The following is a 115,343-nucleotide window of genomic DNA, read 5'->3' on the forward strand; positions in this document are numbered from 1 at the left end:
CGGGCAGGGCCGCAGCCCCCGGCGTACGGTGGCCGACCTCAGACGCGGCTGGTTCGTCACCCTGCCGCCGGGCGACCCGCTCGCCGACGGCTTCGCCAACCGCCTGGCGGAACTGCCCGACCAGGACCGGCCCCGCCCCGACCCGGTCTTCGCACTCCGCGCCTTCAGGAAGCCGTCGGAGCACCCTCCGGCCGGGTGAAGTCCATGATCCAGTTGGTCACCCAGGTCCGGCCGCCGTCCACGGCGAACGCCTGCTCCCAGCGGGCGGCGGTGTCACACACCCCCGACCACACGAACCGCACCAGCACGTCCTTGCCGATGAAGGTGTCGCTGCCGGTGAACTCGCCGCGGTCGCCCTCGAAGTGACCGAAGACGGGCGGGAACAGGGTGCCGGTGCGGCTGGAGGCCCAGTTCAGCGACCACAGCTTCGTGCCCGGGTCGAACAGCCGCAGGGTGGCGCCCTTCGAGCCCAGGTGCGGCATGTCGATCTCGTCGATGTTGGCGGTCCCGTCGAACAGCGGCCGGCAGTGACTGGTGCCGGTGAACTCCTCCCAGGCGCTGTCCGGATCGAGGAAGTCGGTCAGCCGGCGGTGCCGGACCCGCCATGCGCCGTGGAAGAAGTCGAAGTCGTGCGGGCTGCTCATGAGCGGTCTCCAGTGGTTCCCTCGGGCAGGGAGTCGGCCAGGTAGGCGTCGAGGTCGGGGGTGGCGGGGGCGAGCATGTGGCGCACCCAGGCGTCGCGTTCGTGCAGGATCGGGGGCAGTTCCCAGACGCAGCCGATCCACGGCCTGCCGGGCGCGACGAAGTGGGTGGGGTCGTTGTCGGGGCAGCCGAGGACGGGCTGGCCCGCCGCCGCGCCCCCGAAGTGCAGGACGTTGTCCCACACCCAGCTGTAGGCGTTCAGATAGGCGCCGTCGTCACCGCCCCGGTGCAGGACGACGAACGTCGCCGGTGGAGTGCCGTCCGGTTTCGGCAGCAGCGTGGGCAGGAAGCGGTAGGCGGTCTCCTCCACCTCGGGTGCGATGCCCGCCGGGTCGGCGGTCACGTGGTAGCGCTTGATCCACCGTCCCGCCACCTCGAGGGGCGGCGGCACGGTCAGGTGTTTCTCCGTGAAGGGCATGGCGGGACGCTAAGGCCGGTTCACTGCCATCCTGTGTCAGTGAAGTCCAGCCGACTCGTCTCGATCCTCCTGCTGCTCCAGACCCGCGGCCGGATGACCGCCGCCCAGCTCGCCGAGGAGCTGGAGGTGTCGGTGCGGACGGTGTACCGGGACGTGGAGGCCCTGGGCGCCGCCGGGATCCCGCTGTACGGCGACGCGGGCCACGCCGGCGGCTACCGCCTCCTCGACGGCTACCGCACCCGTCTGACCGGCCTGACCACCGGCGAGGCGGAGGCGCTCTTCCTCGCGGGCGCCCCCGCCGCGGCCGCCCAGCTCGGCCTCGGCTCGGTCCTGGCCGCCGCCCAGCTCAAGGTGCGTGCCGCCCTGCCGGCGGAGCTGCGCGCGCATGCCGACCGGATCAGCGGCCGCTTCCACCTGGACGCCCCCGGCTGGTACACGGACGCCGACGACACCCCGTACCTCCCGGCCGTCGCCGACGCCGTCTGGAGCGGACGCGTGCTGCACGTCCGGTACCGCCGCTGGCGCGAGCCCACCGACGTGGAGCGCCGCCTGGAGCCGTACGGACTGGTGCTGAAGGCGGGCCGCTGGTATGTCGTCGCCGGGCCGGGACCGCGGACCTTCCGCGTCGACCAGATCCTCGAACTCGCCACCGGCGACGAGGAGTTCTCCCGCCCCGGCGACTTCGACCTGGCCGCGTACTGGGCGGCGTACCAGCGCGACTTCCACGACCGGCTGCACCGCGACGAGGCGGTGGTGCGGCTGGCCCCGGGGACGACGCTCACCGGCCCGGCGGGGGAGGCGGTCCGCCGCCACGGACGTACGGACGAGGACGGCTGGATCCGTGCCACGGTCCCCATCGAGTCCGTCGAGCACGCCCACGCCGAGTTCCTGCGCCTCGGCACGGGCATCGAGGTACTGGCCCCGGACGACCTGCGCTCGCGCATCGCCCGCACGGTCGCCGAACTGGCCGAGCGGTACGGCAACTCCCGCGCCCCCGGCGGCGACTGAGAGGCGGAACCCGCCCGTCCTCCCAGGAGGTCCGTCACGTGAAGCACCCCCACAGGCACCGCAGACGCCGTGTGCTCCTCCCGGTGGCCGTGGCCACGGCGGCGCTCGTCGGCGCCGGCCTGACCACGTTCGCCACCGGCGACGCCGCCGAGGCCGCCACCGCCCGGCAGGTCGAGAAGCTCGACCGGGGCGTGGTCAGCGTCCACACCGGCAGCGGCAACCTGGTCAGCTGGCGCTGGCTCGGCACCGACCCGGACAACGTCTCCTTCAACGTCTACCGGGCCGGTACGAAGGTCAACTCCACGCCGGTCACCGGCTCCACGAACTACTTCCACTCCGGCGCACCCGCCCAGGCCGACTACACCGTCCGCGCGGTCGTGAACGGCACGGAGCAGGGCGACTCGGTGCACGCGGTCCAGTTCCGCACCGGCTACAAGGACATACCCATCTCCCCGCCCGCGGGCGGCACCGCCCCGGGCGACTCGGCGTACACCTACGAGGCCAACGACGCCTCCCTCGGCGACCTCGACGGCGACGGCGCCCTGGACATCGTCCTGAAGTGGCAGCCCACCAACGCCAAGGACAACTCCCAGTCCGGCTATACCGGCAACACGATCATCGACGGCATCAAGCTCGACGGCACCCGGCTGTGGCGCGTCGACCTGGGCCGCAACATCCGCTCCGGCGCCCACTACACGCAGTTCCAGGTCTACGACTACGACGGCGACGGCAAGGCAGAGGTCGCCATGAAGACCGCCGACGGCACCAAGGACGGCACCGGCGCGGTCATCGGCAGCTCCTCGGCCGACCACCGCAACTCCAGCGGGTACGTGCTGGCCGGGCCCGAGTTCCTGACCATGTTCAACGGCCAGACGGGCAAGGCGATGCAGAGCGTCGACTACGTCCCGGCCCGCGGCACCGTCTCCTCCTGGGGCGACTCCTACGGCAACCGCGTCGACCGCTTCCTCGCGGGCACCGCGTACCTGGACGGTTCCCGCCCCTCCCTGATCATGGCGCGCGGCTACTACACCCGCACGGTGATCGCCGCCTGGGACTGGCGGAACGGCTCCTTCACCCGCCGCTGGACCTTCGACACCACCTCCTCCACCAACAGCGGCAAGGGCTACGACGGCCAGGGCAACCACAGCCTGTCCGTCGCGGACGTCGACGCGGACGGCAAGGACGAGATCGTCTACGGCGCGATGACCGTGGACGACAACGGCAACGGACTCTGGACCACCAAACTGGGCCACGGCGACGCCGGCCATGTCGGCGACCTGAACCCGTCCCGCGCGGGCCTGGAGTACTTCAAGGTCTCGGAGAGCACCAGCCAGCCCGGCTCCTGGATGGCCGACGCCCGCACCGGCGCGATCCTCTGGAAGACCGCCTCCGGCGCCGACAACGGCCGGGGAGTCGCCGCCGACATCTACGCGGGCAGCGCGGGCGCCGAGGCCTGGTCCGCCTCCGACACCACCCTGCGCTCGGCGACCGGCGCCTCCCTCGGCCGGGAGCCGTCCAGTATGAACTTCCTGTCCTGGTGGGACGGCGACCCCGTCCGCGAACTCCTCGACGGCACCCGCGTCGACAAGTACGGCACGTCGGGCGACACCCGTCTGCTGACCGGATCCGGGGTCTCCTCCAACAACGGCACGAAGTCCACGCCCGTCCTGTCCGGCGACCTCCTCGGCGACTGGCGCGAGGAGGTCGTCTGGCGCACCAGCGACAACACGGCCCTGCGCGTCTACTCGACCCCGCACGAGACCACCACGAGGATCACGACCCTGCTCCACGACACGCAGTACCGCACGGCCCTCGCGTGGCAGAACACCGCGTACAACCAGCCCCCGCACCCGAGCTTCTTCATCGGCAACGCCATGCCGACGGCTCCGAGGCCGACGGTCTACACCCCGTGAGACTCCGGTGGGTGCGTGCCCTGGGGGAGCACGCACCCACCGGTCACGACAGCAGGGCGGTCAGGCCACCGTGCAGGTCTGGTCGCCCAGCTTGAACACGGTCGGTTTCGTGTTCGTCCCCGACCGGTTCGCCGTGAAGCCGAAGCTCACCGACGACCCCGCCGCCACGTTCGCGTTCCAGCCGACGTTCTTCGCCGTCACCGTCGAACCCGACTGCGCGGCCTCGGCGTTCCAGGCCTGGGTCAGCTTCTGCCCGTCGGTGAAGGGCCAGCTCAGCGACCAGCCGTTCCATGTGCTGGTCCCGGTGTTAGCGAGCGTGACGTCCGCCTGGAAGCCGTCCGACCACTGGTTGGTGACCTTGTACGTCACCTTGCAGGCGCCCGTCGGTGTCGGGTCGGGGCCCGGCCCCGGGTCCGTGGTGCCGCCGTCGGAGCTGTCGCCGTAGATGACGCCACGGCCGTTCGTCGAGACGTACACACGGCCGTAGATCCTCGGGTCGCCGGTGATGGCCGCGCCCGTCCAACCCCACTGGTGGGCGTCGTCGTTGACGCGCGTCCAGCTCGCGCCCTTGTCCGTGGAGCGGAAGATGCCGCGCACGCCGCCGATCTTCGCGCTCGTGTAGAGGGTCTGGTAGGAGGCGCCGGGTGCCGCCTTGCCGAAGCCGATCGTGTCGGCCTGCTCGACGTTCGAGAGCTTCGTGAAGCTCGCCCCGCCGTCCGTGGAGTGCCACAGGCCGTACGCCCCGTCGCTCGCGCCGCCCGCCAGCCACACATCGCCCTTCCCGCCGGGCAGGGCCTTGAAGCGGACGCTGTCGCCACTCGGCAGTCCGGCGGCCGGGGACTCCTTGAACGTCGCCCCGCCGTCCGTACTGACGTAGAACTTCCCTGACTTGAAGCCGTAGAAGGTCTTCGGGTCGACCCGGTCCGACTCGACGACCGCCCCCGAGGGGATCCCGCCGGAGGCCTGCCAGGAGGTGCCGAAGCCCGTCGCGTAGTGCACGCCGGCGCCCTGCGGACTCCACACGAACCGGCTGCCGTCGGCCGCGGCCGCGACCGTGCCGCCGCCGCTCACGCCCGAAGGGTCGGTGCCCGCGAACCAGTTGGCGCCGTTGTCCGTCGAGAACGCGATGTGCGGGCCCGAGTCGAGGTTGCCGACCCGGACGACCGTGTTCGGGCTCGACTCGGCGAAGTCCAGGCTCGTGGTCGTCGTGAAGTTCGGCTGGGTGAACATCATCGACGGCACCTTGGTCAGATCCGTGTGGCGGAAGCCGCCGACGTCGCCCAGCGCGCTCAGCAGCGGGGCGCCCGACGGAGGCGACGCCAGGTCGTTGACCGCGGTCTCCTCCAGGCCCCGCACCATCGGTTTGATGGCGAACTTGCTGCCGCTGTCCCAGTTCGTGAGGTTCTCGGTGCCGTAGATCGTGGCACCGGTGCCGTACATCATGCGGCCGGAGTTGAACGGGTCGATCTCCATCGACTCCGTCATCCAGCCGAGCTTCGGGGTCTGTTCGGGAGGTGCCGGGTTGGCACCCCACGTCAGCCACGGCGAGGACGAGACGTCCATCGTGTACCGGTTCTCACGGTTGGGGTACGACGTGTAGTCCCACGCCTTGGTCCAGGTCGCCCCGCTGTCCGTGGAGCGGAAGATCTGCGTGTCCGGCCACCAGGCGCTGTACGCCGTGGCCATGACCGTGCCCGGCTTCTGCCGGTCCACCGTCAGCCCGCTGAAGCCGTAGAACGTGTCGGCCTCCACCACCGGGCTGATGTTCGTCCAGGTCCCCGTCCCGGTCGCGTACCGCCACAGCCGGCCCTTGCCGCCGTCGTACGGGCCGCCCTTGTCGCTGTAGGCGACATAGAGGTGGCCGTTCTTCGCGTCCAGGACGCCCTTGTGGGCCAGCTGGCCCGTCGGCTGCCCGGCCAGCCGCTGCCAGGTCGCGCCCGCGTCCGTCGAGCGGTACACCGCGTTGTCCGCGTCGGCGACCCCGACGTAGATCGTCTTCGTGGCGTTGCCCGACGTGCCCGTGGACTCGTCGAAGGTGACCCAGACGATGCCCTGGTTGTCGGACGCGTAGCCGGACGTGTCGCTCGGGTCCTGCACGTAATTGCCGACGTTGGGGAAGTTCGTGACCTGCGACCAGGTGACCCCCGAGTCCGTCGACCGCCACAGCCCCTTGCCGCTGGGCGCGCCCAGGTACAGCACGCTGTTCCGGTTCGGGTCGATCGCCAGCCGCTCACCCATGCCACGCCCCGGCATGTTGCCGCCCAGCTTGAACGGCAGATTCGCCTTCTGCCAGCTCCCGCCCCGGTCGGAGGACCGCATGACCGCGCCGTTCTTCGGATCCCAGCTGTTGGTGTACGTCCCGACCGCCGCGTACACCCGGTTCGGATCCACGGAGTCGGACGCGATGCTGACGACACCCGTGTGCCCCCAGTCGTCCCACCCGACCGAGTCCAGCAACGGCGTCCAGGTCTTCGACGACTCCTGCCAGCGGTAAGCGCCGCCGATGTCGGTACGGGCGTAGGCGAGGTTCTTCTCGCCGCGGTTGAAGACGATCCCGGGGACGAATCCGCCCCCGTCGATCCGGGCGTTCTTCCAGGTGTACGTGTCCGCCGCGAGCTTCGTCGACGGGGGATCGGCGGCCAGGGCGGAGGGGGCGCCCGACAGCAGCCCGGCGGCCAGCGCGAGTACGGCGGTGAGGATGCGGGTTCTTCGCACGGTGGGGGTCCTTCCGTGAGGGGGACGTGCGAGGGCCGGGCGGCTCCCGTGCGGGTGGAGCCGCCCGACCGTGGCCCCGCGTCAGGTGCGGGGCCAAGTACGCGGAGCTTCGGACGCACCTAGGGCTTGGGGGCGCGGGGAACTGCGCGACCAGCCACAACGGACCGGCAGCCGACCACGGCCCCGCCCGCGGAGCGCCCGGCGGGGGCTATTCGAGAAGCTCCGCGTACGAGCCCATGGCCAAGGCGATGTCCGCCTGGGCCCAGAACCGGTGATACGTGAACGACGGAACCGCACCGCCCGCCAGATAGCTCTCGATCTTCGACCAGGCGGGATCGTCCTCGTAGAAGGACCGGATCGAGTCGAACGTCGACGACGAGTTGATCGCGTCGCCGTTCGGCATCGTGCCCGTCCACCCACCGGGGATGTACACCGGATCGTCGAACCGGTTGTAGTCGGCCCGGTTCTCCGGAACGGCGATCCCGAGCGCGTCCTGGTGGTTGTCCCACATCCCGTCCAGCAGCTTCTTCGCCGCCGCGCCGGCCTCCGTGTCACCGGAACGGTCGGCGTAGTACGTCAGGGTCTTGGCGTACGAGGCCGCCACACCGACATCGTTCGTGTAGTCGGCGACGGTGACCCGCAGTCCGCTGTTGGAACCCGGGCTGGAGGCGTTCCACGTGTCGGGCTGGCCCGACCACTGCAGCGTCGACGGAATCCGGAACGTGCCGTCCGGGTTGAACGTGGTCTTGGACAGCGCCCAGTCGACCCACTTGTCGAGGACCGTCTTGGCCTGCGCGTTCCCCGTCTGCTGGTACAGCTCGGCGACCCGCTCCATGGACCACGCCTGGAAGCCGAACCACTGGTTGGACGGCGGGTCGTGGTACACGGGCTTCTCGTCGTAGTACATGCCGTAGAACGTCGACTTCCCGGCGGGCGGGGTCGCGTACCGGCCCGCCCAGCTGTTGGTCGCGCCGCCGGCGATGGCGCCCTCGCTCGACTGCAGCCAGCGGTAGAACTCCAGCTGCCGGTCCATGGACTTGGACCAGTCGGCCGCGCCCGTCGCCGACTTGGGCTTCAGCGGGGCGTAGTTGCCGAGCGCGTAGGCCGCGAGGGGGTTCTGGTAGCCGCCGTGGGCGTGGCTGGAGCCGATGCGCCAGGCCCAGCCGGCCGAGGTGTCGGTGGCGCCGCCCCAGGCGTAGTACCAGGACATCAGGTAGTGCGAGGCGTCCTTGCCCGTGCCCGCCGGGCAGGACGAGGGTCCGACACAGTTGCCGATCTTCTTGAAGTACTTGTCGAACATGGAGTAGCGCAGGTAGTCGCCCATCTTGGCGGCCTTGCCGACCGTCGCGGAGACGTCCCCGCCCTTGCCCTGCTCCTTCGCCCACAGGTCCGCCCAGTAGGCGGCCTGCACGGCCCGGGCGTCGGCGTCCGGCGCGTTGGTGAACTTCCACTGCTTGGCGTAGGAGGCGTCACCGGTGAACAGGTCCAGATAGCCGTTCTTGCCGCCGTACTTGAAGGCGTCACAGGTCGGCTGCGGCACCGTCTCCCACACCGACTCCTGCGAACCGCGCTGGAAGGTGTTGATGTACGACGGGCCGGTGTCCGAGGGGCCCGCCTCGCACTTGCCGGGCGAGTTGCCGTAGCCGTAGACGTTGTCGACGTCCTGCAGCCAGTGCATGCCGTAGACGTCGTCCGTGCCGTACGCGCTCTTCAGCTCGCCCGCGATCGGGTCCGTGCCGACCGAGGCGCCGGTGTCGAGCTTGGCGGGGTACTCGTTGGGAGTGTCGTGTTCGGGCGCGTACGTCGCCGGCTTCGAGGCGTTGTAGAAGGAGTTGGTCGGCTGGTCGGCGCGGGTGGGGATCATGTACTTCTCCATGAGGTCCCACGCGCCGTTGAACTTGGCCCAGTCGCCGGTCACCTTGCCGTACATGGCCTGGAGCCACAGGAGGTAGCTGTACGCCTCCGAGGTGGTCTCGTGGCCGTGGTCCGGCGCCTCGACGATCAGCGTCTCGACCGAGTGGTAGGGGATGCCCTCGGGGGAGAAGTAGCCGTTCGCCGGGTTGGTGATCTTCCCGTAGAGCTCCAGGAAGCGCGCGTCGTAGACCTTCGCCGCCGCCAGCTGGGTCACGGTGACCGAGGCCTTGGCATGGCCCGTGGCCGTCGACTCGAAGACCGCCGAGCCGGTGCCGGAGTTGGCTGCGGTGACCGTCACCTTCTGCGCGGTGTTCCAGTTCTGCGGCGTGAAGGTGAGCGACGCGCCGCCCGTGACGGACAGGCCCGAGTTGCCGCTCGCGCGGCCCGACGTCACCGTGACGTTGGACGCCGGCTGCTTGGACAGCTTCACCTCGTAGGTGCCCGACTTGCCGGACTGGACGCCCAGTTGGAGCGGTGAGGCGACGACGGTCGGACCGGAGGAGACCGTGATGCCGACCGGGGTGGAGTTCGCGGAGGCGCCCGTGCTGTCGTACGCCTTCGCCACCAGGGAGTGACTGCCCACGGTCAAGTCGGAGACCGAAAGAGAGTAGGGCGCACTCGTGTCGGTTCCCAGCAGCTTGGTGTCGTCGTAGAACTCCACCTTGCTGATCGTGGCGTTGTCCGCGGCAGCCGCCGTGGCCGCGAGCGGGACCGCCTGGCCCTGGGTGTAGACGGCGCCGGCGGACGGGCTGGTCAGCACGGCGATCGGCGGCTGGTGCGCCCCGGTGCAGGCGGTGCCGTTGACCGAGAAGGACGCCGGTGCGGCGTTGCCGCCGCTGTAGGTGAACTGGGCGCCGGTGGAGACGGCGGCGCCCGCGGCGACCCGCGCGTTGTGGGGGGCGTTCTTGACGGTGATGTTCTGGCCGGACTGCGACCAGGTGCCGTTCCAGCCGTTCCCCAGCTTCTGGTTGCCGGAGTAGGCGTAGGTCAGCGTCCAGCCGTCGATGGCGTCCGTGCCGCGGTTGGTGAGGGTCAGGTCCGCGGTGAAGCCGGAGCCCCAGTCGTTCGTCTTGTAATCGACACTGCACTGAAGTGCGGCCGCCTGTGCGGGAGTCGACCCTGAGGAGAGCATCGTCAACGGAAGCGCGAGAGCTGCGACGGCGGCGATCCACACGCGCCGCACCGCTCCCCGTCTCCGGGGTGGGGGATGCATGGTGCTGGTTCCTCCTTGCGGCTCGGAGAAGTCAAGGCTTGAACCAGTGGGAGCGCTCCCATCGTGAGGACGGGTGTGGTATCGGTCAAGGGCCTTGAAGAGTCGAAAAGATTCGACGCCGTGAGTTGAGCGAAAGTCAGTGACTCCTCTGTTCTTTGCAGACACTTGGCGCTACCTTCCTTGACACCAGTGGGAGCGGTTCCATCAGTCGACGCGTCCGTCACGGCGTGCCCGGCCTGCAAGGAGTCGCTCATGCGACACCTCTCGCGTTCAGTACTTTGAGCCGCCCTCAGCGCGGTCGTCCCCTGCTGCGCGAGTGCCATGCCGGGTTCCTCAGTTCCTCATGTCCTTGTCGGAGCGCGCCCTGAACGGCTGACACCCCCACCAGCGAAAGGGAAACCCGCACTCATGAGCCGTACGAGAACAGCGTTACTGGCCGCCATGGCCCTGGTCGCCGGCGCGACCGGCACGGCGTTCGCCGTCGACCCGGGCGGCGCCGACATCGCCGCCGTCCCGTGCACCGTCGACTACAAGATCCAGAACCAGTGGAGCACCGGCTTCACCGCCGCCGTGACCGTCACCAACAACAGCGCCGCCAAGTCGTCGTGGTCGCTGAAGTGGTCCTACGCCGGCAATCAGAAGGTCACCAGCGGCTGGAACGCCAAGCTGAGCCAGAGCGGTGCCGCCGTCACCGCGGCCAACGAGAGCTACAACGCCCAGCTCGCGACCGGCGCTTCGGTCAGCTTCGGCTTCCAGGGCAGCTACAGCGGCAGCAACGCGATCCCGGGCACGTTCACCCTCGACGGCGTCACCTGCAACGTCGACGACGGCGGCAACCCGGGGCCGACCGACCCGCCGGGTCCCGGCGGCCCGTCCAACCGGGTCGACAACCCCTATGCCGGCGCCAAGGTGTACGTGAACCCGGAGTGGTCCGCGAAGGCCGCCGCCGAGCCGGGCGGCAGCCGCGTCTCCAGCCAGCCGACGGGCGTCTGGCTGGACCGGATCGCCGCGATCAACGGGGCCAACGGCGGTATGGGTCTGCGCGCCCACCTCGACGAGGCGCTGCGCCAGAAGGGCTCCGGCGAACTCGTCGTCCAGCTCGTCATCTACAACCTGCCCGGCCGTGACTGCGCCGCCCTCGCCTCCAACGGCGAGCTCGGCCCGACGGAGATCGACCGGTACAAGACGCAGTACATCGACCCGATCAAGACGATCCTCGCCGACTCGAAGTACGCCTCGCTGCGGATCGTCACCACCGTCGAGATCGACTCGCTGCCGAACCTCGTCACCAACACCGGCAGCCGCCCGACGGCCACCCCGCAGTGCGACGTGATGAAGGCCAACGGCAACTACGTCAAGGGCGTCGGCTACGCGCTGAACAAGCTCGGCGACGTGGCGAACGTCTACAACTACGTCGACGCCGGGCACCACGGCTGGATCGGCTGGGACGACAACTTCGGTGCCTCCGCGACCCTGTTCAAGGAGGCGGCGACCGCCGAGGGCGCGACCGTCAACGACGTCCACGGCTTCATCACCAACACGGCGAACTACAGCGCCCTGAAGGAGAACAACTTCACCATCAACGACAACGTGGCCGGCAAGTCCGTCCGCGAGTCGAAGTGGGTCGACTGGAACCGCTACACCGACGAGCAGTCCTTCGCCCAGGGCTTCCGCAACCAGTTGGTCTCGGCGGGCTTCCCGTCCTCCATCGGCATGCTGATCGACACCTCCCGCAACGGCTGGGGCGGCTCGGCCCGGCCCAGCGGACCCGGTGCGCAGACCTCCGTCGACACCTACGTCGACGGCGGCCGCTACGACCGCCGTATCCACGTCGGCAACTGGTGCAACCAGTCCGGAGCCGGCCTCGGCGAGCGGCCCCAGGCCGCTCCGGCCGCGGGGATCGACGCCTATGTGTGGATGAAGCCTCCGGGCGAGTCCGACGGGGCGAGCAAGGAGATCGCCAACGACGAGGGCAAGGGCTTCGACCGGATGTGCGACCCGACCTACACGGGCAACCCGCGCAACGGCAACAACCTGTCCGGTTCCCTGCCGGACGCGCCGCTGTCCGGGCACTGGTTCTCCGCCCAGTTCCGGCAGCTGATGCAGAACGCGTACCCGCCGCTGTCCTGACCGGCTGACACCCCGTCCCCACCGGTCCGCCGGGGCTTCGGCCCCGGCGGACCATTTTTGCGGGAGCGGCAACAGTGGTGGCCTTCTTCCGGTGCGTCGGCGCAGTCTGACGGCATCCGAGGGAGAGGCTGACCACCATGGCGCACGACCACGACCACGATCGTCACGAGCACGACCGTCACGACGGTCACGACCACACGCACCTCGACTGGGCCGCGATGGCTCCGAGGCTGGAGTCCCAGGCCGAGCTGTTCGCCTCCCTGTACGAGCGGGCCATGGGCTGGCTGGCGCACGAGGTGACCGAGCCGGGCCTGATCGTCGACGCGGGCAGCGGGCCGGGCGTCGTGTCGTGTCTGTTCGCCGAGACGTTCCCGGGCGCGCGGATCGTCGCGGTGGACGGCTCGGAGCCGCTGCTGGAGCGGGCGCGGGCACGAGCCGAGCGGCTGGGCGTCGCCGACCGCTTCGGCACGATCGCCGGTGAACTCCCTGACGTGCTCGACGAGTTGGACTACCCGGCCGACCTGCTCTGGGCGAGCCGCAGCCTGCACCACCTCGGCGACCAGCGGGCCGCGCTCGCCGCGTTCGCGGCCCGGCTGGCGCCCGGCGGCACACTGGCCCTCATGGAGGGCGGCCTGCCCGCACGGTATCTGCCGCGCGACATCGGTATCGGCCGGCCCGGGCTCCAGGCGCGGCTCGACGCGCTGGAGGCGGAGTGGTTCACGCGGATGCGGACGGAGCTGCCGGGCCATGTCGCGGAGACGGAGAACTGGCCGGCCCTGCTGGCGTCGGCGGGGCTGAAGCCGGGAAGGACGCACACCTTCCTGCTGGACCTGCCCGCACCCGCCTCGGACCGGGCCCGTGAGTACGTCGTCGGGTCCCTGTCGCATCTGCGGGAGCGGATTCCGGAGGGCTTCGACGCGGATGATCTCGCCACCCTCGACCGGCTTCTCGATCCCGACGACGAGGCGAGTCTGTACCGGAGGCCGGATGTGTTCGTGCTGGAGGCGCACACGGTGCACACGGCGGTTCGGGCGGTCTGAGCAGGGGGGAGCCCCACCAGCCCGAACAGCACGACTGCCCGCGGCCGAGTGACGGGCCGCGGGCAGTCGTAGGGCCGAAGAGAGGGCTCAGGCTCCGTCGAACGTCGCCGGGTCCGGGCCCAGGCGGCGGTCCTCGTTGAGGGCGCTGATGGCCGCCAGGTCCTCGGTGTCCAGCTCGAAGTCGAAGACCTCGATGTTCTCCTTGATCCGCGACGGCGTCACGGACTTCGGGATCACCACGTTGCCCAGCTGGAGGTGCCAGCGGAGCACGACCTGGGCCGGCGTGCGGTTGTGCTTCTGGGCGATGGCCACGACCGCCGGAACCTCCAGCAGGCCCTTGCCCTGGCCGAGCGGCGACCAGGCCTCCGTGGCGATGCCCTGCTCCGCGTGGTACTCACGGGCGGCGCTCTGCTGCAGGTGCGGGTGCAGCTCGATCTGGTTCACGGCCGGGACGACCGACGTCTCGCCGATCAGCCGCTCCAGGTGCTCGGGCAGGAAGTTGGAGACACCGATGGCCCGGATCCGGCCGTCGGCGTGCAGCTTCTCGAACGCCTTGTACGTGTCGACGTACGCACCCTTGGCCGGCAGCGGCCAGTGGATCAGGTACAGGTCGACGAAGTCCAGGCCGAGCTTGTCCAGCGACGTGTCGAAGGCGCGCAGCGTGGAGTCGTACCCCTGGTCGGCGTTCCAGAGCTTGGTGGTGACGAAGAGCTCCTCGCGGGGGAGACCGGCGGCGGCGATGGCCTTGCCGGTGCCCTCCTCGTTGCCGTAGATCGCCGCTGTGTCGATGCTGCGGTACCCGGCCTCCAGCGCCGTCGCGACGGCCGACTCGGCCTCGTCGTCCGGCACCTGCCAGACGCCGAACCCCAGCTGGGGCATCTCGATGCCGTTGTTCAGGGTGATCTGGGGGACCTTGCTCACGAGCTCTCGATCCTTAGGTATGTGGTCGGGTGTACTCCCATCGTCAACGATCACGAGCCGTGATGCATTCCTGACGGGAGAATTCAGACGGGTGGCACACCATCCGTTAACAGGCAGTTCATGCCCGGTAGAGGGCCTCGACCTCGTTCTCGTACGCCTTCTCGATCGCCTTGCGCTTCAGCTTCAGGGACGGGGTCAGCAGCCCGTGCTCCTCGGTGAACGGCTGGGCCAGGATGCGGAAGGTGCGGATCGACTCGGCCTGCGAGACCAGGGTGTTGGCCGCGACCACCGCGCGTCGCACCTCCGTCTCCAGGTCCGCGTCCCGCACCAGCTCCGCCGCGGACAGCTGCGGCTTGCCGCGCATCGCCAGCCAGTGCTCCACGGCCTCCTGGTCGAGGGTCACGAGGGCTGCGACGTACGGGCGGTCGTTGCCGACGAGGATGCACTGGTTGACCAGCGGATGGTCCCGGACGCGTTCCTCCAGCACACCGGGCGAAACGCTCTTGCCCCCCGATGTGACCAGGATCTCCTTCTTACGGCCGGTGATGGTGAGGTAGCCGTCCTCGTCGAGGGAGCCGAGGTCGCCGGTGGCCAGCCAGCCGTCGTGCAGGGTCTCGTCCGTGGCCTTGGGGTTGTTGAGGTAGCCCTGGAAGACGTTCTGGCCGTGCAGCCAGATCTCGCCGTCGTCCGCGAGGTGCACCGTCATGCCCGGGATGGGCTGGCCGACCGTGCCGAACCGGGTGCGGCCGGGCGGGTTGGCGGTCGCGGCGGCCGTGGACTCGGTCAGTCCGTAGCCCTCGTAGATGTGCACGCCCGCGCCGGCCCAGAACAGGCCGAGCCGTCGGTCCATCGCCGATCCGCCCGACATGGCGTGCCGGATCCGGCCGCCCATCGCGGCGCGGATCTTGGAGTAGACGAGCTTGTCGAAGAGCTGGTGCTGCATGCGCAGCCCCGCCGAGGGGCCGGGTCCGATGCCCCAGGCCTTGGCTTCGACGGCGTCCGCGTACTTGATGGCGATGTCCACGGCCTTCTCGAACGGGCCGGAGCGGCCCTCCTTCTCGGCCTTGCGGCGGGAGGCGTTGAACACCTTCTCGAAGATGTACGGCACGGCCAGGAAGAACGTCGGCTTGAACGCGGCCAGATCGGGCAGCAGGGCCGCCGCGTTGAGCTGCGGCTGATGGCCGAATTTCACCCCACCGCGAATCGCCGCGACCTGGACCATCCGCCCGAAGACGTGCGCGAGCGGCAGGAACAGCAGGGTTGCGGCCTCGTCGCCCCGCTTGGAGTGGAACACCGGCTCCCAGCGCTCGATGACGGTGTCCGCCTCGTAGGCGAAGTTGCCGTGTGTGATGACACAGCCCTTGGGGCGTCCGGTCGTGCCCGAGGTGTAGATGATCGTGGCGACCGAGTCGGGCGTGACGGCCTGCCGGTGCCGGTGCACCACCTCGTCGTCGAGATGCGCGCCGGCGTCGTACAGCTCCTGCACGGCGCCCGAGTCGAGCTGCCACAGGCGGCGCAGCTGCGGCAGCCGGTCGATGACGGTGGCGATCGTCATCGAGTGGTCCTCGTGCTCCACGATCGCGGCCGTCACCTCGGCGTCGTACAGCATCCAGAAACACTGCTCGGCCGAGGACGTCGGATAGACCGGCACGACCTGGGCGCCGATCGCCCACAGCGCGTAGTCGAAGAGCGTCCACTCGTAGCGCGTACGGGACATGATCGCGACCCGGTCGCCGAACCGGATGCCGCTCGCCAGCAGCCCCTTGGCCAGGGCGAGCACCTCGTCGCGGAACTCGGCGGCGGTGACATCCCGCCAGTACCCCGTGTCGTCCTTGCGGCCCAGGGCGATGTGCAGCGGGTCTTCCTGGGCATGCTGGAATACCACGTCGGCCAGACCGCCCACCGGAGGTGCCAACGCCAACGGAGGGTTGGTGAACTCGCGCAAACCCCGCTCCCCGCTCCTCAGCGCTTCTGTTGAGTGACGCTCCGCACAGCGCCGTGAAAGCTACCCCACCCGGCCAGGGGTGTGGGAGGGGGACGAAGCCGAGCAGGGCTCTGGTTCGCGCTGGTCAACGCGGGAAAATGCGCTCAGACAGGGAAGGGTCGGACAGATTACTGACGGTTGAGTAAGTTTCGGTGCCGTAATCTCCACCGAATCTGTACGACCCTGCCACGGCCCGGCACGCGCCTCACAGGCCCTTCGGCGCACTGCGGTGCAGCCGGTCCCCGCCCGCCAGGATCGCCGCCGCCAGGGCGTCAGCCGCGCCCTGCGCTGAGGGGCGGCGCCGGCCGTGGACCACTACGAAGTCGACCTGGCCCAGTTCCGGCAGGCCCGCCCGGTCCGGGACCCGGACCAGGCCCGGCGGGATGAGGCCGCGGGAGTGGGCCATCACGCCGAGGCCCGCGCGCGCCGCCGCGACGAGGCCGTTGAGGCTGCCGCTCGTACACACCACACGCCACTCGCGGCCCTGCCGCTCCAGCGCCTCCAGGGCGAGCGCGCGGGTGATGCCCGGCGGCGGGTAGACGATCAGCGGCACCGGGCGGTCCGGGTCGAGCCGGAGGCGTTCCGCGCCGATCCACACCAGCCTGTCGTGCCGGACCAGTTCCCCGCGCGGGTCCTCGGGGCGCCGCTTGGCCAGGACGAGATCCAGCTTCCCGGCCGCCAGCTGTTCGTGCAGCGTGCCCGACAGTTCGACCGTGAGCTCCAGGTCGACCTCCGGGTGTTCGTGCCGGAAGCCCTCGAGGATCTCGGGCAGCCGGGTCAGCACGAAGTCCTCGGAGGCGCCGAAGCGCAGCCGGCCGCGCAGCCGGGTGCCCGTGAAGAACGCCGTCGCCTGCTCGTGCACCTCCAGGATCCGGCGCGCGAAACCGAGCATGGCCTCGCCGTCCTCCGTCAGCTCCACCGAGTGCGTGTCCCGGGTGAACAGCGTCCGCCCGGTGGCGTCCTCCAGTCGCCGGACGTGCTGGCTGACCGTCGACTGCCGCAGCCCGAGCCGCCGCGCGGCCTGCGTGAAGCTCAGCGTCTGCGCCACCGACAGGAAGGTGCGCAGATGGGAGGGGTCGTACATGGCCCCAGGTTATCGCGGAATGCGATGACAGTAAGAGCGGTATACGGGATTCCCGATCGCCGGGCCGAGGAGCAGGATGGGAGGGGGCCTCCCCGGCCCCTGTACCGCCTGTACGTACCGAGCAAGTGGAGCACCGTGAAACGCCTGCGCCGGCCGCGCCGGATGCCGATCGACCCGTTCATCCTTCTCCTGCTGGCGACCGTGGGAGTCGCCGCGCTGTTCCCGGCCCGCGGGTCGGTCGCCGATGTGGCGTCCGGGGCCTCCACGGCGGCGATCGCCTTCCTGTTCTTCCTCTACGGAGCCCGGCTGTCCACCCGTGAGGCGCTGGACGGCATGCGGCACTGGCGGCTCCACGTCACGGTCCTGGCCGCCACCTTCGTCGTGTTCCCGCTGCTCGGCCTCGCGGCCCGCGGGCTGGTTCCGGTGATCCTCACGGACCCGCTCTACCAGGGACTGCTCTTCCTCACGCTCGTCCCCTCGACCGTGCAGTCGTCGATCGCCTTCACCTCGATGGCCCGCGGCAACGTGCCCGCCGCGATCTGCGCGGGCTCCTTCTCCTCCCTCGTCGGCATCATCGTCACGCCGCTGCTCGCGGCCTCGCTGCTCGGCGGCAGCGGCGGCGGGTTCTCCGCGGACTCGCTGCTGAAGATCGTGCTGCAGCTGCTCGTGCCGTTCCTCGCCGGACAGTTGCTGCGCCGCTGGATCGGCGGCTTCGTCACCCGCCACAAGAAGGTCCTCGGGCTCGTGGACCGCGGCTCGATCCTGCTCGTCGTCTACACCGCGTTCAGCCAGGGCATGGTGCAGGGCATCTGGCACCAGGTCAGCCCCGCCCGGCTGGGCGGGCTGCTCGGCGTCGAGGCCGTGATCCTCGCCGTGATGCTCCTGCTGACCTGGTACGGCGGCAAGGCGCTCGGCTTCAGCCGGGAGGACCGGATCACCCTGCAGTTCGCCGGCTCGAAGAAGTCCCTGGCCTCCGGACTGCCCATGGCGAGCGTCCTGTTCGGCGCGCACGCCTCGCTGGCCGTGCTGCCGCTGATGCTCTTCCACCAGATGCAGCTGATGGTGTGCGCGGTGATCGCCAAGCGCCGCTCCCACGACCCCCGCGCGGAGGTCACGTCGCCGGAGCCAGCCGCAGAGACACGAACCGCGGTCGGTACAGGGACACGTTCCGGCTGAGCTGGGCCGCCGCACCGGTCGTCTCCAGCCAGTTGACGTCGTAGCTCAGCACGAGCCGTCCGTCGCCGCTCAGCACCGGATGGGCCTGCGGGTTGTAGGCGGCCACCTGGCCCTGCGGCAGCGACGGACTGAACTCCTTCGCCGGCCCGTGCCACGGACCGGCCGGGGAGCACGCCCAGTACGAGGCCACGGTGGTCAGGCCCTTCGTGCCCGTGGCCATCGTGAACAGCACGTACGTGCCGCCGTCCCGGACGACCGAGAAGGCGCTGCCCACGCCCCTGCGCTGCCCGTCCCCGAGCACCGGACGGGGGCGGGCGGCGGCCGCCCACGCCGAGCCGTTCCAGTACCGCCAGGCCGCCGGATCCCCGAGCCCGCCCTCCCGTACGCGCGCCACGTACGCGTGCGAGGCCGGGCGGGAGGCGGCCCGGCCGTCGTCGCCGCCGAAGACGTACGTCCAGCCGTCCTCCTCGACCAGCGTCGTGCCGAACAGCACCCGCCGGGACGGGTCGGGTACCAGCTGCTGGTCGAGCACCTTGACGATCGACTCCAGGCGCAGAGCGGGCAGCGACAGGGTGGCGACCTCGGTCGCGGTGGGCACGCCGTAGATCCACGGGGCCTGGCCCGCCGTGCGCACCCACAGCAGCACCCGGACCACCTGCTCGGAGGAGCCGGGGGATCGGGGTTCGACGCGTGCGGCGACGGGCCAGCGCCACTGGTTCGGCGCCGGGTCGGCGAAGAGCGGGGCGGGCAGGGTGGTCTCCAGCCGGCCCTCGCGCATCAGTACGGCCGAGTTGCGCACCAGCGGCGCGGCCGTGTCCCGCCAGGCGTGCGACTCGCCTGCCGGGTTGGGCGGGCCGTACACCCGGCCCAGGAAGGTGTCCGAGAACAGCCACAGCACCCGGCCGTCCGGCAGCCGCAGCGAGTGGGTGCCGTCGCCGCCGGTCCAGTCGTCGGTGCGGCTCGCGTCGTCGCCGTAGCGGGCGAACTCGGCGGTGAGGCCGTCGTCCGCCTGCCAGGAGTCCACCGTCCGCGCCCGGCAGGCTCCGTCGTCGTCCGGGCTCTCGTCCTCCGGCAGGGCGACGATCAGCGCGGCACCGAGAACCAGGACCAGCAGCAGGCCGATCCCGGTTCCGGTGCGCTGTCGCGCTCGTGCTGCGTCTGCGTCGTCGGGCACGCTCCGTGACGTTAGTTGCTGCCGCTCACCTGGTCCATGGGCAGCCACAGGACGGTGCCCTTGGCGGCCGCTCCTGCGGCACCGGACGCCAACTCCTCGTCGGACAGGGCCCGGTTCCAGACGCGGACGTCGTCGATGGCCCCGCTGAGGAACGCCCTGCTGTCCATCCGCTGGCCGACGTGCACGCCGAACGGGGAGTTACGGCTGACCGAGCCCGGCACGTCCGTGGTGGTGACCGGCGCGCCGTCGAGGAGGAGCGTCAGCTTCCCTCCGCCCCGGCGCAGGGCCAGATGGTGCCAGCGTCCGTCGTTGTGGGCGCCGTCGGTCCACACCGAGGCCGACCTGACGGTCGTCGCGCCCGACCGGGTGGTGATCAGCCCCCGGACCCGGTCGCTCGCCGGCTCCCCGCGCAGCCAGATCTGCGGCTGCGTGCTGCCGATGCCGCCCATCCACAGGAAGGGCTGTTCGCCGGTCGTGGCCGTGTAGCGGAAGAACAGCGAGGCGGTGAAGTCCCCTTCGCCGAGCGGGAGCCGGGACCGGTACGGCAGCCGTACGGCGTCGTCGGTGCCGTCGAAGGACAGCGCGCCGCCGCGCACGCCGGTGGTCCGGCCCGCACCGCCGAGCACGGCCGCCGGCGTCGCCGCCGACGCGGCGTCACGGGTGGTCGGGTCGGGGCCCCGGCGCGGTGTCAGCCAGTCCTCGGTGAAGCGGGCGAAGCGGATCTCGTCGCGGGCGTCGACCGCGCCGCCCTCGTACAGCAGGCCCACCGTCGTGCCGTCGACGGCCGCCATGTCGGAGTAGCCGGACCAGTCGGTGGTGACGACCGTGCCCCGGTCCACGCTGTCCCAGGTGCGCCCGCCGTCGTAGGAGGAGCGGACCATCATCGTCCGGCGGCGGTCGGGGTCGGCCGGAGCGGACAGCAGGAGCCGGTCGCCCAGGCGTACGGTCGCGCCCTGGACCTGCGGGGTGTAGAGGTCCGGGAGGTCGCGGAAGGGCGTGGCGAAGCTGTCGCCGCCGTCCCGGCTGAGGGTCTGGGCACGGTGGCCCAGATCGGTGCCGTCCTGTTCCCGGCCGCTGACGAGGACGGCGCCGTCGGTGCGTTCGGTGAGCGTCACCTCGGACGGCTTCTGCCGGAACGTGCCGTCCTGGGCTATGGGCCAGGAGTCCGTGGCGCCGACCCGCCAGCGGTCGCCGCCGTCGTCGCTGACGATGAGCGCGGCGTGGTTCGCGGTGACCCGGCTGCCGTCCCACGTCTCGGTGTTGACGCCGAAGACGAGCCGCCCGGCGTGCTTGCCGCGGCTGAGCTGGATGCCGTGCACGGGCCCGGTCGCGTACCAGGAGTTCCAGTGCGCGGGCAGGATCTGGTCGCTCAGGTCGCGCGGCGTCGACCAGGTCCTGCCGTCGTCGTCGCTGTGCTGCAGATGCGGGGTGCGGTCGCAGGGGACGGTGCAGTTCCCGGCGTCCGTGCGGCCGGTGTTGTACGTCTCGGCCAGCAGGATCCGGCCCGTCCTGCGGTCCACGAGGGGTGCCGGGTTGCCGTGCGTGTCGCCGGCGCCCTCGGTGACGACCTGGAGCGGTCCCCAGGTGCGGCCGCCGTCGGTGGAGCGCTTGAGGACGATGTCGATGTCGGCCGCGTCGCCGCAGTTGAGGACGCGGCCCTCGGCGAAGGCGAGCAGCGTGCCGCTCGTGGTCCGCACGATCGCCGGGATCCGGAAGCAGGCGTAGCCGGGGTCCTGGGAGGCCTTGAAGAGGACCTGCTGTTCGAACTCCGGTAAGGCCGTGGCCGGTCGGGCCTGGGCGGGGAGGGCCGGCGCGAGCAGCGCGGCGGCGGCGAGAACGGCTGTCAGGGTGGATCTCAGACGTGCGCGAAGACTTGACGGCATGGTGCGACCTGCCCTTCATGCGTCTGTCGGCTGGACCACCGAGGCATGGGAACGGACTTCCGGGCGGCAGATGCGGACAACCGGACATCCCACGTCCCATGTGTGGAGCCACAGACGGTACTTGGACTCACAGACCCCCCACAAGAAGCGTGCGTCAGGGGATCAGGACGACCTTTCCGCGGTTGGCCCGCGCCTCGATCTCCCCGTGTGCCTTCGCGGCGTCCGCCAGGGCGAACTCCCCGTGGACGACGGGCTCGATCTCTCCCGCCGCGAACAGCCGCCACAGCTCCTCGCGCCACCGCTCGTACAACTCCGGTTGCCCGCGGGCGATACGGGCCATCTGGAACCCGATCACCGACTTGGCGCCCACGAGCAGGTCGTACGCCCGGACGGTGCCGCCGCCCGAGCTGTACGCCACCAGTCGTCCTCCCGGGGCGAGTGCGCCGAGGGCCGGGGTGAGCAACTCGCCGCCGACCGCGTCCAGGGCGTAGTCGACCGGGGCGCCCCAGCCGTCCTCGCCGTAGGTGACGACGTGGTCGGCGCCCAGGCCGCGGACGAAACCGGTCTTCGCCGGGTCGGAAACGGCACCCACGACCCGTCCGGCGCCCCGCGTCCTGGCCAGCTGAACGGCCAGATGGCCGACGCCGCTCGCCGCCGCCGTGACCAGGGCCGCCTCGCCGGGCTCGGGCCGTGCCGCCGCCAGGGCGCCGAGGGCGACCAGGCCGCTGCGGACCAGGGCGACCGCGTCGACGGCGCGGGCGCCGGCCGGGACCGGGGAGGTCATGGCCTCGTGCAGGAGGGCGAAGTCGGCGTAGCCGTGGCCGAAGCAGAGCCCCGTCACACGGTCGCCGGTGCCGAAGCGGGTGACGCCCTCGCCGACGGCTGTGACCTCCCCGGCGATCTCGCCGCCGAGCGGGCCGGGCTCGGCCGCCTCGGTGACCTTGCGTACGACCGGGAGCGTGACGCCGATCGCCTCCGCGCGCACGAGCAGTTCCCCGGGGCCGGGCTCGGGGACCGGAGTCTCCTCCACGAACAGCGGGCCGCCTCGGGATTCGTAGCGGACGCGGCGCATCGCACCTCCGGGTGTCGTTGGTGGTCCCAACGAATTCATTGGGGAGCCCAACGGTATAGGAGGATCATAGGAAGAACCAACGATTTCTTGGTTAGGCTGCGGCCATGTCGGAAGCTCCTCTCCCCGCGATCCGCTCCCTGCCCAGCTGGCTGCTCGGCCGCGCCGCCGCCCGCGGCCGGACCCTGGTGGCCGAGGCGCTGGCCGAGGAGGACATGAGGATGTGGCACCACGTGGTGCTGTCCGCCGTCCGTGACCTGGGCCCCGTCGCCCAGGCCGACCTCGGTCGCGGGATCGGGCTCGACCCCAAGGACCTGGTCGGCATCCTCGACGACCTCCAGTCGGCGGACCTGGTGCTGCGCGAGCCGGACCCGAGGGACCGCCGCAAGAACGCGGTGTCCCTCACCCCGCGGGGAGCCCGGCTGCTCAAGCGCTGTGAGAAGGCGGCCCGGGCCGCCAACGACGAGCTGCTCGCCCCGCTGTCGGCGGCCGAACGCGAGCAGTTCACCGGGATGCTGCGCCGGATATCCGGCGCGGACGGCTGACGATGCGGGACGGGGACGAGGCGACGGGTTTCGAGACGGGGCCCCTGCGGCGCAGGGGGCGCTCCCCGCCGGTCGGGGCCCCGCCGCCGTGTCGCGGAGGAACCTGCTCAGCCCTGGGCGGCCGCGGCCCGCAGAGCGATCCGGTCCTCACCCGCGTACACGTTCATGGAGCCGCCCCGCAGGAAGCCCACCAGCGTCAGGCCCGTCTCGGCGGCCAGATCCACCGCCAGCGACGACGGCGCCGACACCGCGGCCAGGACCGGGAGGCCGGCCATCACGGCCTTCTGCGCCAGCTCGAAGGAGGCCCGGCCCGAGACGAGCAGGATCGTCCGCGACAGCGGCAGGTCCCCGTTCTGCAGGGCACGGCCGACCAGCTTGTCGACCGCGTTGTGCCGGCCCACGTCCTCGCGGACGTCCAGCAGCTCGCCGTCCTCCGTGAACAGGGCGGCCGCGTGCAGGCCCCCGGTCCGGTCGAAGACCCGCTGGGCCTCGCGCAGCCGGTCGGGCAGGCTCGCCAGCAGCTCCGGGGTCACCCGGACCGGGGGAGTGTCGGCGATGGGCCATCGCGCCGTGGTGCGCACCGCGTCCAGCGACGCCTTGCCGCACAGGCCGCAGGACGACGTGGTGTAGACGTTCCGCTCCAGCGTGATGTCGGGGATCACCACGCCGGGGGCCGTCTTCACGTCGACGATGTTGTACGTGTTCGAACCGTCGACCGTCGCCCCGGCGCAGTAGACGATGTTCTGGAGGTCGTCCTGCCCGCCCAGCACCCCCTCGCTCACCAGGAAGCCCGCGGCCAGGGCGAAGTCGTCGCCCGGGGTGCGCATGGTGATCGCCAGGGGCTTGCCGTTGAGCCGGATCTCCAGGGGTTCCTCCGCGACGAGCGTGTCCGGGCGGCTGGAGACCACCCCGTCCCGGATGCGGAGCACCTTGCGTCGTTCCGTGACCCGTCCCATGTCCTGATCAGCCCCGGTTCTGTACGTGCTGGTAGCCGAAGCGGCCCTTGATGCAGAGATTGCCGTGGGTCACCGGGTTGTCGTGCGGCGAGGTGACCTTCACGATCTCATTGTCCTGCACGTGCAGCGTCAGGTTGCAGCCCACTCCGCAGTACGCGCACACCGTGGTCGTCTCCGTCTGGCGCGACTCCTCCCACGTACCCGCCGCGCGCATGTCGAACTCGGACTTGAAGGACAGCGCGCCCGTGGGGCACACCTCGATGCAGTTCCCGCAGTACACGCACGCCGAGTCGGTCAGCGGCGCGTCGTGCTCCACGGCGATCCGGGCGTCGAAACCGCGCCCGGCGACCGAGATCGCGAAGGTGTTCTGCCACTGGTCACCGCAGGCGTCCACGCACTTGTAACAGAGGATGCACTTGTCGTAGTCGCGCACGTACAGGTCGTTGTCGACCTTCGGTTCCTCGTTGAGCCGGGCCGCGTCGGGGCCGAAGCGGTCGGGCTTCGCCTCGTACTCCTTGAGCCACGCGGCGACCTTCGGCGTCGTCGACAGGTCCACGGAGGACGCGAGCAGTTCGAGGACGATCTTCCGGCTGTGCCGGGCCCGTTCGGTGTCCGTGCGCACCTCCATGCCGGGCTCGGCCTTGCGGGAGCAGGCCGGCACGAGTGTCCTGGCCCCCTCCACCTCGACGACGCAGACCCGGCAGGCGTTCTTGGGCCGGAGCGTGTCGCCCTCGCACAGCGTCGGGACGTCCTTCCCGGCGGCCCGGCAGGCGTCGAGGATCGTCGAGCCCTCGGGCGCCCGCACCGGCTCCCCGTCGAGCGTGAACTCCAGCAGCCGGCGCGGGATCCCCAGCGGTGTGACGGTCATTCGTACGCCCCCAGACGGTCGATGGCGGATTCCACGGCGTTCCACGCGGTCTGCCCGAGACCGCAGATCGAGGCGTCCCGCATCGCGCGGCCCACCTCCCGCAGCAGCGCGATGTCCCCGGCGGCGTCGGCGCCGGTGCGCTCCACGATCCGGTGCAGCGCCTCTTCCTGCCGCACGGTCCCGACCCGGCAGGGCACGCACTGCCCGCACGACTCGTCCCGGAAGAACTCGGCGATGCGCAGCAGGAGCCGGGGCAGGGGCACGCTGTCGTCGAAGGCCATCACGACCCCCGAGCCGAGCGTCGTGCCGGCCTCCCGCGTCCCCTCGAAGGTGAGCGGAATGCCGAGCTCGTCGGCCCGTACGAAGCCGCCGGCCGCCCCGCCGAGCAGTACCGCCCGCAGCCCGTCCCGCACCCCGGCGAGCGTGAGCAGGTCGCCCAGCGTCGCGCCGAACGGCAGCTCGTAGACACCGGGCCGCTCCACGCTCCCCGAGACGCAGTACAGCTTCGGCCCGGTGGACCGGTCCGTGCCGATCGCCGCGTAGGCCGGGGCGCCCATCGTGAGGATCGGCAGGACGTTGACCAGCGTCTCGACGTTGTTCTCCACCGTCGGCTTGCCGAACAGGCCCTTCTCCACCGGGAACGGCGGCTTCGAGCGGGGCTCGCCCCGGTAGCCCTCGATGGAGTTGAACAGGGCCGTCTCCTCACCGCAGATGTAGGCGCCCGCGCCGCGCCGGATCTCGATGTCGAAGGCGTAGCCCTGGCCGAGGATGTCGTCGCCCAGCAGTCCACGCGCGCGTGCCTGCGCGATCGCGTGCTCCAGCCGGTGCAGGGCGCGCGGGTATTCGCCGCGCAGATAGAGGTGGCCCTGGTGGGCGCCGGTCGCGTACGCGGCGATCGTCATCGCCTCGACCAGCGCGTACGGGTCGCCCTCCATGAGCACGCGGTCCTTGAAGGTGCCCGGCTCGGACTCGTCGGCGTTGCAGACGAGGTGGTGCGGATGGTCCGGCTGGGAGGCCGTGGCCTGCCACTTGCGGCCGGTCGGGAAGGCGGCGCCGCCGCGCCCGGCCAGGCCCGAGTCGGTGACCTCGCGGATGACCCCGGCCGGGCCCAGTTCGAAGGCCCGGCGCAGGGCCGTGTAGCCGCCGTGGGCGCGGTAGTCGTCGAGGGACGCCGGATCGACCACGCCGACGCGGTGGAGCAGCATCAGGCCGTCCTGCCCGGCCTGGGGCACCGCCAGAGCGGCGGGCGGCTCCTCCGGCGCCGAGTCGGGGGCGCTCGCGGCGAGGACGGCCTTCTCGACGGTCGCCGGCGCCGACACCGCCGTACGCACGGGATCCCCGGCCCTGATCGCGAGCGCGGCCGGGGCCCGTTCGCACAGGCCCAGACACGGGCCGCGCTCGACCGACACACCGCTGCCGAGACCGAGCCGGGCCTCGATCCCGGCGCACAGCTCCGGCGCCCCGGCTGCCGCGCACGCCAGGTCCGTGCACACATGGAGGACGGTCGCCGGGCGGGGCTTGACCGAGAACATGGCGTAGAAGGTGGCCACCCCGTACGCCTCCGCCGGCGGCACCGTCAGCCGCCGGCACAGGTAGTCGAGGGCGCCGTCGCTGATCCAGCCGATCCGGTCGTTGAGGGCGTGCAGCCCCGGCAACAGCAGGTCGCGGCGGTCCCGGGCCGCGCGCCCGCCACGCGCCCACCTGAGATCGGCATCGGAGCGATCGGCGCCCTCCCAGGAGGACTCCGGAGGCCCGAGCAGGGCGTCGACGGCCGCCCGCTCCTCGTCCGTCGGCTTGCTGTCACCGAAGTGCAGGTCCACAGTGCGTCACCCCACGATGGTCGCGATGGGCAGCTTCTCGATCCGGATCGCCGACGCCTTGAACTCCGCCGTCCCCGCGATCGGGCAGTTCGCCTCGATCGTCAGCGCGTTGGTGTCCACCTCGTCGGGGAAGTGCATGGTCATGAAGGCGAGCCCGGGCCGCAGCGCGGTGTCCACCCACACGGGCGCGGTCACCGACCCGCGCCGCGAGGTGACCTGGACCTGCTCACCGACCACGACCCCGTAGCGCTCGGCGTCCTCCGGGCACAGCTCGATGAACTCGCCGCGCCGCAGCGGCGAGGCGTAACCGCCGCTCTGCACGCCGGTGTTGTACGAGTCGAGCCGCCGTCCGGTGGTGAGCCGGATCGGGTACCGCTCGTCGGTGAGGTCCACGGGCGGGTCGTGCTGCACGATCCCGAAGGGGGCGAGCCGGCCACGTGCCGAAAGGTCGGGCTCCCACAACCGGCCGTGCAGATAGCTCGGTTCGAGCCCGTCCGTGCTGGGGCACGGCCACTGGATGCCCTGGTGCTCCTCCAGACGCTCGTACGTCATGCCGTGGTGGTCGGGCGAGACGGACCTCAGCTCGTTCCACACGGTCTCGGCGTCGGCGTACTTCCAGTCGTGGCCGAGGCGGGCCGCGAGGTCGCAGAGGATGTCGATGTCCTCGCGCGCCTCGCCGGGCGGGCTGACGGCCCTGCGGACGCGCTGCACCCGCCGCTCGCTGTTGGTGGTCGTGCCCTCGGTCTCCGCCCAGCCGGCGGTGGCCGGCAGCACGACGTCCGCGAGTTCGGCCGTCTTCGTGAGGAAGATGTCCTGGACGACGAGGAAGTCGAGGGCGTTGAGCCGCCGTACGGCCTGCTCGCTGTCGGCCTCCGACTGGGCCGGGTTCTCGCCGATGCAGTAGACGGCCTCGATGCCGCCGTCCTCCATCGCCTCGAACATCTCCGTGAGGTTCAGGCCGTAGTGCGGCTGGATGACGGTGTCCCAGGCCGACTCGAACTTCAGCCGGGTGTCCGGGTCCAGGATGTCCTGGAAGCCCGGCAGCCGGTTGGGGATCGCGCCCATGTCGCCGCCGCCCTGCACGTTGTTCTGCCCGCGCAGGGGCTGCAGGCCCGAGCCGTAGCGGCCGACATGGCCGGTGAGCAGGGACAGGTTGATCAGGGCGCGGACGTTGTCGGTGCCGTTGTGGTGCTCGGTGATGCCGAGGGTCCAGCACAGCTGGGCGCGTTCGGCACGGGCGTAGGCGTGCGCCAGTTCGCGGATGGCGGCGGCCGGTACGCCCGTCACCTTCTCGGCGAGCGACAGCGTCCAGGGCTCGACCAGCGCCCTGTACTCCTCGAAGCCGGTGGTCGCCCGCTCGACGAACGCCTCGTTGGCGAGACCCGCGTGGATGATCTCGCGGCCGATCGCGTGCGCCATCGGGATGTCGGTGCCGACGTTGAGGCCGAGCCAGCTCTCCGCCCACTCGGCGGTCGAGGTCCGGCGCGGATCGACCGCGTACATCCGGGCCCCGTTCCTGATCCCCTTCAGTACGTGCTGGAAGAAGATCGGGTGCGCGAAGCGGGCGTTGGAGCCCCACATCACGACGAGGTCCGTGTGCTCGATCTCCTCGTACGACGACGTGCCGCCGCCCGAGCCGAACGCCGCCGACAGGCCGGCCACGCTCGGGGCGTGACAGGTGCGGTTGCAGGAGTCGACGTTGTTGGTGCCCATGACGACCCGGGCGAACTTCTGCGCCACGTAGTTCATCTCGTTGGTGGCGCGGGCGCAGCTGAACATCCCGAAGGCGCCGCGGTTGCGGGCGAGGCCCCGGGCCGCCCGGTCCAGGGCCTCCTCCCAGCTCGCCTGCCGGAACGGCTCGTCGCGGGAATCACGTACGAGCGGGTGCGTCAGCCGGGTGTAGGTCTTCGGGCTTCGATCGCGTTTCCTCATGCGGCGCTCCTCAGCGCGAGCAGGTCCGAGATGGCGTGCACGGTGCGCAGGGTGGGCACCTCCACGCCGGTGATCTCCGCCAGCTCGACGACCGCCGCGAGGAGTACGTCGAGTTCGAGCGGCTTGCCGCGCTCCAGGTCCTGGAGCGTGGAGGTGCGGTGGTCGCCGACCCGCTCGGCGCCCGCGAGCCGGCGCTCGATGGAGACGCCGACCTCGCAGCCGAGGGCCTGAGCGACCGCGAGCGTCTCGGTCATCATGATCTCGATGACCCTGCGGGTGCCGCCGTGCAGGCACATCTGCCGCATGGTCGCGCGGGCCAGCGCGCTGATCGGATTGAAGGAGATGTTGCCGAGCAGCTTGACCCAGATGTCGTCCCGCAGACCGGACTCCACCGGGCACTTGAGCCCACCGGCCTGCATCGCGTCGCTGAAGGCGAGACAGCGGGCCGAGAGGCTGCGGTCGGGTTCGCCGATGGAGAACCGCGTGCCCTCCAAGTGCCGTACGACGCCCGGCCCTTCGAGTTCGGTCGCCGCGTAGACGACACATCCGACGGCCCGTTCGGGCGCGAGCACCGCACTGACCGCGCCGTCCGGGTCCACGCTCTCGACGCGGTGGCCGTCGTACGGGCCGCCGTGCCGGTGGAAGTACCACCAGGGGATGCCGTTCTGGGCCGCGACGACCGCCGTCGTCCCGTGCAGCAACGGCGCGATCAGCGGCCCGCACGCCGCGTACGCGTTGGCCTTCAGGCCCAGGAAGACGTAGTCGGCCGGGCCGACCTCGGCCGGGTCGTCGGTCGCGTGGGGGTGCGCGGTGAAATCGCCGCGCGGGCTGCGCACCCGGACTCCGTGCTGCCTCATGGCCGCCAGATGCGGTCCACGGGCGATGAGATGCACATCGGCACCCGCGCGGTGAAGCGCGGCGCCGACGTAGGCGCCGATGGCACCGGCGCCGAGAACTGCGACTTTCACGGGAACACTCCGTTCGGTTTGAGGGATACCGCGGAGGTGTGACTGCCGTACGACCGCTCGGGAACCGCCGTGCGGCTTGTGTCGACGAAATATTGTCTACAGTATGGAGGTTGGGGCGGCAAGGGTCCGTGCGGCGACCGTTCGGCGCATGCTGAATACCGCTCACCGCATACGGTCGACGCGCCGCCTTTCCAACTCCCGTGCGACTGCCTACCGTCCGGGTGTCATGAGTCCCCCAGTCGCGCCCCCGGGCTGGAGCCGCTGGCTCGTCCCGCCCGCCGCTCTTTCCGTACATCTCTCCATCGGCCAGGCCTACGCCTGGAGCGTGTTCAAGCCGCCCCTCGAGTCCGCGCTCGGCCTCAGCGGCACGCAGAGCGCGCTGCCCTTCCAGCTGGGCATCGTCATGCTGGGCCTGTCCGCCGCGTTCGGCGGCACGCTCGTGGAACGCAACGGCCCCCGCTGGGCGATGACCGTCGCCCTGGTCTGCTTCTCGTCCGGCTTCCTGCTCTCCGCGCTGGGCGCGTCCCTGGAGCAGTACTGGCTGATCGTGTTCGGCTACGGCTTCGTCGGTGGCATCGGCCTCGGCATCGGCTACATCTCGCCCGTCTCCACACTGATCAAGTGGTTCCCGGACCGGCCCGGCATGGCCACCGGCATCGCGATCATGGGCTTCGGCGGCGGCGCGCTGATCGCCTCGCCGTGGTCGGCGCAGATGCTGGAGTCGTTCGGCGGGGACAGCTCCGGCATCGCCCTGGCGTTCCTGGTGCACGGCCTGTCGTACGCCGTCTTCATGCTGCTCGGCGTGCTGTTGGTCCGGGTTCCGCCTCATGCCTCAGGGGCGCGGGGAACTGCGCGACAAGCCCCCACCGGCCCGCAGGTATCCGCGAAACAGGCGCTGCGCACTCCCCAGTTCTGGCTCCTGTGGACCGTGCTCTGCATGAACGTCACCGCCGGCATCGGAATCCTGGAGAAGGCCGCCCCGATGATCACGGACTTCTTCGCGGACACCTCCACACCCGTGTCCGTGACGGCCGCCGCCGGCTTCGTCGCCCTGCTGTCGGCGGCGAACATGGCGGGCCGCATCGGCTGGTCGTCGACGTCCGACCTGATCGGCCGCAAGAACATCTACCGCGTCTACCTGGGCGTCGGCGCGCTGATGTACGCGCTCATCGCCCTGTTCGGCGACACCTCCAAGCCGCTGTTCATCCTGTGCGCGCTGGTCATCCTCTCCTTCTACGGCGGCGGCTTCGCGACGATCCCGGCGTATCTGAAGGACCTGTTCGGCACGTACCAGGTCGGCGCCATCCACGGGCGGCTGCTCACCGCCTGGTCCCTGGCCGGAGTGCTCGGGCCGCTCATCGTGAACTGGATCGCCGACCGGCAGGAGGAGGCGGGCCGGCACGGCGCGTCCCTGTACGGGCTGTCGTTCGTCATCATGATCGGCCTGCTCGTCGTCGGCTTCGTCGCCAACGAACTCGTCCGGCCCGTCCACGCCCGTCATCACGTCCCGCAGCCGAAGGAGGCCGATCGTGTCCAGCAGCAGTCAGAGTCCGCCTAGCCCGGACCGGCGGTGGCTGATCGCCCTCGCCTGGGTGTGGGTGGGCGTACCGCTCGCCTACGGGCTGTACGAGCTCGTCCGGAAGGCGACGCAGCTGTTCACCGGGTGAGGCCTGTGGCGGGACCGGGCCCCGGCGTGCGACAGGCGCCCGGGCGTCCGAGGTCCTGACCGAAGCTGACAACGCTGGTGCCTGTTTCCTGTTGCCTTGGCTGCCGTCGTACCCGTGAGTCACTGATCAGACTGGTGGGTCACGCTACCCAAGGCAACGAGGGGGACCCACCCACATGAACGGCTCGCGCATCGCCGCCGTCGGCCACTACCAGCCCGCCAAGGTGCTCACCAACGAGGACCTGGCGGGCTTGGTGGACACCAGTGACGAGTGGATCAGGAGCCGAGTGGGCATCCGCACCCGCCACATCGCCGGGCCCGACGAGCCGGTCGACGAGCTGGCCGCCCACGCCGCCGCCAAGGCCCTCGCGGCGGCCGGCCTCGCCCCCGCCGACATCGACCTGGTGCTGGTCGCCACCTCCACCGCCGTCGACCGCTCGCCCAACATGGCCGCCCGGGTCGCGGCCCGCCTCGGGATGCCGCAGCCGGCCACGATGGACCTCAACGTCGTGTGCGCCGGTTTCACCCACGCCCTGGCCACCGCCGACCACGCCGTTCGCGCGGGGGGCGCGAGCCGTGCGCTGGTCATCGGGGCCGACAAGATGTCCGAGGTGACCGACTGGAGCGACCGCAGCACCTGCGTGCTCGTCGGGGACGGGGCCGGGGCCGCGGTGGTCGAGGCCGCCGAGGAGTCCGGCATCGGGCCGGTGCTGTGGGGTTCGGTGCCCGAGATGGGACACGCGGTGCGGATCGAGGGCACGCCCCCGCGTTTCGCCCAGGAAGGGCAGAGCGTCTACCGCTGGGCCACCACGCAGCTGCCGCCCATCGCGCGCCGGGCGTGCGAGCGGGCCGGTCTTGAGCCGGCGGACCTCGCCGGGGTCGTCCTGCACCAGGCGAACCTGCGGATCATCGAACCCCTCGCCGAGAAGATCGGTGCCGTGAACGCCGTCGTCGCGCGCGATGTCACCGAGTCCGGCAACACCTCCGCCGCGAGCATCCCGCTCGCCTTCTCCAAGCTCGTCGAACGGGGCGCGGTCTCCACCGGCGACCCGGTCCTGCTGTTCGGCTTCGGCGGGAACCTGTCGTACGCGGGACAGGTCGTGCGCTGCCCCTGAGCCCTCCGGCAGCCGGGGTGTGACGTGGCCAACTGCCCGAAGCCCTGGCCTTTGTGCGCCGTAGACTGTAGACGAAAGACAATCGATACTGACTCTGCGGCGACACCGGTAGCCGCCGCGCTGTGCACGGCCCTGCCGAGGAGGGGGACCGCGATGCTGTCGACAGGCCTGCCCCAGGGGGCGGTACCCAAGCTGGAACGCCCTGGTCCGCTGCGTGACCGCGTCTACGAGGCACTCCTCGAACTCATCACCACCCGTGCCCTCCAGCCCGGCCAGCACCTCGTCGAGAGCGAGCTCGCCGGGCATCTGGGGGTCTCCCGGCAGCCGGTGCGCGAGGCGTTGCAGCGGCTCAACACCGAGGGGTGGGTCGATCTGCGGCCCGCCCAGGGCGCGTTCGTGCACGAGCCGACGGAGGAGGAGGCCGACCAGCTCCTCACGGTCCGTACACTCCTGGAGGCCGAGGCGGCCCGCCTCGCTGCGGCGAACGCGAACAGCGCCGGCCTCACCGCCCTGGAAACGCTCTGCGCGGAGGGCGAGAAGGCCGTCGAGGCCGACGACGTGGACGGCGCCGTCGCCATGAACGCCCGCTTCCACGCCAAGATCATGGAGCTCGCCGGCAACGCCGTCCTCGCCGAACTCGCCGCCCAGGTCGACCGCCGCGTGCGCTGGTACTACACGCCGGTGGCCCGCCGGCGCGGCCACCAGTCCTGGATCGAGCACCGCGAACTGATCGCGGCGATCGCCGACCGGGACGAAGGGCGGGCCACCCAACTGATGCGCGAACACACGGAGCACACGCGGCGGTCGTATCACGCGCGGGCGCGTTCGTAGGACCCTCAGCCGGCTGCCAGCACCGCCTGGGTCTGCGTCGTCTGGCCCACCAGGGTGCCGTCCTCGTCGTGCAGGTCCGTCCGGACGGCGATGAAAGAGCGTCCCACGTGTACGGGACGTGTCTCGGCGCGGACGACGCCCGACCGCACGGCGCGGAAGAAGTTCGTCTTCGACTCGACCGTCGACGTGCTCGCGCCCGGCGGCAGACTGAGGAACGCGCAGACCGCGCCGGCCGTGTCGGCGAGCGCCATCAGGGCTCCGCCGTGCAGGGCGCCGCCCACCGTGCACAACTCCGGAGCCCAGGGAAGCACGGCCCTGACCCGGGCGGGGGTGGCCTCCTCGAGGGCGATGCCCAGGTTCTCGGCGAAGGGAAGCGCCTTCACCAGTGCCTCGGGGGAAGGGGTGTCGGTCATGCGGGGCCTCCGGACGTCGACGACGCGTGCTGGTGCCAGCCTGACCTGGGCCGCGCTCACGGTCGATTACCTGCCACGTAAGACCCGCCCTTCGTCTCTTTGTCCTGTGAGTGGAAAAAGTAGAGGGCAATTCCTGCGCGACTTCTTCCCACCTCCGGCAGCCGCTGCTACGTTCCCTCCGAAAGCAAGCCACTGATGTGGCGGAAAACCGGCGCGCACAGGCCGATCGAGGCGGGGAGGGGCTCGTGAGACGTATGACCGCACGACCCGGAAACGCCCACCAGGCCCGACTGCTCACGCTGTTGCGCGACGGCGGACCCAACTCCCGTGCCCAGCTGGGCGACCAGGTCGACCTCTCGCGGTCCAAGCTCGCCGTGGAGGTGGACCGGCTGCTGGAGACGGGGCTGGTCGTGGCCGACGGACTCGCCGCCTCGCGCGGTGGCCGCCGCTCCCACAACATCCGGCTCAACCCCGGTCTGCGCTTCCTCGGCGTCGACATCGGCGCGACCTCGGTCGACGTCGCCGTCACCAACGCCGAACTGGAGACCCTCGGCCACATCAACCAGCCCATGGACGTACGCGAAGGCCCGGTCGCGGTCTTCGAGCAGGTCCTGGCCATGGCCGCGAAACTGAAGGCCTCCGGGCTCGCGGAGGGGTTCGACGGCGCCGGCATCGGCGTCCCGGGCCCGGTCCGCTTCCCCGAGGGCATCCCGGTGGCACCGCCGATCATGCCCGGCTGGGACGGCTTCCCCGTGCGGGAGGCGCTCAGCCAGGAACTCGGCTGCCCGGTCATGGTCGACAACGACGTGAACCTCATGGCGATGGGGGAGCAGCACGCGGGCGTCGCCCGCACCGTCGCCGACTTCCTCTGCGTCAAGATCGGCACCGGCATCGGCTGCGGCATCGTCGTCGGCGGTGAGGTCTACCGCGGTACGACGGGCAGCGCCGGCGACATCGGGCACATCCAGGCCGTGCCCGACGGCCGTCCCTGCGCCTGCGGCAACCGGGGCTGCCTGGAGGCCCACTTCAGCGGGGCGGCCCTCGCCCGCGACGCCACGGAGGCCGCCCAGCAGGGGCTTTCGGCCGAACTGGCATCGCGGCTGGAGACGAACGGCGGCCTCACCGCCGTCGACGTCGCCGCCGCGGCCGCCGCGGGTGACGCCACCGCACTCGACCTGATCCGCGAGGGCGGCAATCACACCGGCCAGGTCATCGCCGGCCTGGTCAGTTTCTTCAACCCGGGCCTGGTGGTGATCGGCGGCGGGGTGACCGGCCTCGGCCACACGCTGCTCGCCGCGATCCGCACCCAGGTCTACCGCCAGTCGCTGCCGCTGGCGACCGGCAATCTGCCCATCGTCCTGGGCGAGTTGGGACCCGCCGCCGGTGTCATCGGCGCGGCCCGGCTCATCAGCGATCACCTGTTCTCACCTGCGTAAGCACTCGCCCGACAGGCTCACCCGCACGATCCGCTGCTCTGCCCTGCCCTGCCCTGCCCTGCCCTGAACACGCCTGTTCGACAAGCGCCCTGAAACCGGCCCGCACGCCCGCCAAGGGGAATTCGCATGGCACCAGAACCACCGCTGCTCAGCATGTCCGGCATCACCAAGTCGTTCCCCGGGGTCCGGGCGCTCGACGGCGTCGACCTCGACGTCCAGGCCGGTGAGGTGCACTGCCTGCTCGGCCAGAACGGCGCCGGCAAGTCGACCCTCATCAAGGTCCTGGCCGGTGCCCACCAACCCGACACCGGCACCATCCGCTGGCGCGGCGAGGAGGTCACGCTCCGCTCGCCGATCGCCGCCATGCGCCTCGGCATCGCCACCATCTACCAGGAACTCGACCTGGTGGAGCATCTGTCGGTCGCCGAGAACGTCCACCTGGGGCATGAGCCGACCACCGCCGGATTCGTCGTACGCGGGAAGGCGGCCAAGGCCTCAACCGCCGCTCTTCTCAAGCGACTCGGGCATCCGGAGGTCGATCCGGCCCGTCTGGTCGGGGAGTTGTCGGCCGCGCAGCAGCAGATCGTGTCCATGGCCCGTGCGCTCTCCCACGACGTGCGGCTCATCGTGATGGACGAACCGTCCGCCGCCCTCGACCCGGACGAGGTCGACAACCTCTTCCGTATCGTCGGCGATCTCACCGCCGCCGGAGTCGCCGTCGTCTACATCTCGCACCGTCTGGAGGAGATCCGGCGCATCGGCGACCGGGTGACCGTGCTGAAGGACGGGCGGGCCGTCGCGAACGGGCTTCCGGCGAAGTCGACGCCGACCCGCGAGGTCGTCGCGCTGATGACGGGCCGCAACGTCGAGTACGTCTTCCCCGACCGGCCCGTCTCCCCGCCGACTGGCGAATCGGTTCTCCGGATTCAAGGGCTGTCCCGCCAAGGGGAGTTCGAGCCCTTCGACCTGGAGGTGCGGCCCGGCGAGATCGTCGGCCTCGCCGGACTCGTCGGCTCGGGCCGCTCCGAGATCCTGGAGACGGTCTACGGGGCCCGCAGACCGACGTCCGGTCAGGTACTGGTCGACGGACGGCCCTTGAAGCCGGGCAGCGTACGTGCCGCCGTCCGGGCCGGACTCGGGCTCGCCCCCGAGGAACGCAAGGCCCAGGCCCTGCTGATGCTGGAGTCCGTCACCCGCAACGTGTCGGTCTCCTCCATGTCCCGCTTCTCGCGCGGCGGCTGGATCGACCGGGGTGCCGAACTCGGCGCCGCCCGGGCCGCGACGCGCGAGCTGTCGCTCAGGCCGGACAACCCGTCCGTGCCCGTGCGCACCCTGTCCGGCGGCAATCAGCAGAAGGCCGTCCTGGCCCGCTGGCTGCTGCGCGGCTGCCGGGTGCTGCTGCTCGACGAACCCACCCGCGGCGTCGACGTCGGCGCGCGCGCCGAACTGTACGCCGTCGTCCGCCGGCTGGCCGACGAAGGCCTCGCCGTGCTGCTGGTCTCCAGCGAGGTGCCCGAGGTGCTCGGCCTCGCCGACCGCGTCCTGGTGCTGCGCGAGGGCCGTGTCGTCCACACGGCACCCGCGCGCGAACTCGACGAACACCGCGTACTCGACCTGGTCATGGAAGGAAGCCCGGCGTCATGACGCAGCCCGTCTCCCCGCCGCGGGACAGCACCGCCAAGGTGCCCCAGGCCCAGCCCCCGGCCTGGCGCGGCCTGCTGGCCCGCGCCGACGTCCGCACCCTCTCGCTGCTTGGCGTGCTCGCCGCGCTGATCCTCGTCGGCGGCATCACCAAGCCCGACGAGTTCCTCGACACCCGCAACCTGCAACTGGTCCTCACCCAGGCCTCCGTGGTCGGCGTCGTCACCGTCGGCATGACCTTCGTCATCGTCTCCGGCGGCATCGACCTGTCGGTCGGCGCGATCGTCGCCCTCGCCTCGGTGTGGGCGACCACGGTCGCCACCCAGGAGTACGGCTTCGCCGGAATCCTCTTCACGGCGATGCTCGTCGGAGTCGGCTGCGGCCTGGTCAACGGGGTGCTCATCGCCTACGGCGCGATGGTGCCGTTCATCGCCACCCTCGCCATGCTGGCCTCCGCCCGCGGCCTCGCCCTGCAGATCACCGACGGCAAGACACAGATCGTCACCGTGCCCTCCGTCCTCGACCTGGGCGAACGCGACGCCTACATCCTCGGCATCCCGCCGCTGGTCCTGGTATTCGCCGCCGTGACGGTCATCGGCTGGCTGGTGCTCAACCGCACCACGTTCGGCCGCCGCACCGTCGCCGTCGGCGGCAACCCGGAGGCCGCCCGGCTCGCCGGCATCGACGTACGCCGCCAGCGGCTCTACCTCTATCTGCTGTCCGGGCTGTGCTGCGGCATCGCCGCCTTCCTGCTGATCGTCCTGTCCGGCTCGGGCCAGAACACCAACGGCAACCTCTACGAACTCGACGCCATCGCCGCCGCGATCATCGGCGGCACCCTGCTCACCGGCGGCCGCGGCACCATCACCGGCTCCGTGCTCGGCGTCCTGATCTTCTTCACGATCACCAACATCTTCGCCCTGAACAACCTGCAGAGCGACGTCCAGCAGATCGCCAAGGGCGCGATCATCGTCGCCGCCGTGCTGGTCCAGCGCCGTACCGCGAGCACGACCTGAGGAAAGGGTTCACCGCCATGACAGAGAACACGAGCCGCAGAGGACTGCTCTTCGGGGCCGCCGCCGTCTCCGCCGGTGCCCTCCTCACGGGCTGCACGAGCAACGAGCCCTCCGACTCCAAGGACGAGCCGGCCGGGAACGACCAGCCCGCCGCCGACGACAAGCCGGGCAAGAAGGTCACCATCGGCTTCGCCGGACCGCAGGCCGACCACGGCTGGCTCAACGCGATCAACGACAACGCCAAGGACCGCGCCAAGAAGTACTCGGACGTGACGCTGGAGATCACCGAGGGCTCCAACGACACCGCCCAGCAGATCGGCCAGATCGAGACCCTCATCAACAAGAAGGTCGACGTCCTGGTGGTGCTGCCCGCCGACGGCAAGGCCCTCACCCAGGTCGGGCTGAAGGCGATGCGCGCGGGCATCCCGGTCGTCAACCTCGACCGGATCTTCAACACCCCGCAGGCCTACCGCTGCTGGATCGGCGGCGACAACTACGGCATGGGCCTCAACGCCGGGCACTACATCGGCGAGAAGCTCAAGGGGAAGTCGGGCGCCCGCGTCATCGAACTGGCCGGCCTGGACAACCTGGAGCTGACCAAGCAGCGCACCAAGGGCTTCGACGACGCCCTGAAGAACTACCCCAACATCAAGAAGGTCGCCCGCCAGGCCGCCGACTTCACCGTCGAGTCCGGCCAGGCCAAGATGGCCCAGCTGCTCCAGGCCCAGTCGAAGTTCGACGCGCTGTGGAACCACGACGACGACCAGGGCGTGGGCGCGCTGCGGGCCATCGAGCAGGCCGGGCGTGACGGCTTCCTGATGGTCGGCGGCGCCGGCGCGCTCTCCGCCTTCCAGGCCATCAAGCAGGACGACGGCGTGCTCAAGGCGACGGTGCTGTACCCGCCGACCATGGCCGCCTCCGCGATCGACCTCGCCCGCGCCCTCGGCCAGGGCAAGGGCGTCGGCGGCATGGCGGAGTTCGAGATCCCCGCGTCGATCACGCTCTACTCGGCCGTCGTCGACAAGACCAACGTCGACCAGTACATGCCCACCGGCTTCCAGTGACCGGTTCCGCCCCCGCACCCCCCACGTGCGCGACCCCGACCAGGACGAGGAGGACTCCCACATGGGACAGCCGCAGCAGCAGTCAGAAGGGACCGAGGAGGCAGGCAAGCCACCCCTGCGCGTGGGGATGGTGGGCTACGCCTTCATGGGCGCCGCCCACTCCCAGGGCTGGCGCACCGCGGGCCGCGTCTTCGACCTGCCGCTGAACCCGGTGCAGGCCGCGATCTGCGGCCGGGACCGGGACGCCGTGCGGGCGGCGGCCGACCGGCACGGCTGGGCGTCCACCGAGAGCGACTGGCGTGCCCTCGTCGAACGGGACGACATCGACCTCGTCGACATCTGCACCCCCGGCGACAGCCACGCCGAGATCGCCCTCGCCGCCCTGGCCGCCGGCAAGCATGTCCTGTGCGAGAAGCCCCTCGCCAACACCGTCGAGGAAGCCGCGTCGATGGAACGCGCGGCCGAGGAGGCGTACGCGCGCGGCCAGGTGGCGATGGTCGGCTTCAACTACCGGCGGGTGCCTGCCACCGTCCTGGCCCGCCGGATGGTCGACGAGGGCCGTCTGGGCAGGCTGCGGCACGTGCGCGTGACGTACCTCCAGGACTGGCTCGTCGACCCGGACTTCCCGCTGACCTGGCGGCTGCGCAGGGAGCAGGCCGGCTCGGGCTCGCTCGGCGACCTGGGCGCGCACATCATCGACCTCGCGCAGTACCTGACGGGGGAGCGGCTGGCGGGCGTCTCCGCGCTGACGGAGACCTTCGTACGGGAGCGGCCGCTGCCCACCGGCGCCACCAGCGGGCTGTCCGCCGTCTCGTCCGCCGGCACCGGCCAGGTCACCGTGGACGACGCCGCCCTCTTCACCGCCCGCTTCCCCTCCGGCGCCCTGGCCTCCTTCGAGGCCACCCGCTACGCCACCGGCCGCAAGAACGCCCTGCGCATCGAGCTCAACGGGGAGCGCGGCTCGCTCGCCTTCGACCTGGAGCGGCTCAACGAGCTGTCCTTCCACGACGGCACCGAGCCGGGCGCGGAGGCCGGTTTCCGCCGGATCCTCGTCACCGAACCCGACCATCCCTACCTGGACGCCTGGTGGCCGCCGGGCCACGGCCTCGGCTACGAGCACACCTTCGTCCACCAGGCCCGCGACCTGGTCCACGCCGTCGCCGAGGGCCGCCGCCCCGAACCCTCCTTCGCCGACGGGCTGCAGGTGCAGCGCGTGCTCGCGGCGGTCGAGGAGAGCGCCGAGAAGAACTCCGTCTACACGCCGATCGCGGTCTGAGGAGGCTGACGCGGATGCCGCGTACGTTCACGCTGTTCACCGGCCAGTGGGCGGACCTGCCCCTGGAGGAGGTCTGCCGACTCGCCCGCGACTTCGGGTACGACGGCCTCGAACTCGCCTGCTGGGGCGATCACTTCGAAGTCGACAAGGCGCTCTCCGACCCGGGGTATCTCGACGGCCGCCGGGCCCTGCTCGACAAGTACGGCCTCAAGTGCTGGGCCATCTCCAACCACCTCGTCGGCCAGGCCGTCTGCGACGCCATCATCGACGAACGCCACCAGGCCATCGTGCCGGGCGCGGTGTGGGGCGACGGAGCCCCGGAAGGGGTCCGGCAGCGGGCCGCGGAACGCATGAAGGACACCGCGCGCGCCGCGGCCGCCTTCGGTGTCGACACCGTCATCGGCTTCACCGGCTCCGCCATCTGGCACCTGGTCGCCATGTTCCCGCCCGCCCCCGACGCGATGATCGAGCGCGGCTACCAGGACTTCGCCGACCGCTGGAACCCGATCCTGGACGTCTTCGACGCCGAGGGCGTGCGGTTCGCGCACGAGGTGCACCCCAGCGAGATCGCCTACGACTACTGGACGACGGTCCGCGCGCTGGAGGCGGTCGGCCGGCGCCCCGCCTTCGGCCTCAACTTCGACCCTTCGCACTTCGTGTGGCAGGACCTCGACCCGGTCGGCTTCCTCTGGGACTTCCGCGACCGGATCTACCACGTCGACTGCAAGGAGGCCCGCAAGCGCCTCGACGGACGCAACGGCCGGCTCGGCTCCCACCTCCCCTGGGGCGACCCGCGGCGCGGCTGGGACTTCGTCTCCGCCGGACACGGCGACGTCCCGTGGGAGGACGTCTTCCGGATGCTGCGCTCCATCGACTACCAAGGCCCGGTCTCGGTCGAGTGGGAGGACGCCGGCATGGACCGGCTCCAGGGGGCGCCCGAGGCGCTGACCCGGCTGAAGGCCTTCGACTTCGACCCACCGAGCGCGTCCTTCGACGCCGCGTTCAACAGCTGAACCAGGACACCGAACCTCCGGGGTGACGGCGCACCCCGGCGCCCGCACCGCACGTCTACGCACCCATCCCGTACGGCCCACCCCGTTCCCGGAGGGACTTCGTGCACAGAACCAGACTCAGAGGCACCCGCACCCCCAGGCGTCCCGGGCGTCCCGGGCTTCGCGCCACCGTCGCCCTGTTCACCGGCCTGCTCCTGGCCGTGGGCACCCCGGCCACCGTCGCCGGCGCCCACCCCGGCCACCCGGAACACGACGAACCGGCAGCCGCCGAGGGCCAGTTCCAGCAGGTGCCGCTCGCCAAGGGCGAACCCGAGATGGGCGAGCCGATGTCGCTCGCCGTGCTCCCGGACCGCAGCGTGCTGCACACCTCGCGCGACGGCACGCTGCGCCTCACCGACCAGGGCGGCGTCACCAAGGTCGCCGGCAAGCTCGACGTCTACAGCCACGACGAGGAGGGCCTGCAGGGCGTCGGCATCGACCCGGACTTCAAGAACAACCGGGCGATCTACCTCTACTACGCCCCGCCGCTCGACACCCCCGCCGGCGACGCCCCTGAGACCGGCACGGCCGAGGACTTCAAGAAGTTCGACGGCGTCAACCGCCTCTCCCGCTTCACCCTGAACGCCAACGGCACGCTGAACAAGGCCAGTGAGAAGAAGGTCATCGACGTCGCGGCCTCCCGCGGCACCTGCTGCCACGTCGGCGGGGACATCGACTTCGACGCCGACGGCAACCTCTACCTGTCGACCGGCGACGACACCAACCCCTTCGCCTCCGACGGCTACACGCCGATCGACGACCGGCCGAACCGCAACCCGGCTTTCGACGCGCGCCGCAGCTCCGGCAACACCAACGACCTGCGCGGCAAGATCCTGCGCATCAAGGTCGCCGAGGACGGTTCCTACACCGTCCCGGAGGGCAACCTCTTCGCCCCGGGCACGGAGAAGACCCGCCCCGAGATCTACGCGATGGGCTTCCGCAACCCGTTCCGGATGAGCGTCGACGACAAGACCGGCACCGTCTACGTCGGCGACTACGGCCCCGACGCCGGCGCCGCCGACCCCAAGCGCGGGCCGGGCGGGCAGGTCGAGTTCGCCAAGGTGACCAAGGCGGCCAACTTCGGCTGGCCCTTCTGCACCGGCGACAACGACCCCTACGTCGACTACGACTTCGCCACCAAGGAGTCCGGCGAGGCGTTCGACTGCAACGCCCCGAAGAACACCTCGCCGTACAACACGGGCCTCACCGACCTGCCGCCCGCGCAGGCCGCCTGGATCCCGTACGACGGCGGCTCCGTGCCCGAGTTCGGCAGCGGCTCGGAGTCCCCGATGGGCGGGCCGGTCTACCGCTACGACCCCGAGCTGGACTCCAGCGTGAAGTTCCCGGAGGCCTACGACGGCGACTTCTTCGCCGGCGAGTTCGGCCGCCGCTGGATCAAGCGGATCGAGCAGAACGCCGACGGCTCGGTCGCGAAGATCAACGACTTCCCGTGGACCGGCACCCAGATCATGGACATGGAGTTCGGCCCCGACGGCGCGCTCTACGTCCTCGACTACGGCGTCTCCTGGTTCCAGGGCGACGAGCACTCCGCGCTGTACCGGATCGAGAACGCCGAGGACGGCTTCTCGCCGATCGCCGAGGTGAGCGCCGACAAGACGTCCGGAGCGGCCGGCCTGAAGGTCAAGTTCACCGGCTCGGCCAAGGACGCCGACTCCCCGGACCTCACCTACAGCTGGGACTTCGGCGACGGCACCAAGGGCGAGGGCCTCAACCCCACCCACAAGTACAAGAAGGTCGGCACCTACACCGCGACCTTCACCGCCAAGGACGCCGAGGGCAACACCGGCAACGCCAGCACCCGGATCGTGGTCGGCAACACCGAGCCCAAGGTGACGATCGACATCCCCGGCAACGGCGCCATGGCCGAGTTCGGCAAGCCCGTCCCGTTCAAGGTGACCGTCACCGACCCCGAGGAGACCATCGACTGCTCCAAGGTCAAGGTCGCCTACAGCCTCGGCCACGACTCCCACGCCCACGAGCTGACCAGCGAGATGGGCTGCGAGGGCACCCTGAAGCCGCCCGCCGGTGACGGCGGCCACGACCCCAACGCCAACATCTACGGCGTCGTCGGCGCCGGCTACACCGACGGCGGGGCCAACGGCCAGGAGGCGCTGACCGGCACCGCCCGCGCCGTGCTCCAGCCGCTGCACCGCCAGGGCGAGCACTTCACCACCCAGTCGGGCGTGACGGTGATCGACAAGACCGGCGCCAACGGCGGCAAGACCGTCGGCAACATCGACGACGGCGACTGGATCTCCTTCACCCCCTACCGGTTCGACGGGCAGAAGAAGATGACCGTGCGGGCGTCCTCCGGCGGCGCGGGCGGCTTCATCGAACTGCGCACCGGCTCGCCCGACGGACCGCTGCACGGCTCGGCGTACATCCCGCCGACCGGTGGCTGGGAGACCTTCCAGAACGTCGACGTGCCGCTGCGGTCCCTGCCGAAGAAGTCCACGGAGATCTACCTGGTCTTCAAGGGCGGCGAGGGCGCGCTGTACGACGTGGACGACTTCGAGTTCTCCAAGGAGCCGTTCAAGGGCGGCAAGAAGGTCCTGGTCTTCTCCAAGACTGCCGGCTTCCGGCACGACTCCATCCCGGCCGGCATCACCGCCCTGAAGGAGCTCGGCGGCCCGGCCGGCATCACGGTCGACGCGACCGAGGAGGCCAGGCAGTTCACCACGACCAACCTCGCCAAGTACGACGCGGTGGCCTTCCTGTCCACCACCGGTGATGTGCTGAACGCCGAGCAGCAGAAGGCGTTCGAGGAGTACGTGGCGGGCGGCGGCGGTTACCTGGGTATCCACGCCGCGGCCGACACCGAGTACGACTGGCAGTTCTACGGCGGCCTCGTCGGCGCCTACTTCGACTCGCACCCGGCCATCCAGAAGGCCACCGTCCGCGTCGAGGACCACGACCACCCGTCCACCGCGCACCTCGGCGACGCCTGGGAGCGCACGGACGAGTGGTACAACTACCGCACCAACCCGCGAGCGCAGGCCAAGGTCCTCGCCACCCTGGACGAGACCAGCTACCAGGGCGGGAACATGAAGGGCGACCACCCGATCGCCTGGTGCCAGAGCTACGGCGGCGGCCGGTCCTTCTACACCGGCGGCGGCCACACCAAGGAGTCCTACGCCGAGGAGGCCTTCCGCGCCCATCTGCTCGGTGGTCTGCAGTACGCCACCGGCCAGGTCAAGGCGGACTGCAAGCCGGGCAAGGACTACCGGAAGATCTTCAACGGCCAGACCCTGGACGGCTGGAAGCAGGCCGGCCCCGGCAAGTTCGCCGTCAAGGACGGCGTGATGGAGTCCGAGGGCGGCATGGGTCTGCTCTGGTACCAGGCCAAGGAGCTGAAGTCGTACTCCCTCAAGCTCGACTGGAAGATGCGGGGCGACGACAACTCCGGGATCTTCGTGGGCTTCCCGGCCTCCGACGACCCCTGGTCCGCGGTGAACAAGGGCTACGAGATCCAGATCGACGCCACGGACGCGGCCGACCGCACCACGGGCTCCGTCTACTCGTTCAAGTCGGCGAACATCAAGGCCCGTGACCAGGTTCTGCGGCCGCCCGGCCAGTGGAACTCCTACGAGATCAAGGTCCAGGGCGAACGCCTCCAGGTGTTCCTCAACGGAGTCAAGATCAACGACTTCACCAACAAGGACCCCCAGCGGAGCCTGACCGACGGCTACATCGGCCTCCAGAACCATGGCGCCGACGACCAGGTCTCCTTCCGCAACATCCAGTTGAAGGAACTGCCCGTCAAGGGCGACTGAACGGCGGCGGGCGGGGGACGCCGGACCCCCGCCCGCCGTCTCCCTTCCCCCCTCGGGTTCGCGCACGACCAGGAGGCTGCCCATGTCCGCGTCCCTCTCCCGACCGCGTGTGGGGGTGTGGCTGATCGGAGCCCGGGGCTCCGTCGCCACCACCGTCGTCACGGGGTGCGCCGCCATCACCGCGGGACTCCACCCGCCCACCGGCATGGTGACCGAGACCCCGGCGTTCACCGACAGCGGTCTGCCCGCGCTGTCCGACCTCGTCTTCGGCGGCCACGACACCCTCGACTGCCCCCTGCCCAAACGCGCCGAGACCCTGACCGCGGGCGGTGTCCTCCCACCGGGCGTCGCCACCGCCGTCGCCGCCGACCTCGCCGCCGCCGACCGGGAGATCAGGCCCGGTGGCCCCACCCCGGGGGACACCAGGAGCGAGGCCGAGCTGATCACGGCCTTCGCCGACGACATACGCGACTTCACGCACCGCCACGAACTGGAGCGGGCCGTGGTGGTGAACGTCGCCTCCACCGAACCCGCCTCCCAGAGGCCCGACGCGCCGCTGCCGGCCAGCACCCTGTACGCGCTGGCGGCCCTGCGCGCGGGCTGCCCCTACGTCAACTTCACCCCCTCCGAGGGCATGCACCACCCCGCCGCCGCCCGCGAGGCCGAGCGCAGCGCCCTGCCGCACGCCGGCCGGGACGGCAAGACCGGACAGACACTGCTGCGGGCCGTGCTGGGCCCGATGTTCGCGCAGCGGGCGTTGACGGTCCGGGCCTGGTCCGGCACGAACCTGCTGGGCGGCGGCGACGGCGCGGCCCTCGCCGACCCGGCCGCCGCCGCGGCGAAGAACGCCGGCAAGGAACGCGTCCTCGCCGACACCCTCGGCACCGTCCCCGAGGGCGAGGTCCACATCGACGACGTCCCGGCCCTCGGCGACTGGAAGACCGCCTGGGACCACATCGCCTTCGACGGCTTCCTCGGCACCCGCATGATCCTCCAGACCATCTGGCAGGGCTGCGACTCGGCGCTCGCGGCACCCCTGGTGCTGGACCTGGCCCGGCTCACGGCCCGCGCCCACGAGACAGGGCTGTCCGGTCCGCTCGACGCCCTCGGCTTCTACTTCAAGGACCCCGTCGGGGACGGGCCGTCCGGTCTCGCCGAGCAGTACGAGGAACTGGTCCGGTTCGGGCGGAGCCTGGGGCAGGCCCATGACGAGGGCCAGGGCACGGGGTCGGTGGCACAGCCCGGCGAGACGGGGGAAGCGCTGTGATGCTGCGCGAAGGCTCTTGCGGATGCCTTGAGGGCGAGTCCACAGCCGCTCCTGAAGGCGGCGCCGACGACACGGCCCCCTGCGCACGCACCGGCCGCTCCCGCCGGCGCGCGTGGGCCGAACTTCTGCGTCTGCCCGCCCTGTTCAGCGTCCCGGGCGACGCCCTGGCCGGCACGGCCGCGACCGGCGCGGCACCCAACTCCCGCACCCTGCTCGCCATCGGCTCCTCCCTCTGTCTCTACGAGGCCGGCATGGCCCTCAACGACTGGGCGGACCGTGACGTCGACGCCGTCGAACGCCCGCACCGCCCCCTGCCCTCCGGCCGCATCCGCCCGGCCGCCGCACTCACGGCGGCCTGTGCCCTCACCGGTGCCGGACTGGCCCTGGCCTCCGGCGCCGGCCGCCCCGCCCTGGCCGTCGCCGTGCCCCTCGCGGCGACCGTCTGGGCGTACGACCTCGGCCTGAAGCACACACCCGCGGGCCCCGTGGCCATGGCTGCGGCTCGTGGACTCGACCTGCTCCTGGGAGCCGCCGCAACGACCGGCCACACCCGACCGGCGCTCCCCTCAGCGGCCCTCCTCGGCACCCACACACTGGCCGTCACGACGGTCTCCCGTCAGGAAGCCCAGGGCGGTTCGCCTCTGGCCCCCTTGGCGGCGCTCGCGACGACCGCCCTGCTGACCCGTGTGGTGACGCACCGCCCTTCAGAGCACCGAGGGGCAACCGCTCTCGACCATCTCGGGCCAGGAGCGACTCGGCCTCCAGGAGCCGCGCCCGGCCGGAATCCCGCGGCACATCTCACCACCGCTCTCGCGGCCGCATACGTCGCGGCCACCGCCCGCCCCTACTTCCACGCCACGCTCAACCCCTCACCTCCGCTCACCCAGCGGGCCGTCGGCGCCGGCGTCCGCGCCACGATCCCCCTTCAGGCCGCCCTGACCGCCCGCTCCAAGGGCACGGCCACGGCCCTCCTCATCGCGGCCCTGGCCCCGCTGGGAGCGAGGTTCGCGAAGAAGGTGAGTGTGACGTGACTCCAGAGAACTCTCCTCAGAACTCTCCTCTCGATCCCCTCCAGCCCCTCCGCTTCGGCTACGGCACCAACGGTCTCGCCGACCTCCGGCTCGACGACGCGCTCTCCCTCCTCGCCGATCTCGGCTACGACGGCGTCGGTCTGACCCTCGACCACATGCACCTCGACCCGCTCGCCCCCGACCTCGCCGCCCGCACCCGACGGGTCGCGCGGCGGCTGGACGCGCTCGGCCTGGGCGTCACGGTGGAGACGGGCGCCCGCTATGTGCTCGACCCGCGCCGCAAACACGGCCCCTCCCTGCTGGACCCGGACCCCGGTGACCGGGCGCGCCGGGCCGACCTCCTCGTCCGTGCCGTGCGGGTCGCGGCCGACCTCGGCGCCCACGCGGTCCACTGCTTCAGCGGCGTCCTCCCGGACGGCACCGACACGGACACCGCGTGGAAGCGTCTGGCCGAGACCCTCACGCCCGTCCTGGACGCCGCCGCCTCCGCCGGCGTCCCGCTCGCCGTCGAACCCGAACCGGGCCACCTCCTCGCCACCCTGGCCGACTTCCACCACCTCCGCCGCACGCTCGGCGACCCCGAGCCTCTCGGCCTCACTCTCGACCTCGGCCACTGCCAGTGCCTCGAACCCCTTTCTCCCGCCGACTGCGTGCGCGCCGCCGCCCCCTGGCTGCGCCACGTCCAGATCGAGGACATGCGGCGCGGCGTCCACGAGCACCTCCCCTTCGGAGACGGGGAGATCGACTTCCCGCCGGTCCTGGCGGCCCTCGCCGCCACCCGCTACCAGGGCCTGACCGTCGTCGAACTGCCCCGCCACTCCCACGCCGGCCCGCACTTCGCCGCACACTCCCTGCCGTTCCTCCGCCACGCCGAGCGGACCGCGGCCACCGCGTCGCCCCACCCCGCTCCGGCCCTCCAGCAGGCCGCGCCACCCCACGGCGCTCCCTCCGCCACCCCTGAAGGGAGCAGCACCCCATGACCCACCCCCGCGCCACACCGGCGGCAAGAACCGACAGCACCCACGGCACCACCCAGGACCGAGGGAACACCGACAGCGCCCAAGCCCCCGAGGACGCCGAGACCCGGGACGCCCAAGCTCCCGAGGACGACACCCAAGGCACCCACACCGCTCACACCCCCTCACCCGCCGATCTCCGTCGCCACCTCACCACCCACCTCGAACAAGCCGCCCGCACCTGGCTCGAGCACGCCCTCGACGAGGCCGCCGCCCACCCCGGCATCCACGGGCCGATCTCCCCCTGGGAGCTGCGTCTCGCCGAGGCCGGTCGCCGCTGCGGTGCCGCGCACGCCGACGCCGCCCGGGTCCTCATCCTCCACGCGGCCCGCGCCGGCACCGACGCCCTGACCCGGGTGTACTTCCAGGGCACCGGCGACGAGCGCCGCGCCGTCCTGCACGCCCTGCCCCACCTCGTGTCCGGCCCCGGCGCCCTCCCCCTGGTCGAGGACGCCCTGCGCATCAACGACACCCGGCTCCTCACCGCCGCCGTCGGCCCGTACGCCGCCCGGCACCTGGCCCCCCACGACTGGCGCCACGCCGTGCTGAAGTGCCTGTTCACCGGCGTCCCCGTCGAGCACGTGGCCGACCTGCCCCGGCGCGCCCACGGTGACGGCGAACTCGCCCGCATGCTGGGCGACTACGCCGCCGAGCGCACCGCCGCCGGCCGCACCGTCCCCGAGGACCTGTACCGCGTCCTGGACCTGACCGAGTCCGTGACCCCGGCCCCCGGCACGGACCACCCCCACGGCAAGGAGTCCTGATGCGCATCTTCGACCCCCACATCCACATGACCTCCCGGACCACCGACGACTACGAGGCCATGTACGCCGCCGGCGTCCGCGCCGTCGTCGAGCCCTCCTTCTGGCTCGGCCAGCCCCGCACCTCGCCCGCCTCCTTCCGCGACTACTTCGACTCGCTGCTCGGCTGGGAACCCTTCCGCGCCGCCCAGTACGGCATCGCCCACCACTGCACGATCGCCCTCAACCCCAAGGAGGCGAACGACCCGCGCTGCGCGCCCGTCCTCGACGAACTGCCCCGGTATCTCGTCAAGGACAACGTCGTGGCCGTCGGCGAGATCGGCTATGACTCCATGACCCCCGCCGAGGACACCGCCCTCGCCGCGCAGCTCCAGCTCGCCGCCGACCACGGCCTGCCCGCCCTGGTGCACACCCCGCACCGCGACAAGCTCGCCGGCCTGCGCCGTACCCTCGACGCCGTCCGGGAGTCCGCCCTGCCCGCGGAACGCGTCCTGGTCGACCACCTCAACGAGACCACCGTCAAGGAGGCCAAGGACAGCGGCTGCTGGCTGGGCTTCTCCGTCTATCCGGACACCAAGATGGACGAGGAACGGATGGTCGCGATCCTGCGCGCCTACGGCACCGAGCAGGTCCTGGTGAACTCCGCCGCCGACTGGGGAAGGAGCGACCCCCTCAAGACCCGCAAGGTCGGCGACCTGATGCTGGCCGAGGGCTTCGACGAGGACGCCGTCGACCGGGTGCTGTGGCGCAACCCCGTCGCCTTCTACGGGCTCAGCGGCCGCCTGAACCTCGACGTCACCGGCACGGAGGCCACTCACGAGGGCAACTCCATCCTCCGTGGCGCCCCGAAGGACCCGCACGAGCCGGAACCCGGCCCGGGAGACGGCGCCGAGCCGGCTCGCGTCCCCGTCGCGGAGGCGTGAACCATGCGCTTCCGCCACCCCGACGGGTCCACCGTCCACCTCGCCTACTGCACCAACGTCCACCCCGCCGAAACCCTCGACGGGGTCCTCGCCCAGCTCCGCGACCACTGCGAGCCCGTCCGCCGCAGGCTGGGCCGCGACCGGCTCGGGATCGGGCTGTGGCTCGCCAAGGACGCCGCCCACGCCCTGGTCACCGACCCGTCCGCGCTGCGCGGCCTGCGCACCGAACTCGACCGGCGAGGCCTCGAAGTCGTCACCCTCAACGGCTTCCCCTATGAGGGCTTCGGCGCCGAGGAGGTCAAGTACCGCGTCTACAAGCCGGACTGGGCCGACCCGGAACGCCTCGACCACACCACCGCCCTCGCCCGGGTCCTCGCAGGGCTCCTCCCCGACGACGTGGCCGAGGGCACCATCTCCACCCTGCCCCTCGCCTGGCGCACCGCGTACGACGACGAGCGCGCGGAGACCGCCCGCACCGCCCTGCGCACCCTCGCCGAACGCCTCGACGCCATCGAGGAACTGACCGGCCGCTCCATCCGCGTCGGTCTGGAACCGGAACCCGGCTGTGTCGTCGAGACCACCCGCGACGCCATCGCCCCGCTCACCGCGATCGGCCACGACCGCATCGGCATCTGCGTCGACACCTGCCATCTCGCCACCTCCTTCGAAGATCCGGACACCGCCCTGGACGCCCTCACCGAGGCCCGCGTCCCCGTCGTCAAATCCCAGCTCTCCGCCGCCCTGCACGCCGAGCACCCCCATCTGCCCGAGGTCCGCGAGGCCCTCGCCGCGTTCGCCGAACCCCGCTTCCTGCACCAGACCCGCACGGCCACCGCCGCCGGCCTGCGCGCCACCGACGACCTCGACGAGGCCCTCGCGGGCCACGCCCTGCCGGACGGCGCACCTTGGCGCGCCCACTTCCACGTCCCACTGCACGCCGCCCCCGCCACGCCCCTCACCTCCACACTCCCGGTCCTGAAGAGCGCACTGACCCGGCTCGTCGGCGGCCCGGCCCCGCTCACCCGCCACCTGGAGGTCGAGACCTACACCTGGCAGGCCCTCCCGCCCGAGCTGCGCCCCAAGGGCCGCACCCAGCTCGCCGAGGGCATCGCCGCCGAACTCACCCTCGCCCGCGACCTGCTGACGGACCTCGGCCTGAAGGAGCTGCCATGAGCACCCACCCTTCCGCCCCGGGCACCCACCCGGCTCCGGCAGGCCCCACACCCCTCCTCGTCCTCGACGTCGTCGGCCTCACTCCCCGGCTCCTCGACCACATGCCCCGTCTCAAGGCGCTCGGACAGTCCGGCTCCCGCGCCCCGCTGGGCACCGTCCTGCCCGCCGTCACCTGCGCCGCCCAGTCCACGTTCCTCACCGGCACCATGCCCTCGGAGCACGGCATCGTCGGCAACGGCTGGTACTTCCGCGAACTCGGCGACGTCCTCCTGTGGCGCCAGCACAACGGGCTCGTGGCCGGCGACAAGCTCTGGGACGCCGCCCGCCGTGCCCACCCCGGCTACACCGTCGCGAACATCTGCTGGTGGTACGCCATGGGCGCCGACACCGACTTCACCGTCACCCCCCGTCCGGTCTACTACGCCGACGGCCGCAAGGAACCCGACTGCTACACCCGGCCGGCCGCGCTGCACGACGAACTCACCGAAAAGTTCGGCACGTTCCCCCTCTTCCACTTCTGGGGTCCCGGAGCCGACCTCGTCTCCAGCCGGTGGATCATCGACGCGACCCGCCACATCATCCGCACCCGGCACCCCGATCTGACGCTCTGCTACCTCCCTCACCTCGACTACGACCTGCAGCGCTTCGGCCCCGACGACCCGCGCTCCCTGAAGGCGGCCGCCGATCTGGACGCCGCCCTGACCCCGCTCCTGGACGACGCCCGCGCCGAGGGCCGCACGGTCGTCGCGCTGTCCGAGTACGGCATCACCCGCGTGAACCGGCCCGTCGACATCAACCGCGCTCTGCGGCGTGCCGGCCTCTTGGAAGTGCACACGCAGGACGGCATGGAGTACCTCGACCCGATGGCGTCACGTGCCTTCGCGGTCGCCGACCACCAGATCGCCCACGTCTATGTGCGCCGCCCCGAGGACCTCGACGCCACCCGGGCCGCCCTCGACGGTCTGCCCGGCCTCGGCCAACTCCTCGACGACGAGGGCAAGAAGGCCCATCACCTCGACCATCCGCGCGCGGGCGAACTCGTCGCCGTGGCGGAACCCGACGCCTGGTTCACGTACTACTACTGGCTCGACGACGCCCACGCGCCCGACTTCGCGCCACTCGTCGAGATCCACCGCAAACCCGGCTACGACCCGGTCGAACTCTTCATGGATCCCCTCGACCCCTACGTCAAGGTCAAGGCGGCCACCGCACTGGCGCGCAAGAAACTCGGCATGCGCTACCGCATGGCGGTCGTGCCCCTGGACCCCTCACCTATTCGCGGCAGCCACGGCCGCCTTCCGGCGAGCGACGACGACGGTCCGCTCCTCATCTGCTCCACCCCCCGTGCTGTCGGCGACCGCGTCGCGGCCACCGATGTGAAGTCACTGCTGCTCGAACTCGCCGGTCTCGGCTGAGGACAAGGCCTCAGTCCCGACTGGTCACAAGTGAAGCACTCACCACTGACAACGCCCCGCGATCACGAGGAGTACCACGCATGAGCCGCTTCTCCCAGCCCGATCCCGAGCTCACCCACCGCCTCAGCAGACGCGGCATGCTCGGCGTGGCCGCCGGCGCCACCGCCGCCGCCCTGCTCGGTGCCGCGGCCCCCGCGACCGCGGCCACCGGCACCGCGACGGCCGCCACCGGCACCGCGTCCGGCGCCAAGGGCCGTGGTCGCCCCGTGCTGCCGCCCGGCCGCCTCGGTATCCAGCTCTACAGCCTGCGCGACAAGGTCTCCACCCTCGGCTTCGGCCCCGTCTTCGCCGAACTGGAGAGGTACGGCTACGACGAGGTCGAGTTCGCCGGCTACACCCAGGGCTCAGCGGGCCCCATCACGCTCGCCCAGCTCAAGCGGCTGGCACGGAACCACGGCCTGAACCCGATCGGCAGCCACGTCGGCTACTACTCCAACGACCCGGCCGCCTACACCTTCGCCCAGAACCTCACCAAGGTCCTCGACGACGCCCAGGCCCTCGGCCTCAAGCACATCGGCACGGCCTCGGGCCCGTTCCGCTACGGCTCCACCGTCGACGCCTGGAAGCGCGCCGCCGAGGACTTCAACACCTACGGCGCCGCGGCGAAGGCCCGGGGCATGAAGTTCTACCAGCACAACCACTCAGAGGAGTTCTCCTTCGCCACGGACAACCCCAAGGTCCGCCTCTACGACATCCTGCTCAAGGAGACCGACCCGGACCTCGTCTACCTGGAGATGGACATCTACTGGGCGTACGTCGGCCAGTTCCGCTTCTCCAAGCGGCCCGACGGCAAGCCCGCGCCGTTCGAACCGCTGAACTACGTCCTCAAGCGGCCGGACCGCTACCCGCTGTTCCACGTGAAGGACGGGGAGAGCGACCCGTCGAACCCGTACGGCTACAACATGACCGACGTGGGCGACGGCGACATCGACTACCAGCGGTTCATCTCCGCCGTCACCCGGCTGCGCGGCCACCGCATGGCCCACCACTGGCAGGCCGAGCACGACAACCCGGCCGAGTCCTTCACGTTCGCGCGCCGTTCCAGCGCACACCTGCACTCCCTGAGGGAGAAGTGCTGAGGGCCGTACCGGCATGAGGAGGCCCCTCCCGCGTCAGGGAGGGGCCTCCTCACAGGTGGGACGGCCAGCCCACGAGCCCTGTCCGGGCACGTCACGGTCAGGCCGTGTCCTCGCCGAGCGGTTGTGGATTGGGAACGATGCGGCTCTCTTCCCTGTCGCGTCCCGGCGGGGAGAGGAACAGTGCCACGCAGCCGGCGAAGAGCGAGATCGAGCCGGCCAGGATGAAGGCACCGGAGTGCCCCCAGGCGCCGACGACCACGGCACCCATACCCGCGCCCAGACCGGAGACGAGCTTGGCGCTGTAGACCATGCCGTAGTTGGACGCGTTGTTGTTCTCGCCGAAGTAGTCGGCGGTGAGCGCCGCGAACATCGGGAAGATCGCGCCGCCGCCGAAGCCGGAGATCGCGGAGAAGATCAGGAACAGGGTCAGGTTCTTGCTGTCCGCCGACCAGAGGATGCCGAACTGGGCCAGGCCCAGGATGACGCACACGGCGAGCAGGCACCGCTTGCGGCCGTAGAGGTCGGAGAGCCAGCCGATGACGCCACGGCCGGTACCGTTGACGATCGCTTTGAGGGACATGGCCGTGGCCACGATCCCGCCCGCGAATCCGGCCTCCTCGCCGATGTCCACCTGGAACGCGATACCGAAGATGTTCACGCCGGACGTGCACGCCAGACAGAACCACATCAGGGCCACCCGGCCGGTCTTCCACGCCTCCTTGGGGGAGTACTGGTGGACCGCCGGCGGGTTCATCCGCAGCGAGCGCGCCGCGCGCGGGTCCTTCGGCGGGTTGAGCGGGTCGATCGAGGCGGGCCACCAGTTCTTCGGCGGGTCCCTGAAGAAGTAGCCGGAGAACGCGACGATTCCGGCCAGGAACACACCCACCGAGACCAGCACCCAGCGGAAGTTGGTCAGGTCCATGTAGCCGTTGAAGAGGAAGACGAAGGGCACCGAGCCGTAGGCGAAACCGCCGTTGACGAAGCCGGTCTTGCCGCCCTTGCGCTCCGGATACCACTTGCCCACCATGTTGACGCAGGTGGCGTACACCATGCCCGCGCCCATGCCGCTGAACATGCTGAAGCCGATGTAGGCGACCACGACGTGCGGCGCGAACGCCAGCGACAGATAGCCCAGCAGGGTGCCCGTCGCCCCGCACATCATCGCCCAGCGGGCCGGCAGCTTCCCGCTCTCACGCAGTTTGCCCGCGGGGAAGGCCACCGCGGCCTGGAAGAAGACCCACACGGTCATCATCCAGAAGATGTGCATGCTGTTCCAGTGATGTGCCGTGTGCAGGGTGTCCTCGGCGGACGCGAACGCGTACTCGGCGGAGGAGATGCCCATCATGCCGATCCAGGGCAGGATCACCATCCACTTGCGCTTGCGCCCCATGATGTCGATGTCGGACTCGCCGATGCGATAGACGCGTCCGTTCTTGTCGGTCACCTCGCGATAGGCGGCGACCCGTGGAACGTCGGTGGTTGTCACGTGGATTGCACCCCTTGCGTCGAAAGATCTGGCCAGCGCCCCCTGTCCCATGCCTTTCGTGCGCGTACGGGTCCCGGGGCCGGCCGACGCGCACCGTCGGCCGGCCCCCGCTCCCTCACCTCATGTACCGCCCCCCAGCACCCCCGCCTCCCGCGCCCAGCGGTACTTGGCGCCGAGCACGGCAACCGGCTTCTCGGTCGTGTACGGGTACGCCACGACCCCGCGCTCGAAGAGGTACTGGCAGGCCTCCTCGACCTCCACATCGCCCGCGAGCGACGCCACGACGGGCTTCTCGATGCCCCGCTCCCGGAACTCGGCCACCACGCGCGCGGTGAGCTCCGCGAAGACCATCGGAGGGGTGACGATGGTGTGCCAGTAGCCGAGGACGAGCGCGTGGATGCGCGGGTCCTCCATCCCCAGCCGGATCGTCGCCTCGTACGTCGACGGCGGCTCGCCCCCGGTGATGTCCACCGGGTTGCCGGCGGCCCCGAAGGGCGGGATGAACTTCCGGAACGCCTCGTCCAGATCGGGCGGGATCTCCATCAGCGACAGCCCGTTGTCCGTCACCGCGTCCGAGAGCAGCACGCCGCTGCCGCCGGCCCCCGTGATGATGACGACGTTGTCGCCCTGGGGTGCGGGAAGCACCGGCAACGCGCGCGCGTACTCCAGCATCTCGTTCAGCCCAGGGGCCCGGATGACCCCGGCCTGCCGCAGGATGTCGTCGTACACGGCGTCGTCGCCCGCCAGGGCACCGGTGTGCGAACCGGCCGCCTTCGCGCCCGCCGCCGTACGCCCCGCCTTCAGCACGACCACCGGCTTCTTCGGCACGGTCGCCCGCGCGGCCTCCACGAAGGCGCGCCCGTCCTTGAGGTCCTCCAGGTGCATCGCGATGCAGTCGGTGTGCGGGTCCTCCCCGAACCAGGTCAGCAGGTCGTCCTCGTCCAGGTCCGACTTGTTGCCGAGTCCGACGATCGCCGACACACCCGTTTTGGTGGTGCGCGCGAAGCCCAGGATCGCCATCCCGATGCCGCCCGACTGCGAGGTCAGCGCGACCCCGCCCTTGACGTCGTACGGCGTGCAGAACGTGGCGCAGAGGTCCTGCCAGGTCGAGTAGTAGCCGTAGATGTTCGGCCCCAGCAGCCGTACGCCGTGCCGCTCGGCGATCTCCACGATCTCCGCCTGGAGTTCGTGCTCGCCGGTCTCCGCGAAGCCGGAGGGGATCAGCACGGCGTTCGGGATCTTCTTGCGTCCCACCTCCTCCAGGGCCGAGGCCACGAACTTGGCGGGGATCGCGAAGACCGCCACATCCACCTCACCGGGAACGTCCGTGACACTCTTGTACGCCTTGCGGCCCAGGATGTCGTCGGCCTTGGGATTCACCGGGTGGATGTCCCCGGCGAAGCCCCCGTCGACGAGGTTGCGCATCACGGAATTGCCGATCTTGCCCTGCTCGTTGGAGGCGCCGATCACGGCGACCGAGTTCGGCTGCATCAGCCGGCGCATGGACGTGAGGATCTCGTCCCGCGAGTACTTCCGGCGTGCCGGGGGCTGTGACTCGGCGAGGATCACCCGGATGTCGGCCGCGACGGCGCCCTCCGCCGTCGCGATCACCGGATTGAGGTCCACCTCGGCGATCTCCGGGAAGTCCGCGACGAGTTCGGACACCCGGCGGATCTGCTCGGCCACCGCCCACCGGTCCACACCCGCCTGGCCGCGCACCCCGCGCAGGATCTCCGCCGAGCGGATCGAGTCCAGCATCGACAGTGCCTCGTCGGCCTCCACCGGGGCGAGCCGGAAGGTGACGTCCTTCAGGACCTCGACGAGCACCCCGCCGAGCCCGAACGCGACCACCTTCCCGAACGTCGGGTCCGTCACCGCGCCGACGATGACCTCCTGCCCCTTCGGCAGCAGCTCCTGCACCTGCACACCGTCGATGCGGGCGTTCGCGTCGTAGGCGCGCGCGTTGTCGATGATGGTGTGGAACGCGGCCCGTACGTCGGCGGCGCCCTCGACGCCGACGACGACCCCGCCGGCGTCGGTCTTGTGCAGGATGTCCGGCGAGACGATCTTCATCACGACGGGCCCGCCGAAGCGCGCCGCGAACGCCACGGCCTCCTCGACGTCGGTCGCCAGCTCCTCGCCCGGTACGGCGATCCCGTACGCGTCGGCGATCACCTTGCCCTCGGGCGCGGTCAGCGCGGTCCGCCCCGTGGCCCGCACGGAGTCGAGGAGGCCGCGCACCCGCAGAAGGCGGTCTTCTGCCATCACGTCAGATCACTCCGTTCGACTTGAGCAGGCGCAGTTCCTCGTCGCCGAGGCCGAGTTCGCCGACGTAGACCTCTTCGTTGTGCTCGCCGAGCAGCGGTGAGCCGGTCACCTCGACGGGGGAGTCGGACAGCTTGAGCGGGCTGCCGACGGTCACGAACTCGCCCCGCTGCGGGTGCGGGACGGTGACGACCATCTCGTTGGCGACCAGCGACCGGTCCTCGATGATCTCCCGGGTGGACAGGATCGGGCCGCACGGGATGTTGTGCCCGTTGAGCCGCTCCAGCACCTCCCACTTGGGCAGCGTCGAGGACCACTCCTCGATCAGCTGGAACATCTTGTTCAGCTTGGGCAGCCGCGCCTCCGGCGTCGCCCACTCGGGGTCGTCGGCCAGTTCGGGCCGGCCGATGAGCTCGCTGATCGGCTGCCAGCCGACGGGCTGCACGATGACGTACACGTAGTCGTTCGGGCCGCCCGGCGCGCACTTCACCGCCCAGCCGGGCTGGCCGCCGCCGGACGCGTTCCCGGACCTGGGAACCTCGTCGCCGAAGTCGTCGTTGGGATATTCACGGAGCGGGCCATGTGCCAGCCGCTGCTGATCCCTCAGCTTCACCCGGCAGAGGTTGAGGACGGCATGCTGCATGGCCACGTTGACCCGCTGACCGCGCCCGGTGTTCTCCCGCTGGTACAGCGCCGCGAGAATCCCCGCCACGGCGTGCACACCCGTCCCCGAGTCCCCGATCTGGGCTCCCGTCGCCAGCGGCGGCCCGTCCTCGAAACCGGTGGTCGACATCGACCCGCCCATGGCCTGCGCGACGACCTCGTACGCCTTGAAGTTGGTGTACGGGCCCTCGCCGAACCCCTTGATGGAGGCATAGACGATCCGTGGATTGATCTCCTGGATGCGGTCCCAGGTGAAGCCCATCCGGTCGACCGCGCCCGGTCCGAAGTTCTCGACCATGACGTCGGAGCGCCGGATCAGCTCGGTGAGGATCTCCTTGCCGCGTTCGGTCTTGGTGTTGAGGGTGATGCTCCGCTTGTTGCAGTTGAGCATCGTGAAGTACAGGGAGTCGACGTCCGGCAGGTCACGCAGCTGCTTGCGCGTGATGTCACCGGTCGGCGCCTCCAGCTTGACGACGTCCGCGCCGAGCCAGGCGAGCAGCTGGGTCGCGGAGGGCCCGGACTGGACGTGGGTCATGTCCAGGACGCGGATGCCTTCGAGGGCCTTGGTGGACGGAGCAGTCATCGGGGCACCTCACTTGTACATGGTCTGGTTCATGGTTCCGGGGGCGTACGCGTCGGGGTCGACCCAGACGTTGATCAGGGACGGCTTGCCGGACTCGCGGGCGCGCCTCAGGGCCGGGCCGATGTCGGCGGGGTCGCGGACCTCCTCGCCGTAACCGCCCAGCATCTGGGCGAACTTGTCGTAGTGGACGTCGCCGAGGGTGTTGCCGATCCGCTCGCGGTCCTTGCCGTACTTGGCGGCCTGGCCGTAGCGGATCTGGTTCATGGAGGAGTTGTTGCCGACGATGCCGACGAACGGGAGGTCGTAGCGGACGAGCGTCTCGAAGTCCCAGCCGGTGAGGGAGAACGCGCCGTCGCCGAAGAGCGCGACGACCTCCTTGTCGGGCCGCGCCTGCTTGGCCGCGAGCACGAAGGGGACGCCGACGCCGAGCGTGCCCAGGGGGCCCGGGTCCATCCAGTGCCCGGGTGACTTGGGCTGCACGACCTGCCCGGAGAAGGTGACGATGTCGCCGCCGTCGCCGATGTAGATCGAGTCCTCGGTGAGGAAGTCGTTGATCTCGCTGACCAGGCGGTACGGGTGGATGGGTGAGGCGTCCGACCTCAGGTTCGGCAGCCGCTTCTCCAGCGCGGTCTGCTCGGCCGCCCGGAGCTCGTCCAGCCACTCCTTGCGCCTGGACGCACCGCCGTTGACGCGTCCGGAGGCCGCCTCGGTCACGGCCTTCAGCACCAGCCCGGCGTCGCCCACGATGCCGAGGTCGATGTCGCGGTTCTTTCCGACCGTGCGGTAGTCGAGGTCGATCTGCACGACGGTCGCCTCCGGCGACAGCCGCTTGCCGTAGCCCATACGGAAGTCGAAGGGCGTGCCGACGATGACGATCACGTCGGCGTTGGAGAAGGCGTACCGGCGCGACAGCTGGAAGTGGTGCGGGTCGCCGGGCGGGAGGGTGCCGCGGCCGGCGCCGTTCATGTACGCCGGGACGTTCAGGGTGCGCACCAGCTCGATGGCCGATTCGGTGCCCCGGGTCGTCCACACCTGGCTGCCGAGCAGGATGGCCGGCTTCTCGGCGTGCACCAGCAGGTCGGCGAGCCTCTCGATCGCCTCGGGGTCGCCGGCCGAGCGGGTCGAGGCGCGGTAGGCGCCGGACTGGGGCACGCGGGCCTTGGCGGCGGGCACCTTGGCGTCCAGCACATCGCGCGGGATCTCCAGGAAGGAGGGCCCGGGCGCGCCGTGGAAGCACTCGCGGAAGGCCATGGAGACCAGGTCCGCCGCGCGTGCCGTGTCCGGCACGGTCGCCGCGAACTTGGTGATGGGGTTCATCATGTCGACGTGCGGCAGGTCCTGGAGGGACCCCATCTTGTGCTGGGTGAGGGCCCCTTGACCGCCGATCAGCAGCATGGGGGACTCCGCGCGGAAGGCGTTGGCGACACCGGTGACGGCGTCGGTCGTCCCCGGGCCCGCGGTGACCACGGCGCAGCCTGGCTTGCCGGTGATGCGCGCGTAACCGTCGGCGGCGTGGGCGGCGACCTGCTCGTGGCGTACGTCGACGACCTCGATGCCCTCGTCGACGCAGCCGTCGTAGATGTCGATGATGTGGCCGCCGCACAGCGTGTAGATGCGGTCGACCCCCTCGGCCTTGAGCGCCTTGGCTACGAGATGACCACCGGAGATCACGTCCTGGGTGTCGTCGGGCATGGCGAAGTCCTGTCCCTTCGTAGGGGGTTGGAACGGCTCGCAGTACATTGCATACAGTCGACGAATACTGTATGAAGCTTGTTATCCCGCATCCGGTGGGTGGTGTCCAGGGGGCGTGCGGCATTTTCGGGGGTCTGGGGGTCGCTCCCCAGAAGACACAGCAGTCAGGAGCCGGAATGGACCTGTACGAACACCAGGCAAGGGAACTCTTCGAAGAGCACGGCATCTTGGTGCCGCGGGCCGAGGTGACGGACTCGGCCAAGGAGGCCCGCGAGATCGCACGCCGCCTCGGCGGACGGGTCGTGGTCAAGGCGCAGGTGAAGACCGGAGGACGCGGCAAGGCGGGCGGTGTGAAGCTCGCTGCCGACCCGGCCGCCGCCGAGCTCACCGCCCGTCAGATCCTCGGTATGGACATCAAGGGCCACACGGTCGGCAAGGTGATGCTGGCCCAACCCGTCGACATCGAGACCGAGTTCTACGTGTCCTACGTACTCGACCGCGCGGCCGGCCGCTTCCTCGCGATCGCCTCGGCGGAAGGCGGCATGGAGATAGAGGAGGTGGCGGCCGGCCGGCCGGAGGCCGTGGCCCGTATCCCCGTCGACCCCGCCGAGGGCGTCACCTCCGCGAAGGCGGGCGAGATCGCCCGGGCGGCCGGACTGCCGCCGCAGACTGTCGACGTCCTCGTACGTCTCTGGGACGTCCTGGTCCGCGAAGACGCCCTCCTCGTCGAGGTGAACCCGCTCGTCCGCACCCGGCAGGGGCAGATCCTCGCCCTCGACGGCAAGGTCACCCTCGACGACAACGCCCGTTTCCGGCAGGCGCGATGGGGCGCCGATGAAAGGGGGCACGACGACGCACTCGAGGCCGCCGCTGCCGCCAAGGGCCTCAACTACGTCAAGCTCGACGGCGAGGTCGGCATCATCGGCAACGGCGCCGGACTCGTCATGTCGACCCTGGACGCGGTCGCGGGCTGCGGCGCACGCCCCGCCAACTTCCTCGACATCGGCGGCGGAGCGAGCGCCCAGATCATGGCGGACGGACTGTCGCTGATCCTCACCGACCCGGCCGTGAAGTCCGTCTTCGTCAATGTCTTCGGCGGGATCACCGCCTGCGACGCGGTCGCCGACGGCATCGTCCGCGCCCTGGACACCGTCCGGCTGACCAAACCGCTCGTCGTGCGCCTCGACGGCAACAACGCGGCCCGGGGCCGGGCCGTCCTCGACGAGCACGCGCATCCGCTGGTCCAGCAGGTCACCCCCATGGACGGCGCCGCCCGCCGCGCCGCCGAACTCGCCACCGCGGCCTGAGGAGAGGGAACGCCATGGCCATCTACCTCACCAAGGAGAGCAAGGTCCTCGTCCAGGGCATGACCGGCGGCGAGGGCATGAAGCACACCCGGCGCATGCTCGCGGCCGGCACGAACGTCGTCGGCGGAGTCAACCCGCGCAAGGCGGGCCGCACCGTCGACTTCGACGACCGGGCGGTCCCCGTCTTCGGCTCGGTCGCCGACGGCATGCGCGCGACCGGAGCGGACGTCACCGTCGTCTTCGTACCGCCCGCCTTCGCCAAGGCGGCCGTCGTCGAAGCCGCCGACGCGGGCATCGGCCTCGCCGTCGTCATCACCGAGGGCATCCCCGTCCACGACTCCGTCGCCTTCACCGCGTACGCCAAAAGGAAGGGCACCCGCATCGTCGGCCCCAACTGCCCGGGCCTCATCACCCCCGGCCAGTCCAACGCGGGCATCATCCCGGCCGACATCACCAAGCCGGGCCGGATCGGCCTGGTCTCCAAGTCCGGCACGCTGACGTACCAGCTCATGTACGAGCTGCGCGACATCGGCTTCTCCACGTGCGTCGGCATCGGCGGCGACCCGGTCGTCGGCACCACGCACATCGACTGCCTCGCCGCCTTCCAGGACGACCCCGACACCGAACTGATCGTCCTCATCGGCGAGATCGGCGGCGACGCGGAGGAACGCGCGGCGGCGTACGTCCGCGAGCACGTCACCAAGCCGGTCGTCGGCTACATCGCCGGGTTCACCGCACCCGAGGGCAAGACCATGGGCCACGCGGGCGCGATCGTGTCCGGCTCGTCCGGCACCGCGCGGGCGAAGAAGGAGGCGCTGGAGGCGGTCGGGGTGAGCGTGGGAAGCACACCGACCGAGACCGCGAAGCTCGTGCTGGCGCGTCTCGAAGGCCGATAGCGGTCCCCCCTCGAGGCTGATTCCCCGCCCCCGACCGTGCACCGAGAGCGGAGCAACCCCATGGCACCCACCCTCACCCTCAAATCCGGCACGTCCTGGCCCGACGCGTGGCAGCGCTGCCGCACCGTCGCGCCCGAGGCCTTCCGCGACGACCGGGCCCTCAACCTCTGGAACTCAGCCTGGCAGGCGGACGGCCGGGTCCTGCCCGCCGTCAGCCCGGTCGACGGCAGTCCCATCGCCGGTCCGCCGCGCCTGGACGGATCCACCGCCCGCCAGGCCGTGCGCGCGGCCCTCGATCAGCACCGCGCCTGGCGGCACGTCCCCCTGCCGGAGCGCAGGGCCCGCGTCGCCGCCACACTCGACGCCCTCGCCGAACACCGCCGGCTGCTTGCCCTCCTGCTCGTCTGGGAGATCGGCAAGCCCTGGCGGCTCGCCCAGGCGGACGTCGACCGGGCCATCGACGGGGTCCGCTGGTACGTCGACGGCATCGAACCGATGGTCGCCGAACGGGCCCCGCTCGACGGCCCGGTGTCCAACATCGCCAGCTGGAACTACCCGATGAGCGTGCTCGTTCACGCATTACTGGTACAGGCACTGGCAGGCAACGCGGTCATCGCCAAGACCCCGACCGACGGCGGTGTCGCCTGTCTGACCCTGGCCAGTGCCCTCGCCGCGCGCGAGGGGATCCCCGTGACCCTCGTCAGCGGCAGCGGAGGCGAGCTGTCCCAGGCGCTGGTGCGGGCGCCCGAGATCGGCTGCGTCTCCTTCGTCGGCGGCCGCGACACCGGCGCCGCGGTGGCCACGGCCGTCGCCGACCTCGGCAAACGACACGTACTCGAACAGGAAGGACTCAACACCTGGGGCATCTGGAACTACTCGGACTGGGACGCGCTCACCGCGCTGGTTCCCAAGCTCTTCGACTACGGCAAGCAGCGCTGTACGGCGTACCCGCGCTTCGTCGTCCAGCGGCACCTGTTCGACGCGTTCCTGGCGGCGTACCTCCCGGCGGTCCGCGACGTCAGGGTCGGCCACCCGCTCGCCGTCGAGAAGCCCGACGACCCGTACGCCGACCTGGACTTCGGGCCGGTGATCAACGCCGCCAAGGCCAAGGAGCTCCAGGACCAGGTCGCCGAGGCGATCGAGCGCGGCGCCGTGCCACTGCACCGCGGCAGCCCGGCCGACGCCCGCTTCCTGCCCGGCCAGGACACCTCCGCCTACGTCCAGCCGGTCACCCTCCTCAACCCGCCCTCGTCCTCTCCGCTGCACCACGCGGAGCCGTTCGGCCCGGTCGACACGATCGTCCTGGTCGACACGGAGGCGGAGCTGCTCGCCGCGATGAACGCCTCGAACGGCGCGCTCGTGGCCACGCTGTCCACCGACGACCGGGCCACTTACGAGCGGCTCGCCCCGCACATCCGCGCCTTCAAGGTCGGCCACGGCCGGCCCCGCTCCCGTGGCGACCGAGACGAGCTCTTCGGCGGGCTCGGCGCGTCCTGGCGCGGCGCGTTCGTCGGCGGCGAGCTGCTGGTGCGCGCGGTGACGCGGGGACCGGCGGGGGAGCGGCTGCCGGGCAACTTCCCGGAGTACCAGCTCCTGCCGTGAGGTGGGCTGTCGCGTCCGACGCCGGTTCGCCACGCGGGCAGGCACCGCGGCTTCCCGGCGTCGGACGTCCTCGAGGTGCCCGGTCACCCGATGCCCTGTCGGTCCGGGCGCAGGGCGAACGCGCGGTCCGAGGGGGACGGTTCGGCCTGGTCGACCGCCTGGCGGAGCAGTGCGCGGTGGCGCAGCAGCGGCTCCCGCCGTTCCGCCGGCACGAGCAGGAGCAGGTCGTCCAGTCCGGCCAGCATGCGCCGGGAGACCTGCGGGCTCCCGATGGCGCACCCCCGTACCTCGGTGAACCCTAGATCCACCAGCTCGGTCCACCCCGGCACGGGCTGCACCAGCCGCACCGCACCGGCCCGGTCCCGGTGCAGGGCGGTGTCCAGCGGGCGCCGGCTCAGCGAGGCCAGGAACTGGATGATGCGGTCCAGCGCCTGGACGGCGGTCGTCGGATCGTTGATCGCGGGCGACAGGGCGCGCAGCGCGATATCGGACAACTGGCGCAGTCCGAAGCCGAGATCCTGGTGGTAGGTCCGCTCCACCCCGACCGAGGCCGTGTAGCGCAGCGCGCCGCGCGGCGGGGCCGGACCCCCGTGGACGGCCAGCACGGGCGTACCGGGCACCACGAAGTCCCCGATCCTCGGGATCAGCCGCAGCACGACCCCGTGCTTGCGCGCCACCCGCACCAGTCGCGCGATGTGCACGTCCCGCAGCACACCCGCCCGGCCCTCGTGCGGTACCCACGCGGTCGCGGGGCCGACGAGAGCGCCGTCCCCGTCGTGTCCGCCCGTCGGCACGGGCATCGAGGCAGCCACCCGGAAGGACTCCGTGGCGATCCGTGCGATGACATGGCTGATCCGCATCAGCCGCAGGGTGGTGTTCACGTACAGCACGAAGAGGAACAGGCTCAGCGCCACCATGCAGAGCGTGAGGACCGACTGCACCAGCGGCACCGACGTCGCGTCACGGGGGTCGTCGGCGGTGTCGAAGGAGGTCAGGACCAGCAGGGTCAGCACGAAGGTCGCCAGGAACACCGCGAAGGTCGCCTTGGTGATCCGGCTCCGCACGAAGAGCCGCACCACGCGCGGGGTGAACTGCCCGCTCGCCATCTGCACGGCCACCAGCGAGATGCTGAAGACCACACCGATGAAGGTCATCATCGCCGAGCCGACCACGGTCACGACGGCCTTCGCGTCCTCCGCGAACCGCAGCAACTCGTCGAGCGTCTCGTAGTCGCCGTCCTCCTGGAGCGCGTCGACGATGACCGTGTCGAGAACCTGCGCCCCCACCCAGACCACGAAGACGCTCACCATGGCCACGGTGGGAGCGAACCAGAACGTGTCCCGCAGATGCTCCCGGAGCGGCGACAGCGCACGCGGGCGGCGACCCGGAACGGGGCTCTGCGTAACCATCCAGTCACTCATGGTGCGACCCTAGGGGTAACGGGCCGCGAGGTCCCGGACCCCCGCCAGGCGGACGGAAACGCAGGTGAAAGGCACTCCGAAACCTTGGTATTGTTGTCCATGTCGCCGCGGGGAGCACCCCTGGCCAGGCGACGGACACCTTGTCCGGGTGGCGGAATGGCAGACGCGCTAGCTTGAGGTGCTAGTGCCCTTTATCGGGCGTGGGGGTTCAAGTCCCCCCTCGGACACAGATCAGCTCGGGCGGATCGAGGTTCTCCTCGATCCGCCCGAGCTGTTGTGCGTGGGCCACCAGCCCCGAGGGTCCCGTTCGCTCAGTCCCGGTACCCGCGCAACTTGCGGTACAGCGTCGCCCGGCCGATCCCCAGCGCGGCCGCCGCGCGTGCCTTGTTGCCGCCGTGGCGGCGCAGTGCCTCCAGGATCGCGGCGCGCTCGGCGTGCTCCATCGGGCTGAGGGGCCGCGCGGCCGGACCTTCGCGCACCGGGTCCGGGAGTTCGGCCCGGCGGACCGGTCCGGACATCCGCCGCTGCTCCGCCAGGGCCCGGACGACATGGGCCAGCTCGGTGACGTTCCCGGGCCACGGGTACAGCTCGAGCGCGCGCAGGGCGTCCAGGGTCCAGGTCAGCGGGGGCTGTCCAGGCACCGGCCGTGGCGCGAGGACCGGCAGCAGTTCCCGGAGGTCCTCGGTGCGTTCCCGCAGTGGGGGCAGGGTCACCGAGCGGGCGGACAGTTTGTCCAGTAGACGCTGCAGGCAGGGGCCGACCTGCGCGCCGGGCGTGTAGGTGACCAGCACGCGGGTGTCAGGGTGTGTGTCGAGCAGGGAGTTGAGCGCGGCCACGCCCGGCTGTTCGAGGCGCTCGGCGTGCCGCAGCAGGAGCGGCCGGTCGGCCGGCCACGCGGCCAGGGCCCCGTCGAGTCCGGTGTCCCGCGCCGCGTCGGCGACCCGGACCGGGCCTCGGCCGAGCACCTCCCGGGCCAGCGCGGACTTGCCCGTTCCGCGCTCACCGGTCAGCAGCAGCGGCTCCGGGGAGCGCGCCAGCTCCACCGCACGCGCGACGGCGTGCCGCCATGGGACCGAGGAGCCGGTGAGGCTGACGGGTGGGCGCGGCGAAGCCGGCGCCGGCGGCACGGGGTCGCCGAGCGGTTCCAGGACGGCGACGATCCCGAGGACCGTGCCGTCGTCCAGACGCACGGGGGTGATCCGCGCGGCGTACCCGGCTCCCTCGGCCACCCCCGCCCCACTCACCCCGACTTCGAGCCGCGCGGTGCGCCCGCCGGGCTCAGTCGCCCCCGCCCCAGCCGCACCGTCCTCGAGCCGTGTGGTGTGCCCACTGGTCTCGGTCACCCCCGCCCCACTCACCCCGACTTCGAGCCGCGCGGTGCGCCCGCTGGGCTCGGTCACCCCGGCCTCAGCCGCACCCTCTCCAAGTCGCGCGGCGCGCCCGCCGGGCTCGGCCCCTTCCGTCTCACCCGCACCGCGCCCAAGTCGCGTGCTGCACCGGACTTCCCCGGGGCCCTCGACCCCGCCCGCGCCATCCCCACGCCGCACGCTCACCGCCGTACGCTCCAGCGCCTCGAGCACCTCCGGTGTCAGCAGCCGCTGCGCCGCGTCGCTGACCAGCCGGTTGCGGCCGTCCAGGGCGACCACGGCCAGGTCCGCCCCACGTCCTCCGTCCGGCCCGGCCGCCCGTAGATACGCGTCCAGCAGTACCCGCTCGGCCCGGCCCGCCCGCGCGCGCAGTTCCGTCTCGACCGCGGCCGCGGCGGCCTCGGCGAGTGCCGCCTGCGGATGCGGCGAACGCGTGGTGCACAGCCTTGACGCCACGGTCACTGTGCCGAGCACCTGGGCGCTCTCCGGGGCGAGCAGCGGGACGGTGACCGCGGACACGTCCTGCCACCGGTCGAGGAAGTGCTCCGGCCCGTGCATCTCGGCCCGGCTCCGGGTGCGCAGGGCGAGGGCCGCGCTGTTGTTGCCGACCTCCTGCTCCGACAGAACGGGGCACCTCTCGAGCCCGGGCACGCTCCCCGCCGTCCAGAGCACGCGCAGCCGCTCGTCGGTGAGGATGAGGAGCGACCTGCCGGCGCCCAGGGCGGGGACGATCCGGTCGAGCACCGGGCGGGCGGCGTCGAGCAGGGCCGACTCCACGGGTCGTACCGGACGAACCGCCGGTTCCTTCAAGTCGTGCGGCACGCCGAAGAACCGCGCCCGTCGCCACGCCGCGGCGACCTCCTCCGGCACGCCGTCGGGCAACGGGCGCCCTGTCAGGAAGCGTTCCCGGGCGTCGTACAGCGAGGGGAGGGCGGTGGCGGCGGGGGTGTGCTCTGTGGTGGTCACGACATGTCCACCGTATCGGGTTCCGTTGAACGGACAACAACTGCCGTGTCCGGAACGTCCGGCGCACACGATGTCTCGTATTGAGACACCCACCACCTGCCGAACCGCTCCATGATCATGAATGGCCGAAGTCCGATTCCCCCCGCAGGAGCGCCCCGTGTCCACCGTCGTCGAGACCGACGTCCTGATCGTGGGCAGCGGCCCGGCCGGTGCCTCGGCCGCGCTCGCCCTGAGCACCTACGGCGTGCCCAACCTCGTGGTGACCCGCTACGCGAGCCTCGCCGACACACCCCGTGCGCACATCACCAACCAGCGCACCATGGAGGTGCTGCGCGACCTCGGCGTGGAGCAGGAGGTCGTCGCGCAGGCGACCCCGCAGCACCTGATGGGCAACACGACCTTCTGCACCAGCCTGGCGGGCGAGGAGCTGGGCCGGGTGCGCTCCTGGGGCAACGACCCGCTCGTCCAGGCGGAACACGAACTCGCCAGCCCCACCCGCATGTGCGACATGCCGCAGCACCTCATGGAGCCGGTCCTCGTGGACGCGGCCGTCGCCCGTGGCACCCGGCTGCGCTTCGAGACCGAGTACCTGTCCCACACCCAGGACGCGGACGGCGTCACGGCCACCGTCCGCGACCGGCTGCGCGGGGACACCTACGAGATCCGCGCCAAGTACCTGATCGGCGCCGACGGCGGACGGTCGAAGGTCGCCTCGGACGCCGGGCTGCCGATGGGCGGCCAGATGGGCGTGGCCGGCAGCGTCAACATCGTCTTCGAGGCGGATCTCACGCGGTACACCGCCCACCGCCCCTCCACCCTCTACTGGGTCCTCGCCCCCGGCGCGACGGTCGGCGGCATCGGCGCGGGTCTGGTGCGCTGCGTCCGGCCCTGGACCGAGTGGCTGATCGTGTGGGGCTACGACGTCACCGCGGGCGCCCCCGATCTGACCACCGCGTACGCGGAATCCGTCGTCCGCAAGCTCGTCGGTGACGACGACATCCCCGTGACCATCAAGTCGTCCTCCGCGTGGACGGTCAACGAGATGTACGCGGAGAGGTACTCCAACGGGCGCGTCTTCTGCGCCGGCGACGCCGTGCACCGCCATCCGCCGTCCAACGGCCTCGGCTCCAACACCTCTATCCAGGACGCCTACAACCTGGCCTGGAAGCTCAAGCTCGTCCTCGACGGCACCGCCGGACCCGCCCTGCTGGACTCGTACACCGCCGAGCGCGCCCCGGTCGGCAGGCAGATCGTCACCCGAGCCAACCGGTCCATCCGCGAGACCGCCCCGGTCTTCGAGGCCCTCGACGGGCTCTCCCCGCAGACCCCCGAGCAGCTGTGGGCCAACATCGCCGCCCGCAAGGACGCCACCGAGGCCGCCGAGAAGCAGCGCGACCGACTGCGCGAGGCGATCGCCTTCAAGGTGTACGAGTTCAACGCGCACGGCGTCGACCTCAACCAGCGCTACACCTCCCACGCGATCGTCCCGGACGGCACGCCCGACCCCGGCTTCGCCCGCGACCCCGAGCTGCACCACCAGCCGTCCTCCCGCCCCGGCGCCCGGCTCCCGCACGCCTGGATCACCTCAGGCACCCGCACGCTCTCCACCCTCGACACGGTCGGCCGGGGCCGCTTCACGCTGCTCACCGGCATCGGGGGAGAGGGCTGGGTGCGCGCGGCCGAGGCCCAGGACATCGAGATCGCCACCGTGGTGATCGGTCCGGGGCAGGAGTTCGAGGACCCGTACGGTGACTGGGCGCGGCTGCGCGAGATCACGGACACCGGCGCCCTCCTCGTACGCCCCGACGGCTTCGTCGCCTTCCGGCACGCGTCCGCTGCTCCGGACGCCGGAGAACTGCTCGCGGACACGCTGCGGCGGATCCTCGGTCACGCCTGAGCGCGCCATCATGGAAGCAGCGGACGCCATCAGGGAAGAAGCGGACGTCGACGACGAGGAGCCGGGATGACCACCGACGCGACCGGGGCGGACGTCACCGAGCAGGCCCTTGCCAGCCTCCGCGGGACCGCCGACCCGCGGCTGCGCGAGCTGCTCACCGGACTCGTCCGCCATCTGCACGACTTCGCGCGGGAGACCCGGCTCACGCAGGAGGAGTGGGAGTGGGCGATCGCCTTTCTGACGGCGACCGGGCAGGCCTGCACCGACACCCGGCAGGAGTTCATCCTGCTGTCGGACGTGCTCGGGCTGTCCATGCTCGTGGAGGCCGTCAACGGCGACCGCGCGCCCGGGGCCACCGAGTCGACGGTGCTGGGTCCCTTCCACATGACCGAGTCGCCGGTCCGTGAACTCGGCGACGACATCGACCTGGTGGGCGGCGGCGAGACGTGCGTGATCAGCGGCCGGGTGCTGGCGCGGGACGGCACACCGCTGCCCGGTGCCGTCGTCGACGTCTGGCAGGCCGACGACAAGGGCTACTACGACGTCCAGCAGCCCGGCGTCCAGCCCGCGGGCAACGGACGCGGGCTGTTCACCGCCGACGCCGAGGGCCGCTTCTGGTTCCGCACCTGCGTTCCCGCCGCGTACCCCATCCCCACCGACGGCCCGGTCGGCGGGCTGCTGCGCGCGACCGGGCGGCACCCCTACCGTCCCGCGCACATCCACTTCATCGCCACGGCCGAGGGACACACGCCCGTCACCACACACATCTTCGTGGCGGGCGGGGAGTACCTGGACTCCGACGCGGTGTTCGCCGTGAAGCAGAGCCTGGTCCAGGACTTCACGGAGACCGACGATCCGTCCCTGGCAGGGAGGTTCGGTGTCCCGAACCCCTTCCGGCTCGCCCGCTTCGACCTCGTCCTGGAGCGTGCCGCATGACGTTCCGGAGCGACTTCTCGTACGAGACCCGCCCCGTGCGGGTCGTCTTCCGGCCCGGCGCGGCCGTCACCGCGACTCCGGACGAGGCCGCACGCCTGGGCCTGCGGCGGCTGCTCGTGGTGTGCGGCAGCCGGGGTGAAACGGTCGCCAGGGCGGTGGCGGACGCGCTCGGCGACACCTGCGTGGGAGTGCACGCCGAGGCCCGGATGCACGTACCCGCCGAGGACGCGGACCGGGCCGTCGAGGTCGTGCGCGCGGCCGGGGCGGACGGGTGCGTCGCGGTCGGCGGCGGCTCCGCGATCGGGCTCGGCAAGGCCATCGCCCTGCGCACCGGGCTGCCGCTGATCGCCGTGCCGTCGACCTACTCGGGCTCCGAGATGACACCGGTCTGGGGCCTGACCGAGCACGGCGCCAAGCGCACCGGCCGCGACCCGGTCGTCCAGCCGCGCAGCGTCGTCTACGACCCCCGGCTCACCCTCTCCCTGCCCGTGCCGCTGACCGTGACCAGCGGCGTCAACGCGCTCGCGCACGCCGTCGAGGCGCTGTACGCCCCGGACGCCTCGCCGTTGGTCTCCGTCATGGCCGAGGAGGGCGTGCGGGCGATGGCCGGGGCACTGCCGCACCTGGCCGCCGACCCGCAGGACCTGGACGCGCGCAGCCGGGCGCTGTACGCGGCGTGGCTGTGCGGCGCGTGCCTCGGCGCGACCACGATGGGGCTGCACCACAAGCTGTGCCACGTGCTGGGCGGCACCTTCGGGCTGCCGCACGCCGAGACGCACACCGTGGTGCTGCCGTACGCCCTGGCCTACAACGCCCCCGCCGCCCCGCAGGCGTTGGCCGTACTGGGGCGGGCCCTCGGCACCGACGACGTGCCGCGCGCCCTGTGGGAGCTGGCCGGACGTCTCGGCGCACCGCGGTCCCTCGCCGAACTCGGCCTTACGGAAGCCGACGTGGCACCGGCGGCGGCCCGGGGCGCGGGCGAGCCGTACGCCAACCCGCGCCCGGTGACGGCGGACGGGGCCCGGGCCGTGCTCCGGGCGGCGTACGAGGGAGGGCCGCCGGAGCCCGCCGGGGGAACCACCGTCTAGATCCGCTCGGAAACCGGGTGCGGACTGCCGGTGCCGTGGTGTGTGATCGGGGCATGGCGATTGTCTTGGGCGAGCCGGGAGCCGACGGGCTGAATGAGGCCGTGGGCGTGCTGCGGGAGTGGCAGTACGAGGGGGCGCCGATGCAACTGCATCCGGGCGACCTGGGCTGGTTCTGGCGGTCGGGTACGGAGGCGACCGCCGCGGCGGTCCGGACCTGGAGCCGGAACGGACGGATCCTCGCCGTCGGGCTGCTGGACGGTCCCGGGCTGCTCCGGCTGACGATCGCGCCCGCCTCCCATCGGGACGAGGAGCTGGCACGGCAGCTGGTCGCGGACGTGATCGAGCCGGAACGCGGCGTGCTGCCCGAGGGGAAGGCGAACGTCGAGGCGCCGATGGGCGCACTGGTCCAGGATCTGTTGTCCGAGCACGGCTGGAACACCGACGAGCCGTGGACCCCGCTGCGCCGCGACCTCACGGAGCCGGTGAAGGACCCGGGCGTGCGGATCGAGGTGGCCGGGCCGGAGCAGGCGCAGGTGCGGGCCGCCGTAGGCCGGGCATCGTTCGACGGGGCGACGTTCACGGACGAGCACTGGCACGCGATGGCGGCCGGACTGCCGTACGCCGACGCCCGGTGTCTGGTCGCCTACGACGACCAGGGCAACGCGGTGGCGGCGGTGACGGTGTGGTCGGCCGGTCGGGGCAGGCCCGGGTTGCTCGAACCGATGGGCGTGCACCGGGAACATCGCCTTCACGGCTACGGCAAGGCGATCACCGAGGCTGCGGCGGCCGCACTCCAGGAACTGGGCTCTTCGAGCGCGCTCGTCTGCACCCCGAGCTCCAACGTCGGCGCCGTCGCCACCTACAAGGCGGCCGGTTTCCGTCAACTCCCTGAGGTCCGGGACCGATACCGGCCCGCCTAGGCCTGTCCGGGAAGGTCCCCGGGAACCCCATGCGCCCGGCGTGACGTCTTGGATCTTGTCACCACAGATCCGCACGGAGGTCAGCCCAGGTCATGGCACGCGACGGAAACCAGTCGACCGACGGCATCGGCGGGGCGCTCGATGCCCTCGGACGCCACCGCCGGGCGCTGTACGGCTTCACCTTGCTCGTGTCCCTCCTGACAGTCGTACTCGGCTGCGCGATCCTGGCCGGCGGATTCGCGGCGGCATGGGACGCCTTCGAGAACGTCCGGGACTACGCGGACCGCAACATCGCCAACGAGGACTCCTACGTGGCCTACGCCGACGGTGGCCTGCCCCCGCTGGTACGGGTCGGTGCCGTGGTGTCGGTGCTGTTGCTCGTGCTGGGACTCCTCGTCGTCTCCGTCCTGCACACCGCTTACGCCGTCGCCGACGCACATGCCACGCGCGACGGCGGACCGCTGACCACCCGTGAGTTGTGGCGGCGCACCCGCCGCCTTCCCGCCGCCCTCGCGGTCAACGCGCTGACCGGACTGGCTGTGGGCGCCGTGGAGCTGGCGGCCCTGGTGCTGTGGGGCCTCGTCGAGAGCGGCGAGGTGCCGGGTGTCGAGCCCACGCCGCTGGGCGGAACCGCGTCCCCGCAGTACACGCTGGTGGGTTGGGTGCTACCGATCGCCGTCGGGTGTCTCGGCCCGCTGCTGTACTCCCGCCTGGCGGTGGCCACCGCCGAGACGGTGCTGGAGCGCCGTTCCCCGTTCGCGGCGTTGTACCGCTCCTGGGTGCTGACCCGCCGCGCACGATGGCGCGTCCTCGGCACGGGCGCGCTGGTCACCGCGGCCGCCGTGCTCGTCTTCTGGCCGGCCCGGTACGCGGCCGCTCCCCTCGCCCACTTCGCCGGACTCGGCATGCTGTGGCTCAGCGACGACAATGTGTGGATCACCGGCGTGCTGGTGCTCATCCTGCCCACAGCAGTGGCCCTTCTCCTGCTGCCCCCGGTGGTGATGCCGCTGGTGTGCGCGGTGTTCGCCCGGCTTCACGGGGACCTGAGCGCTCGTGAGGACGCGGGGTCCGCGGCCAATTGACCGGCACTGCGAGTCAGACCTCTCCATGGAGAGGCCACGCGATCGCGGACAGAAGGTGACCGCAAGGGTTCCTACGGTCGTGGCATGACGCAGACGCAGAAGATTCTTGTCACCGGTGCCACCGGAAACGTCGGCCGCCAGGTGGTCGCCGAACTGCTCGCCCGGGGCCACGCGGTCCGCGCCCTCACCCGGGACGCCGCGAAGGCCGTCTTCCCGGACGGTATCGAGGTCGTCGAGGGCGACCTGACCGACCCCGGCGGCCTGGCCCCCGCCCTGGAGGGGATCACCGGCCTCCACCTGATCACCTTCGGCGGGGCCGCCTTCACGCCGCTGGAGACCGGCCCCCGGATCCTGGAACTGGCCCGCTCGGCCGGCGTCCGCCGGATCACCGTGCTGCACGGCGGCGGGCCCACCCCGCTGGAGGACGCGGTGCGCGGCGACGACGCGGTGAGCTGGACCGTGCTCATGCCCGTCGAGTTCATGGCCAACGCCCTGGAGTGGGCGGACGGAATCCAGGCCGCGGGCGAGGTGCGGGAGCCGTTCGTCGCACGGCTGAGCGCCATGGTCCACGAGGGCGACATCGGCGCCGTCGCCGCGGTCGCGCTCACGGAGGAGGGGCACGCGGGCCAGGAGTACGTGATCACCGGGCCCGAAGTGCTCACCGTCGGCGACAAGGTGGCGGCCCTCGCCGCCGCGGCCGGCCGGGAGATCGCCCTGGTCGAGCTGACCGAGGAGCAGGCCGTCGCCCAGTGGCGGGCGGCGTTCCTCCCCGAGGACGTGATCGGCTTCCTGCTCGAGGCGTACGGGAACACACCGGAGGTGGGCCGTACGGTGTCCGGCACCGTCGAGAAGGTCACCGGCCGCCCGGCCCGCACCTTCGCCCAGTGGGCCGGCGAACACGCCGACGTTTTCCGGAAACCGGCCTGACTGTCTCGTATTGAGACACCCGTCCGGGAGTCCGCTGCCGCAAGATCGAAAAGGGGGGTGTGACCGCAACAGGGTGCGGCCGTCGGCGTGCGCTGAATTGCCGCGCGTACGGCCGTGCCACCTGATGAAAGGTGAACATCATGGCCCTCGCACTGCTCCGGCGCCGGCGGCTCAAGGGCGCCTCCGCCGCGGCGGCGGGCCTCGCGCTCCCCCTTCCGTCCGGCGCGGGTGCCGTGGCCCGTGAGGTCGTGGACCCGATGGGCTCGCCCCTGGCGGCCGCGGACGTCACCGTCACCGCCCTGGACACCCACCGGGTGGCCGCCCGCGGGACGACCGACCCGTACGGCTACTTCCTCGCCGCGCTGCCGCCCGGCCGGTACAGCCTGATGGTCGCGACGGAGGGCCTGCGGCCGCACCGCGAGACGATCGAGATCGGCACGGGTACACCGACGCCCACCGAGCGCGTCTGGCTGCAGCCGGCGGAGGCGCTCCAGCTGCCGGCGCCCGGGACGTGGCTCTTCGACCCGCCGCACACCGCGATCCGGTTCATCGCCAAGCACGTCGGCATGGCGAACGTCCACGGCCGATTCGAACGCTTCGACGGCGGGATCCAGATCGCCCAGGACATGACCGACTCCCGGGTGTCGGTCCGCATCGACGCCTCCAGCATCACCACCGGCAACACCACCCGCGACAACCATCTGCGGTCCGGCGACTTCCTCGACGTCGAACGCTTCCCGTACATCGACTTCAACAGCACCCGCTTCGCCTATCGCGGCGGCAGCAAGTGGTCACTGCTGGGCTCCCTCACGATGCACGGCGTGAGCCGCTCCGTCTCGCTCGACACGACGTATCTCGGCACGGTGAACGGTGGCTACGGGCAGGAGCTGCGCTGCGCGGCCCTGGCGACGGCGGAGCTGCACCGCGAAGACTTCACGCTCAACTGGCGTTCCATGCTGGCCCGGGGCATCGCGGTGGTCGGGCCGACGGTCCAACTGGAGCTGGACGTCCAGGCGATGTACAGGACCCACGACACCCCGACCCCGCCGGAATAATCCCTGGCAGGATTCCGCCCGCCCTCCCTACACTCACGGAGTACCCGGCGCCGCCCACGACGTGAGCGGCGCGCGCCGTCGTGACGAATGAAGGGAGACCGCCATGCGTGACCACACCGCTGTCGCCGTCTCCCTGCCGCGCTACGAGGTGATCCTCGTGTCCTCGTCGCTCCGGTGCCCGCTGCGCGGCCGGCGCCGGATGACCGGGACGAACGCCTGAAGAGCGCCTGCTCCGGCTCGCTGACGTAACGTCAGCGAGCCGGAACAGGCGTGTGTCACCACACCTGCCTCGCCCGGAAATCGCGCTGCCCCCTTCCTGATCGCCTCGAAAGGCCATGGGCCGTGCGCACCAACAACAACCCGCTCGCCGTCGTCCGCAACCTCGGCATCCTCGCCCACGTCGACGCCGGCAAGACCACCGTCACCGAACGGATCCTGTTCGCCACCGGAACCACGCACAAGCGCGGCGAGGTCCACGACGGCACGACCGTCACGGACTTCGACCCGCAGGAGCGGGACCGGGGCATCACGATCTTCTCCGCGGCGGTGAGCTGCGCCTGGGACGGTCACCGGATCAACCTGATCGACACCCCGGGGCACGTCGACTTCGCCGACGAGGTGGAGCGTGCGCTGCGGGTGCTCGACGGTGCGGTGGCCGTGTTCGACGCGGTGGCCGGGGTGGAGCCGCAGAGCGAGTCGGTGTGGCGGCAGGCCGACCGGCACGGCGTACCGAGGATCGCGTTCGTCAACAAGATGGACCGCGCCGGAGCCGACCTCGACGCGGCCGTGGCATCGATCCGGGAGCGGCTGCACCCGGCACCGCTGGTCGTGCAGATGCCGGTCGGTGCGGAGGACACCTTCACCGGCGTCGTCGACCTCGTACGCCTGCGCGCACTGCTGTGGACCGACGGTGACGCCTGCGAGGAGGCGCCGGTCCCGGACGGCCTCCGGGACGAAGTCCTGGCACGCCGCCGGGCGCTGGAGGAAGCCGTGGCGGAACTCCATCCGGGCGCACTGGAGGAGTTCTGCGACACGGGCACGCTCGGCGAGCGGACCCTCTCCTCGGCGCTGCGGGACCTGACCCGGGACGGCGACGGCGTGGTCGTGCTGTGCGGCTCCGCCTACCGCAACCGCGGTGTCGAGCCGCTGCTCGACGCGGTCGTGGCCTATCTGCCGTCGCCGCTGGACGTGCCGCCGGTCCGCGGCACCGACGACGGCGAGGAGCAGGAGCGGCCCGCCGACCCGGCGGCACCACCGACAGCCCTCGCCTTCAAGGTGCACGCCACCCCGACGGGCCGGCTGACCTACCTGCGGATCTACTCGGGAACGATCGAGAAGGGAGACACGCTGTGGGACGCGAGCGCGCGGCGCACCGAGCGGATCGGCCGGATCCTGCGTGTCCAGGCCGACCGGCACGCGCCGCTGGACCGGGCGGTCGCCGGCGACATCGTCGCCGTCGTCGGGCTGAAGTCCGCCCGTGCCGGCTCGACCCTGTGCGCGCCGGACTCCCCGCTCGTCCTGGAGCCTCCGGGCGTGCCCGAGCCGGTGGTCTCGGTCGCGGTCGAGTCCCGCAGGGCCGGTGACACCGACCGGCTGGCGTCGGGGCTCGCACGGCTGACCGAGGAGGATCCCTCGCTGGTCGTGCGGACCGACCCGGAGACCGGGCAGACGGTGCTGTCGGGCATGGGCGAACTGCACCTGGAGGTGGCGGTGGAGAAGCTCCGGCGCGAGCTGGGACTGGACGTCAACATCGGCCGCCCCCGGGTCAGTTATCGCGAGACGGTCGGCCGGGGCGTGTCCGGACTGGTGTTCCGGCACGTCAAGCAGGACGGCGGGGCGGGGCAGTTCGCCCATGTCGTCCTCGACGTGGAGCCGTACGAAGGCGGCTTCGCCTTCCGCTCGGCCGTCGTCGGCGGGCGCGTGCCGCAGGAGTACGTCCGGGCGGTCGAGGCCGGCTGCCGCGACGCCCTCACCGAAGGGCCGCTCGGCGGTCACCCGGTGACCGGGCTGCGCGTCACGCTCACCGACGGGGCGACCCATGTGAAGGACTCCTCGGACACGGCGTTCCGCACGGCCGGCCGCCTCGGCCTCCGCGAGGCCCTGCGCGCCTGCGCGATGGTCCTGCTGGAGCCGGTCGTCGAGGTCACGGTCACCGTGCCCGAGGACGCGGTGGGCGGCGTGCTCGGCGACCTCGCCGCCCGGCGCGGCCGGGTGACCGGCTCGGTCACCCGGGCGAGCGCGGCGGTCGTCACCGCGACCGTGCCGCTGGCCGAACTGTTCGGCTACGCGACCCGGTTGCGCAGCCGCACCCAGGGCCGCGGCACCTTCACGGCCCGGCCCACCGGCTATGCGCCGGCGCCGGTCGCGACGCCGGTGCGGTGATGCCTGGTCGGGCCCCTTCCCTTCCTGCGCCGGGGGGAGGGGCCCGACCCCTTCACGGGTACGACTCGACGGTCGACGGCACGGGGGAGGCCCCGACGGGGGAGACCCCGTGTCTACATCGCAGCGCTGCGAGGCACGGCACGGGACTGGGCGACCAACATCGCCATCAGTGACCAGCCGATGAACACAGGTGCCACTACGGGGCAACTGCTGCAGGGCATCCGGTAGCGAACAGTCCCGCTGCTTCGACGCCTGGTACCGGCCCGGTGAGGTCGGGGTCGCCGAACTCCGCGCGCAGGGTCTGGAAGGCGGTTACCTTGTCCGCGCCGAAGCGGCGGACGTGGGCGGCGTATTCGTCGGGGGAGAGGAACGCCGACGGCCTGGACTTGGTGTGGAACTTGTCCGCGTACATCACCAGCCTTTCCTCCTCCGTGACTGCCAGGTAGTCGGCGGGAGGGAGGGGCAGGCCCTGGCTCACGATGTCGTGCCGCGTGAGGCCCACTCCGGTGTGGTGGGAGCAGAAGCGGCGGAGGGTTTCGGGGAAGCCCTCCGCTTCGAGGATCTCGTGGCCGAGCAGTCCGTGCCGGATGTAGTTCGCGTGGTCCAGCCGTCCGTCGTCCCCGTAGAGGCGGTAGACGCCGATGTCGTGGAGGAGGCAGCCGGCGCGGACCAGCTCGGCGTCGAGGTGAGCGAGGTGGGGCGCGGAGAGGAGTTGCTCGGCGACTCCCCAGACGATCTCGCAGTGCGTGTGGACGAGCGTGAACGCCTCGGCGGTGGGCGCGTGCTTCTCGTGCAGCGCTCGGATCTCTGCGGGGCCCGGGATGCTCATCGGGGGAGCGTAACAACCGTCGATCCCGCTGGTCGGCCAGTTCCCGATCCTGCCTGTTTCACGTGATCGGGTGATGCCGCGGAGCAGCGGGCACGGGCCGGCCTTGCGGGCCGTTCGAGTTGGTGACGGGGACTTCTCGTCCATCGACGTCACGGCAGCTGGAGCACACCATGGGCCTGCGGTACAGGCGAAAGGACATGGTCCGGTTACTCGATGCCACGGGGATCGAGTAACCGGTGGGATGAGTCAGCGCAGGGCGGCCGGCCCCGGGACGAAGTCCGGGTCCACCTGGGCGGCCAGGTTCTCGCCCGTGCGCGCGTCCGCCCAGGCCCGGGCGTTGCGCAAGTGGAACTCGACGGCGTGCCGGTGGAGCCGGTCCCAGTCGCGGGGGTGGGAGTCGACTGCCTCGCGGAGGACGGTGAGCGCGTGGCGGTTGTGCGGTTCCAGGGATGCCAGGGGGTCCGGGCCGTCCTGCACGCGGCCCTGTTCGGCGGAGCGGACCCAGGGGGAGTGGATCAGGTGGGTCAGGAGGTCGTCCCCTACTTCTTCCTTGAGGAAGAGCAGGTCCTCCTCGCACGTCACCTTGTTGCCGACCACGGCGACACGGATGCCGAACTCGCGGGCGTGGTCGCGGTACTGGCGGTAGACCGAGACGCCCTTGCGGGTCGGTTCGGCCACCAGGAAGGTGATGTCGAAGCGGGTGAACAGGCCGGAGGCGAAGGCGTCCGCGCCTGCCGTCATGTCGACCACGACGTATTCGCCGGGGCCGTCCAGCAGGTGGCCGAGGTACAGCTCGACCGCGCCGAGCTTGGAGTGGTAGCAGGCCACGCCGAGGTCGGACTCGTCGAACTCGCCCGTGACCATCAGCGGTACGCCGCCCGCGCGGCCGACGTGCCGGGCGTGGAGTTCGTCGTCGCCGAGCGGGCGCAGGAGGCGGGAGCCGCGTCCTGGGGGAGTGGTCTTGATCATCGCCTCGACGGAGGTGATGCGGGGGTTCGTGCCGCGCAGGCAGTCCTTGATCGAGGGCAGGTGGGCGCCCAGGGGAGGGGCGGGCTTCTCCTGCCCGCCGAGCGCCTCGGCCAGGTGCTGGTTGATGTCGCCGTCGATGGCGAGGACCGGGGCGCCGGAGCGTGTCAGGTGGCGGGAGAAGAGTGCCGACAGCGTGGTCTTGCCGCTGCCGCCCTTGCCGACGAACGCGATCCTCACGGCCGCTCCACCTTTTTGAAAATGGGTGTCATGTGGTCAGGTTTAGGGAGTGATCGCCGCCACTGTCAAATTGCTTGGGCCGTATGGGATTTGTCCTTCACCCAGGCCCCGCTCACCCGGCCGATCGCTCTCGTCCGCTTGGTGCATATGCTGTGCAAGTGCGTCCCCACAGCATCAAGAGCCGCCCCCGGTTCCTCGCCGCCCTCGTCCTCGTCCCGTGCCTGGCCGGCTGCTTCGCCTCCCCGGGAGGGGAGTCGTCGTCGAACGGCGGGCAGTCGGGCTCCCGGCTGCGCGTCGCCCTCGCCTTCCCGCCCGCCGAGAACTTCTCGCCTTACGGAGCGGACGCCACGCTCCTCAGCCGCCTCGGCGTCACCGAGGGACTGACCGGCCTGGACGCCAACGGCGCCGCGGCCCCCGCGCTCGCCGAGTCCTGGCGCCGCGAGAACGACCGCACCTGGCGGTTCACCCTGCGCGAGGCCACCTTCCAGGACGGCGCGGACGTCACCCCGTCCGCCGTGGCCGCGGCTCTCACCCGCGCCACGAAGGCGAAGCCCGCGCCCGCCGCCCTCGCCGGTGTCTCGCTCGACGCGAAGGCCGACGGCGACCGCGGCATACGCATCACCACCGCCGCGGCCGATCCCGTCCTGCCCATGCGGCTGTCCAGCCCGAGCCTCGCGATCCTCTCCCCGAAGGCGTACGGCGAGAAGGGCAACCCCGATCCGGTCGGAACCGCCACCGGGCCCTTCGAGATCACGAAGGTCAACGGCGGCTCCGTCACCCTCGACCGCTTCGACGACTACTGGGGCGGCCGCGCCCAGGCCTCCGGCATCGACGCGCGCTTCGTCAAGGACGGCACCGCACGCGCCAACGCGGTCCGCACCGGCGACCTCGACATCGCCGAGGCGATCCCCGTCGCCCAGGCCGCCACCCTCGACAAGGCGACCCTGAAGGAAGCCGGCACCACCCGCACCACCAGCCTGCAGCTCAACACCAGGACCGGTCCCTTCAAGGACCCGAAGCTGCGCGCCGCCGCCCGCACGGCGATCGACTCCTCCACCATCGTGAAGGGCGTCTTCGAGGGGTACGCCGACCCGGGCGCGGGCATCTACGGTCCCGCCGTCACCTGGGCCGAGAGCAAGCGGGTGAAGCCGGCCGGGCGTGCGGCAGCCGCCGAGCCCGACGGTCAGCAGATCACCCTCGCCACCTATGACAACCGGCCCGAGCTGCCCGAGACCGCCCAGGTCGTGCAACAGCAGCTGGAGAAGGCCGGTTTCAAGGTGAAGCTGGAAGTGCGCGAGTACTCACGGCTGGAGAGCGACGCCCTCGCCGGGAAGTTCGACGCCTTCATCGGCGCCCGCAACAGCCTCCTCGACACCGGCGACCCCGTCGGCGTCCTCGGCAGTGACTACACCTGCGACGGCAGCTACAACCTGGCCCTGCTGTGCGACAAGACCGTCGATCGGGCCGTCGCCAAGGCGGACGGGACCGACGGCACCGGTGAGCGGCAGGACGCGGCCATGGCCGCCGAGGCCGCGATCCTCGGTACGGACGCCGTCGTGCCGCTGGCCCACCAGCAGATCATCGCCGGCGTCTCCACCAAGGTCCGGGGCGTCGTCCTCGACCCCTACGAGCGGACCCTGGTGGGCACCGGGACCCGTCGCTGAAGCTCTTTCACGCCGGCAGCTTCGTGTCCACCACGCAGCTGATCTCGACCAACTGCCCGGGGAAGGTCAGTTCGGTGACGCCGAGGGCCGTGGAGACCGGGCGGTGGGTGCCGAAGTACGCCCGGTTGGCCTTCGCCAGCACCTCGGCGTGGCGCACCAGGTCCACCGCGTACAGGGTCTGGGAGACGACCTGGTTGCGCGTGACGCCGTAGTGCGCCAGGACCTTGTCGATGTTGACGTGGGTCTGCTCCAGCTGGGTGGCCCAGTCGTCCTCGGGGCGGAAGCCGCCCGATTCGTCGAACGCGAGCTGCCCGGAGACATGGATCAGGTCGCCGGACCTGATCGCCTGCGCATAGCCGAAGTGGGTCTCGGCCGGGATGGCGTGGTCGTAGACATCGGGAGTCGTCACAGGTGTTGTCCTTCCGTTCCTTCCGCCGAGCACGCGCTCACGTGCTCTCTTGCGGTTACTCGGGAACTGTAGGAGAGTGACCGCCGACCTGGAAGAACGCACTTTTCGGTGACTGGGGAACCAGATGGTGACCAAGCAGGAGTTGAGCGGTCTGCCCGCGGACGCGGATCTGCGGCGGGCGGACTCGCTGGCGCGTGAGATCTTCTCGGACGTCGCCAACAAGTGGGCGCTGCTGATCATCGAAGCCCTCGGTGAACGCACCCTGCGCTTCAGCGAGTTGCGTGACGAGGTCGAGGGCGTCAGCCACAAGATGCTCACCCAGAACCTTCGGATGCTGGAGCGCAACGGCCTGGTCGACCGGAAGGTGCACCCCACCGTGCCGCCGAAGGTCGAGTACACGCTCACCGAGCCGGGCCGGGCCCTGCGGGCCACGGTCGACCTGCTCTGCGGCTGGACCCACCAGTACCTCGGTCATATCGAGACGGCACGAGGGCGGTTCGGGGCCTGACCGGCCGGGCCGTCAGCTGGCGACCAGTTCCCGCACCTGCCGCCGGGACGCGGTCTCCTCGACCCGCGAGGTCCGGTACAGCCACAGCACGTCACGCCCGAACGACCACACCAGCAGGCCCAGGGCCAGGGCGGCGACCCCGAAGTTGCCCGCGTACGGCAGCAGATCGGCGCCCGCCACCAGCAGGAGCACGCCCTGAAGGGCCGCGACCGTCTTGCGGGCGGTGCTCGGCGGGAGGGCGGCGGTCAGCCAGGGCCAGACCCGCGCGGCGGCGACGAAGACGTACCGCATACCGCCGATGAGCAGCACCCACGGGCCCTGCTCCATCGACACGTACACGCTCAGCACCAGGATCAGGAACGCGTCGACCTCCATGTCGAAGCGCGCGCCCAGCGCCGTCGAGGTGCCGGTGCGGCGGGCCACCTTGCCGTCGACGCCGTCGAGGATCAGGGCGACCGCCGTCAGGCCGACGAACAGCGACACGGGCGGCGAGCTCTGGAAGGAGTCCGCGACGAGCGCGGTGACCCCGCCGACGAGGGTGGCGCGGCCGAGGGTGACCCGGTTGGCCGCGCCGAAGGAGCGCAGCCGGGAGCGGTGCAGGGCCCGGGAGAGCACCGCCCAGGTGGCGACGGCGAACGCGAGGCCGGTCAGCCAGCCCGCAGGGCCCATCCCGATCGCCGTGCCGATCAGGGCGAGCAGCAGGACCTGCACTCCCGCCCCCAGGGCGGTCTCCTGCTGTACGAGCCTCGCGTCGTAAGTGTTGTTCAGGGCCACCGAACACCCTCCGGCCGTGTGACAGAGTCGATCAACGCCGCTACCTTGTGCGCGGCCTGTGCACCCCTCGGTACGCAAGCAGCTTCCCGATCGTTCAGGAGGACTTCGATGAAGCACACCGCACGGGCGTTCTGGATCGACTCGCCTGGGCGAGGCGGCATCCGGGACGTCACCCTGCCGGACCCCGGCGAGGGCGAGGTGCTGGTCCGCACGCTGTATTCCGGCGTGAGCCGCGGCACGGAGACGCTCGTCTTCCGCGGCGGCGTGCCGGCCAGCCAGCACACGGCCATGCGGGCACCGTTCCAGGAAGGTGACTTCCCGGGCCCCGTGAAGTACGGCTACCTCAACGTCGGCCTGGTGGAGGAAGGGCCCGAGGAACTGGTCGGCCGTACGGTGTTCTGCCTCTATCCGCACCAGAGCCGGTACGTCGTCCCGGCGCATGCCGTCACACCCGTACCGGACACCGTGCCGGCCGAACGGGCCGTGCTCGCCGGGACCGTGGAGACCGCCGTCAACGCCCTGTGGGACGCCGCGCCCCTGGTCGGCGACCGGATCGCCGTGGTCGGCGGCGGCATGGTCGGCTGCTCGGTGGCCGCCCTGCTCGCCCGGTTCCCCGGCGTCCGCGTCCAGCTGGTCGACGCCGATCCGTCCCGTGCCGCCATCGCCAAGGCCCTGGGCGTCGGCTTCGCCGGCCCCGCGGACGCCGAGGGCGAGTGCGATCTGGTCGTCCACGCCAGCGCCACCGAGCAGGGACTCGCCAGGTCCCTGGAACTCCTCACCGCGGAAGGGACGGTGCTCGAACTGAGCTGGTACGGCGACCGGCAGGTCAGCCTGCCGCTCGGCGAGGCCTTCCACTCCCGGCGGCTCGTCATCCGCTCCAGCCAGGTCGGCACCGTCTCCCCGGCCCGCCCGAACCGCACCTACGCCGACCGGCTCGCCGTCGCCCTCGACCTGCTCGCCGACCCGGCGCTCGACGCCCTCGTCACCGGCGAATCCGCCTTCGAGGAGCTGCCGGACGTGCTGCCGAGGCTCGCCTCCGGCGAGATCCCCGCACTGTGCCACCGCGTCCGCTATGACGAGAGCGATTGACAAATCGGCTGACGATTCGTTCCATCCGGTACGACATCGGTACGACAAGAGCGCCTGACCTGAGAAAAGACGTAGCGGAGGCTGAACAGGGGCAGGCAAGGAGCCGTATTACCCGGCATCCCCGGCAGCCAACAGCGGGGGAGCAGACGCGCCGCACCTGGAGGGTCGTCCGTTGTTCAGCATCACCGTCCGCGATCACATCATGATCGCCCACAGCTTCCGTGGCGACGTCTTCGGACCTGCGCAGCGCCTGCACGGGGCCACGTTCCTCGTGGACGCCACGTTCCGGCGCGAGCAGCTGGACGAGGACAACATCGTCGTCGACATCGGGCTCGCCACCCAGGAACTCGGAGCCGTTGTCAGCGAGCTGAACTACCGCAACCTCGACAACGAGCCTGACTTCGCCGGTGTCAACACCTCCACGGAGTTCCTCGCCAAGGTCATCGCCGACCGGCTCGCCGAGCGCATCCACAAGGGGGCGCTGGGCGAAGGCGCCAAGGGCATCGCGGGCCTGTCCGTCACCCTGCACGAGTCGCACATCGCCTGGGCGAGTTACGAGCGTGCGCTGTGACCGACACGACCATCGAGCGGCCCGGGCAGACCGGACCGGCACGCCTGAACTATGTTCCGGTGCAGCACGCCGCCCTGAAGAACGCCGAGATCATCCCCATGTCCCTGCGCACCGTGCACTTCGTGCTCCCGGGCGGCATCGACGACCCGGCGGCGCCCAGCGGCGGCAACGCCTACGACCGGCGCGTCTGCCTGGACCTGCCCGGCTTCGGCTGGCAGGTCACCAAGCACGCCGTCGCCGGTGACTGGCCCCGGCCGGGAGCGGCGGCCCGTACGGAACTGGCCCGCGCCCTGAGCGAACTGCCGGACGGTGCCGCCGTCCTGCTCGACGGCCTGGTGGCCTGCGGGGTCCCGGAGATCGTCGTGCCGGAGGCGGAACGGCTGTGCATGGCCGTCCTCGTCCATCTCCCGCTCGGCGACGAGACCGGGCTCGACCCGGTCGTGGCCGCCGAACTGGACGCCAAGGAGCGGGCGGTGCTGCGGGCGGTGCCTGCGGTGATCGCCACCAGCGACTGGGCGGTCCGCCGTCTGGTCTCCCACCACGGCCTTCCCCCGGAGCGGGTCCACGTCGCGGCCCCGGGTGCCGACATCGCACCCCTCGCGCCCGGCACCGACGGTGTCTCGCGTCTGCTGTGCGTGGCCGCCGTGACCCCGCGCAAGGGGCAGCACCGGCTGGTGGAGGCGCTGGCCACGGTGACCGACCTGCGGTGGAGCTGCGTCTTCGTCGGCAGCCTCACCCAGGAGCCCGAGTACGTCGCCCATCTGCGGTCCCTCATCGCCGAGCACGGCCTCGAGGACCGGCTGGAGCTGGCGGGCCCGAAGTCCGGCGCCGCACTCGACGCCAGTTACGCCACCGCCGACCTGATGGTCCTCACTTCCTACGCCGAGACCTACGGCATGGCCGTCACCGAGGCACTGGCCCGGGGCATCCCGGTCATGGCCACGGATGTGGGCGGGCTTCCCGAGGCGGTCGGCCGCGCCCCCGACGGCGGCGTGCCCGGCATTCTCGTCCCGCCGGAGAACCCCGCCGCCATCGCCGCCGAACTGCGCGGCTGGTTCGGCGAGGCGGATGTACGGCGTCGCCTCAAGGCCGCCGCCCGCAGCCGCCGCGCCTCCCTCGGCGGCTGGGCGACGACCGCACAGAGCCTGGCGGCGGTACTGCGCCGGCTTCCGACCGAACCCCGGAGGGCCGCATGACGAACCCGGCGACGACCCAGCAGAGCGGGGCGATTCCGACGCAGCCCGGACCCAGAGAGGCCGCCGAGTCGAAGGAGGCCGTCATGACGGCGGACGCCACGGCTCCGAAGCCGGGTGGCACCGTGTCGGCACCGGGTGACGCGGTGATCGCGTGGGCCGGTGACGCCGTCCCCGACGGCGCCGTCATCCCGGGGGCCGGCCCCAGTGGCACACCCGGCTCGCGGCCCACCGTGAAGCTGCGCGAGGCCGACCCCGACGATCCGCCCCGCTACGCGCCCGAGTGGCTGGAGCTGCGGGAGCCGGCCGACGCCGCCGCGCGGGCGCACGACCTGCTCGACCCGCTGCGCATCCGGCTCGCCAACCTGCCGGGGAAGTCGGGCGGTGTCGCCATCCACGACCTGGGCTGCGGCACCGGGTCGATGGGCCGCTGGCTCGCTCCCCGCCTGGACGGTGCCCAGCACTGGGTCCTGCACGACCGCGACCCCTACCTGCTGCACTTCGCCGCCGTCGCCTCCCCGCGTTCGGCCGCCGACGGCAGCCGGGTCTCGGTGGAGACGCGGCGCGGTGACGTCGCCCGCCTCACGCCGGACGCGCTGAAGGGCGCGTCCCTGGTGACGGCGTCCGCGCTGCTGGACGTCCTCACCCGCGAGGAGATCGACACCCTCGCCGCCGCCTGCGCCGGAGCCGGCTGCCCCGCCCTGCTGACACTGTCCGTCGCCGGGCGCGTCGAACTGACCCCGTCCCACCCGCTGGACACCGAGATCGCCCAGGCGTTCAACGAGCACCAGCGCCGCGACGGCCTGCTCGGCCCGGACGCGGTCACGGCGGCGGCCGAGGCGTTCTCCGAACAGGGCGCGACCGTACGGCTGCACCCGAGCCCCTGGCGGCTCGGCCCCGAGCAGGCCGCGCTCACCGAACAGTGGCTGCGCGGCTGGGTCGGCGCCGCCGTCGAGCAACGCCCCGACCTGCGTGATCGAGCCGACGCCTATCTGACCGAACGCCTGGCCGCCTGCGCCGCCGGCGAGTTGCGCGTCCTCGTCCACCACACCGATCTCCTGGCCCTGAGCCGTCCGGCGGGCGGAGCGTCATGAGCCCCCAGGCGACGGGGACACGTCCGCGACCGACGTCCCTCGAGAGCGACCGGCTGCCCCGGAGCGGCGACAGCGGGAGTCCGCTCGGGGAACCCGATGCCCCGGCACCGGAGGCTTCCCGCCCTGCCGGTTCCCCGTCGCCCGGCCCGATCCGGGCCGCCCTGGCCCGGATCGGCTCCCGCAAGGTCCGTACGCATCTCGGCACCCTCGCCGGGATCGCCATCCTCGGTGTGCTGTTGTGGCGGCTCGGTACCGGTGTCTTCCTGGACGGGCTGAGCCGGATCGACGGGACGTCGTTGCTGCTGGCGCTCGGGATCGGGCTCGTCACCACGGTGTTCAGCGCGTGGCGGTGGGCGCTGGTGGCCCGGGGGCTCAGGATCCGGCTGCCGTTCGGACCGGCCGTCGCCGACTACTATCGCGCGCTGTTCCTCAACGCGGCGCTGCCCGGCGGCGTCCTCGGCGACGTGCACCGGGCGGTCCGGCACGGGCAGAGCGAGGGTGACCTGGGCCGGGGCGTGAAGGCGGTCGTTCTCGAACGGGCCGCCGGGCAGATCGCGCTGTTCGCCGTCGGGGCCGTGGTGCTGCTGACCATGCCGTCCCCGGTGCTGGACGAGGCCCGGCACATCGCCCCGCTCGCGGCCCTGGCCGCAGTGGGCGCCCTCGCCGTCGTCCTCGCCCTGCGCATGAACCGGGCGGCGCCCTCACGCCGGGGCCGGAAGCTGCGCGGGGCCCTCGCGGAGGCACGCGAAGGGCTGCTGTCCCGCCGCAACGCGCCCGGAGTCATTGTCTCCTCCGTGGTCGTTCTGGCAGGTTACGTGGCCATGTTCGTACTCGCCGCCCGCGTCGCCGGGACCACCGCCTCGGTGGCCGTCCTGCTGCCGCTCGCGGTCCTCGCGCTGCTGGCGATGGGACTGCCGCTGAACGTCGGCGGCTGGGGGCCGAGGGAGGGCGTCACCGCCTGGGCGTTCGGCGCCGCGGGTCTGGGCGCCGGCCGGGGACTCGCCGTCGCGGTCGTCTACGGGGTGCTCAGCCTCGCGGCGAGCCTGCCCGGCCTGATCGTGCTCGTCGCCCGCTGGTACACGGGCCTGCGCGGCCGGTCCCGGGCCGCCGCGAACGACTACCCGTCAGCCCCGTCGTCCGCGGAGGTCAGCATCGAGAAATACGCCCCGAAGGAATCCGCGAGGCTCGCCAGGAGTTCCTTCCCTTTTTCCGCCGAACCCAGCGAAGGACGGCCGATGACACCGGAATCGGTATAGCCGGACATGCCGAGGGTGAGCAGATGACGCCGGTCGTCAGCGACGAAATCGGAGGTCTCATAGCCGGGTCGGAGCATTTCGGGATGAGCGTGCAGAAGGATGGAGGTTTCTATTTCCCCCGCGTGCATGTCGGTGAGGAGCGAGGTGACCACACCCGCCCGTTCCCGCGCCTCCTCCCAGTCCTCCGGGGCCGGGAAGAGCGCCATCCGCTCACCGCGGGCGGAGGACTCCTGAACGACGTTGCCCAGTACGTAGTTTCCGCCGTGCCCGTTGACCACCACCAGGGCCTCGACGCCGGACCGGCGGAGCGAAACCGCAATGTCCCGTACCACCGCATGAAGGGTCACCGAGGAGATGCTGACGGTCCCCGGCCAGGCCGCGTGCTCGTGCGAGCACGAGATCGTCACCGGAGGAAGGAGGTGCACCGGGTACGCGCCGGCTATCTCCCGCGCGACGGCACAGGCGACGAGTGTGTCGGTCGCCAGCGGAAGAAACGCACCGTGCTGCTCGAAGCTCCCCACGGGAAGCACCGCGACCTGCCGTGAGACACCGGCGCCCCGCGCCCGTACGTCTTCCGTGGTGTCCGCCGGCACCAGATCACTCATAACGTCACGGCCTTTCGTCTCTGCTTAGGAACTCGAGAATCATGACAGAAAAAATTGGTGTACTCGGCAAGAAGTCACCGCAGCAGACCGGCGTGGAACGCGTCGTGAATGCGCCCTTGCCCACCGTGTACGGGAAATTCCAGGCGGTCGGCTACCTGGACCACGACCGCGGTGACGAACAGGTGGCGCTGGTCTACGGCGAGCTCGGCACGGACGACGTTCTCATCCGGCTGCACTCGGAGTGCCTGACCGGCGACGCCTTCGGCTCCCAGCACTGCGAGTGCGGCGACCAGCTCGACGCCGCCCTGCGCGCGGTCGTCGCCGAGGGCGCCGGTGTCGTCGTCTATCTCAGAGGGCATGAAGGCCGTGGCATCGGCCTGCTCGCCAAGCTGCGCGCGATGGCCCTGCAGGCGGAGGGCCTGGACACGGTGGAGGCCAACCTCGCCCTGGGACTGCCGGTCGACGCCCGCGACTACGGTGTGGCCGCCCGGATCCTGGAAGACCTGGGCGTGAAGTCCGTCCGCCTGATGTCCAACAACCCGCGCAAGCGCGATGCCCTGGTGAGCCACGGCATCAAGGTCGCCGAGCAGGTGCCGCTGCTGATCCCGCCGTGCGAGAACAACATCACCTATCTGCGGACGAAGCGGGAGCGTCTCGACCACCACCTGCCCCATCTGGACGCGGTGGTCAGCTCCTCCTGAGGCACCGGGTGCCCGCAGGGGCGGGCTCCGGTTCTCCTCGGCGTGACCTGGGCGCATTCGTGCGCGACCCGTGGGCGGGCCGCGTACGCTTCGTGGACGTCAGCCCCTTGAGCGTCGGCCCTCAGCGGCCGACGCCTCACGTCCGGAGGCCCCCCTGGTATGAGCGAGCTCCATCTGTGGCTGCGCCACGAGGCCCGAACGACCGAGCGACGCACACCGATCGTGCCCGACGATGCCCGGCGGCTCGTCGGGAACGGAGTGGACCTGACCGTCGAGGAGTCCCCCCAGCGGGTCTTCCCGATCGAGGAGTACGAGGCGGCCGGCTGCCGCGTCGCGCCCGCGGGCTCCTGGGTGACGGCGCCGCGGGACGCCGTCGTGCTCGGCCTGAAGGAACTGCCCGCAGGTCCCGCGGAACTGACGCACCGGCACATCTTCTTCGGCCACGCCTACAAGGGCCAGCCGGGAGCAGCCGATCTGCTGGGCCGGTTCACCGCCGGGGGCGGGACGCTGTTCGACCTGGAGTACCTGGTGGACGACACCGGGCGGCGCCTCGCCGCCTTCGGTTTCTGGGCCGGCTATCTGGGCGCCGCCCTCGCGGTGCTCCAGCACCGGGGCCGGCTGCGGGCACCGCTGACGCCCACCACCAAGGAGCAACTGGACGAGACCCTCAAGCCTGCCGCCGACGACGCCGAGTTCACCGGCCTGGTCATCGGCGCCCTGGGACGCAGCGGCCGCGGTGCCCGCGTGGCGTTCGCCGCCGCCGGGGTCGACCCGGCCTGCTGGGACCTCGCCGAGACCCGCGACCTGGACCGCCGCGCCCTGCTGGAGCACGACGTGATGGTGAACGCGGTGCTCGCCACCACCCCTGTCCCGCCCTTCCTCCGCGATCAGGACCTCGACACCCCGGACCGCCGGCTGCGCACCCTGTGCGACGTGACCTGCGACGTCGGCTCCCCGCTCAACGTCCTTCCGGTGTACGACGACACCACCGACTGGGACGAGCCCGTACGCCGGCTGCGCGCCGAACCTCCGCTCGACCTGATCGCCATCGACAACCTGCCCTCCCTGCTGCCGCTGGAGTCCAGCGCCGACTTCTCGGCCGCTCTCTATCCCCAGCTGCTCGACTTCGGCGTCGCCGGGCCCTGGGGACGCTGCCTGGACCGGTTCCGTCAGGCCTGCCGTGAACACGGACTCGACAAGGGGGAGTTCCATGACCACTGACCCGGTACCCGCGAGCGGCACCGTCCACTGGATCGGCGCCGGCCTCTCCACCGGCAGCGGGCTGGCCGCGCTGTGCGACACCGCCGAGCGCGTACGGCTCTGGCACCGCACCGAGAGCCGCGCGGCCGAGGCCCTCGACCGGCTCGGGCTCGCCGGACGGGCCGAGCCCCGTGCGTACACGCTGTCCGCGCTCGCCGCCGAACTCGCCCCCGGTGACGTCGTCGTGTCCATGCTGCCCGCGCCGGAGCACGCGCCGCTGCTCGCCGAGTGCGTGGGGCGGGGAGCGCACTTCGCCTGCTCCAGCTATGTGTCCCCGGCGGTGCTGGAGCAGGTGCCCGCCGCCGAGAAGGCCGGCGTCGTCGTCCTCACCGAGTCCGGGCTCGACCCGGGCATCGACCACCTCTTCGCGCACGCCCTCGTCGCCCGGGCCCGGGACGCCATCGGCGACGGGACGCCCGCGTCGTACACCCTCACCTCGTACTGCGGCGGTGTCCCCGCCGTCCCGAACGACTTCACGTACCGCTTCAGCTGGGCACCCGCCGGCGTTCTCAACGCCCTGCGCTCCCCGGCCCGTTACATCGACGGCGGTGCCGAGACGGTCGCCGACCGTCCGTGGGAGGCGACCCGGCGGCATGTCGTCGAAGGGGAGACGTTCGAGGTCTATCCCAACCGCGACAGCGTCCCGTTCGTCGCGCAGTACGAGCTCCCCGACGCCTGGACGCCGCGGACGTTCGTACGCGGCACCCTGCGTCTGGAGGGCTGGCTGCGGGCCTGGGACGGCGTCTTCGAGGAGCTGAAGAGGGGCGACGACACCAGGATCGCCGCCCTGGCCCGGGAGCTGGCCGACACCTACCCCACCACGGACGAGGACCGCGACCGGGTCGTTCTCGCCGTGTCGCTGGAGGTACGGGCCGGGACGGAACGGACCTGGGCCGGCGGCTACCTCCTGGACCTGGTGGGTGACGCGGGGGAGAGCGCGATGGCCCGCTGTGTCTCGCGCACCCTCGCCCTGGGCGTCCGCCACGTCCTGGACGGATCCCTGCCGCCGGGCCTGAACCGGGCCGCCGAGACGGCGGCCCGGTCCGAACAGTGGCTGCGTGAACTCACCCAGGACGGCGTCGAGTTCACCCTGCGCGTCGACCAGTAGCGGGGCTCAGCCCGACAGGGCCTCGTGGACCAGCCTCTTCAGGTCCCGGAACACCGTGTGCGAGGACCGGGGCCGCACCTGAGTCATGAACTGCACCGTCAGGTCGCGGCCCGGGTCCACCCAGAACGTCGTCGTCGCCACCCCGCTCCAGCCGTAGGCGCCGAGTCCGGACGGCACGAGTGTGCGGGACGGGTCGATCACCACGGAGCAGTTGAGGCCGAAACCGACCCCGTCGTTACCCGGCTCGTCATGGGCCGGACGGCTGCCGAAGGCGCGCAGATCGGCCCCGCCGGGCAGGTGGTTGCGGGTCATCAGGTCCACGGTCCCGGGTGCGAGGAGCCGGACGCCGTCCAGTTCGCCGCGGCGGCGCAGCAGTTCCATGAAGCGGTGGTAGTCGTGGGCGGAGGCCACCATGCCGCCGCTGCCCGACAGGAACCGCGGCCGGCCGCGCAGCGGCAGCCCCGGGATCGGCTCGATGCCGCCGCCCTCCTTCTCGCCGTACATCTCCGACAGCCGGGGCGCCTGCTCGTCCGTGACGTGGAAGCCCGCGTCCGCCATGCCGAGGGGGCCGAAGACCCGCTCGGCGCAGAACACGTCGAGCGGCTGCCCCGACACGACCTCGATGATCCGGCCCAGGACATTGCTGGCCACCGAGTAGTTCCACTCGGTGCCCGGCTCGAACTGCAGCGGCAGACTCGCGTACACCTCGATGGTCTCGGCCAGGTCGGCGCCCGGCGGCACCGACGACTCCAGGCCGGCCGCGCGGTACAGGGCGTCGACGGGGTGGGTGTGGTAGAAGCCGAAGGTCAGACCCGAGGTGTGGGTCATCAGGTGCCGGACGAGTATGGGGCCGTCGGCCGGGCGGGTCCGTACGTCGGCCCCGGAGCCGCCTACGTACACGCGGGGCTCGGCGAAGGCCGGCAGATGGTCGGCGACCGGGTCGTCCAGCGACAGCCGGCCCTCCTCCACCAGCAGCAGTGCGGCGACCGCGGTGACCGGCTTCGTCATGGAGTAGACCCGCCACAGCGTGTCGGGCTCGACCGGGAGCCCGGCCGCGATGTCGCGCAGCCCGTGCGTCGCGAGATGTGCGACGCGTCCGGCGCGGGCGACGGACACGAGGAAGCCGGGAAGCCGCCCCTCGTCTACCAGTCTGGCGAAGTGCCGGTCCATGTCGTCCAGCACCCGCGGATCCAGCCCCGCCTCACCCGGATCGACCTCTTGCCGCAGCTGTGCCATCGCTCTTCCTCCGTCGCGCTCGTCGAGGTGAGATCCGGCATACCCCGCCCGGACCGCCCCCGATCCCCTCGTGATGCGGGAACCACCCATGATCGCGCAGGAACAGGTGGACGACCGCGCTCACCGGTACCGTCGGAACGGGACGGCCAGAGCCCGTTCGAGAGTCAGGCCCGACACTCCGGAGAGCGCCTCATGAGGATCCACATCACCAGTGTCTTCGTCGACGACCAGGAAAAGGCCCGGAGCTTCTACACCGACGTGCTGGGCTTCGTGAAGAAGCACGACGTCCCGGTGGGGACGGACCGGTGGCTGACCGTGGTCTCGCCGGAGGATCTCGACGGGACCGAGCTGCTGCTCGAGCCCTCGGGTCATCCGGCGGTGCAGCCGTACAAGACGGCGCTGGTCGAGGACGGCATCCCGGCCGCCTCGTTCGCCGTGGACGATGTCCACGCGGAGTTCGAGCGACTGCGCGGGCTCGGGGTGCGGTTCACGCAGGAGCCGACGGAGATGGGCCCGCTCACCACCGCTGTGCTGGACGACACCTGCGGCAACCTCATCCAGATCGTGCACACCAAGTCCTGAGAGACGCGACCTAGGCCGCGAGGTGCAGGTCCGATGGCCGATGGCCCCCGTGGCGGTCGGCTTCCTAAGCTGCGGGACGGGTCGCCGTCGCAGCCCAGGACGCCACGAGAAGAGGTCGCCATGCCCGTGAACGGTCGTAGCCACATCCGTATCGCCCGTCCCTCCCGGGACCTCGCCGCGGCCGAGCGGTTCTGGCGTGAGGGGCTCGGGCTCGATGTGGTGTGGCGGGCCGAGGGCGGGGGCGAACCAGGGGAGCACGACCTGCTGATGCTCGGCTGGCCCGACGCCGACTGGCATCTGGAGCTCGTGCACGAGGCCGCCCGCCCGGTCGAGCCCCGCCCCACCGAGGAGGACCTGCTGGTGATCTACGCCGACGGCCCCGTCCCGGACGACCTCGTCGCCCGCTTGGAGCAGCACGGCGGAAAACGGGTGGAGTCGCCCAACCCGTACTGGAACGAGTGGGGCGTCACCGTCGAGGACCCCGACGGCTACCGGCTCGTGCTCTGCCGCCGGGGCTGGTCCAACAGGTGAACTCGACGGGGCCGTGGATCGACTCCCTCAGGGGCGCGGGGAACCGCGCGATCAGCCCCTGGTGGCCTCAGGCTGTCACCTTCTCCGGCCGGACGGCTTCGCGGGCGGCACGCTCGCCGAGCACCTCCGTGGGAACCCGGTGCGTCTCCCGCGCCGTCACCGCCGCGATCACCGGCGGCACGCACAGCGCCGCCGTGAACAGCGCCACCGCCGACCAGTCGTCGCCGCCCGGCCCGGCGATCTGCGCGGCGAACGTCACCGCGAAACCGGCCGCGGCGAAACCGATCTGCGTGCCGATGGCCACGCCGGACAGCCGGACCCGGGTCGTGAACATCTCGCCGTAGAAGGCGGGCCACACCCCGTTCGCGGCGCTGTAGACCACGCCGAAGCAGAGGACGCCGGTCAGGAACGTCAGCGGGTAGGAGCCCGTGGAGACGGCCCACAGGTACAGGAACATCGTCACCGCGCTGCCGGCCGCGCCGATCAGGAACACCGGGCGGCGGCCGATCCGGTCGGACAGCGTGGCCCACAGCGGGATCGCGGCGAGCGCGACGACATTGGCCAGGGCGCCCACCCACAGCATGGCGGTGCGCGACATGCCGACCGCGTCGCTGGTGGCGTACGCCAGCGCCCACACCGTGAAGATCGTGCTGACCGAGGCGATGAGCGCGCCCGCGATCACCCGCAGCACATCCGCCCAGTGCTCGCGCATCAGCACCACCAGCGGCAGCTTGACGACGCCCTCCTCGGCGGCCTGCTGCGCGAAGGCCGGGGTCTCGTCCAGCTTGCGCCGGATGACGTAGCCGACGACGGCGACCCCGACGCTCAGCCAGAACGGCACCCGCCAGCCCCACGACAGCAGCTGCTCCTCGGGCAGCGCGGCGACCGGGATGAAGACCAGCGTGGCGAGCAGCTGGCCGCCCTGTGTGCCGCTGAGGGTGAAGCTGGTGAAGAAGCCGCGCCGGCCCGGCGGCGCGTGTTCCAGCGTCATGGAGTTGGCGCTGGCCTGTTCGCCCGCGGCCGAGATGCCCTGGAGCACCCGGCACAGCACCAGCAGGACCGGGGCGAGGGTGCCGACCTGGTCCCGGGTCGGCAGACAGCCGATGAGGAACGTCGACAGGCCCATCAGCATCAGCGTGAAGACCATGATCTTCTTGCGGCCGAGCTTGTCCCCGAAGTGGCCGAGGACCAGCGCGCCGACCGGGCGGGCGGCGTACGCGACGCCGAACGTGGCCAGCGACAGCAGGGTCGCGGTGGCCGGGTCGGACTCGTCGAAGAACACGGCGGGGAAGATCAGCGCGGCGGCACTGCCGTAGATGAAGAAGTCGTAGTACTCCAGTGCGCTGCCGATCCAGGCGGCGGTCGCGGCTTTCCTGGGCTGACCGGGTGGGGCTGCGGCCCCTTGGGGCGTGGCGGGGACGGACACGGCGGCTCCTTAGCGGGCTCCACCCTAGGTGGAGTGAGACGAACGGCAAGCAGAGAGGGCGGGCCGGATCGCGGCTAATTAACCCACTGGGTAGTTAGTAGGGGATGGCCAGTGATGCTGCGCCCGCGTGCCGTCGGTGTCAAGAGGTTGTGCGCCGGACGTTCAGTCCGCCGTGCGCTCCGCCGTGAGATACGCGATCACCATGTCGCCCAGCATGGCGCGGTAGTGCGCGCGCTGCGCCGGGTCCAGCAGATCGCGGCCGAACAGCGCGCCGAAGGTGTTCCGGTTGGAGACCCGGAAGAAGCAGTAGGAGGAGATCATCGCGTGCAGGTCGACGGCGTCGACGTCGGCCGTGAACAGGCCCGACTCCTGGCCCGACGCCAGGATCCGGCGGATCACGTCCAGGGCGGGGGAGCCGATCTTGCCGAGCTTCTCGGAGGCGGCGATGTGCTGGGCCCCGTGGATGTTCTCGATGCTGACCAGGCGGATGAAGTCCGGGTGCTGCTCGTGGTGGTCGAAGGTCACCTCGGCCAGGCGCCTGATCGCCGCCACGGGGTCCAGATGCTCGACGTCGAGCTGCTGCTCGGCCTCCCGGATCACGCCGTACGCCCGCTCCAGCACGGTCGTGAACAGCTGTTCCTTGCCGCCGAAGTAGTAGTAGATCATCCGCTTCGTGGTGCGGGTGCGGGCGGCGATCTCGTCCACCCGGGCCCCGTCGTAGCCGGCGCGCGCGAACTCCTGCGTGGCGACGTCGAGGATCTCGGCCCGGGTGCGGGCGGCGTCACGGATGCGCTCGCCGGGACGTGCCGGTTCTTCGACGCTGGTCATCAGGTTCCTTCGGGCGGAGGGGCCGGTGCCGGTGATTGTAGAAGCAGGGGCCCGCCCGCCCATGGGGTCTTCCCGAGCCCGTCCTCGGCTGATATAGCTAACGTACTAGTTCGTACATTAGTGAGCTGCTCGGGAGGCCCGTGTGCCCAAGGACTCGTATCTCGTCGGACTGATCGGTTCCGGCATCGGCCCCTCGCTCAGTCCGGCGCTGCACGAGCGGGAGGCCGACCGGCAGGGCCTGCGCCTGCTGTACCGGCTCATCGACATCGACCCGCTCGGGGTGCCGCCCGAGGCGGTGGGCGATCTGGTGCGGGCCGCCCGCGACCTGGGCTTCGACGGGCTCAACATCACGCATCCCTGCAAGCAGCTCGTCACCGAGCACCTGGACGCGCTCGCCCCGCAGGCCGAGGCGCTGGGCGCGGTCAACACCGTCGTCTTCGAGGACGGCCGCGCCGTCGGCCACAACACGGACGTCACCGGATTCGCCGCGTCCTTCGCGCGCGGGCTGCCCGACGCTCCGCTGGAGCGGGTCGTGCAGCTGGGCGCCGGTGGCGCGGGCGCGGCCGTCGCGCACGCCACGCTCACCCTCGGCGCCGAGCGGGTCACCGTCGTCGACGCACTGCCCGAACGGGCCGCCGCCCTGGCCGGCTCCCTGAACCGCGCCTTCGGCCAGGGCCGTGCGGCCGCCGCACCCCCGGAACGGCAGGCCGAGCTGCTCGCGCACGCCGACGGCATCGTCCACGCCACGCCCACCGGCATGGCGGCCCACCCGGGCCTGCCCCTGCCCGCCGACCTGCTCCACCCAGGGCTGTGGGTCGCCGAGGTGGTCTACCGCCCGCTGGAGACCGAACTGCTGCGCACCGCCCGCGCGCTGGGCTGCGCCACGCTCGACGGCGGCGGCATGGCCGCCTTCCAGGCCGCCGACGCGTTCCGCCTGTTCACCGGGCGGGAACCCGACGCCGCGCGGATGCTGACGGACCTGACCGAACTGGCCGGGGTCGTAGGCGCACCGAACTAGGAAGAGGTACCGACCGTGCGTACGTCCATCGCCACCGTCTCCCTCAGCGGATCCCTCACCGGGAAACTCGATGCCGCCGCCCGGGCCGGCTTCGACGGGGTGGAGATCTTCGAGAACGACCTGCTGGCCAGCCCCCTCACCCCCGAGGACATCCGCGACCGCTGCGCCGATCTCGGCCTGACCATCGACCTCTTCCAGCCCATGCGGGACATCGAGGCCGTGCCCGAGGCCGAGTTCGCCCGGAACCTGCGGCGGGCCCGCCACAAGTTCGAGCTGATGCGCAGGCTCGGCGCCGACACCGTCCTCGTCTGCTCGAGCGTCTCCCCGCAGGCGGTGGACGACGACGCCCTCGCCGCCGAACAGCTGAGCCGGCTCGCCGACCTGGCGCGGGAATCCGGCGTCAAGGTGGCCTACGAGGCGCTCGCCTGGGGGCGGCACGTCAGTACGTACGACCACGCCTGGCGCATCGTCGAGGCGGCCGGCCACCCGGCGCTCGGCACCTGCCTGGACAGCTTCCACATCCTCTCGCGCGGCTCTGAGCCCAAGGACCTCGAAGGCATCGGGGCCATCCCCGGCGAGAAGATCTTCTTCCTCCAGCTCGCCGACGCCCCGCTGCTCGCCATGGACGTCCTCCAGTGGAGCCGCCACTACCGCTGTTTCCCCGGCCAGGGCGGCTTCGACGTCGCGGGCCTGGTGCGGCACGTGCTGAGCACGGGCTACGACGGCCCGCTCTCCCTGGAGGTCTTCAACGACGTCTTCCGGCAGGCCGACGCGGGCCCGACCGCCGTGGACGCCCGGCGTTCCCTGCTGGTCCTCCAGGAGACGGTCGGCCGGGCGCCCCTGCCCGACCCCGTCGTCCCCACCGGCGTCGCCTTCGCCGAGCTGGTCACGTCCGACGCCGAGCCTCTCAGCGCCCTGCTCGGTTCCCTCGGCTTCACCCGCACCGCCCGGCATCGCGGCAAGCCCGTCGCCCTGTGGGAGCAGGGCGAGGCCCGGATCCTCGTCAACACCGGTCCGGCGGTCCGCCGGGACGTCACCCAGCTCGCCGCGATCGGGCTGGAGTCACCCGACCCGGCCGCGGCGGCCCGGCGTGCCGAGGCACTGCTGGCCCCCGTCCTGCCCCGCCGCCGCGCACCCGAGGACGCCCCGCTGGACGCGGTCGCCGCCCCCGACGGCACGGAGCTCTTCTTCTGCGCCACCGGCCGCCCGGGCCTGCCCGACTGGCGTGCCGACTTCGAGGACACCGGCCCGGCACCCGCCCCCACGGGCATCCGCCGTATCGACCACCTCGCCCTGACCCAGCCCTGGCACCACTTCGACGAGGCGGCCCTCTTCCACCGCGGGGTGCTCGGCCTGCACGGCCAGGAGAGCGTGGACGTCGCCGACCCCTACGGTCTGCTGCGCAGCCGCGCCGTCACCAACGCCGACGGCAGCGTCCGGATCGCCCTCACCGTCGGCGCCGCGCCCACGGACCAGTCCGTTCAGGCGCAGCACATCGCCCTGGCCACCGACGACGTGATCGCCGCGGCCCGCCGCTTCCGCGAGGCCGGCGGCCGGCTGCTGCCCGTACCCGCCAACTACTACGACGACCTCGCCGCCCGCTTCGAGTTCGCCGACGGCGAGCTGGAGACCTACCGGGACCTCGGCATCCTCTACGACCGTGACGCCCACGGCGTCTTCCGCCACTGCTACACCCGGACCATCGGCCGCGTCTTCTTCGAACTGGTCCAGCGTGACGACGGCTACCGGGGTTATGGCGCCTCCAACGCCCCGGTACGGCTGGCGGCCCAGCACGGGGTGCGGGCCCTCACTGGCGGCTGACGGTCCGGGTGATGCCCGTGACGACCGTCGTGGCGAGGATCCAGCCGGTGAGAACGAGGGCGTAGGACAGCCACTGGTAGCCGTCGGCCGGCGCGAACGCCCCCTCCTGCCCGAAGGAGATCACGGGCAGGAGCAGGTCGAGGGTGTAGAACATCGGGTTGAACTGCGGGGCCTCGTCCGCCTTCAGAGGCTGAGGGTGGTGCAGCGTGTAGGCGACGGAGCCGATCACGAGCAGCGACACCAGCCAGCCCGCGGCCCGCAGGGGTCGGAAGCCGTAGCCGACGGTGGCGTCCTGCACATAGCCCCACAGCCGGCCGTACCAGGGCAGGGTGCCGCGGTGGCGGCGCTGCTTGGCGAGCTGGACCTGGCGGGCGGCGTGGTCGTCGCCGATCCGGCGGTAGGCGGCGGTCAACTGCTCGTAGGCGTGCGGGACATAGCCCTCGCCGTCCCGCTTCAGCATCGCCAGACGGCGCTCGGCGGGCGCGTGCGGTGTGAGGGAGGTGTAGACGAGGCTGTCGAGCAGCACCTCCTCCGGGACCACGTCCGGCTCCAGCCACAGGACGTCCAGCTGGGCGCGGCGCAGGTTGAGCGTGCCCTCCATGGGCGGGCTCTTGCGCAGCCAGACTTCCCCGATGGTGCAGCTGCTCGCCCGCAGCGCGGCGTCACCGGGGTTCGACAGGCGCGCGTGCGACAGGTCGAGACGGCCCTCGATCCGGGCGCCGCGCAGGCCGATCCAGCCGAACACCTCCACGCCGCGCAGCAGGACGTCGCCTTCCACGGCGGCCAGCTCCGCGTCGAGGACGACCTCACCCCTGTCGCCTTCCAGCCAGGCCTGGCCCAGGTCGACGGACCCGGCGACCGACGCGCCCGTCAGGCGCACCCCGCCCCGCGCCCGCAGGCCCGGCGCCGACAGGCCGTCCCCGATGGTCACATGGTTGAGCTGGAGCGCCGGCTGACCGGCGGACAGTGCGCCGATGTCGGCGCGGTCCAGGAAGAGCGCCCCGGCGATCTGTGCGCCGCCGAGCCGTACGGGCCCGTCGAACAGGCAGTCCGACATGCGCAGGACGCCGTCCACCCGCAGGGTGGCGGCGTCCAGCCCGGGCAGGACGGAGTCGCGCAGGTTCAACTGGCGCAGGCGCGCCGCGTACAGCACGGGGACGTTCTCGAAGTAGCAGTGACTCAGGCGCACGGCGTGATCGATTTCGCCGTACTTGAGGTCGAGCGACCCGGTGATCCGCGCACCCCCCAGTCTGAGGGCGGCGGTCTCCCCGTCCTCCTGCGGAGCGCTCAGCAGCAGGGCCCGCAGCACGGCCGCGCGTACGGTCCGTTCGGGGCCCCAGTCCGCGCCCCGCTCCGGATCCTCGTCCGCCGACTCCCGGAAGTCCACGTCCCGCCCGCGCGAGAAGGCGCGCCACACCCGCTCCTCGGCGGGTGTCATATTGTCGATCTCCATCAGCGGGGACTCTGACGCCCCGGCCGGGGGCTGTCAACTCACCCCCGGCCGACGTGCGTTACCGACGTGCGTTACGCCCGCGCGTTCCACTCCGCGATCACGGGCCGGTCGTGCTCGGTCGACAGCCGGCTGACCGTGCCCGTCTCCAGGCGGAACAGCCTTCCCTCGGCCGCGGACAGGCCCAGGCGGCGGGCCGTCAGGGCGCGGAGGAAGTGGCCGTGGGCCACCAGCATCACATCGCCCTCGGGCAGCGCCTCCGCCACCCGGGACAGCACCCGGTCGGCGCGCTCGCCGACCTCCTCGGGGGACTCGCCCGGCCTGCCGTCGGCACCGGGCGGGCCCCCGTCGGTCCACAGGTCCCAGTCCGGGCGGCTGCGGTGTATCTCGTCGCTCGTGACGCCCTCGTAGGCGCCGTAGTACCACTCGTGCAGGTCCGGGTCCCGCACGGCCCCCGTCAGGCCCGCGAGTTCGGCGGTGCGCACCGCGCGGGTGAGAGGGCTCGTGAGGACCAGCGAGAAGGGGCGGCCCGCCAGGAGCGGAACCAGCGACTTGGCCTGTTCCTCACCGCGCGGGGTGAGGGGCAGGTCGGTGAAGCTGGTGTGCTGTCCGCTCCGGCTCCACTCCGTCTCGCCGTGACGGACCATCAGCAGATCGCCCACGGTGTTACGCCTTCTTCGCGGACTCGACGGCGTGGCCGCCGAACTGGTTGCGCAGCGCCGCGATCATCTTCATCTGCGGGGAGTCGTCCTGACGGGAGGCGAACCGGGAGAAGAGGGAGGCGGTGATCGCGGGCAGCGGTACGGAGTTGTCGAGCGCGGCCTCCACGGTCCAGCGTCCCTCACCGGAGTCCTGGGCATAGCCCCGGAGCTCCTCCAGGTGCTCGTCGTCGTCCAGGGCGTCCACCGCCAGGTCCAGCAGCCAGGAGCGGATGACGGTGCCCTGCTGCCAGGAGCGGAACACCTCGCGGACGTTGTCCACGGAGTCCACGGCCTCCAGCAGCTCCCAGCCCTCGGCGTAGGCCTGCATCATCGCGTACTCGATGCCGTTGTGGACCATCTTCGCGAAGTGCCCGGCGCCGACCTTGCCCGCGTGGACGAAGCCGTACGGGCCCTCCGGCTTGAGCGCCTCGAAGATCGGCAGCAGCGGGTCGACGTACTCCTTCTCGCCGCCGACCATCAGGGCGTAGCCGTTCTTCAGGCCCCACACGCCGCCGGAGACGCCCGCGTCGACGAAGCCGATGCCGCGCTTGCTCAGCTCCTCGGCGTGCTTCTCGTCGTCCGTCCAGCGGGAGTTGCCGCCGTCGACCACGGTGTCGTACGGCTTGAGGAGGCCCCCCAGCTGGTCGATGACGTGCTGGGTGGGCTCGCCGGCCGGGACCATGACCCAGACCGTGCGGGGCGCGTCCAGCTGGTTGACGAGGTCGGCCAGGCTGCTGGCGTCGGACTTCTCGGGGTTGGTGTCGTAGCCGATGACGGTGTGGCCGGCGTTGCGCAGGCGTTCGCGCATGTTGCCGCCCATCTTGCCGAGACCCACAAGACCGATCTGCATGTCAGTTCACTTCCCGAAGTGTGCGGTAGGCGGCCACCAGCGCGGCCGTGGACGGGTCGAGACCGGGGACGTCAGCGCCCTCGGTCAGGGCGGGCTCGACGCGCTTGGCGAGGACCTTGCCGAGCTCGACGCCCCACTGGTCGAAGGAGTCGATGTTCCAGACCGCGCCCTGCACGAACACCTTGTGCTCGTAGAGGGCGACCAGCTGGCCGAGGACCGACGGGGTCAGTTCCGTGGCCAGGATCGTCGTGGTCGGGTGGTTGCCCCGGAAGGTGCGGTGCGGCACCTGCTCCTCGGGCACGCCCTCCGCCCGCACCTCCTCGGCGGTCTTGCCGAAGGCGAGCGCCTGCCCCTGCGCGAACAGATTGGCCATCAGCAGGTCGTGCTGCGCCTTCAGTTCGTCGCCCAGCTCGGCGACGGGCCGCGCGAAGCCGATCAGGTCGGCGGGGATGAGCTTGGTGCCCTGGTGGATCAACTGGTAGTAGGCGTGCTGCCCGTTGGTGCCGGGCGTGCCCCACACCACCGGCCCCGTCTGCCACTGGACGGGCCGGCCCTCGCGGTCGACCGACTTGCCGTTGGACTCCATGTCGAGCTGCTGGAGGTAGGCGGTGAACTTGGACAGGTAGTGGCTGTAGGGCAGGACGGCGTGCGACTGGGCGTCGAGGAAGTTGCCGTACCAGATGCCGAGCAGGCCCATCAGCAGCGGGGCGTTGGCCTCGGCGGGGGCGTTGCGGAAGTGCTCGTCGACGATGCGGAAGCCGTCGAGCATCTCGCGGAAGCGGTCCGGGCCGATGGCGATCATCAGCGACAGGCCGATCGCGGAGTCGTACGAGTAGCGGCCGCCGACCCAGTCCCAGAACTCGAACATGTTGTCGACGTCGATGCCGAACCCGGCGACCTTCTCGGAGTTCGTCGAGAGCGCCACGAAGTGCTTCGCGACCGCCTTCTCGTCGCCCCCGAGGCCCTGAAGCAGCCAGGACCGCGCCGAGGTCGCGTTCGTGATCGTCTCGATCGTGGTGAAGGTCTTGGACGCGACGATGAACAGCGTCTCCGCCGGGTCCAGGTCGCGCACGGCCTCGTGCAGGTCGGAGCCGTCCACGTTCGACACGAAGCGGAACGTCAGATCCCGCGCGGTGAACGGCCGCAGCGCCTCGTACGCCATCGCCGGGCCCAGGTCCGAGCCGCCGATGCCGATGTTGACGACGTTGCGGATGCGCTTGCCGGTGTGGCCGGTCCACTCGCCGGAGCGGACGCGGTCGGCGAAGCCGGCCATCTTGTCGAGCACGGCGTGCACGCCCGGGACGACGTTCTCGCCGTCGACCTCGATCACCGCGTCCCGCGGGGCGCGCAGCGCGGTGTGCAGCACGGCCCGGTCCTCGGTGACGTTGATCCGCTCGCCGCGGAACATCGCGTCGCGCAGCCCGAACACGTCGGTGGCGGCGGCCAGCTCCTGGAGCAGGGCCAGCGTCTCGTCGGTGACCAGGTGCTTGGAGTAGTCGATGCGCAGGTCGCCCACGCGCACGACGTAGCGCTCGGCGCGCCCCGGGTCCGCCGCGAACAGCTCACGCAGGTCGGGCTGCGGCAGGGTGTCCGTGCGGTGGTCCTCCAGGGCGGTCCACTCGGGCCGCCGGGTGAGCTCGGGGGAGCCGGAGGGGGAGTCAGACATGAGCGGGGGTCTCCTCGGTGGCCTCGCCGTTCAGGGCGATGGCGTACATCTCGTCGGCGTCGAGGCGCCTGAGCTCCTCGGCGATGAGTTCGGAGGTGGCACGGACCTTCAGTGCCAGGGTGCGGGAGGGCTGGCCCGGCAGGGTCAGCGTGGCCAGCGGGCCCTCGGGGCGGTCGATGACGATCTCGCCGTTCTCGGTGCCCAGGCGCACGGCCGTGACGACCGGCCCGGCGGTGACCACACGGTCGACCGAGACGTGCAGCCGCGCCTCCAGCCAGCGGGCCAGCAGCTCGGCGGCCGGGTTCTCGGCCTCGGCCTCCACGGCCGCCGAGGTGATCCGCGCCCGGGCCTGGTCCAGCGCCGCCGCCAGCATCGAACGCCAGGGCGTCAGCCGGGTCCAGGCGAGGTCGGTGTCACCGGGCGCGTAGGAGCGGACCCGGCTCTCCAGCATCTCCAGGGGATTCGCGACGGCGTACAGGTCGGTGATCCGCCGCTGGGCCAGTGCCCCGAGCGGGTCCTTCGAGGGCACCTCCGGGGCGTCCATCGGCCACCACACGACCACCGGCGCGTCCGGCAGCAGCAGCGGCAGCACCACCGAGTCGGCGTGGTCGGACACCTCGCCGTAGGTCCGCAGCACCACCGTCTCGCCGGTGCCCGCGTCGGCGCCCACCCGGACCTCGGCGTCCAGCCGGGACTGGGTGCGGTCGCGCGGGGTGCGGGCGTGCCGCTTGATGACGACCAGGGTGCGCGAGGGGTGCTCGTGCGAGGCCTCCTCGGCCGCCTTGATCGCGTCGTAGGCGTTCTCCTCGTCCGTGACGATCACCATCGTCAGGACCATGCCCACGGCGGGAGTGCCGATGGCACGGCGCCCCTGCACCAGCGCCTTGTTGATCTTGCTTGCCGTGGTGTCGGTCAGGTCGATCTTCATGGCCTGCGCCAGCTCCGTCCGTCTCGTGCGAGCATCTCGTCGGCTTCCGCGGGTCCCCAGCTGCCCGAGGCGTACTGCGCGGGCCTGCCGTGCGTGGCCCAGTACCGCTCGATCGGGTCGAGGATCTTCCAGGACTCTTCCACTTCCTGGTGACGGGGGAACAGATTGGCGTCGCCCAGGAGGACGTCAAGGATCAGCCGTTCGTACGCTTCCGGGCTCGATTCGGTGAACGACTCGCCGTAGGCGAAGTCCATCGTCACGTCCCGGATCTCCATCGACGTACCCGGCACCTTGGAGCCGAACCGGACCGTCATGCCCTCGTCCGGCTGGACGCGGATGACGATCGCGTTGGAGCCCAGCTCCTCGGTCGCGGTGGAGTCGAAGGGGGAGTGCGGGGCGCGCTGGAAGACGACCGCGATCTCCGTCACCCGGCGGCCGAGCCGCTTGCCGGTGCGCAAGTAGAACGGGACGCCCGCCCAGCGGCGGTTGTCCACCTGGAGCCTGATCGCGGCATACGTGTCGGTCTTCGACGAGGCATCGATGCCGTCCTCGTCCAGATAGCCGTGCACCTTCGCGCCGCCCTGCCAGGCCGCCCCGTACTGCCCGCGCACCGTGTTCAGACCCAGGTCCTCCGGCAGCTGCACGGCCCGGAGCACCTTCAGCTTCTCGGTGAGCAGCGACGCCGCGTCGAAGGCGGCCGGTTCCTCCATCGCGGTGAGCGCCATCAGCTGGAGCAGGTGGTTCTGGATGACGTCACGGGCGGCGCCGATGCCGTCGTAGTACCCCGCGCGGCCGCCGATGCCGATGTCCTCGGCCATGGTGATCTGTACATGGTCGACGTACGACCGGTTCCAGATCGGTTCGAACATCTGGTTGGCGAAACGCAGCGCCAGGATGTTCTGGACGGTCTCCTTGCCGAGGTAGTGGTCGATCCGGAAGACCTGCTCCGGGTCGAACACGTCGTGCACGATCGTGTTGAGCTCCTCGGCCGACTTCAGGTCGTGCCCGAACGGCTTTTCGATGACCGCGCGGCGCCAGGAGCCCTCCGGCGCGTTCGCCAGCCCGTGCTTCTTCAGCTGCCGGACGACCTTCGGGAAGAACTTCGGCGGCACCGAGAGGTAGAAGGCGTAGTTGCCGCTGGTGCCCCGGGAGGCGTCCAGCTCCTCGACGGCGGAGCGCAGCTGCTTGAACGCCGTGTCGTCGTCGAAGTCGCCCGGGATGAACCGCATGCCCTCGGCGAGCTGCTGCCAGACCTCCTCGCGGAACGGGGTCCGGGCGTGCTCACGGACCGCGTCGTGCACCACCTGCGCGAAGTCCTGGTCCTCCCAGTCCCGGCGGGCGAAGCCCACCAGCGAGAAGCCCGGCGGCAGCAGACCGCGGTTGGCCAGGTCGTACACGGCCGGCATCAGCTTCTTGCGGGACAGGTCGCCGGTCACACCGAAGATGACGAGCCCGGACGGGCCCGCGATCCTGGGCAGCCGGCGGTCGCGCGCGTCGCGCAGGGGATTGACGAAGTCGGCCTCGGTGAACTCCGGGCGCGGGCCGGCCTCGGCCGTGCCGCTCACCCCGGTCTGCTCGACCCCGGCCGCCTCCTGGGCCGCCACGGCCTCCTTCTCCTCCTTGGTCCCCTTGGTCTCCTGTTCGGCCGTCTGGGGGATGCCCTCGCTCATTCCGCGTCAACTCCCTTGCTGTTCAAGGACTTGGTGACCGCGTCCAGCAGGTCCTGCCAGGCCACCTCGAACTTGGCCACGCCCTCGTTCTCCAGTTGCCGCACCACCTCGTCGTACCCGATGCCGAGCCGTTCGACGGCCGCCAGGTCGGCGCGGGCCTGGGCGTAACCGCCGGTGACCGTGTCGCCCTGGACGTCACCGTGGTCGGCGACGGCGTTCAGCGTGGCCTCCGGCATGGTGTTGACCGTGCCGGGGGCGACCAGTTCGTCCACGTACAGGGTGTCCTTGTATGCCGGGTCCTTCACACCGGTGGAGGCCCAAAGGGGGCGCTGCCGGTTCGCGCGGGCCCCGCCCAGCGCCTGCCAGCGCGCCCCGGCGAAGACCTGCTCGTACGCCTCGTAGGCGAGCCGTGCGTTGGCCAGGGCCGCCCTGCCCTTCAGGGCGAGAGCCTCGTCCGTGCCCAGCAGCGTCAGCCGCTTGTCGATCTCGGAGTCGACGCGGGAGACGAAGAAGGACGCGACCGAGTGGATGGCCGACAGGTCGAGACCGGCCGCCTGGGCCTTCTCCAGACCCGCGACATAGGCGTCCATCACCTCGCGGTAGCGCTCCAGCGAGAAGATCAGCGTCACGTTCACGCTGATGCCCGCGCCGATCACCTCGGTGATCGCCGGCAGGCCGGCCTTCGTCGCGGGGATCTTGATCATCACGTTGGGGCGGTCCACCAGCCAGGCCAGCTGCCGGGCCTCGGCGACGGTCGCCGTCGTGTCGTGGGCGAGGCGCGGGTCGACCTCGATGGAGACCCGGCCGTCCCGGCCGCCGGTCGCCTCGTACACCGGCCGCAGGACGTCGGCGGCGGCGCGGACGTCGGCGGTGGTCATCATCCGGACGGCCTCGTCGACGGTGACGCCCCGCACCGCCAGATCGGCGAGCTGCGCCTCGTAACCCTCGCCGGAGCCGATGGCGGCCTGGAAGATGGACGGGTTGGTGGTGACGCCGACGACGTTCCTCGTGGCGACGAGCTCGGCCAGGTTGCCGGACTCGATCCGCCGGCGCGACAGGTCGTCGAGCCAGATCGACACGCCCTCGTCGGACAGGCGCTTGAGTGCTCCCGCGCTCGCGGTCGCTTCGGTCACAGTGATCATCTTCTTTCGGGCGGTCGGATCAGCCACGGGCCGCGGCGAGGGACTCACGCGCGGCGGCGGCGACGTTCTCGGGCGTGAAGCCGAACTCGGCGAACAGGGTCTTGGCGTCGGCGGAGGCGCCGAAGTGCTCCAGGGAGACGATGCGTCCCGCGTCCCCCACGAACCGGTGCCACGTCAGGCCGATCCCGGCCTCGACCGCGACCCGGGCCTTCACGGACGGCGGCAGCACCCGCTCGCGGTACTCGCGCGGCTGCTCCTCGAACCACTCCACGGACGGCATCGACACCACCCGGGTGCCGACCCCCTCGGCCTCCAGGGCCTCGCGCGCGGCGACGGCCAGCTGCACCTCGGAGCCCGTGGCGACGATCACCACGTCCGGCACCTCGGTCGAGGAGTCCGCCAGGACGTAGCCGCCGCGCGCCGCGTCCGGGTTCGGCTCGTACGTCGGCACGCCCTGGCGGGTGAGCGCGAGGCCGTGCGGGGCCGGGTCGGTGGTGTGCCGCCTGAGGATCTCGGCCCAGACGGTCGCGGTCTCGTTGGCGTCGGCCGGCCGTACGACGTTCAGGCCCGGGATGGCCCGCAGCGCGGCCAGGTGCTCGACCGGCTGGTGGGTCGGGCCGTCCTCGCCCAGGCCGACCGAGTCGTGCGTCCACACGTACGTCACCGGCAGCTGCATCAGGGCCGACATCCGGACGGCGTTGCGCATGTAGTCGGAGAACACCAGGAAGGTGCCGCCGTAGACGCGGGTGTTGCCGTGCAGGGCGATGCCGTTCATCTCCGCGGCCATGGAGAACTCGCGGATGCCGAAGTGGATCGTCCGGCCGTACGGGTCGGCCTCCGGCAGCGGGTTGCCCCGGGGCAGGAAGGACGAGGTCTTGTCGATCGTGGTGTTGTTCGAACCGGCCAGGTCGGCCGAGCCGCCCCACAGCTCGGGGACGACCGCGCCGAGTGACTGGAGGACCTTGCCGGACGCGGCCCGGGTGGCGACCGCCTTGCCCGGCTCGAACACCGGCAAGGCGTCCTCCCAGCCCTCGGGCAGCTCGCCCTTGCTGACGCGGTCGAAGGTGACGGCGCGCTCCGGGTTGTCACCGCGCCAGGCGGCGATCCGCTTGTCCCAGGCGGTACGCGCCTCGGCGCCCCGGTCCAGGGCCCCGCGGGTGTGGGCCAGCACCTCGTCGGCGACCTCGAAGGTCCGTTCCGGGTCGAAGCCGAGGAGGCGCTTGGTGGCGGCGACCTCGTCCTCGCCGAGTGCCGAGCCGTGGGAGGCCTCGGTGTTGCGCGCGTTGGGGGCGGGCCAGGCGATGATCGTGCGCATCGCGATGATCGAGGGGCGCCCGGTCTCGGCCTGAGCCGCCCTCAGGGCCGCGTACAGCGCGCGTACGTCGACGTCGCCGTCCTCCTGCGGCTCGATCCGCTGCACATGCCAGCCGTAGGCCTCGTACCGCTTGAGCACGTCCTCGGAGAAGGCGGTCGCGGTGTCGCCCTCGATGGAGATGTGGTTGTCGTCGTAGAGGAAGACCAGGTTGCCGAGCTTCTGGTGGCCGGCCAGCGAGGAGGCCTCGGCGGAGACGCCCTCCTGGAGGTCGCCGTCGGAGACGATGGCCCAGACGGTGTGGTCGAACGGCGACTCGCCCTGCGGGGCGTCCGGGTCGAACAGGCCGCGCTCGTAACGGGCCGCCATCGCCATGCCGACCGCGTTCGCGACGCCCTGGGCGAGCGGGCCCGTGGTGGTCTCCACGCCCGCCGTGTGCCCGTACTCGGGGTGCCCGGGCGTCTTCGAACCGTGCGTGCGGAACGCCTTCAGGTCGTCCAGCTCCAGCTCGTAGCCCGCGAGGTACAGCTGCGTGTACAGCGTCAGCGAGGTGTGGCCGGGGGACAGGACGAAGCGGTCACGGCCGGCCCACTCCGGGTCGGCGGGGTCGTGCCGCATCACCTTCTGAAAGATCGTGTAGGCGGCCGGCGCGAGGCTCATCGCGGTGCCGGGGTGGCCGTTGCCGACCCGCTGGACGGCGTCCGCCGCCAGAACACGGGCGGTGTCGACGGCACGCCGGTCGAGTTCGGTCCATTCGAAGCGGTCCGCTGTCTGCGTGCTCATCTTCAAGAAGTCCTCGATAGGAGCGAAGTGGCTGGTCTGACGTGTTCAAAATTAAAAGTCTGACTTTTTCGACGGAAGGTCGCCGTGTGCCAGGGTGTGGTGAAAGTGGGACACCCAGAGGCAGCGCGGGGCGCGAACGGGGCGGTACGAGACAGACATGGCGGACAGAACCATCCAAGGCGGCGACGGGATCAGAACGTTCCCCTTTCCGGTCGAGCTGAGCGTCGGCGGTGTCGGCATGCAGGTCGGCCCGATGGGCACGGGCCGCACCTGGCACGCCGACGCGCCGCTGGAGCGCGTGCACCGCATCGACTTCCATGTCGTGATGCTGTTCGCCGAGGGCCCGGTCCGGCACATGGTCGACTTCACCGAGCACGAGGCCGGGGCCGGGGACCTGCTGTGGATCCGCCCGGGGCAGGTCCACCGCTTCTCGCGGACGAGCGAGTACCGCGGAACGGTGCTCACCATGCAGCCGGGCTTCCTGCCCCGCGCGACCGTGGAGGCCACCGGCCTGTACCGCTACGACCTGCCGCCGCTGCTGCGTCCCGACGCGGCCGAGCTGGCCGGTCTGCGCGCCGCGCTCGAACAGCTGCGGCGCGAGTACGAGGACACGGCCACGCTGCCGCTCAGCCTCCACACCGCCGTCCTGCGCCACTCGCTGACGGCGTTTCTGCTGCGGCTCGCCCATCTGGCCGCGCAGTCGGCGGAGTCGGTACGACAGCGGTCGGACTCCACCTTCACGCTCTTCCGGGACGCCGTGGAGCGGGACTTCGCCACCAACCACAGTGTCAGCGCCTACGCCGACGCGCTCGGCTACTCCCGCCGCACCCTGGTCCGCGCGGTCCGCGCCGCCACCGGCGACACCCCCAAGGCCTTCATCGACAAGCGCGTGGTCCTCGAGGCCAAACGGCTCCTCGCCCACACCGACCTGCCGATCGGCCGGGTCGGCGCGGCGGTCGGCTTCCCCGACGCCGCGAACTTCTCCAAGTTCTTCCACCAGCACACGGACCAGACCCCGGCGGCGTTCCGGGCGGACCTGCGCTGAGGGCAGCGGAAAGGGGCCCCACGCGCGCGTGGAGCCCCCTGTCGAGCATCGTCAGCGCCCGAAGGTGAACCAGTTGACGTTGACGAAGTCCTGCGGCTGACCGCTGGTGAAGGTCAGATACACGTCGTGCGTGCCCGTCACGGAGCTGATGTTCGCCGGGATCGTCCGCCACGACTGCCAGCCCCCGGTGCTGCCCACCGCGAAACTCCCGACGGGCGCGCTGCCACGGCTGTCCAGCCGCACCTCGACCAGGCCGCTGACGCCGCCCGTCGCACCGCTCGCGACCCGGGCGCTGAACTGCCGGGCCGCCGAGGATCCGAAGTTGACGCCCTTGAAGTGCAGCCAGTCGCCGTTGGCCAGCGAGCCGACGTTCTGACCGCCGCCGGAGTCGGTCGTCGTCTCGGTGCTCACCCCGGACTGGCCGTCGTAGGACTCGGCCTGGATGGCGGAGTAGGCGTCGCGGTTGCCGGTCGGCGGGGGCGTGGTGCCGCCGCCGGACGACAGCACCTGGACGTAGTCGACGACCATCGCGTGGCCCGGCTGCGTCCCGGCGTCCGGGCCGCCGCCGAACGCGTCCGGGAAGCCGCCGCCCATCGCGACGTTCAGGATGACGAAGAAGCCGTGGTCGGTGGCGTTCCGCCAGGTCGTCGCGTCGACCTGGTTGGCGCGCACGGTGTGGAAGTTGGCGCCGTCGAGGTAGAAGCGGATCTCCTCGACGCTGGTCGAGCGGTCCCACTCCATCCGGTAGGTGTGGAAGCCGGCCTGGCAGCTGGTGCCCTGGCAGGTGGTCGAACTGCCGATACCGCTCGTCTCGTTGCAGGGGCCGCCCGGCGAGGTGCCGCAGTGCATGGTCGCGAACACCGTGTTCATGCCCTGGGTGTTCTCCATGATGTCCAGCTCGCCGACGGCCGGCCAGTTCCAGTAGTCGCCGCGGTAGGGGGCGCCCAGCATCCAGAACGCGGGCCAGTAGCCCTTCGCCGCGGCCCCGGTGACGTTCGGCACCTGGATGCGCGACTCGACGCGGAGTGTGCCGCCGGCCGGGGGCTGGAAGTCGGTGCGGTTGGTCTCGACGCGGCCGGAGGTCCAGTTCCCGGCGGCGTCCCGCCGGGGGGTGATGCGGAGGTTGCCGTTGCCGTCGAGCGAGACGTTGTCCGCGCTGCTCGTCATCGTCTCGATCTCGCCCGTGCCCCAGTTGGCCGGGCCGCCCGGGTAGCCCTTGCCCGTCGCGTACTGCCAGTTGGAGGTGTTGACGCCGCTGCCCGCGGCGCCGTTGAAGTCGTCCACGAACATCTGCGTCCAGCCCGACGGGGGCGGCGGGGCGGAGGCGTTCGCGGCCGGGGTGGCGGCGGTGGTGGCGGCCGCCGCGAGGCCGAGCGTGCTGACGACGGCGACGAACGCCCGCCGGAAGGGGCGGCGTCTGTGGGAGGTGCGGGAGGTATCGCTCATGGGGGGATGCCTCTCGAGTGGAGGGGTGAGAGCGCTCTCAAAGTGCCGCCAATGTGCTCCACGTCACCCAGGTCGTCAAGAGGTAAAGCCGGGAAATGTGCGGGCCGGTCGGTGAGTGCACAGCTTGAACGGGGGCTTCAGGTGAAAGCCGGATCGTAGAGGCCGTACCGCCGGCGCTCGGGGTCGAAGGTGAAGCCGAAGTAGTTCCTGTAGAAGGTGAAATGCCTACTGAAGTTGGGGTTGACGTGCATCAGCGGGCGTGGGCCCTGATCGGGTTCGGCATAGGTGCCGACCAGGGCGCCGAAGGTTCTGCGGCCGGAGGCGGCCGCGAGCGCGTGGCCGTAGGAGGCCACGATCTGGTTGCGGATGTACAGCTTCAGCTCGCCGAAGGTGATCTCCACCTTCCGGTGGTCGGGAACGGGGACGTTGAGGAACGCGTTGAGGTGAGCGAGGTTCGCCGGGGTGAAGTTCCGGAAGACCAGGACCTTGCCGTCGGGCAGGCCGGAGGACCGGTAGTCGGGGTGGTACTCCAGATGGTGCAGGATCTCGTTGGCGTCGTGGGTGAACGCGCAACCCCAGCTCCAGTTGATGCCGTCGGGGTGGTAGGCCGCCCGGAAGGCGGCGAGCTCCTCGGACCCCATGTTGGCCTCGTGGAAGTCCTTCGTGCGCGGGTCCCTGTCATCGGGGTCGCGGCGCATGCCCAGAGGTTCGGCCTCGAGCTGCCCCCTGGGGTTCAGCCTCTCCAACTGGCCGTCGTCGACGCTGTTGACCAGGACCGGGCCGTTGGCGTAGCCGTGGGAGAAGAAGCTGAGCTCCATCAGGGTGCCGGGAGCGCGGATTCCGATGTTCCGTACGGCCGCGTAGATGTCGGTCGCCGACATCACGCCGGGGTGGCCCTCGCCGAAGACACGGCCGTTGTAGTGGGCGCGGGTGACGGGCTCGAAGGAGCGGACCGCGGCCACCGACTCGGTCCGTGTGCCTCCCGGATAGGTGAACGTCCGGACGACGACCTCGCCCCTCTCCACGTCGAGGATCTGGAACACCAGGTCCTCCTTGGCCTTGTTGGCCGCCACATGCTGCCGGATCCGGTTCTCGCAGTAGGACCGGAACGGCAGTTGCTTGGGCGGTAGCTTGCAGCCCGCCACCAGAACGAAGTGCTTCATCGGCTCAGTCCTCGACCCATTCGCCCTCGGAGTTCTGCACCCAGCGGGGCAACCGGTCGTCCTCGCGGAGCCGCACCAGATTGGTGGGAATGCGCACCGTCCACGGGTCGCCCTGGGGGATCTCGTCGCCGGGCCGGTCGAGACGCTCGGCGATCTCGTCGGCGATCGGCAGGTAGAGGGGGCTGGAGACGGTGGGGAGAGGGCCGCCGTCCCACAGTTCGCCGAACTGCATGAAGTGGTCGATGGCGCCTTCGAAGCCGAGGCGGGCGGGGACCGTGACCCGGCAGTACCCGGCCTTGAGGAACTGGTTGAACAACGGGTCGGGGTCGTCATAGGCGAGGCGCTCGCCCCATTCGCTCTTGCGGCCCCAGAAATACGGGTACGCGACCCACGTCAGATGCTCCCACTCGAAGGCCTGCTCGAAGAAGCGGACGTAGGCGCCTTCGGCCGCGGCCTCGTCGATGTCGAACTGCGGGACCTCGCCGGGCTCGCCCTTCATGGCGTCGAAGAGGTCGAAGTGCTGCTTGGTCAGGATGCTGACGCAGCTCTTGCGCAGTTCGTGGGCGATCAGCTCCTGGTTGGCCAGCGGGTTGCGGCCCTCGATGGCGACGCCCGCCTGAAAGGTCAGAGCGGCGACCTTCTCCTCGTACTCCGCGAGCCTGGCCCGGTAGGCGGTGGTCAGCTTGGCGTGGGTCTCCGCCCGCCACTTCTCCATCGCGCGCTCGGTGCGCCGGCACTTGATCTCGATCGCGACGGCCACCTGGGAGAGGCGGAAGCTGTCGACGGCCACCGGGATCGAACTCTGCTCCTCGTCCAGCATGGTGATCCACACCCAATTGTCCTCCGGGCCGAACCGATGGGTCCGGCGGCCCACGGCGACGTCGAGGGAGTGGGCGCCCTCCCAGATGTTGCAGAGGTGGGCCACGGACGCCTGGAACGCCTGGTAGCCCTCGTCGAGGGTGACCTGGCCCGAGTGGTTGTAGTTGGTCTTGCTGTCCCCGCCGCCCGCCTTGAAGTCGAAGGACTTGGTCAGGTACATCTCGGGCGGCGGCGTGACATCCGTCGCCTGGTACACCTGCACCCAGTAGTGGTAGTTGGTCTCGTCGATCTTGTTGGCCTGGAGGGTGAACGCCGGTGGCTTGTCCACCAGGACTGCTCCGGCGTGGGCCGACTGGAGGGTGTGGATGAGGAACGCCGCGGGCTCCGGGATCATGAAGTCGAACATGGTGCGCAGCCCGTAGTTGTACATCTGCGCCCGGTAGACCTTGTTGACCCACTGGTAGACCCCGGAGATGTGGTCGATGCCGGGGCTGTTGTCGAGGGTGTGGGTGTTCTTCTCGGTGACCTCGGTGGTGATCCGCAGGGTGGTGCGCTGGAGCACCCGCTCGGAGATCTTGGAGGCGCTGCGCTGGGTGACGTCCTGCGAGAAGGTGGACGCCGACTTGGTCGCCTCCTCCTTCGACCGGGAGACGGAGCCCTCG

The 115,343-nt window shown here is 71.3% G+C and carries 92 protein-coding genes, 1 tRNA gene and 1 pseudogene (2 of these 94 cut by a window edge); 53 read left to right on the plus strand and 41 right to left on the minus strand.

What is annotated here, in order from left to right; genetic code table 11:
* A protein-coding gene (locus tag OHU35_RS35240) for a methyltransferase domain-containing protein (protein ID WP_405508175.1) crosses the window boundary here: on the plus strand, positions 1–199 show its 3' portion. Its footprint begins 563 nt before the window's first position; 199 of the gene's 762 nt are visible here — the last part of the coding sequence; the start codon falls outside the window, past its left edge; its stop codon occupies positions 197–199.
* Here OHU35_RS35240 and OHU35_RS35245 read toward each other — a convergent pair.
* Both OHU35_RS35245 and OHU35_RS35250 read right to left on the minus strand, forming a co-directional pair.
* Positions 165–644, minus strand: coding sequence for a hypothetical protein (locus tag OHU35_RS35245; RefSeq protein WP_405508177.1), 480 nt, complete (start codon positions 642–644; stop codon positions 165–167). The two genes, OHU35_RS35240 and OHU35_RS35245, sit on opposite strands and share 35 nt — an antisense overlap.
* Positions 641–1,120, minus strand: coding sequence for a hypothetical protein (locus OHU35_RS35250; RefSeq protein ID WP_189726189.1), 480 nt, complete (start codon positions 1,118–1,120; stop codon positions 641–643). Before OHU35_RS35250 ends, OHU35_RS35245 begins: the two co-directional genes overlap by 4 nt.
* Positions 1,121–1,159: 39 nt before the next feature.
* On the opposite strand from OHU35_RS35250, the gene OHU35_RS35255 reads away from it, so the two are divergent.
* Complete coding sequence (locus OHU35_RS35255) at positions 1,160–2,128, plus strand: helix-turn-helix transcriptional regulator (protein WP_405508179.1); 969 nt, start codon at positions 1,160–1,162, stop codon at positions 2,126–2,128.
* 38 nt (positions 2,129–2,166) lie between these two features.
* Complete coding sequence (locus OHU35_RS35260) at positions 2,167–4,041, plus strand: rhamnogalacturonan lyase (RefSeq protein ID WP_189726187.1); 1,875 nt, start codon at positions 2,167–2,169, stop codon at positions 4,039–4,041.
* 60 nt (positions 4,042–4,101) lie between these two features.
* Here OHU35_RS35260 and OHU35_RS35265 read toward each other — a convergent pair whose 3' ends face one another.
* On the minus strand, positions 4,102–6,756 hold the full coding sequence (locus OHU35_RS35265) for a cellulose binding domain-containing protein (protein WP_405508181.1): 2,655 nt from the start codon (positions 6,754–6,756) through the stop codon (positions 4,102–4,104).
* Positions 6,757–6,964: 208 nt separating this feature from the next.
* Positions 6,965–9,883, minus strand: coding sequence for a glycoside hydrolase family 48 protein (locus OHU35_RS35270; protein ID WP_405508183.1), 2,919 nt, complete (start codon positions 9,881–9,883; stop codon positions 6,965–6,967).
* A 408-nt stretch (positions 9,884–10,291) separates the two neighbouring features.
* Between OHU35_RS35270 and OHU35_RS35275 the strand changes: the two genes are divergently transcribed.
* Together OHU35_RS35275 and OHU35_RS35280 are read left to right on the plus strand one after the other, a co-directional pair.
* Positions 10,292–12,013 carry a glycoside hydrolase family 6 protein gene (locus OHU35_RS35275; RefSeq protein ID WP_189726184.1) on the plus strand — a complete coding sequence of 574 codons (1,722 nt, stop codon included), beginning with the start codon at positions 10,292–10,294 and terminating at the stop codon, positions 12,011–12,013.
* Positions 12,014–12,150: 137 nt separating this feature from the next.
* Positions 12,151–13,053: a class I SAM-dependent methyltransferase gene (locus OHU35_RS35280; RefSeq protein WP_405508185.1), complete on the plus strand. Its 903-nt coding sequence runs from the start codon at positions 12,151–12,153 to the stop codon at positions 13,051–13,053.
* 87 nt (positions 13,054–13,140) lie between these two features.
* Here the strand turns inward: OHU35_RS35280 and OHU35_RS35285 are convergent, their stop codons facing one another.
* The 3 genes from OHU35_RS35285 to OHU35_RS35295 all read right to left on the minus strand — a co-directional run bounded on the left by OHU35_RS35285 (position 13,141) and on the right by OHU35_RS35295 (position 17,042).
* Positions 13,141–13,932: an aldo/keto reductase gene (locus OHU35_RS35285; RefSeq protein WP_189726321.1), complete on the minus strand. Its 792-nt coding sequence runs from the start codon at positions 13,930–13,932 to the stop codon at positions 13,141–13,143.
* Between the two features lie 160 nt (positions 13,933–14,092).
* The gene (locus OHU35_RS35290) at positions 14,093–15,919 is read right to left on the minus strand and encodes a long-chain fatty acid--CoA ligase (RefSeq protein ID WP_189726182.1); all 1,827 of its coding nucleotides are present in this window, start codon (positions 15,917–15,919) and stop codon (positions 14,093–14,095) included.
* A gap of 244 nt (positions 15,920–16,163) precedes the next feature.
* Complete coding sequence (locus OHU35_RS35295; protein WP_189726181.1) at positions 16,164–17,042, minus strand: LysR substrate-binding domain-containing protein; 879 nt, start codon at positions 17,040–17,042, stop codon at positions 16,164–16,166.
* Positions 17,043–17,204: 162 nt separating this feature from the next.
* On the opposite strand from OHU35_RS35295, the gene OHU35_RS35300 reads away from it, so the two are divergent.
* Entirely contained in the window at positions 17,205–18,218 is a 1,014-nt protein-coding gene (locus OHU35_RS35300; RefSeq protein ID WP_359890297.1) for a bile acid:sodium symporter family protein, read from the plus strand.
* On the opposite strand, the gene OHU35_RS35305 is transcribed toward OHU35_RS35300, so the two are convergent.
* From OHU35_RS35305 to OHU35_RS35315, 3 genes are all read right to left on the minus strand, one after another.
* Positions 18,154–19,392, minus strand: coding sequence for a DUF4185 domain-containing protein (locus OHU35_RS35305; RefSeq protein WP_405508188.1), 1,239 nt, complete (start codon positions 19,390–19,392; stop codon positions 18,154–18,156). The genes OHU35_RS35300 and OHU35_RS35305 overlap by 65 nt on opposite strands.
* An 11-nt stretch (positions 19,393–19,403) precedes the next feature.
* Positions 19,404–21,275 carry a sialidase family protein gene (locus tag OHU35_RS35310; RefSeq protein WP_233878568.1) on the minus strand — a complete coding sequence of 624 codons (1,872 nt, stop codon included), beginning with the start codon at positions 21,273–21,275 and terminating at the stop codon, positions 19,404–19,406.
* Between the two features lie 154 nt (positions 21,276–21,429).
* The gene (locus OHU35_RS35315; RefSeq protein WP_405508190.1) at positions 21,430–22,347 is read right to left on the minus strand and encodes a zinc-binding alcohol dehydrogenase family protein; all 918 of its coding nucleotides are present in this window, start codon (positions 22,345–22,347) and stop codon (positions 21,430–21,432) included.
* Positions 22,348–22,451: 104 nt separating this feature from the next.
* Here OHU35_RS35315 and OHU35_RS35320 point away from each other — a divergent pair, with 104 nt between their 5' ends.
* Entirely contained in the window at positions 22,452–22,889 is a 438-nt protein-coding gene (locus OHU35_RS35320; protein ID WP_189726177.1) for a MarR family winged helix-turn-helix transcriptional regulator, read from the plus strand.
* 107 nt (positions 22,890–22,996) lie between these two features.
* On the opposite strand, the gene fdhD is transcribed toward OHU35_RS35320, so the two are convergent.
* The 5 genes from fdhD to OHU35_RS35345 are packed head-to-tail and all read right to left on the minus strand — an operon-like array spanning position 22,997 to position 29,433.
* A complete protein-coding gene (fdhD, locus tag OHU35_RS35325; RefSeq protein ID WP_405508192.1) occupies positions 22,997–23,845 on the minus strand; it encodes a formate dehydrogenase accessory sulfurtransferase FdhD in 849 nt (282 codons plus the stop codon).
* A 7-nt stretch (positions 23,846–23,852) separates the two neighbouring features.
* Complete coding sequence (locus tag OHU35_RS35330) at positions 23,853–24,713, minus strand: 2Fe-2S iron-sulfur cluster-binding protein (protein ID WP_184588413.1); 861 nt, start codon at positions 24,711–24,713, stop codon at positions 23,853–23,855.
* Positions 24,710–26,533 (minus strand): NADH-ubiquinone oxidoreductase-F iron-sulfur binding region domain-containing protein, encoded by a 1,824-nt coding sequence (locus OHU35_RS35335; RefSeq protein WP_359889306.1) that lies wholly within the window; start codon positions 26,531–26,533, stop codon positions 24,710–24,712. Before OHU35_RS35335 ends, OHU35_RS35330 begins: the two co-directional genes overlap by 4 nt.
* 6 nt (positions 26,534–26,539) lie before the next feature.
* Positions 26,540–28,465 (minus strand): molybdopterin oxidoreductase family protein, encoded by a 1,926-nt coding sequence (locus OHU35_RS35340; RefSeq protein ID WP_189726174.1) that lies wholly within the window; start codon positions 28,463–28,465, stop codon positions 26,540–26,542.
* Positions 28,462–29,433: a 2-dehydropantoate 2-reductase gene (locus OHU35_RS35345; protein WP_359889310.1), complete on the minus strand. Its 972-nt coding sequence runs from the start codon at positions 29,431–29,433 to the stop codon at positions 28,462–28,464. Before OHU35_RS35345 ends, OHU35_RS35340 begins: the two co-directional genes overlap by 4 nt.
* Positions 29,434–29,659: 226 nt before the next feature.
* On the opposite strand from OHU35_RS35345, the gene OHU35_RS35350 reads away from it, so the two are divergent.
* From OHU35_RS35350 to OHU35_RS35365, 4 genes are all read left to right on the plus strand, one after another.
* A complete protein-coding gene (locus OHU35_RS35350; RefSeq protein WP_189726172.1) occupies positions 29,660–30,991 on the plus strand; it encodes an OFA family MFS transporter in 1,332 nt (443 codons plus the stop codon).
* Complete coding sequence (locus OHU35_RS35355) at positions 30,963–31,100, plus strand: hypothetical protein (protein ID WP_189726171.1); 138 nt, start codon at positions 30,963–30,965, stop codon at positions 31,098–31,100. Before OHU35_RS35350 ends, OHU35_RS35355 begins: the two co-directional genes overlap by 29 nt.
* Before the next feature lie 175 nt (positions 31,101–31,275).
* A complete protein-coding gene (locus OHU35_RS35360) occupies positions 31,276–32,214 on the plus strand; it encodes a beta-ketoacyl-ACP synthase III (RefSeq protein ID WP_359889313.1) in 939 nt (312 codons plus the stop codon).
* 153 nt (positions 32,215–32,367) lie between these two features.
* A complete protein-coding gene (locus OHU35_RS35365) occupies positions 32,368–33,045 on the plus strand; it encodes a GntR family transcriptional regulator (RefSeq protein ID WP_189726169.1) in 678 nt (225 codons plus the stop codon).
* 5 nt (positions 33,046–33,050) lie between these two features.
* Here OHU35_RS35365 and OHU35_RS35370 read toward each other — a convergent pair whose 3' ends face one another.
* Complete coding sequence (locus tag OHU35_RS35370) at positions 33,051–33,458, minus strand: PaaI family thioesterase (protein WP_189726168.1); 408 nt, start codon at positions 33,456–33,458, stop codon at positions 33,051–33,053.
* 254 nt (positions 33,459–33,712) lie between these two features.
* Between OHU35_RS35370 and OHU35_RS35375 the strand changes: the two genes are divergently transcribed.
* From OHU35_RS35375 to OHU35_RS35445, 15 genes are all read left to right on the plus strand, one after another.
* Positions 33,713–34,894: an ROK family transcriptional regulator gene (locus OHU35_RS35375; protein WP_184588398.1), complete on the plus strand. Its 1,182-nt coding sequence runs from the start codon at positions 33,713–33,715 to the stop codon at positions 34,892–34,894.
* Positions 34,895–35,020: 126 nt separating this feature from the next.
* Positions 35,021–36,538 (plus strand): sugar ABC transporter ATP-binding protein, encoded by a 1,518-nt coding sequence (locus OHU35_RS35380; protein WP_405508196.1) that lies wholly within the window; start codon positions 35,021–35,023, stop codon positions 36,536–36,538.
* The gene (locus OHU35_RS35385; RefSeq protein WP_189726166.1) at positions 36,535–37,551 is read left to right on the plus strand and encodes an ABC transporter permease; all 1,017 of its coding nucleotides are present in this window, start codon (positions 36,535–36,537) and stop codon (positions 37,549–37,551) included. Before OHU35_RS35380 ends, OHU35_RS35385 begins: the two co-directional genes overlap by 4 nt.
* Positions 37,552–37,568: 17 nt before the next feature.
* Positions 37,569–38,615 carry a substrate-binding domain-containing protein gene (locus OHU35_RS35390; RefSeq protein ID WP_189726165.1) on the plus strand — a complete coding sequence of 349 codons (1,047 nt, stop codon included), beginning with the start codon at positions 37,569–37,571 and terminating at the stop codon, positions 38,613–38,615.
* Between the two features lie 61 nt (positions 38,616–38,676).
* Positions 38,677–39,891 carry a Gfo/Idh/MocA family protein gene (locus OHU35_RS35395; RefSeq protein WP_405508199.1) on the plus strand — a complete coding sequence of 405 codons (1,215 nt, stop codon included), beginning with the start codon at positions 38,677–38,679 and terminating at the stop codon, positions 39,889–39,891.
* 14 nt (positions 39,892–39,905) lie between these two features.
* Entirely contained in the window at positions 39,906–40,904 is a 999-nt protein-coding gene (locus OHU35_RS35400) for a sugar phosphate isomerase/epimerase family protein (RefSeq protein ID WP_405508201.1), read from the plus strand.
* Positions 40,905–41,005: 101 nt separating this feature from the next.
* Positions 41,006–44,737, plus strand: coding sequence for a ThuA domain-containing protein (locus tag OHU35_RS35405; RefSeq protein ID WP_405508203.1), 3,732 nt, complete (start codon positions 41,006–41,008; stop codon positions 44,735–44,737).
* Between the two features lie 82 nt (positions 44,738–44,819).
* Positions 44,820–46,004, plus strand: coding sequence for an inositol-3-phosphate synthase (locus OHU35_RS35410; protein WP_405508204.1), 1,185 nt, complete (start codon positions 44,820–44,822; stop codon positions 46,002–46,004).
* Positions 46,004–47,035, plus strand: coding sequence for an SCO3242 family prenyltransferase (locus OHU35_RS35415; protein ID WP_405508206.1), 1,032 nt, complete (start codon positions 46,004–46,006; stop codon positions 47,033–47,035). Before OHU35_RS35410 ends, OHU35_RS35415 begins: the two co-directional genes overlap by 1 nt.
* Positions 47,032–48,015, plus strand: coding sequence for a sugar phosphate isomerase/epimerase family protein (locus OHU35_RS35420; RefSeq protein ID WP_405508208.1), 984 nt, complete (start codon positions 47,032–47,034; stop codon positions 48,013–48,015). The genes OHU35_RS35415 and OHU35_RS35420 overlap by 4 nt, the downstream gene beginning before the upstream one ends.
* Positions 48,012–48,815 carry an EboA domain-containing protein gene (locus tag OHU35_RS35425; RefSeq protein ID WP_405508209.1) on the plus strand — a complete coding sequence of 268 codons (804 nt, stop codon included), beginning with the start codon at positions 48,012–48,014 and terminating at the stop codon, positions 48,813–48,815. The genes OHU35_RS35420 and OHU35_RS35425 overlap by 4 nt, the downstream gene beginning before the upstream one ends.
* Positions 48,815–49,735: a TatD family hydrolase gene (locus OHU35_RS35430; protein WP_189726157.1), complete on the plus strand. Its 921-nt coding sequence runs from the start codon at positions 48,815–48,817 to the stop codon at positions 49,733–49,735. Before OHU35_RS35425 ends, OHU35_RS35430 begins: the two co-directional genes overlap by 1 nt.
* Before the next feature lie 3 nt (positions 49,736–49,738).
* A complete protein-coding gene (gene eboE / locus OHU35_RS35435) occupies positions 49,739–50,908 on the plus strand; it encodes a metabolite traffic protein EboE (RefSeq protein WP_359889338.1) in 1,170 nt (389 codons plus the stop codon).
* Positions 50,905–52,323 carry a nucleotide pyrophosphatase/phosphodiesterase family protein gene (locus OHU35_RS35440; RefSeq protein ID WP_405508212.1) on the plus strand — a complete coding sequence of 473 codons (1,419 nt, stop codon included), beginning with the start codon at positions 50,905–50,907 and terminating at the stop codon, positions 52,321–52,323. Before eboE ends, OHU35_RS35440 begins: the two co-directional genes overlap by 4 nt.
* Before the next feature lie 80 nt (positions 52,324–52,403).
* Positions 52,404–53,462 (plus strand): sugar phosphate isomerase/epimerase family protein, encoded by a 1,059-nt coding sequence (locus tag OHU35_RS35445; RefSeq protein ID WP_405508214.1) that lies wholly within the window; start codon positions 52,404–52,406, stop codon positions 53,460–53,462.
* Positions 53,463–53,559: 97 nt separating this feature from the next.
* Here the strand turns inward: OHU35_RS35445 and OHU35_RS35450 are convergent, their stop codons facing one another.
* From OHU35_RS35450 to OHU35_RS35465, 4 genes are all read right to left on the minus strand, one after another.
* A complete protein-coding gene (locus OHU35_RS35450; RefSeq protein ID WP_189726153.1) occupies positions 53,560–54,948 on the minus strand; it encodes an OFA family MFS transporter in 1,389 nt (462 codons plus the stop codon).
* A 120-nt stretch (positions 54,949–55,068) separates the two neighbouring features.
* Positions 55,069–57,213 carry an acetate--CoA ligase family protein gene (locus OHU35_RS35455; protein ID WP_359889346.1) on the minus strand — a complete coding sequence of 715 codons (2,145 nt, stop codon included), beginning with the start codon at positions 57,211–57,213 and terminating at the stop codon, positions 55,069–55,071.
* A gap of 4 nt (positions 57,214–57,217) precedes the next feature.
* A complete protein-coding gene (frc, locus tag OHU35_RS35460; RefSeq protein WP_189726151.1) occupies positions 57,218–58,459 on the minus strand; it encodes a formyl-CoA transferase in 1,242 nt (413 codons plus the stop codon).
* A 9-nt stretch (positions 58,460–58,468) separates the two neighbouring features.
* The gene (locus tag OHU35_RS35465) at positions 58,469–60,151 is read right to left on the minus strand and encodes a thiamine pyrophosphate-binding protein (RefSeq protein WP_405508216.1); all 1,683 of its coding nucleotides are present in this window, start codon (positions 60,149–60,151) and stop codon (positions 58,469–58,471) included.
* 176 nt (positions 60,152–60,327) lie between these two features.
* Between OHU35_RS35465 and sucC the strand changes: the two genes are divergently transcribed.
* The 3 genes from sucC to OHU35_RS35480 are packed head-to-tail and all read left to right on the plus strand — an operon-like array spanning position 60,328 to position 63,956.
* Positions 60,328–61,458, plus strand: a complete 1,131-nt coding sequence (sucC, locus tag OHU35_RS35470; RefSeq protein WP_405508217.1) for an ADP-forming succinate--CoA ligase subunit beta — start codon at positions 60,328–60,330, stop codon at positions 61,456–61,458.
* 14 nt (positions 61,459–61,472) lie between these two features.
* Complete coding sequence (gene sucD / locus OHU35_RS35475; protein ID WP_189726148.1) at positions 61,473–62,354, plus strand: succinate--CoA ligase subunit alpha; 882 nt, start codon at positions 61,473–61,475, stop codon at positions 62,352–62,354.
* Between the two features lie 60 nt (positions 62,355–62,414).
* Complete coding sequence (locus OHU35_RS35480; RefSeq protein WP_189726147.1) at positions 62,415–63,956, plus strand: aldehyde dehydrogenase family protein; 1,542 nt, start codon at positions 62,415–62,417, stop codon at positions 63,954–63,956.
* An 83-nt stretch (positions 63,957–64,039) separates the two neighbouring features.
* On the opposite strand, the gene OHU35_RS35485 is transcribed toward OHU35_RS35480, so the two are convergent.
* A complete protein-coding gene (locus OHU35_RS35485; RefSeq protein WP_405508219.1) occupies positions 64,040–65,377 on the minus strand; it encodes a DUF2254 domain-containing protein in 1,338 nt (445 codons plus the stop codon).
* 142 nt (positions 65,378–65,519) lie between these two features.
* Between OHU35_RS35485 and OHU35_RS35490 the strand changes: the two genes are divergently transcribed.
* A tRNA-Leu gene (locus tag OHU35_RS35490) sits at positions 65,520–65,604 on the plus strand.
* A gap of 84 nt (positions 65,605–65,688) precedes the next feature.
* On the opposite strand, the gene OHU35_RS35495 is transcribed toward OHU35_RS35490, so the two are convergent.
* On the minus strand, positions 65,689–67,710 hold the full coding sequence (locus tag OHU35_RS35495) for a helix-turn-helix domain-containing protein (RefSeq protein ID WP_405508220.1): 2,022 nt from the start codon (positions 67,708–67,710) through the stop codon (positions 65,689–65,691).
* A gap of 121 nt (positions 67,711–67,831) precedes the next feature.
* Between OHU35_RS35495 and OHU35_RS35500 the strand changes: the two genes are divergently transcribed.
* The 8 genes from OHU35_RS35500 (at position 67,832) to fusA (ending at position 77,997) form a co-directional block, all read left to right on the plus strand.
* A complete protein-coding gene (locus OHU35_RS35500; RefSeq protein WP_405508221.1) occupies positions 67,832–69,607 on the plus strand; it encodes an FAD-dependent oxidoreductase in 1,776 nt (591 codons plus the stop codon).
* Positions 69,608–69,673: 66 nt separating this feature from the next.
* Positions 69,674–70,543, plus strand: coding sequence for an intradiol ring-cleavage dioxygenase (locus OHU35_RS35505; protein WP_405508223.1), 870 nt, complete (start codon positions 69,674–69,676; stop codon positions 70,541–70,543).
* Entirely contained in the window at positions 70,540–71,631 is a 1,092-nt protein-coding gene (locus OHU35_RS35510) for a maleylacetate reductase (protein ID WP_405508224.1), read from the plus strand. Before OHU35_RS35505 ends, OHU35_RS35510 begins: the two co-directional genes overlap by 4 nt.
* Positions 71,632–71,684: 53 nt before the next feature.
* Positions 71,685–72,551, plus strand: coding sequence for a GNAT family N-acetyltransferase (locus OHU35_RS35515; protein WP_405508225.1), 867 nt, complete (start codon positions 71,685–71,687; stop codon positions 72,549–72,551).
* Positions 72,552–72,643: 92 nt separating this feature from the next.
* Entirely contained in the window at positions 72,644–73,633 is a 990-nt protein-coding gene (locus tag OHU35_RS35520) for a hypothetical protein (RefSeq protein ID WP_405508227.1), read from the plus strand.
* 84 nt (positions 73,634–73,717) lie between these two features.
* Positions 73,718–74,560 carry an NAD(P)H-binding protein gene (locus OHU35_RS35525; protein ID WP_405508228.1) on the plus strand — a complete coding sequence of 281 codons (843 nt, stop codon included), beginning with the start codon at positions 73,718–73,720 and terminating at the stop codon, positions 74,558–74,560.
* Positions 74,561–74,700: 140 nt separating this feature from the next.
* The gene (locus OHU35_RS35530) at positions 74,701–75,615 is read left to right on the plus strand and encodes a YceI family protein (RefSeq protein ID WP_189726139.1); all 915 of its coding nucleotides are present in this window, start codon (positions 74,701–74,703) and stop codon (positions 75,613–75,615) included.
* A gap of 342 nt (positions 75,616–75,957) precedes the next feature.
* Positions 75,958–77,997, plus strand: a complete 2,040-nt coding sequence (fusA, locus tag OHU35_RS35535) for an elongation factor G (RefSeq protein ID WP_233878570.1) — start codon at positions 75,958–75,960, stop codon at positions 77,995–77,997.
* Positions 77,998–78,193: 196 nt separating this feature from the next.
* Here the strand turns inward: fusA and OHU35_RS35540 are convergent, their stop codons facing one another.
* Both OHU35_RS35540 and OHU35_RS35545 read right to left on the minus strand, forming a co-directional pair.
* Positions 78,194–78,826, minus strand: a complete 633-nt coding sequence (locus tag OHU35_RS35540; RefSeq protein ID WP_405508229.1) for an HD domain-containing protein — start codon at positions 78,824–78,826, stop codon at positions 78,194–78,196.
* A 246-nt stretch (positions 78,827–79,072) separates the two neighbouring features.
* Positions 79,073–80,032 carry an ATP-binding protein gene (locus OHU35_RS35545; RefSeq protein WP_405508230.1) on the minus strand — a complete coding sequence of 320 codons (960 nt, stop codon included), beginning with the start codon at positions 80,030–80,032 and terminating at the stop codon, positions 79,073–79,075.
* Positions 80,033–80,184: 152 nt separating this feature from the next.
* Between OHU35_RS35545 and OHU35_RS35550 the strand changes: the two genes are divergently transcribed.
* Positions 80,185–81,696, plus strand: a complete 1,512-nt coding sequence (locus OHU35_RS35550; RefSeq protein WP_405508231.1) for an ABC transporter substrate-binding protein — start codon at positions 80,185–80,187, stop codon at positions 81,694–81,696.
* Between the two features lie 7 nt (positions 81,697–81,703).
* On the opposite strand, the gene OHU35_RS35555 is transcribed toward OHU35_RS35550, so the two are convergent.
* On the minus strand, positions 81,704–82,105 hold the full coding sequence (locus OHU35_RS35555; RefSeq protein ID WP_359889382.1) for a RidA family protein: 402 nt from the start codon (positions 82,103–82,105) through the stop codon (positions 81,704–81,706).
* Between the two features lie 124 nt (positions 82,106–82,229).
* On the opposite strand from OHU35_RS35555, the gene OHU35_RS35560 reads away from it, so the two are divergent.
* Positions 82,230–82,613: a helix-turn-helix domain-containing protein gene (locus tag OHU35_RS35560; protein WP_189726133.1), complete on the plus strand. Its 384-nt coding sequence runs from the start codon at positions 82,230–82,232 to the stop codon at positions 82,611–82,613.
* A gap of 12 nt (positions 82,614–82,625) precedes the next feature.
* On the opposite strand, the gene OHU35_RS35565 is transcribed toward OHU35_RS35560, so the two are convergent.
* Positions 82,626–83,387 carry a CDP-alcohol phosphatidyltransferase family protein gene (locus OHU35_RS35565; RefSeq protein ID WP_405508232.1) on the minus strand — a complete coding sequence of 254 codons (762 nt, stop codon included), beginning with the start codon at positions 83,385–83,387 and terminating at the stop codon, positions 82,626–82,628.
* Between the two features lie 108 nt (positions 83,388–83,495).
* On the opposite strand from OHU35_RS35565, the gene OHU35_RS35570 reads away from it, so the two are divergent.
* From OHU35_RS35570 to OHU35_RS35590, 5 genes and pseudogenes are all read left to right on the plus strand, one after another.
* Positions 83,496–84,476 (plus strand): zinc-binding alcohol dehydrogenase, encoded by a 981-nt coding sequence (locus OHU35_RS35570; protein WP_189726131.1) that lies wholly within the window; start codon positions 83,496–83,498, stop codon positions 84,474–84,476.
* Between the two features lie 172 nt (positions 84,477–84,648).
* Positions 84,649–85,047, plus strand: a complete 399-nt coding sequence (locus tag OHU35_RS35575; RefSeq protein ID WP_184588322.1) for a 6-carboxytetrahydropterin synthase — start codon at positions 84,649–84,651, stop codon at positions 85,045–85,047.
* A complete protein-coding gene (locus OHU35_RS35580) occupies positions 85,044–86,243 on the plus strand; it encodes a glycosyltransferase family 4 protein (RefSeq protein ID WP_405508233.1) in 1,200 nt (399 codons plus the stop codon). Before OHU35_RS35575 ends, OHU35_RS35580 begins: the two co-directional genes overlap by 4 nt.
* Complete coding sequence (locus OHU35_RS35585; RefSeq protein ID WP_405508235.1) at positions 86,240–87,334, plus strand: SAM-dependent methyltransferase; 1,095 nt, start codon at positions 86,240–86,242, stop codon at positions 87,332–87,334. Before OHU35_RS35580 ends, OHU35_RS35585 begins: the two co-directional genes overlap by 4 nt.
* Positions 87,331–88,368 (plus strand): annotated as a pseudogene (locus tag OHU35_RS35590) (lysylphosphatidylglycerol synthase transmembrane domain-containing protein); the annotation flags it as partial. The gene OHU35_RS35585 and the pseudogene OHU35_RS35590, both read left to right, overlap by 4 nt.
* An 83-nt stretch (positions 88,369–88,451) precedes the next feature.
* On the opposite strand, the gene OHU35_RS35595 reads toward OHU35_RS35590, so the two are convergent.
* Positions 88,452–89,195: a creatininase family protein gene (locus tag OHU35_RS35595; RefSeq protein ID WP_405508236.1), complete on the minus strand. Its 744-nt coding sequence runs from the start codon at positions 89,193–89,195 to the stop codon at positions 88,452–88,454.
* Between the two features lie 41 nt (positions 89,196–89,236).
* On the opposite strand from OHU35_RS35595, the gene ribA reads away from it, so the two are divergent.
* The 3 genes from ribA (at position 89,237) to OHU35_RS35610 (ending at position 92,264) form a co-directional block, all read left to right on the plus strand.
* Positions 89,237–89,896 (plus strand): GTP cyclohydrolase II, encoded by a 660-nt coding sequence (ribA, locus tag OHU35_RS35600; RefSeq protein ID WP_189726127.1) that lies wholly within the window; start codon positions 89,237–89,239, stop codon positions 89,894–89,896.
* Positions 89,897–90,055: 159 nt separating this feature from the next.
* Positions 90,056–91,117, plus strand: a complete 1,062-nt coding sequence (locus tag OHU35_RS35605; protein WP_405508237.1) for a saccharopine dehydrogenase — start codon at positions 90,056–90,058, stop codon at positions 91,115–91,117.
* Positions 91,107–92,264: a saccharopine dehydrogenase family protein gene (locus OHU35_RS35610; RefSeq protein ID WP_405508239.1), complete on the plus strand. Its 1,158-nt coding sequence runs from the start codon at positions 91,107–91,109 to the stop codon at positions 92,262–92,264. The genes OHU35_RS35605 and OHU35_RS35610 overlap by 11 nt, the downstream gene beginning before the upstream one ends.
* A gap of 6 nt (positions 92,265–92,270) precedes the next feature.
* Here OHU35_RS35610 and OHU35_RS35615 read toward each other — a convergent pair whose 3' ends face one another.
* Positions 92,271–93,500, minus strand: coding sequence for a serine hydrolase domain-containing protein (locus tag OHU35_RS35615; protein WP_359889400.1), 1,230 nt, complete (start codon positions 93,498–93,500; stop codon positions 92,271–92,273).
* Positions 93,501–93,692: 192 nt separating this feature from the next.
* Here OHU35_RS35615 and OHU35_RS35620 point away from each other — a divergent pair, with 192 nt between their 5' ends.
* Positions 93,693–94,082, plus strand: a complete 390-nt coding sequence (locus OHU35_RS35620; protein WP_189726123.1) for a VOC family protein — start codon at positions 93,693–93,695, stop codon at positions 94,080–94,082.
* Positions 94,083–94,202: 120 nt separating this feature from the next.
* The gene (locus OHU35_RS35625; RefSeq protein ID WP_359889404.1) at positions 94,203–94,613 is read left to right on the plus strand and encodes a VOC family protein; all 411 of its coding nucleotides are present in this window, start codon (positions 94,203–94,205) and stop codon (positions 94,611–94,613) included.
* Between the two features lie 67 nt (positions 94,614–94,680).
* On the opposite strand, the gene OHU35_RS35630 is transcribed toward OHU35_RS35625, so the two are convergent.
* Complete coding sequence (locus OHU35_RS35630; protein ID WP_189726121.1) at positions 94,681–96,039, minus strand: MFS transporter; 1,359 nt, start codon at positions 96,037–96,039, stop codon at positions 94,681–94,683.
* A 162-nt stretch (positions 96,040–96,201) separates the two neighbouring features.
* On the minus strand, positions 96,202–96,867 hold the full coding sequence (locus OHU35_RS35635) for a TetR family transcriptional regulator (RefSeq protein WP_405508241.1): 666 nt from the start codon (positions 96,865–96,867) through the stop codon (positions 96,202–96,204).
* A gap of 142 nt (positions 96,868–97,009) precedes the next feature.
* On the opposite strand from OHU35_RS35635, the gene OHU35_RS35640 reads away from it, so the two are divergent.
* The gene (locus OHU35_RS35640; RefSeq protein WP_405508243.1) at positions 97,010–97,885 is read left to right on the plus strand and encodes a shikimate dehydrogenase; all 876 of its coding nucleotides are present in this window, start codon (positions 97,010–97,012) and stop codon (positions 97,883–97,885) included.
* 15 nt (positions 97,886–97,900) lie between these two features.
* Entirely contained in the window at positions 97,901–99,706 is a 1,806-nt protein-coding gene (locus OHU35_RS35645) for a bifunctional sugar phosphate isomerase/epimerase/4-hydroxyphenylpyruvate dioxygenase family protein (protein WP_405508245.1), read from the plus strand.
* On the opposite strand, the gene OHU35_RS35650 is transcribed toward OHU35_RS35645, so the two are convergent.
* The 8 genes from OHU35_RS35650 to tkt form a co-directional block, all read right to left on the minus strand.
* Complete coding sequence (locus OHU35_RS35650) at positions 99,693–101,159, minus strand: membrane-associated oxidoreductase (RefSeq protein ID WP_189726117.1); 1,467 nt, start codon at positions 101,157–101,159, stop codon at positions 99,693–99,695. The two genes, OHU35_RS35645 and OHU35_RS35650, sit on opposite strands and share 14 nt — an antisense overlap.
* A gap of 71 nt (positions 101,160–101,230) precedes the next feature.
* Positions 101,231–101,818: a histidine phosphatase family protein gene (locus OHU35_RS35655; RefSeq protein ID WP_189726116.1), complete on the minus strand. Its 588-nt coding sequence runs from the start codon at positions 101,816–101,818 to the stop codon at positions 101,231–101,233.
* 4 nt (positions 101,819–101,822) lie between these two features.
* Entirely contained in the window at positions 101,823–102,707 is an 885-nt protein-coding gene (gnd, locus tag OHU35_RS35660) for a phosphogluconate dehydrogenase (NAD(+)-dependent, decarboxylating) (protein ID WP_359889415.1), read from the minus strand.
* A 1-nt stretch (position 102,708) separates the two neighbouring features.
* Complete coding sequence (pgi, locus tag OHU35_RS35665) at positions 102,709–104,373, minus strand: glucose-6-phosphate isomerase (protein ID WP_405508247.1); 1,665 nt, start codon at positions 104,371–104,373, stop codon at positions 102,709–102,711.
* Positions 104,366–105,301 (minus strand): glucose-6-phosphate dehydrogenase assembly protein OpcA, encoded by a 936-nt coding sequence (gene opcA, locus OHU35_RS35670; RefSeq protein WP_189726113.1) that lies wholly within the window; start codon positions 105,299–105,301, stop codon positions 104,366–104,368. The genes pgi and opcA overlap by 8 nt, the downstream gene beginning before the upstream one ends.
* Positions 105,298–106,971 (minus strand): glucose-6-phosphate dehydrogenase, encoded by a 1,674-nt coding sequence (gene zwf / locus OHU35_RS35675; protein WP_189726112.1) that lies wholly within the window; start codon positions 106,969–106,971, stop codon positions 105,298–105,300. The genes opcA and zwf overlap by 4 nt, the downstream gene beginning before the upstream one ends.
* Positions 106,968–108,113, minus strand: a complete 1,146-nt coding sequence (gene tal, locus OHU35_RS35680; RefSeq protein WP_189726111.1) for a transaldolase — start codon at positions 108,111–108,113, stop codon at positions 106,968–106,970. The genes zwf and tal overlap by 4 nt, the downstream gene beginning before the upstream one ends.
* 19 nt (positions 108,114–108,132) lie before the next feature.
* Complete coding sequence (gene tkt, locus OHU35_RS35685; protein WP_405508249.1) at positions 108,133–110,208, minus strand: transketolase; 2,076 nt, start codon at positions 110,206–110,208, stop codon at positions 108,133–108,135.
* A gap of 157 nt (positions 110,209–110,365) precedes the next feature.
* On the opposite strand from tkt, the gene OHU35_RS35690 reads away from it, so the two are divergent.
* Entirely contained in the window at positions 110,366–111,253 is an 888-nt protein-coding gene (locus OHU35_RS35690; protein ID WP_189726109.1) for an AraC family transcriptional regulator, read from the plus strand.
* A gap of 51 nt (positions 111,254–111,304) precedes the next feature.
* On the opposite strand, the gene OHU35_RS35695 is transcribed toward OHU35_RS35690, so the two are convergent.
* The 3 genes from OHU35_RS35695 to OHU35_RS35705 form a co-directional block, all read right to left on the minus strand.
* Positions 111,305–112,699 (minus strand): glycoside hydrolase family 16 protein, encoded by a 1,395-nt coding sequence (locus OHU35_RS35695; RefSeq protein ID WP_405508250.1) that lies wholly within the window; start codon positions 112,697–112,699, stop codon positions 111,305–111,307.
* Positions 112,700–112,836: 137 nt separating this feature from the next.
* Entirely contained in the window at positions 112,837–113,862 is a 1,026-nt protein-coding gene (locus OHU35_RS35700; RefSeq protein ID WP_405508252.1) for a hypothetical protein, read from the minus strand.
* A gap of 4 nt (positions 113,863–113,866) precedes the next feature.
* Positions 113,867–115,343 carry the 3' end of a hypothetical protein gene (locus OHU35_RS35705; protein ID WP_189726106.1) on the minus strand. Its footprint extends 1,730 nt past the window's final position, so only the last 1,477 of its 3,207 coding nucleotides appear in the window; its start codon lies off the right edge, out of view; it ends in the stop codon at positions 113,867–113,869.

The organism is Streptomyces purpurascens (assembly GCF_045040895.1).
GTDB lineage: Bacteria > Actinomycetota > Actinomycetes > Streptomycetales > Streptomycetaceae > Streptomyces > Streptomyces purpurascens.

Excerpts from the sequence above, each read along its gene's own strand:
- OHU35_RS35615 (WP_359889400.1), bottom strand. The coding sequence starts at position 93,500 with ATGGCACAGCTGCGGCAAGAGGTCGATCCGGGTGAGGCGGGGCTGGAT.
- OHU35_RS35445 (WP_405508214.1), top strand. The coding sequence starts at position 52,404 with ATGAGCCGCTTCTCCCAGCCCGATCCCGAGCTCACCCACCGCCTCAGC.
- OHU35_RS35560 (WP_189726133.1), top strand. The coding sequence starts at position 82,230 with ATGGTGACCAAGCAGGAGTTGAGCGGTCTGCCCGCGGACGCGGATCTG.
- OHU35_RS35635 (WP_405508241.1), bottom strand. The coding sequence starts at position 96,867 with ATGACCAGCGTCGAAGAACCGGCACGTCCCGGCGAGCGCATCCGTGAC.
- OHU35_RS35250 (WP_189726189.1), bottom strand. The coding sequence starts at position 1,120 with ATGCCCTTCACGGAGAAACACCTGACCGTGCCGCCGCCCCTCGAGGTG.
- OHU35_RS35650 (WP_189726117.1), bottom strand. The coding sequence starts at position 101,159 with ATGGAGATCGACAATATGACACCCGCCGAGGAGCGGGTGTGGCGCGCC.
- OHU35_RS35485 (WP_405508219.1), bottom strand. The coding sequence starts at position 65,377 with ATGAGTGACTGGATGGTTACGCAGAGCCCCGTTCCGGGTCGCCGCCCG.
- opcA (WP_189726113.1), bottom strand. The coding sequence starts at position 105,301 with ATGAAGATCGACCTGACCGACACCACGGCAAGCAAGATCAACAAGGCG.
- OHU35_RS35425 (WP_405508209.1), top strand. The coding sequence starts at position 48,012 with ATGACCCACCCCCGCGCCACACCGGCGGCAAGAACCGACAGCACCCAC.
- pgi (WP_405508247.1), bottom strand. The coding sequence starts at position 104,373 with ATGTCTGACTCCCCCTCCGGCTCCCCCGAGCTCACCCGGCGGCCCGAG.
- OHU35_RS35515 (WP_405508225.1), top strand. The coding sequence starts at position 71,685 with ATGGCGATTGTCTTGGGCGAGCCGGGAGCCGACGGGCTGAATGAGGCC.
- OHU35_RS35375 (WP_184588398.1), top strand. The coding sequence starts at position 33,713 with ATGACCGCACGACCCGGAAACGCCCACCAGGCCCGACTGCTCACGCTG.
- sucC (WP_405508217.1), top strand. The coding sequence starts at position 60,328 with ATGGACCTGTACGAACACCAGGCAAGGGAACTCTTCGAAGAGCACGGC.
- OHU35_RS35415 (WP_405508206.1), top strand. The coding sequence starts at position 46,004 with ATGCTGCGCGAAGGCTCTTGCGGATGCCTTGAGGGCGAGTCCACAGCC.
- OHU35_RS35585 (WP_405508235.1), top strand. The coding sequence starts at position 86,240 with ATGACGAACCCGGCGACGACCCAGCAGAGCGGGGCGATTCCGACGCAG.
- OHU35_RS35320 (WP_189726177.1), top strand. The coding sequence starts at position 22,452 with ATGTCGGAAGCTCCTCTCCCCGCGATCCGCTCCCTGCCCAGCTGGCTG.
- OHU35_RS35505 (WP_405508223.1), top strand. The coding sequence starts at position 69,674 with ATGACCACCGACGCGACCGGGGCGGACGTCACCGAGCAGGCCCTTGCC.
- frc (WP_189726151.1), bottom strand. The coding sequence starts at position 58,459 with ATGACTGCTCCGTCCACCAAGGCCCTCGAAGGCATCCGCGTCCTGGAC.
- OHU35_RS35275 (WP_189726184.1), top strand. The coding sequence starts at position 10,292 with ATGAGCCGTACGAGAACAGCGTTACTGGCCGCCATGGCCCTGGTCGCC.
- OHU35_RS35690 (WP_189726109.1), top strand. The coding sequence starts at position 110,366 with ATGGCGGACAGAACCATCCAAGGCGGCGACGGGATCAGAACGTTCCCC.
- OHU35_RS35465 (WP_405508216.1), bottom strand. The coding sequence starts at position 60,151 with ATGCCCGACGACACCCAGGACGTGATCTCCGGTGGTCATCTCGTAGCC.
- OHU35_RS35365 (WP_189726169.1), top strand. The coding sequence starts at position 32,368 with ATGCTGTCGACAGGCCTGCCCCAGGGGGCGGTACCCAAGCTGGAACGC.
- OHU35_RS35540 (WP_405508229.1), bottom strand. The coding sequence starts at position 78,826 with ATGAGCATCCCGGGCCCCGCAGAGATCCGAGCGCTGCACGAGAAGCAC.
- OHU35_RS35605 (WP_405508237.1), top strand. The coding sequence starts at position 90,056 with ATGAGCGAGCTCCATCTGTGGCTGCGCCACGAGGCCCGAACGACCGAG.
- eboE (WP_359889338.1), top strand. The coding sequence starts at position 49,739 with ATGCGCTTCCGCCACCCCGACGGGTCCACCGTCCACCTCGCCTACTGC.
- OHU35_RS35270 (WP_405508183.1), bottom strand. The coding sequence starts at position 9,883 with ATGCATCCCCCACCCCGGAGACGGGGAGCGGTGCGGCGCGTGTGGATC.
- OHU35_RS35310 (WP_233878568.1), bottom strand. The coding sequence starts at position 21,275 with ATGCCGTCAAGTCTTCGCGCACGTCTGAGATCCACCCTGACAGCCGTT.
- OHU35_RS35400 (WP_405508201.1), top strand. The coding sequence starts at position 39,906 with ATGCCGCGTACGTTCACGCTGTTCACCGGCCAGTGGGCGGACCTGCCC.
- OHU35_RS35245 (WP_405508177.1), bottom strand. The coding sequence starts at position 644 with ATGAGCAGCCCGCACGACTTCGACTTCTTCCACGGCGCATGGCGGGTC.
- OHU35_RS35340 (WP_189726174.1), bottom strand. The coding sequence starts at position 28,465 with ATGAGGAAACGCGATCGAAGCCCGAAGACCTACACCCGGCTGACGCAC.
- OHU35_RS35455 (WP_359889346.1), bottom strand. The coding sequence starts at position 57,213 with ATGGCAGAAGACCGCCTTCTGCGGGTGCGCGGCCTCCTCGACTCCGTG.
- OHU35_RS35315 (WP_405508190.1), bottom strand. The coding sequence starts at position 22,347 with ATGCGCCGCGTCCGCTACGAATCCCGAGGCGGCCCGCTGTTCGTGGAG.
- OHU35_RS35350 (WP_189726172.1), top strand. The coding sequence starts at position 29,660 with ATGAGTCCCCCAGTCGCGCCCCCGGGCTGGAGCCGCTGGCTCGTCCCG.
- OHU35_RS35520 (WP_405508227.1), top strand. The coding sequence starts at position 72,644 with ATGGCACGCGACGGAAACCAGTCGACCGACGGCATCGGCGGGGCGCTC.
- tkt (WP_405508249.1), bottom strand. The coding sequence starts at position 110,208 with ATGAGCACGCAGACAGCGGACCGCTTCGAATGGACCGAACTCGACCGG.
- OHU35_RS35610 (WP_405508239.1), top strand. The coding sequence starts at position 91,107 with ATGACCACTGACCCGGTACCCGCGAGCGGCACCGTCCACTGGATCGGC.
- OHU35_RS35570 (WP_189726131.1), top strand. The coding sequence starts at position 83,496 with ATGAAGCACACCGCACGGGCGTTCTGGATCGACTCGCCTGGGCGAGGC.
- OHU35_RS35500 (WP_405508221.1), top strand. The coding sequence starts at position 67,832 with ATGGCCGAAGTCCGATTCCCCCCGCAGGAGCGCCCCGTGTCCACCGTC.
- OHU35_RS35430 (WP_189726157.1), top strand. The coding sequence starts at position 48,815 with ATGCGCATCTTCGACCCCCACATCCACATGACCTCCCGGACCACCGAC.
- sucD (WP_189726148.1), top strand. The coding sequence starts at position 61,473 with ATGGCCATCTACCTCACCAAGGAGAGCAAGGTCCTCGTCCAGGGCATG.
- OHU35_RS35370 (WP_189726168.1), bottom strand. The coding sequence starts at position 33,458 with ATGACCGACACCCCTTCCCCCGAGGCACTGGTGAAGGCGCTTCCCTTC.
- zwf (WP_189726112.1), bottom strand. The coding sequence starts at position 106,971 with ATGAGCGAGGGCATCCCCCAGACGGCCGAACAGGAGACCAAGGGGACC.
- OHU35_RS35700 (WP_405508252.1), bottom strand. The coding sequence starts at position 113,862 with ATGAAGCACTTCGTTCTGGTGGCGGGCTGCAAGCTACCGCCCAAGCAA.
- OHU35_RS35525 (WP_405508228.1), top strand. The coding sequence starts at position 73,718 with ATGACGCAGACGCAGAAGATTCTTGTCACCGGTGCCACCGGAAACGTC.
- OHU35_RS35280 (WP_405508185.1), top strand. The coding sequence starts at position 12,151 with ATGGCGCACGACCACGACCACGATCGTCACGAGCACGACCGTCACGAC.
- OHU35_RS35510 (WP_405508224.1), top strand. The coding sequence starts at position 70,540 with ATGACGTTCCGGAGCGACTTCTCGTACGAGACCCGCCCCGTGCGGGTC.
- OHU35_RS35390 (WP_189726165.1), top strand. The coding sequence starts at position 37,569 with ATGACAGAGAACACGAGCCGCAGAGGACTGCTCTTCGGGGCCGCCGCC.
- OHU35_RS35330 (WP_184588413.1), bottom strand. The coding sequence starts at position 24,713 with ATGACCGTCACACCGCTGGGGATCCCGCGCCGGCTGCTGGAGTTCACG.
- tal (WP_189726111.1), bottom strand. The coding sequence starts at position 108,113 with ATGATCACTGTGACCGAAGCGACCGCGAGCGCGGGAGCACTCAAGCGC.
- ribA (WP_189726127.1), top strand. The coding sequence starts at position 89,237 with ATGACAGAAAAAATTGGTGTACTCGGCAAGAAGTCACCGCAGCAGACC.
- fdhD (WP_405508192.1), bottom strand. The coding sequence starts at position 23,845 with ATGGGACGGGTCACGGAACGACGCAAGGTGCTCCGCATCCGGGACGGG.
- OHU35_RS35285 (WP_189726321.1), bottom strand. The coding sequence starts at position 13,932 with ATGCCCCAGCTGGGGTTCGGCGTCTGGCAGGTGCCGGACGACGAGGCC.
- OHU35_RS35595 (WP_405508236.1), bottom strand. The coding sequence starts at position 89,195 with ATGAGTGATCTGGTGCCGGCGGACACCACGGAAGACGTACGGGCGCGG.
- OHU35_RS35625 (WP_359889404.1), top strand. The coding sequence starts at position 94,203 with ATGCCCGTGAACGGTCGTAGCCACATCCGTATCGCCCGTCCCTCCCGG.
- OHU35_RS35380 (WP_405508196.1), top strand. The coding sequence starts at position 35,021 with ATGGCACCAGAACCACCGCTGCTCAGCATGTCCGGCATCACCAAGTCG.
- OHU35_RS35440 (WP_405508212.1), top strand. The coding sequence starts at position 50,905 with ATGAGCACCCACCCTTCCGCCCCGGGCACCCACCCGGCTCCGGCAGGC.
- OHU35_RS35300 (WP_359890297.1), top strand. The coding sequence starts at position 17,205 with ATGCCGATCGACCCGTTCATCCTTCTCCTGCTGGCGACCGTGGGAGTC.
- OHU35_RS35695 (WP_405508250.1), bottom strand. The coding sequence starts at position 112,699 with ATGAGCGATACCTCCCGCACCTCCCACAGACGCCGCCCCTTCCGGCGG.
- OHU35_RS35410 (WP_405508204.1), top strand. The coding sequence starts at position 44,820 with ATGTCCGCGTCCCTCTCCCGACCGCGTGTGGGGGTGTGGCTGATCGGA.
- OHU35_RS35395 (WP_405508199.1), top strand. The coding sequence starts at position 38,677 with ATGGGACAGCCGCAGCAGCAGTCAGAAGGGACCGAGGAGGCAGGCAAG.
- gnd (WP_359889415.1), bottom strand. The coding sequence starts at position 102,707 with ATGCAGATCGGTCTTGTGGGTCTCGGCAAGATGGGCGGCAACATGCGC.
- OHU35_RS35530 (WP_189726139.1), top strand. The coding sequence starts at position 74,701 with ATGGCCCTCGCACTGCTCCGGCGCCGGCGGCTCAAGGGCGCCTCCGCC.
- OHU35_RS35385 (WP_189726166.1), top strand. The coding sequence starts at position 36,535 with ATGACGCAGCCCGTCTCCCCGCCGCGGGACAGCACCGCCAAGGTGCCC.
- OHU35_RS35480 (WP_189726147.1), top strand. The coding sequence starts at position 62,415 with ATGGCACCCACCCTCACCCTCAAATCCGGCACGTCCTGGCCCGACGCG.
- OHU35_RS35620 (WP_189726123.1), top strand. The coding sequence starts at position 93,693 with ATGAGGATCCACATCACCAGTGTCTTCGTCGACGACCAGGAAAAGGCC.
- OHU35_RS35295 (WP_189726181.1), bottom strand. The coding sequence starts at position 17,042 with ATGTACGACCCCTCCCATCTGCGCACCTTCCTGTCGGTGGCGCAGACG.
- OHU35_RS35360 (WP_359889313.1), top strand. The coding sequence starts at position 31,276 with ATGAACGGCTCGCGCATCGCCGCCGTCGGCCACTACCAGCCCGCCAAG.